Origin of the sequence: Xanthobacter sp. YC-JY1 (assembly GCF_021730305.1) — a bacterium.
In the GTDB taxonomy this organism is placed as follows: Bacteria; Pseudomonadota; Alphaproteobacteria; order Rhizobiales; family Xanthobacteraceae; genus Xanthobacter; species Xanthobacter flavus.
On sequence record NZ_CP032674.1, the window covers coordinates 2,697,511 to 2,809,543 of the forward strand.

The window sequence follows — 112,033 nt, forward strand, 5'->3', positions numbered from 1 at the left end:
CGAAGAAGGCGAGGCCGCGTTCAAGCGCCGCCATGCGCTGGCCGTCGCGGCAGACCACCGTCAGGCTCGGCCAGGGGGCGTTCTTGCCCGCCGCGATGGAGCGCGCGAGGTCCGCGACCACCATGCCCTCCATGCCGTCGGCGACGCGCGAGAGGGTCAGCGGCCGGCCTTCGGCCAGCACGTCGGCGATGGGCAGGGGACGCTTCAAGACACGAACTCCGGAAGGACGCGGGCGGGGAGATCAGCCCGGCAGGCCGCGGCCCGAGAAATGGAAGGCGCAGATCTTGCGGAACAGCTCGGTGTCGAATTCCGGCGGGATCGCTTCGGTGCCGCTGACCCAGGAGAAGACCTTCTGGTCCTCGGGCTCCAGCAACTCCTCGAAATCGGCGAGTTCCGCGTCCGAGAGCGCGGCGATCTCTGCATCGGCGAAGCCGCCGAGGATGAGGTCCATCTCGCGCATCCCGCGATGGCGCGCCCGGAACAGGATGCGGCGGCGCCGCTCGTCGAGGCCGTCGCTGGACCTGATGATGCCGGACATGAACGGACCTCCAAAGCAAGGCGACGGCCGGGCCCAGAGGCCCGTCCGACACCGGCATATAGGGGCTTGCCCCCCGCTTTGGCCAGTGGGGATGGGGAATGGCAGCTGGTCGCGGCAGGATTTGCCGGCGCCGTCAGGCGCCCTCTCCCGCGACGGGAGAGGGGCAGAACCGCCCACGGGGCGACAGCGGCCGAACTCCCTCTCCCCTTGCGGGAGAGGGCTGGGGTGAGGGGTGAAGGATGCCGGACGGGGCGGGATTGCCGGGCCACCGCCAGTGGGCCGACGGGAAAACTCTTCCTCACCGTCGCGCGCATTGGCGGCGATAGCCCCTTACCCGTCTCGCGGCTGCGCCGCGATCCACGCTCTCCCGCGGAGGGGAGAGGGGAAATCAGCCCACCGCCCGGGCGATGGCGAGGAAATCCGCGGCCTTGAGGCTGGCGCCGCCCACCAGCGCGCCGTCCACGTTGGCGGTGGCGAGCAGGGTCGCGGCGTTGTCCGGCTTCACCGAGCCGCCATAGAGGATGCGGATGCCATTCGCCTCGGCACCGAAGCGCTCGCCGAGAATGTGGCGGATGGCGCCATGCACCTCCGCGACGTCAGCGGTGGTGGGGGTGCGGCCGGTACCGATGGCCCAGATAGGCTCGTACGCGACAACGAGGTTCCCCGCCGTCGCGCCCTCCGGCACCGACTGGCGCACCTGCCGCGTCACCACGGCGGCCGCCTCTCCCGCATCGCGCTCCACCAGCGTCTCGCCCACGCAGACGACCGGCAGCAGGCCGGCCCGCCACGCCGCCTTCACCTTGGCCTTGACGATGGCATCGCCCTCCTGGTGGTCGATGCGCCGCTCGGAATGACCGAGAATCACCGCCACCGCGCCGGCGTCGCGCAGCATCTCGGCGGAGATGTCGCCGGTATGGGCGCCGCTCTCGGCCGGGTGGCAGTCCTGCCCGCCGATCATCAGCTGGGTGCCCGCGACGTCGGCGGCGAAGGCGCCGATGAGGGTAAAGGGCGGGCAGATCATGGTTTCCGCCGAAAGACCGGCCAGGCCGGCCGCCACGGTCCGCAACTCGGACTTGGCCGCCCGCAGGCCGTTCATCTTCCAGTTGCCTGCGATCAGGGGGCGGCGCTCGGCCGTCATGGCGGTTCCTCCGGGTTTGCAACAGCAGCAAGGCTCTCGTAGGGCCCCACCTACCAGAGCCGCGCGCCCGCTGGAAAGGGGTGCGACCATGCGCCGTTGCGAGGCCCCCTGCCCCTCCCTATGATGCGCCGCTTCCGCGCCGGGGCCCCCGGCGCTCTTCGAACGAATGAACGATGGTCCTTCAGACACTCCGCAAGGGCGCCTCCGGCTGGATCGCCAAGATTTTCCTCGTCGTGCTCACCCTCAGCTTCGTGGTCTGGGGCATCGCCGACGTGTTCCGTGGCATGGGCGCCTCAGCTGTCGCGAGCGTCGGCGGCACCGAGATTTCGGCGCAGGTCTTCCGCCAGCAGTATCTCGACCAGCTCCAGCGCATCAGCCGGCAGGCCGGCCGCGCCATCACGCCCGAGCAGGCGCGCGCCTTCGGGCTGGACCGGCAGGTGCTGAACCAGATGATCGCCGACGCGACGCTGGATGCGGAGGCCGCCCGCCTCTCCCTCGCGATCTCAGATGCGCAGATCGCGCGCGAGATCGCGGACAACCCCAATTTCCGCGCTCCCGGCGCCAAGGCGTTCGACCCCGGATATTTCCAGCAGATCCTGCGCGCCAACGGCCTGACGGAGCAGCGCTTCGTCGCCAGCGAGAAGCAGCGGCAGGTGCGTGACCAGCTCCTGCAGTCGCTCGGCGCCGGCGTCTCCGTGCCGCAGGTGCTGCTCGAGGCGGTGAACCGCTTCGAGGGCGAGACCCGCACCGCCTCCTATATCCGGGTGACCCCGGCCGCCGCCGGCACCCTGCCCGCGCCGACCGAGGACGCGCTGCGCGCCTATTTCGATGCGCACAAGCTGGCCTTCCGCGCCCCCGAATACCGCAAGATCAGCGTGCTCGCGCTGACACCTGCCGCCCTCTCCGCCGGAATCACCGTGACCGACGAGGACGCCAAGGCCGAGTACGACCGCACCATCGCCCGCTTCGGCAAGCCGGAGACCCGCGAGGTGCAGCAGATCGTCTTCACCAGCGCCGCCGATGCCGCGGCCGCGGAGGAGAAGATCAAGGCCGGCGCGACCTTCGCCGACATCGCCGCCGCGCGCGGCCTGACCGCCAAGGACACGGACCTCGGCCTCGTCGCCAAGTCCGCCATCCTCGATCCGAAGATCGCCGAGGCCGCCTTCTCGCTGGCCGACGGCGCAGTCAGCGGCCCGGTGGAAGGGCGCTTCGGCACGGCGCTGGTGCATGTCACCAAGATCGTGCCCGGCGCCTTCCAGCCGTTCGATCTGGTGAAGCCGCAGATCGTCGCCGAGCTGCAGCTGGACAAGGCCAAGCGCATCATCCTCGACATGCACGACAAGGTGGAGGACGAGCGCGCCTCCGGCGCCACCCTCCAGGAAACCGCGCAGAAGCTGGGCCTCAAGCTCGCCAGCTTCGACGTGGACCGCTCGGGCCGCGATGCGGCCGGTGCCACCGTCGAGGTCCCCGGCGGGGCCGACGTGATCTCCGGCGCCTTCGCCGCCCAGCCGGGCGTCGAGACCGACACGGTGCAGCTGCCCCAGGGCGGCGGCTTCGTGTGGTACGAGACCGCCGCCATCACCCCCGCCCGCGACCGCACCTTCGAGGAGGCCAAGGCCGCCGTGACCGCCCGCTACACAGAAGCGGAGACCGAGAAGGCGGTGGAAGCCAAGGCCAAGGAGCTGATGGACAAGGCGAAGGCCGGCACGCCCCTCGCCCAGGTCTCCGCCGAGGCCGACATTCCGCTCCAGATCGCCGAGGGCCTGCACCGCGGCCGCGCCGAAGGCCCGTTCAGCGCCGAGAGCGTCACATCCGTGTTCGACGTGAAGGAAGGCGGCTTCGGCATCGCCCTCGGCACGCCCGAGCCGGACCGCATCATGTTCCAGGTGACCAAGGTGGAGATTCCCCAGCAGATGCCGCCGGACACCAGCCGCGTCACGCAGGAGCTGTCGCGCCAGCTGGAGAACGACGTGCTGGTGCAATATCTCGCGGCCATCCAGAAGGAGCTGGGCGTGAAGATCAACGAGCGCCTGTTCGCCCAGGCGGTCGGCAGCAGCCCGGCAAACTGAAGGCCGGGCCCGTGAACGCTCCCACCGACTTCGACCTCTTCGCCTCGCGCTATCTGCGGGGCGAGGCACAGGTGGTCTCGACCACCCTCGTCGCCGATCTGGAAACGCCGGTCTCGGCCTTCCTGAAGCTGGCCGGCGACCAGCCCAACGCCTTCCTGCTCGAATCCGTCGAGGGTGGGCAGGCGCGCGGGCGCTATTCCATGATCGGGATGAAGCCCGATCTCATCTTCCGCGCCTCCGGCGATGTCGCAGAGATCAACCGGACGCCGGACGCCGACAAGAGCGCCTTCGTGCGCTGCGCCGAGCCGCCGCTGACCGCGCTCCGCGCCCTTTTGGCCGAATCCGCCATCGAGCTGCCGGAGGGCGCCCCGCCCATGGCGGCCGGCGTTTTCGGCTATCTCGGCTACGACATGGTCCGGCAGATGGAAAAGCTCGGGCCGGCCAAGCCCGATCCCATCGGCGTGCCCGAGGCGCTGCTCATCCGCCCCACCGTGATGGTGGTGTTCGATGCGGTGAAGGACGAGCTGACCGCCGTCACCCCCGTGCGGGCGAAGGAGGGCGTCTCGCCCCGCGCCGCGTGGGAAGCGGCGATCATCCGGCTCGACCAGGTGGTGGCGGACCTCGACCGCGCCATCGCCCACCCCGCGCCCGAGCCGTTCCACGGCGAGGTCTCGCAGGTCTCCAACACCGGCGCGGAGGAATTCTGCGCCATGGTGGAGAAGGCGAAGGACTACATCCGCGCCGGCGACATCTTCCAGGTGGTGCTGTCCCAGCGCTTCGAGAGCCCGTTCACTTTGCCGCCCTTCGCCCTCTACCGGGCGTTGCGGCGGGTGAACCCGGCGCCGTTCCTGGTCTATCTCAACTTCGACGGCTTCTCGGTGGTGTGCTCCTCGCCGGAGATCCTGGTGCGGGTGCGGGACGGGAAGGTGACGATCCGCCCCATCGCCGGCACCCGCAAGCGCGGCGCCACCCATGCCGAGGACGAGGTGCTGGCGGCCGAACTGCTCGCCGATCCCAAGGAGCGCGCCGAGCATTTGATGCTGCTCGACCTCGGCCGCAACGACGCCGGCCGAGTCTCGCGCGTGGGCACGGTGAAGGTGACGGACAGCTTCTTCATCGAGCGCTACAGTCAGGTGATGCACATCGTCTCCAACGTGGAAGGCGCCATAGACCGGCGCTTCGACGCGGTTGACGCACTGGCCGCTGGCTTTCCCGCCGGCACGGTCTCCGGCGCGCCCAAGGTGCGGGCCATGGAGATCATCGACGAGCTGGAGAAGGACAAGCGCGGCATCTATGCCGGCGCCATCGGCTATTTCGGCGCCAATGGCGAGATGGACACCTGCATCGTGCTGCGCACGGCGGTGGTGAAGGACGGGCGCATGTTCGTCCAGGCCGGCGCCGGCATCGTCTACGACTCGGTGCCCGAGAGCGAGCACCAGGAGTGCGTGAACAAGGCCAAGGCCCTGTTCCGCGCCGGCGAGGAAGCCGTCCGCTTCGCCGCCCGCGCCGGGAAGGGGCAGTGAGGGGATGGAGATGGGGATGACACGTCGCGAGCGATGGTGAAGCGGGAGCAGCCCTGACTCCCTCTCCCCTTGCGGGAGAGGGCCGGGGTGAGGGGTTCGCGCCGCTTGCACGAGGGCCGGGACGGCTGAGCCGCCCGCTCACCCCCGACCCCTCTCCCGCAAAGGGAGAGCGGAGCTATGCGAGTTACCTGCCCATCACCATTGACCGCCCGTCATCCATCGCCTTAACACCCGCCATTCCCGCTTAAGCGGCGCGGGGCCGGAGTTCCAGATGTCCGCCACCCAGTCCCCGAAGGTCACGCTGATCGATAATTACGACAGCTTCACCTACAACCTCGTCCATTATCTCGGTGAGCTTGGCGCCACCGTCACCGTCCACCGCAACGACACCGTGAGCGTGGAGGACGTGCTGGCCGAGAAGCCGGACGCCATCGTGCTGTCCCCCGGCCCCTGCACCCCCAACGAGGCGGGCATCTGCCTCGATCTCATCGCCAAGGCGGGGGACACCGTGCCGATCTTCGGCGTGTGCCTCGGGCACCAGTCCATCGGGCAGGTGTTCGGCGGCGACGTGGTGCGCGCGCCCTCCCCCATGCACGGCAAGATGAGCGAGATCCTGCACGAGGGCAAAAGCGTCTTCCGCGGGCTCAACCATTCCTTCCAGGCGACGCGCTATCATTCGCTGATCGTCGAGCGGGACACCCTGCCCGATGACCTGGAAGTGACGGCCCACACCGCCGACGGCCTCATCATGGGCCTTGCCCACAAGAGCCTGCCCATCCACGGCGTGCAGTTCCATCCCGAGAGCATCGCCTCGGAGAACGGGCACGCGCTGATCCGCAACTTCCTCGAGATCGCCGCCGCCTTCAACGCGCAGAAGGCCAAGGACTGAGGACGGGGGCCGAGGACACACCATGGACCAGTTCAAACCCCTGCTCGGCAAGGTGGCCACCGGCGCAAGCCTCAGCCGCGAGGAAGCCGCCTTCGTGTTCGACCGCATGATGTCCGGCGAGGCGACGCCCTCCCAGATGGGCGCGCTGCTCATGGGCCTGCGCGTGCGCGGTGAGACGGTGGAGGAGATCGCCGGCGCGGTCTCCGTCATGCGCTCCAAGATGCTCACCGTGGAAGCCCCGGACGAGGCGGTGGACGTGGTGGGCACGGGAGGCGACGCCTCCGGCTCCTACAACATCTCCACCTGCGCCAGCTTCATCGTGGCCGGCGCGGGCGTGCCGGTGGCGAAGCACGGCAACCGGGCGCTCTCCTCGAAATCCGGCGCGGCGGACGTGCTCTCCGCGCTGGGCGTGCGGCTGGATCTCGATCCGGCCGGCATCTCCCGCTGCATCGGCGAGGCCGGCATCGGCTTCATGTTCGCCCCCTCTCACCATCCGGCCATGAAGCATGTGGGCCCGACGCGGGTGGAAATGGGCACGCGCACCATCTTCAACCTGCTCGGCCCGCTCTCCAATCCGGCCGGCGTGAAGCGGCAGATGGTGGGCGTGTTCGCGAAATCCTGGATCGTGCCTCTGGCCGAGGTGCTGAAGGCGCTCGGCTCGGAGAAGGCGTTCGTGGTCCACGGCTCGGACGGGCTCGACGAGATCACCATCTCCGGCGGCACCGACATCGCCGTGCTGGAAGACGGCAGGATCCACACCTTCACCCTCAATCCGGAGGATGTGGGCCTCGCCCGCGCCCCGGCCGAGGCGCTGAAGGGGGGCGATGCCGTCCACAATGCCGCCGCCCTGCGCGCCGTGCTGGACGGCGCCCCCGGCGCCTATCGCGACGTGGCGGTGCTGAACGCCGCCGCGGCCCTCGTGGTGGCCGGACGGGCGAAGGACCTCTCGGCCGGTGTCGGCATGGCGCAGACCAGCCTCGACACGGGCTCCGCCCGCGCGCGGCTCGAACGCCTCGTCACCCTCTCCGCCTCACTCGCCCCGGAGGCCGCGCAATGAGCGACATTCTCACTAAGATCGAGGCCTACAAGCGCGAGGAAATCGCCGCCGCCAAGAAGGCCCGGCCGCTCAACGAGATCGAGGCCGCCGCCCGCTGCGCGCCCCGCGTGCGCCCTTTCGCCGGGGCCATCGAGCACAGCCTGTCGGAAGGCCGCACCGCGCTGATCGCCGAGATCAAGAAGGCCAGCCCCTCCAAGGGCCTGATCCGCGCGGACTTCGACCCGCCGTCGCTTGCCCGCGCCTACCAGCGCGGCGGCGCCACCTGCCTCTCGGTGCTCACGGACACGCCCTCCTTCCAGGGCGCGCCGGATTATCTGAAGGCCGCCCGCACGGCGGTGAGCCTGCCCGTGCTGCGCAAGGACTTCATGTACGACACCTATCAGGTGGCGGAGGCCCGCGCCTGGGGGGCGGACTGCATCCTCATCATCATGGCCGGGGTGGACGACGCCCTCGCCCGCGACCTCGCAGACGCTGCCGCCGCCTACGGCATGGACGCCATCGTGGAAGTGCACGATGACGCCGAGCTGGATCGCGCCCTCGCGCTGCCCTGCCGGCTCATCGGCATCAACAACCGCAATTTGCGCACCTTCGAGACCACGCTGGAGACCTCCGAGCGCCTCGCGCCCCGCGTGCCGAAGGACCGCATCGCCATCGGCGAGAGCGGTATCTTCACCCCGCAGGACGTGGCCCGGCTGGCGCAGGTCGGCATCGGCACCATCCTCGTGGGCGAGAGCCTGATGCGGCAGGAGGATGTCGCTTCCGCCACGTGCCAGCTCCTCGCCACATAGGCTTGCCGTATACGTGAAGTTACGCCTTAATACGTGAGGCGGCCCGACAAGAGGCCGCAGCACCGGCTCCTGCATCGCCGGTGCCTCACGGGAGGAAAAGCTTCATGAGGACCACGCTCACCGCGGCGCTTGCCGCCGCCTGCCTTCTTGCCACCTCGACCCTGGTGACCCCCGCTTTCGCCGCCGACCCGACCGGCCTGTGGCTGACCCCCACCCGCAGCGGGCAGGTGGAAATCTCCAAGTGCGGCAATGGCCTGTGCGGCCGCCTCGTCTCCTCGGAAGGGCTGAAGGCCGATCCGGCGCTGAAGGACGTGAACAATTCCAACGCCGGCCTACGCGGCCGGGCGCTGAAGGGTCTCACCATCCTCACCGGCTTCTCCGGCGGGCCGCAGGAATGGACCGGCGGCAGCATCTACAATGCCGAGGACGGCAAGACCTATTCCGGCACCATCACCATGGATGGCGACAACACGCTGAAGCTGCGCGGCTGCGTGGTGGTTCCGCTCTGCAAGACGCAGGTGTGGACCCGCCTGCGCTGAGCGCCATCGACGCCGGCAACACAGCCTTTCCGACGCCATGTCTCTGCCGCGGTGGACAGGCGCCGCCGCGGACGCCATCTTCCCGACCGCACATCGATTCCGGGAAGACCGCGACGGCCATGGCCAGCCTCACCCATCTCGACGAACAGGGCGCCGCCCGCATGGTGGACGTATCCGACAAGGACGCGACCACCCGCGAGGCGATGGCCGAGGGCCGGGTGGCGATGGCGCGGGAGACGCTGGATCTCATCCTCTCCGGCAACGCCAAGAAGGGCGACGTGCTGGGCGTGGCGCGCATCGCCGGCATCATGGCCGCCAAGCGTACCCATGAGCTGATCCCCCTCTGCCATCCGCTGATGCTGACCAAGGTGGAGGTGGAGGTTTCCCCCGACCCCGCTCTACCCGGCCTTCATGTCACCGCCCGCGCCAAGGTGACGGGCCAGACCGGCGTGGAGATGGAGGCGCTCACCGCCGTCTCCGTCGCCTGCCTCACCATCTACGACATGGCGAAGGCCGCCGATCGCGGCATGCGGATCGAGGGCATCCGGCTCTTGGAGAAATCCGGAGGCCGCAGCGGCCATTTCCGCGCCGACGCCGGCGCGGCCTGAGCCGGCCCGCCACCATGACCAGACCTGCGATCAGGCAGAGTGAGGGAGCCGCGCCATGGCGCTCATGACCGTCGAAGAGGCCACCTCGCTCATCACCTCCGGCGTCACCGCGCTCGGCGTCGAGGAGGTGCCGGTGCAGGCCGCCGCCGGCCGCGTGCTGGCGCGCGATCTGGCGGCCCGCCGCACCCAGCCGCCGGCCGACATGTCGGCCATGGACGGCTACGCCGTGCGCGGTGCCGACATCGCCGAGACTCCCGCCCACCTGACGGTCATCGGCGAATCCGCCGCCGGCCGGCCTTATCCGGGCACGGTGGGCACCGGGCAGGCCGTGCGCATCTTCACCGGCGCGGTAGTGCCGGAGGGCGCCGACACGGTGGTGATCCAGGAGAACGTCACCCGCGAGGGCGACACCATCACCACCACGGCGCCGACCGCGGCCCTGCGCAACGTGCGCAAACGCGGCTGCGATTTTTCTGAAAGCACGCCGGGCCTCATTGCCGGCCGCCGACTGACCGGCCGCGACATCATGCTCGCCGCCGCCATGGACCATGCGACGGTGCCGGTCGCGCGTCGCCCGCGCGTCGCTTTGCTGCAGACCGGCGACGAACTGGTGCTGCCGGGCCAGGGCACCGGCAACGACAGCGAGATCGTCGTCTCCAACGCCTTCGGCCTCGCGGAACTCGCCCGCCGCGCCGGTGCCGATGTGACCGACCTCGGCCTCATCAAGGACGACCTTGCCGCCATCCGCGCCGTGGTGGCGCGGGCGCTTTCGGGCGAGTTCGATCTCGTCGTCTCCTCCGGTGGCGCCTCCGTGGGCGATCATGATCTGATGGCCCCGGCGCTGAAGGCGGAGGGGGTCGATCTCTCGGTCCACAAGATCGCGCTCAGGCCCGGCAAGCCGCTCATGTTCGGCCATCGTGGCGATGTGCGGGTGCTGGGGCTGCCGGGCAATCCTGTGTCGTCCCACGTCTGCGGGATGATCTACCTCGTCCCCCTGATCCGCGCGCTTCAGGGTGATTCCCGGCCCGGCCCCGTGCCCGTGCCGGCGCGCCTCGCGGCGGACCTGCCGCCCAATGACGTGCGGCGGGACTTCATGCGCGCCACCCTCGATCGCCGGGCGGATGGCTCGATCCACGCCATCCCCTGCGCCTCGCAGGACAGCGCCATGCTGAGCATTCTCTCCGCCGCCGATTGCCTGCTGGTGCGGCCTCCCTTCGCCCCGGCGGGCCGCGTCGGAGACCCCTGCGAGATTATTCCCTTCGAGGATTGAGCGCTTAACGGAGCCTTCACCACTTGCGGAACACAAAAGGAACAGATAAAGACTGTTCATGATTTGTTTCGCGGCGCACCGGGCTGGATGCGCCTTGAATCGGGACCGGCAGAGCGCCTGTTCCGCGGCGGTGCGTGCAAGGAACGGGGCCAGGGAATGCTCACTCGGAAGCAATATGACCTTCTGCGCTTCATCCATGAGCGGCTCAAGGAAACCGGCGTTCCCCCGTCCTTCGACGAGATGAAAGAGGCGCTGGACCTGCGCTCCAAGTCCGGCATCCATCGTCTCATCACCGCCTTGGAAGAGCGCGGCTTTATCCGCCGCCTGCCCAATCGCGCCCGTGCGCTGGAAGTGGTGCGCCTGCCCGACAGCGTGGCGCCGGGCCTCGCCTCCGCCCGGTCCGCAGGGCGCGGCTTCTCGCCCTCGGTCATCGAGGGCAGCCTCGGCAAGGTCCGCCCCGTGGCGGAGGACGACGAGGCGGGTCAGGTGGTCTCGGTGCCGGTCATGGGCCGCATCGCCGCCGGCACGCCCATCTCCGCCATCCAGAGCCGCAGCCACACGCTGAACATCCCGCCCGAGATGCTGGGCTCCGGCGAGCACTTCGCCCTTGAAGTCCGCGGCGACAGCATGATCGAGGCCGGCATCCTCGACGGCGATACGGTGCTGATCCGCAAATGCGATTCCGCAGACACCGGCGACATCATCGTGGCGCTGGTGGACGACGAGGAAGCCACCCTCAAGCGCCTGCGCAAGAAGGGCGCCTCCATCGCGCTCGAGGCCGCCAACCCGGCCTACGAGACCCGCATTTTCGGTCCTGACCGCGTGCGCATCCAGGGCCGCCTCATCGGCCTCATGCGCCGGTACTGATCCTCAGATTTCTCCTGCGGGAGATCCGGAACGGGGTGAGGGGCGCGGCGGTCCACGCTCAACGGGCGCCTGCGCTTTTTTGAAGGCGTTGCCCCTCACCCCGACGTTTGCCGGCGCTGCCGGTTTGGGATGGTCACGGGGCCGTGGCATCGGCCTGCGGGTCGTCCGCATCGACCGCGCCCCGCTCCGGCGCGAGGTCCGGCGGCAGCGGTGCCATCCATGGCCGGGAGACTGAAGGGCTGCGGCTTCGCTCGGCCACGAGGGCGCCGTCACGCAGGGTGAAAGCGAGCGTTCCCGTCCGCGCGAGTTTTTCCGGCGTCAGCACCTCGGCGGGGCAGGCACGGGGCGGGGCATCGCGGGTGACGACCATGCGGGCGTTCAGGCAATCCGCCTCCAATCCCTCCGCGCGCCGGGACACGGCGATGGTGCCGCCGCCGGGCAGCGGCGCGGTGCAGCCGAGCGGGTCGCAGGTGAAGGCGGCGGCGAGGTCCTTCGCCCCGGCCGTGCGGCGGTCACCCTCCCGTGTCAGCCATTGCTCCACCACCAGCTTCTGGCCGGAGGCGCCGAGCACGGAGAGCCGTCCATCCGGCATCCGCACCGCCACCGTCTGCGCATCCGGCGCGATGAGGAGGTCCGGTTTCAGCGGCGCTCCGGCCACCAATGTGGCGAGCGAGAGCGGCACCAGCGCCGCGAGGGTGAGCACGCCGCGCAGCAGGCAGAGGGCCAGCAGCGCGAGGGAGAGCCACAGCAGCGTTCCAGCACCGATGAAGGCGGCGCGGATGTCGGCGCCCGGCAGCGTGCCCACCCAGTCGGACACCGCCGTCATGATCTCGATGCCCCGCCCCATCACCGGCCAGGCGAGATGATCCCAGCCGAACGGCATCAGCAGCACGCCCGCGAGCCCCGCCGGCATCACCAGGAAGGAGACCGCCGGCATGGCGGCGAGGTTGGCGAGAAGCCCGTAGGGCGCGACGCGCTGGAAGTGAAAGATGCCGTAAGGCGCCGTCGCGAGGCCCGCCACCAGCGAGGTGAGCGCCGTGCCCGCCACCAGCACTGCCACCCATGAGACCACCGCCCCGGCGATCCCATCCGGCCGGGGGATCGCCCGCAGGGGCTGGAGCCGCTCATAGGCGGCGACGAGGGCGAGGGTGGCGGCGAACGACATCTGCGTGCCCGGATCCAGCGCCGCCTCCGGCGTCAGCGACAGCACCACCACGGCCGCCACGCCCACCGACCGTAGCGACAAGGACGGCCGCCCGACCAGAACGCCGGCCAGCACCAGCCCCGTCATAACGAAGGAGCGCTGGGCCGGCACGTCATTGCCCGACAGCACCAGATAGAAGGCGCTGCCGGCCAGCGCGATGAGCGCCGCCATGGACTTGATGGGCCACGACAGGGCAAGCCCCGGCACCAGCGCCAGCAGCCCGCGCGCCAGCGCGAACAGGGTGCCGGCCACCAGCGCCATGTGCAGGCCGGAGATGGAGAGGATGTGCGAGAGGCCGGAGACGCGCATGCTCTCCTCCACCGCATGGGGAATGCCGGAGCGGTCGCCCGCCACCAACGCCACCGCCACCTCCGCCGGCACGCCGGAAAGCGAGGCGCGGATGCGGTCGGAAAGGCTCTGGCGCACCCCGTCCAGCGCCATGGCGAGGCGCACGGATAGAGGCGGGTCGCGCGGCGCCGCCGCCTTGGGCCGGCCGAGCCCGTAGCCGATGGCGCCGATGCCCTGGAACCAGGGCGCGCGGCCGAAATCATGGGCGCCCGGCATGGCGGGGCCGGAGGGCGGCAGCAATTGCGCCAGCTGCGTCACATGGCTGCCCACCGGCGGCGCCCATCCCTTGCGGAGCGAGAGCCGCACCAGCGCCGGCGCGTTGGCCAGCCCGCGCACGGCATCCCCATCGAGCCGCAGCAGGATGCGGTCGCCGGTGGTCCGCCGCTCGACCCGCTCGATGAAGCCGGAGAGGCGCACCGGGGTTTTGGGCGGCACCACCATCTCGTGCGCGATGAAAGCGGTGCGCACCCCGCCGGCCGCGAATCCGGCTGCCGTGGCGAGGAGCACCGCGGCGATGCCGAACATCATGGGCCGCGCCCGCGCGGCCAAGGCCGCCGCCGCGAATGCAGCCACCAGCACGAGGCTGGCGACGAGCGACGGCTCGGTGGACGCGCCGAAATAGAGAAGGATGCCGGCGGTGAAGGCGGCCGGCAGCCACAGAATCAAGCGCCCGGAGGCCGCCTCGGCTGCCACATCATGGGCGAGGCGGGCCTTCAGCGCATCGGCGAGGCGTTGAAGACCGCGCGTGGAAAGCACCGGGAGCGCGCCCGCAGCTCCCCGCCCCCCTGCCCGCGCCCTGCTCGAGGCCCGCTCGTCCATCCCCGCCCGCCAAGGGGCCGGTGCGGGCCGCGCCCGCCCCGTGTTCCTTGTGCCCCGCCTCTATGCTACACGGGCGCCTCCCGCGCGCCATGTGGTTCGGTTTGCGTTCCGCAGGGCCTTCGCATGCGCGCGTCCTCCCGTCCAAGCGGACCCAAGCCCGCCGAGCCCCGCCCGATGTCGCAGATCGTCACCCGCTTCGCCCCCTCGCCCACCGGCTTCCTGCATATCGGCGGGGCGCGCACGGCGCTGTTCAACTGGCTCTATGCCCGCCACACGGGCGGCAAGATGCTGCTGCGCATCGAGGATACGGACCGCCAGCGCTCCACCAAGGAGGCCATCGACGCCATCCTCGAAGGCCTCTCCTGGCTAGGCATCGATTGGGATGGCGATCCCATCTACCAGTTCGCCCGCGCGGAGCGGCATCAGGCCGCGGTGGCGGAGATGCTTGCGGCGGGCAACGCCTATCGCTGCTATGCCACGCCCCAGGAGCTGGACGAGATGCGCGAGCTGGCCCGCAAGGAGGGCCGCCCGCCGCGCTATGACGGCCGCTGGCGCGACCGCGACCCCTCCGAGGCGCCGGCCGACCGCGCGCCCGTCATCCGCCTGCGCGCGCCGCAGGAGGGCGAGACGGTGATCGACGACATGGTGCAGGGCACCGTGACCTTCCCCAACAAGGATCTCGACGACCTCGTCCTGCTGCGCTCGGACGGCACGCCCACCTACATGCTGGCCGTGGTGGTGGACGACCACGACATGGGCGTCACCCACATCATCCGCGGCGACGACCACCTGACCAATGCGGCGCGCCAGACGCAGATCTACCGTGCGCTCGGCTGGGACGTGCCGCGCATGGCACACATCCCGCTCATCCACGGGCCGGACGGGGCGAAGCTCTCCAAGCGCCACGGCGCGCTGGGTGTCGATGCCTATCGCGACATGGGCTATCTGCCGGCGGCGCTGCGCAACTATCTCGTGCGCCTCGGCTGGAGCCATGGCGACCAGGAGGTGTTCTCCACCGACGAGATGGTCGCGTTCTTCGACCTCGACAAGGTCGGCCGCTCGGCCGCGCGCTTCGATTTCGCGAAGCTCGAAAGCCTCAACGGCCACTACATGCGCGCCTCCAGCGATGCGGACCTGCTCGCCGCCATCGACGCGCTCGTGCCCTATCTGCCGGACGCCGACCACCGCCTGCCGCGCATGACCGACACCCGCCGCGCCCAGCTCGCCGCCGCCATGCCGGGGCTGAAGGAGCGGGCGAAGACGCTGGTCGAGCTGCTCGACAATGCCGAGTTCATCTTCGTCGAGCGGCCGATCCCGCTGGACGAGAAGGCCAAGACCCTCCTGTCGGCCGAGGGCCGCGCCCATCTCGGCCGCCTCGTGCCGCTGCTCGAAGCCGTGGAGTGGACCGCCGCCGCCACCGAGGAGGTGGTGCGCCGCTATGCCGAGGCGCAAAGCGTAAAGCTCGGCGCCGTAGCCCAGCCGCTGCGCGCCGCGCTCACCGGCAAGTCCACCTCCCCGCCGGTGTTCGACGTGCTGATCGTGCTTGGCCGCGAGGAGAGCCTCGGCCGGCTGAAGGACCAGATGAAGGAGCCGGCGGCTTGAAGGCGGCCGCCGTCACCGTCGCACTGGATCTGAAGGGGCTGAAATGCCCCCTGCCCGCTCTGCGCACCCGCAAGGCGCTGGCGCAGGCAACGGCGGGCACGCGGCTCGTCGTCACCTGCACGGACCCCATGGCGGTGATCGACATTCCCCACCTCGCGCACGAGACGGGCGCGGTGCTGGAGACGCAGGAGGTCGAGGCCGGCCTCCTGACGTTCGTGCTGGTGAAGGCGTAGCGTTGCTTCGCTCAAATGCCGCGCGGGCTTATGGCTTAACGCTGAGACGCCGCGCGGAGGGCTTTGCTACGCTCAGGCGCCGCGCGGGCTTTTAGGCCTCACGCCGTCAGAGGCAGCGCCCGCTCCACCAGCCGCACCCAGTAGGACGCGCCATAGGGAATGGCGGCATCGTCGAAGTCGTATTGCGGATGGTGCAGGCCGGCGGACGGGCCATTGCCGATGAAGATGTAGGCGCCGGGCTTCTCTTCCAGCATGTAGGCGAAATCCTCGGCCGCCATGAGGGGCGGCGCGGCGGCGTCCACCTCCGAGGCGCCGGCCACCTCGCTCGCCACCTCGGCGGCGAAGGCCACCTGATCGGCGTGGTTGCTGGTGACGGGATAGCCTTCCTTGAAGCTCACCGTGGCGGTGGCGCCATAAGCGGCGGCGACGCCCTCCGCCACCTGCCGGATGCGCTCGCGCAGTTGCGCGCGAACGCCCTGATCCAGCGTGCGGGCAGTGCCGACGAGAGTGGCCGAGGGCGGCAGCACATTGTCTGCCTCGCCCGCATGGAACATGGCGATGGAGACCACCGCCGCCTCCAGCGGATCCACATTGCGCGAGACGATCTGCTGCAGGGCCATGACGATCGCGGCGCCGGTGAGCACCACGTCCACGCCCTGGTTGGGCCGCGCGGCATGGGCGCCACGCCCGTCCACCACGATCTCGATATGGTCGGCCGAGGCCATGATGCCGCCCGGCCGCATGGCGAAGCGGCCAACCTCCAGCCCCGGCAGATTGTGCATGCCGTAGACCTCGCGGACAGGGAAACGGGCGAACAGCCCGTCGTCGATCATGGCCTTGGCGCCGGCCCCGCCCTCTTCCGCCGGCTGGAAGATGAGCACGGCGGTGCCGGAGAAGGCGCGGGTCTCGGCGAGGTGGCGCGCGGCGCCGAGCAGCATGGCCGTGTGCCCGTCATGGCCGCAGGCGTGCATCGTGCCGGGCGTCTGCGAGGCATAGGCGGCGCCGGTCTTCTCCAGGATGGGCAGCGCATCCATGTCGGCGCGCAGGCCGATGAGCGGGCCATCCCCCTTGCCGCGCACGATTCCCACCACGCCGGTGCGGCCGATGCCGGTGATGACCTCGTCGCAGCCGAACGCGCGCAGCTTCTCCGCCACCGCGGCGCTGGTGCGGTCGAGGTCGTACATGAGCTCGGGATGGCGATGGAAATCCTGACGCCAGGCCGCGATCTCGTCGGCGCGGGCAGCGATGTGGTTGTTGACCGGCATGGCAATTCCAGAAGCAATTGAGTGACCATGGTGCGGAACCCATCCTGCCCGGTCAATGCCCGCGCCCGCGCTGCCCCCTGCCGAAATGCCGGGACATCACGCCCGCCCGGCCTTGACCCCGCCGCCTTCGCACCCTAACCAACGCGTCAAGTGAGCCCGTAGCTCAGCCGGTAGAGCACGTGACTTTTAATCATGGGGTCTCGGGTTCGAATCCCGACGGGCTCACCACCTCAGGAATTCGATCTTCAGCTGCGACATATGACGGAACACTCGGCTCGGCTATGGAGCCAAGCCGGTGCCCAATTGGGAGGTTGGTGCCCATAGGGGCCAAGCCGATTCCTGACGAAACAGCTGCTGTTCGACCTCGATCCCGCAAAGGGTCACGAAACCTCAATCTTTATAAGGGCGTTTTTAATTCACTAGGGACACAGCGCTGTCTCGCGCTAAGAATGCACATTGACCGGAGTAGGGACATGACGACGGAACTGCGCCACCTAATCGAGGCTGCAAAGCGAGTGCAGACCACGCCGGAGCAGCAGGAAAATCAGCGCCGAAGCTTTGCTTACGGCAACACCTCTTTCGAGAATGAACGCATCACTCGAGAGATGGTTGATGAACAAGCCGAAAAACTCGCGCGACAGGATCGCAAATGACCTCGGAGCTCGGTGAACAAAGGCACAGCCGAGCTGCTGATGCGGAGTTGATCACCGATCCTATCCTAAAAGCTGAAGCGGAGGCCCAAAACGGCCTCCGCCAATATGACCTCGGCTTGCAGATAATCCACGAAGCCATTGACCGCGGCCCAGCGTACAAACTGCGTTTGTCAAAGATCCTTGCGCTTCAACGCGAAGCTTTGAATGGAATCAGCAGCTATGCGGGAAATTTTCGCCCAGCAAGTGTAGCGATCGAAGGCAGCAAACATGAGCCGCCTGGCGCGCACCTTGTACCAGAACTGGTCGAAGGTCTCTGCGACTACATCAACGAAAATTGGGACAAAACTGCACTCCACTTGGCCGCCTATGCCATGTGGCGACTTAATTGGATTCACCCTTTTTCCGATGGCAACGGGCGAACATCCCGAATCCTTTCTTATATAATTCTCTGCGCGCGAGTCGGGGCAGTATTACCCGGCGTACCCACCATTCCCGACCAAATCGTGGACAATAGAAAGCCATACTTTGACGCCCTCGATGCCGCCGACGACGCATGGGCTGAGGGACGTTTAGATATTTCTAAAATGGAATCACTACTGGAATCATTACTTGCGAGACAACTAACCTCTGCATTCGCTCAAGCCGGGGGGCGCGTCGATCCTACAGCCGGCCAGCCAGAACCCTCCTCCGGTACGAACTGAGTTCACTACGTTCAAAGAGCTTTGTGAGCAACGCAAATGCGGGCACCCAAATTTCAGGGCCACTGAACATGGCCGGATGACATTTTTCATTGTCACTGAAATCCCTCCTGCTATGCTTGCGCCATGAAGCTCGCGGAATGGCTCTCGACGACCGGAACGAAGCGCAGCGCATTCGCGCGGCAGGTGGGCATGTCCCCGGCCAGCGTGACGGCCCTGTGCAATGACGAGCGCGCCTGGATCTCCCGCGAGACGGCCGAAAAGATTGCCGAGGCGACCGGGCAGCAGGTGACGCCCAACGATTTCCTCGGCCTTTCCACGCCCCTCACCCGAGGTTTGCCCGTGACCGATACCACCCAGGCCCGCGTCCAGTCCGCCATCGAAGCCATCGCGCGGGGAGAGATCATCGTCGTCACCGACGACGACGACCGCGAGAACGAAGGCGACCTCATCCTCGCCGCCTCGCTGGCGACCCCGGAGAAGATGGCCTTCGTCATCCGCAACACATCCGGCATCGTCTGCACGCCTTTGCCCCCGTCCGAGGCGAAGCGGCTGCGGCTCGATCCCATGGTGTCGAACAACGACGCGCCCATGGGCACGGCCTTCACCGTCTCCATCGACGTGCGCCACGGTACCACCACCGGCATCTCGGCGGAAGAGCGCACCAACACCGTGCGCGCCCTTGCCAACCCCAATATGGGCGCCGGCGATTTCGTGCGGCCGGGCCATGTCTTCCCGCTGATCGCCCGCGAGGGCGGCGTGCTGATCCGCTCCGGCCATACGGAAGCGGCGGTGGACCTGTGCCGCCTCGCCGGCCTGCCGCCCATCGGCGTCATCGCCGAGCTGGTGAATGATGACGGCACGGTGCAGCGCGGCCCGCAGGTGACCGCCTTCGCCGAGAAGCACAACCTCACCCGCATCTCGGTGGCGGAGATCATCGCCTATCGCCAGGCGCGCGAGAAGCTGGTGACGCGGGCGGCGGAATTCCCGGTGCCCACCATCGTCGGCGAGCTGCAGGGCTATTCCTACGTGACGCCCTTCGATCCGGTGAACCACCTCGCTTTGGTCAAGGGCCGCATCGGCGACGGCGAGAAGGTGCTGGTGCGCCTGCACCGGGCCGATGCCATCGCCGACGCCTTCAGCGGCGGCAAGGTGCTGCAGAAGAGCCTAGAGCGCATCGAGGCCGAGGGCCGCGGCGTGCTGGTCTATCTGCGCGACGGCACCAGCGGCGTGCCGGCCGTGGCCATGGGCCAGAATTCCGAGAAGAGCACCAGCGAACTGGAGCGCGACCGGCACTGGCGGGAAGTGGGGCTGGGCGCGCAGATTCTGCGTGATCTCGGCATCCAGTCGATCCGCCTCCTGTCCTCCAAGACCCGAACCTATGTGGGCCTCGCGGGCTTCGGCATCGAGATCCTCGGTACCGAGACGCTCGATTGAGCCATCACGGCCGCGGCCGAGCCGCCGCGGCCAACCCATTGTGAAACTTAAAAGACACTGGCGATGCGCGCGCCGCGCACGCCATTGCAACGGTTCCGCCGCAAAACGTGACAGGCCTTAAGGCGGCAAAGCTCTTCTCCCCGCGGGGGAACGGTGTCAGCATTTCACGGACGTGAAGCCGCACCGTTTCTTCCACGGGAGGAAGCTGTCCATGTCCTCGCGCCGCCGCCTTTGTCGCCGCCTGTGTTCTCGTGCTTCCGGCCTTTTGGCCGCGTCTCTCCTTGCCCTCGGCCTTCTTCCCCATGCCCCCGCCGAAGCCGGCGGCGCCGGAAAGCTGCCGGTGGACGTGGAACTGCTGCTGGCCGTGGACGTCTCCTATTCCATGGACGCCGACGAGCTTGCCCTTCAACGCGAAGGCTACGCTGCCGCCCTCACCTCCCCCGAATTCCTCAATGCGCTGCGACTCGGCCCGAACGGTCGGATCGCGGTGGAATATGTGGAGTGGGCCGGCGAGAACGAGCAGAAGATCGTGGTGGAGTGGCGCATCATCGATGGCCCGGACAGCGCGAAGGCGTTTTCCGATGCGGTGCGGGCGGCGCCCATCCGGCGCATCTACCGCACCTCCATCTCCGGCGCCCTGCTGTTCGCCGCCGACCAGTTCGACCTGAACGGCTTCCGCGGCCTGCGCAAGGTCGTCGATGTCTCCGGCGACGGCGTGAACAATCAGGGCCCGCCCGTAGCCATGGCGCGGGATGCGGTGGTGCGCAGGGGCATCACGGTGAACGGGCTGCCGCTGCTGATGAAGCGCTCCGCCTCTTCCGCGCTCGATATCCCGGAACTCGATGTCTATTACGAGGATTGCGTCATCGGCGGGCCCGGCGCCTTCGTCATCCCGGTGGAGAATATGGAGGAGTTCGCCCGCGCCATCCGCACCAAGCTGGTGCTGGAAGTGGCCGGCGTGGTGCCCAAGCCCGGGCCGAGCCTCATCCAGCACGCCTCCGCCGAGCAGCCGCGCATCTCCTGCACCATCGGCGAGAAGATCTGGATGGACCACTGGGCCAATTGAGGCGCCCCGCCGCGCGTGAAGACCGGCTCAGGCGAGCGAGAGACCGGGCGCGTGCAACCCCGCTTGCGAGAGGGTGAAGATCTCCGCCCCCGTCTCGGTGACGCCGATCGTATGCTCGTATTGGGCAGAGAGACTTCTGTCCCGGGTGACGGCCGTCCATCCGTCCTTGAGCACCTTCACATCCGGCCGCCCGAGATTGATCATCGGCTCGATGGTGAAGATCATGCCGGGCTTCAGCTGCGGACCTTCGCCCTTGCGGCCGTAGTGCATCACGTTGGGCGCATCGTGGAACACCGTCCCGATGCCGTGGCCGCAGAAGTCGCGCACCACCGAGCAGCGCTCGGCTTCCGCATATTGCTGAATCGCGGCCCCGATGTCGCCGAGGTGCGCGCCGGGCCTCACCGCCTCGATGCCAAGCATCAGGCAGCGATACGTCACCTCGCAAAGCCGCTCGGCTGCCCTCTTGATCTGGCCAACCGGGTACATGCGAGAGCTGTCACCGTAATAGCCATCGAGGATCATGGTGACATCGACGTTGACGACGTCTCCCTCGCGCAACGGCTTGTCGTCGGGAATGCCGTGACAGACCACATGGTTGATCGAGGTGCAGATGTTCTTGGGGTAGCCACGGTAATTGAGCTGGGCCGGCAATGCGCCGGCCTTCAGCGTGTAGTCCATCACGAACCTGTCGAGTTCGTTGGTCGTGATGCCGGGCTTCACCAGATCGGCCACGGCGTCCAGGCATCCCGAAGCAATCCGGCCGGCGCGGCGCATGCCTTCGAAATCGTCTTTGCCATAGAGGCGGATGGCACCCTCGGTGGGGCTTGCGGGCACTTCGGAGGCGGCAGGATCAGTCATCGGGGAACATAAGTCTTGTGTTTGATGGGGCGCCTGCCGCCCTTCGGAGCGAATATGGCAGCACCAACATCTTTGCGAAACGGACCCTGACGGGCACCCATGGAATGCATCGGGCCTATGGCCAAAATCTGGCCGATGGTGATGCCCCCCCTCAGCGCACCTCGACCAGCGGCACGCCGCGCAAGGCCTCGAGATGTCCCGCGCCGGTCACGAAGGCGGCGATGCGCAGCTGTTCGGCCAGCACCTCGAAATGGGCGACGACGGCCTCGGTGGAGGTGACGGCCGCCTTCAGCGTCGCCGCCGCCTGCCCCACGAGATCGGCGCCGAGGCGGATGGCCTTGGCGGCGTCCACACCGTCGCGGATGCCGCCCGAGGCGATGATCGGCACATCCGGCAGGGCCGCGCGCAGGTCCACCACCGCATCGGCGGTGGGAATGCCCCAATCGGCGAAGGCGGCAGCCAGCGCCTGCGTGCGGCCCGTGCCGCGCGCGCCCTCCACCAGCGCCCAGTTGGTGCCTCCGGCCCCGGCGACATCGAGCGCGGCCACCCCGCACTTCACCAGCCGGCGCGCGACGGGGGCGGAGAGGCCGAAGCCGACCTCCTTCACCACCACCGGCACATGGAGATTGGTGCACAGGCCGGTGATGGCGTGGAGCACGCCGCGCCAGTCGCGGTCGCCGCCTTCCTGAATGGCTTCCTGCAAGGGATTGAGATGGATGACGAGCGCATCCGCGCCGATCATCTCCACCGCGCGGCGGGCGTTGTCGCGGCCATCGGCGGCAAGAAGCTGCGCGGCGCCAAGATTGGCGAGCAGCAGCACATTCGGCGCGCGCCGTCGCAGGTCGCCGCCGAGCCCGCCGGCCGCGCCGGTCTCCACCGCGATGCGCTGGGAGCCGACGCCCAGGGCGATGCCCAGCGCCTGCGCCGCCTCGGCCAGATGCGCATTGATCGCCTCGGAGCGCGCCGGCCCGCCGGTCATGGCGGAGATGAGCAAAGGCGCCTTCAGACGCCGGCCGAGGACGCTGGTGGACAGGTCCACCGCATCAAGGCTCAGCTCCGGCAGGGCGCAATGGACGAAGCGCCAGCGGTCGAACCCCGCATCCACGCGGGAAGCCACGCGATCGCCGGAGAGAACGATGTCGATGTGGTCTTCCTTGCGGCGACCGGCTGCGTTCTCGTCCATGCCTCTCCCGGCGTTCCCTGGGTCCGTGCTTTTGGCGTCGCGCATGCCGCCCCGCGGCGCTGGCGCCACACGCCCGCAAAATGTGCGACGCAGCGGAGCGCACGCACTGGCATCATTGTGTAAGCGGTGATCTAAAGTCATTCAAGGCAACGTATGTGCGTGTTGCAGGGGGATAATCGCCCCGGGCGGCCAAGAGCAGAGTGAGGGGGCGTATGGGGCAGAAGGGCGGACGGGACCGGCGGACCGAAGCTTCGGCGACGGCCCCGCGGGAAGCGCTGTCGGCGTCCGCCGGCGGTGTCGCGCTCGCCGTGGCGGCGCCGGACATCGACCCGACGCCGGCGCTCGATACCGCCTTGCCGGACTTCCCGCCCCGCTCCCGGGACCTCTCCTACCTCCGCGCGGTTGTGGACCGCCGGCTCGGTCTTCTCGTGCCGCCGGCCGCGTCGCATCCGGCCGTGCTGCATGCCGCCATGCGGCACATCCTGCTGGCGCCGGGCAAGCGGCTGCGGCCGCTGCTCGTCATGGCGGCGGCCATGCAGCTCGACGCGTCCGAGCATGCGGTGCTCGATTTCGGCTGCGCGCTGGAGATGATCCACGCCTCGTCCCTCATCATCGACGACCTGCCCTGCATGGACGACGCCATGGTGCGCCGTGCCCAGCCGACCACCCATGTGAAGTTTGGCGAGGACGTCGCCGTTCTGGCTGCGGTGGCCCTGCTGTCGCGGTCCCTCGGCGTCGCCGGCGCGGCGCCGGGCACGAGCGATCATGTGCGGCTCGACGCGGTGTGCATCCTGTCCAAGGCGGTGGGCTCGCTGGGCCTGTGCGGCGGCCAGTATGACGATTTGCGCCCCAGCCCCGGCCGCTCCCTCGCCGCCACCGAGGACGTGAACCGCCGCAAGACCGGCGTGCTGTTCTCCGCCGCGGTGGAAATCGCCGGCCGCGCCGCTGCCGCCGACGAGGCGCAGACTGGCCATTTGCGCGCGCTCGCCGGCCATGTGGGCAGCGCCTACCAGATCCTCGACGACATCCTCGACAACTCGGGCTCGGCCGCGGCGCTGGGCAAGGATGTGGGCAAGGACGCCAACAAGGCGACGGTCATCGCCTCCCTCGGCGCGCCGCGCGCGCGCAAGCTGTTGTCGGAGCACTTGGCGGGGGCGCTCGCAGCCTCTAAAGAACTGGGGCCCAACAAGGAGGGCCAGCAGCCCCTGCGAGACTTCATGACCGCTGCCTTCGGTGAACTGATGGGGCCGCTGGCGCCGTGAGCGCCGCTGCCCACCAATACGACGACCCGATAGACGAAAGCCCGGCACCCCCCCTCGCCATTCTCGGCCTCACCGCAGGCTATGGCGCGCGCACCGTGCTGGCTGGCGTGGACCTTGTGCTGCGCGCAGGAACGGTCACCGCCCTCGTCGGCCCCAACGGCGCCGGCAAGAGCACTTTGGTCCGGGCCATCTGTGGCCGAATCCCCCCGCGCACGGGCGTGATCCGCATCTGCGGCATCCCCGCCGCCGAGAGCGAGGCCCGCGCCCGCATCGGCCTCGCCCCGCAGGACATCGCCCTCTACCGCGCGCTGACCATCGCCGAGAATCTCGCCGTCTTCGCCCGCCTCGCCGGCGTCCGCCGCGCGGACGTCGCCGCCTGCGTCGCGCGGGTGATGGCGCGCACCGGCATCGAAGAGCGCGCCAACGAGCGCATCGATCGGCTCTCCGGCGGCTGGCAGCGCCGCGCCAATGTGGCGGCCGCCCTCGTCGGCAATCCGCGCCTCCTGGTACTCGACGAGCCGACCGTGGGCGTCGACGCCCCGGCCCGCGCCGACCTTGCCGCTCTGGTGCAGCGGCTTGCGGCGGACGGGCTGGGCATTCTTGTCATCACCCACGATTTCGCCTTCGCTGAAGAGGTGGCCGAGCGGGTCGCTATCCTCTCCGAGGGGCGCATCGCGCTGGAGGGGCGGCTCGCCGCCCTCATCGCCGCGCGCTTCCCCAACCAGCGCCGCGCCGCCGTGACCTTCGCCACGCCCCCCTCGGCGAACGGGCGGCAGGTGCTCGCCCTGCGCGGGCTCACCGGGGATGAAGGCGGCACCTCGTTCAGCGGCGTCGTCTCCGATACGCCGGAGGGCGCGGGCGGGCTCATCGCCGCGCTCAAGGTCGCAGGCCTCGTGCCGCGCACCATCGCCTTCGAGGCGGCGGGCCTCGATGCCCTCTATGCCGACGTGACCGGGAGCAACCATCCATGATGATGGGCGCCATCGTCCGGGCCATGGCACTGACGCTGATGCGTGACCGCGGCGCGCTGATGATGACGTTCGTGCTGCCGCCGGTGCTTTTCATTCTGTTCGCGGCGGTGTTCGCCGGCACGGGGGGCGAAACCTCGGCCATCAAGATCGCGGCGGCGCGGACCACCGAGGCGCCATCGGCCACCGCCTTCCTCACCGCGCTCGGCCACGCCAGCGACAACGATCTCGTCCTCGTCACGCCCGAGGAGGTCCGCGCCCGGGTGGCGGACGGGCGCGCCGATGTGGGGCTGGTGGTGCGGGGCGACGTGGCCGCCGCCACCGACAAGCCGCCGCTGCTCGTCATCACCGATCCCGCCCGCAATGTCGCGGCCGCCCTGCTCTCGGCGCGCATCCAAAGGGTGTTCACCGACGACCTCCCCGGCCTCGCCATCCGCCGCGTGGCGGCGCAGATCCAGGTGCTGGTGGGCGCCTTCTCCCCGGAACAGACCTCGCGGCTGGAGCAGTCCATCGCCCGCGCGCCGGAACTGGTGGCGGGGGGCGGCGCCGAGCTGATGGAGCGCCAGCCGCTCACCCGCCGCCGCTCCGAGCCGGGCGTGAGCTATTATGCCGGGGCCATCGCCATGCTGTTCCTGCTGTTCTCGGCGGTGCAGGGCGCGGGCAGCCTGGTGGATGAACGCCGCTCCGGCGTGTTCGACCGCATCGTCATGAGCCGCGGCGGCGTGCTGGCGCTGGTGGGCGGCAAGCTCGCCTTCCTGATTCTCCAGGGCCTCGCGCTCTCGGCGGTGCTCTTTGCCGTGGCGCAGATCGTCTATGGCGTGAACGTGCTGCCGAATTTCTGGACCTTCGCCGCCGTCGCGGTCGCCGCCTCGGCCGCCGCAGCGGGCATCGCTTTGCCGCTCGCGGCGGTCTCGCGCACGCGGCAGCAGGCGCAGACGCTCTCCACCTTCGCGGTTCTGCTGCTCTCCGCCGTGGGCGGCAGCATGGTGCCGCGCTTCCTTATGCCCGAATGGCTCCAGCAGGCGGGCGTACTGACCCCGACCGCCTGGGGCATCGAGGCCTTCCAGGGCGCGCTGTGGCGCGGCGAGGGCATGGCGACGCTCGCCCCCTCCCTGCTGATCCTGCTCGGCTGGGCCGCCGCAGGCGCCGCCGTGACGCTCTGGTTCATCCGGCGACAGGTGCGATTGGCCTGAAAGCTCCGGCTGGGCTGAAAGGTGCGGCTGGCCGGACCGTACCGCCCCGGCCGACCCTGCGACACGAAATCCTGAACGCCCTCGGCGCTTCCATCCGGCGCGCGCGCACACTAGAACGCCTTCATGGCGATCCTTGACCTTGCCAATCCGGTCCGCTTCCTCAGCCTGTCCGCGCGCATCCTGCCCTGGATCGCCGCCGCGGCGGTGGTGACGCTCGCAATCGGCTTCTACCTCGCATTCCAGGCGCCGCCCGACTACCAGCAGGGCGAGACGGTGCGGATCATGTACATCCACGTGCCGTTCGCCTGGCTCGGGATGTTCGGCTATTCCATGATGGCCGCCTCCTCCATCGGCATCCTCGTGTGGCGGCACCCTCTGGCCGACGTGGCGCACAAGGCCGCCGCGCCGGTGGGCGCGACCTTCACCGCTCTGTGCCTCATCACCGGCGCGCTCTGGGGCCGGCCCATGTGGGGCACATACTGGGTGTGGGATGCGCGGCTCACCTCCATGCTGGTGCTGCTGCTGCTCTATCTCGGCCTCATGGCGCTGCGCGCGGCCATCGACGATCCCAACCGGGCCGGCCGCGCCGCCGCCGTGCTCACGCTGGTGGGCTTCATCAACGTGCCCATCGTGAAATTCTCCGTGGACTGGTGGAACACCCTCCACCAGCCGGCCTCGGTGTTCCGCATGGGCGGCTCAACCATCGACTCCAGCCTGCTCTGGCCGCTGCTCATCTGCGCCGTTGGCTTCACGCTGGTGTTCATCGCTCTGCACATGCTCGGCATGCGCACGGAAATCCTCCGCCGCCGCGTGCAGGCGCTGGAGGCCCGCGCCGCCGCGGAAGCTTTGGCCTGAGCCGGCGCGCATGACCCATTTCGTCTTCATCGCCGCGTCCTACGGCGTCTCGCTCCTCGCCCTCGGGCTTCTGGCCCTCTGGCTGGTGCTCGATTATCGCAGCCAGCGCCGCACCCTCTCGGAGCTGGAGGCGCGGGGCGTCGGCCGCCGCAGGGCCAATCGCACGGGAGAGTCGGAATGAGCGATCCCGTCGTTACCCCCGCCCGTCCGCGTCGCCGTCTCTGGCTGGTGGCACTGCCGCTGGTGGTGTTCCTTGCCCTGGCCGCCTTGTTCTTCTCACGGCTGGAGACCGGCGGCGATCCCTCGCGCATTCCCTCCGCGCTGGTGGGCAAGAAGGCGCCGGTCGTCACCCTGCCGCCGCTCCCGGGGCTGAAGGGGGCGGATGGCCAAGCCCTGCCCGGCATCGATCTCGCCGCCCTCGGCGGCAAGCCGGCGCTGGTGAACGTGTGGGCGTCCTGGTGCGGACCGTGCCGCGACGAGCATCCCATCCTGATGCAGCTCGGCAAGGACCCCCGCTTCAGCCTCGTGGGCATCAATTACAAGGACGCGCCGGACAATGCCCGCCGCTTCCTCGGCCAGTTCGGCCTGCCCTACAAGGCGGTGGGGGTCGACCCCAACGGGCGCGCGGCCATAGAATGGGGCGTATACGGTGTGCCCGAAACCTTCGTGGTCTCGAAGGATGGCACCATCGTCCACAAGTTCGTGGGGCCCCTGACACCCGAGGTGGTGACGGGCACGCTCCTGCCGCTGATGGCGCGTCTTTCCGGCGGCTGAGGCCCAGCCCCGAGCCGTCGCCCCGAGGAAATCCCGATGGCCTTCTCCCCCGAAGAGATCGAGCGCTACGCCCGCCACATCGTGCTGCACGACGTGGGCGGGCCGGGCCAGCAGAGACTGAAGGCGGCGACCGTGCTGGTGATCGGCGCGGGCGGCCTCGGCGCGCCGGTGCTGCTTTATCTTGCGGCGGCCGGGGTGGGGCGGCTGATCCTGGTGGAGGACGATGTCGTCTCCCTCTCCAACCTGCAGAGGCAGGTGATTCACCGCACGCAGGACATCGACCGGCTGAAGACCGACAGCGCCCGCGACGCGGTGGCCGCCCTCAATCCCCATGTGGAGCTGATCACCCACGCGGTGCGGATCGATGCCGGCAACGCGCTGGAGCTGATTTCTGAGGCCGATCTGGTGGTGGACGGGTCGGACAATTTCTCCACCCGCTACCTTGTCTCGGATGCCTGCGTGTTGGCGAAGAAGCCGCTGGTGACGGCGGCTTTGGGTGCCTTCGACGCCACCATCACCACCATCCGCGCCCACGAGACCGGGCCGGATGGAACCCCCAACCCCACCTATCGCTGCCTTTTCCCCGAGCCGCCCCCGGCCGGCACCGTGCCTGCCTGCGCCGAGGCCGGCGTGCTGGGGGCGCTGGCCGGGGTGGCCGGATCGCTCGCGGCCCTGGAGGCCATTCGCGCGATCGTCGGCTTCGGTGATCCGCTGGTGGGACGCCTCTTGATGATCGACGCCCGCTCCATGCGCTTCGAGACTCTGAGCTATGGCTGGGACCCGGAGAACCCTCTGACCGGCGAAGGCCTGCGCATCACCGACCTGTCGGCTCACAAGCGCAGCGCGGCGGCGTGAGGCATGACGGGACCGCGTGCGTGCGTCTATACCTGCCTGATCGGGGGCTATGAGGCGCTGAACGAGCAGCCTATGGCCGCCGCCTCCGGCCTCGACTTCCTCTGCTTCACCGATGACCCGACGCTCACCAGCGCCTCATGGAAGCTGGTGCCCTATCCGCCGGCCTTCGCCCTCGACCCGGTGCGCAGCCAGCGTATCGTCAAGCTTTCGCCGCACGATGTTCTGCCGGGCTACGATGTCTCCCTCTACATCGACAACAGCGTCATCCTGACGGCGCCGCCGGAAGAGGTGATCGCGCGCTATATGCCCGAAGGCCAAGTGGCGGCGATGCCGGGGCACAGCTTCCGGGCCAGCGTGCGCGATGAATTCATGGAAGTTCTGCGCATGGGCCTCGACGATGGCGGCCGGGTGCTGGAACAGCTCAACCATTACATGCTGAGCGACCCCGCTGCGCTGGATGCGGTGCCCTTCTGGTCCGCCATCATCCTGCGCCGCCACCACGACCCTGAGGTCGTCGCCGCCATGCGTCTCTGGCTGGCGCAGGTGCTGCGCTACTCCCGCCGGGACCAGCTCTCGGGCACCCATGCCTTGGGCCGGGCCGGATTGAAGGTGGCGCGGTTCGAGGTGGACAATCTGGGATCGTGGTTCCACCGCTGGCCGGTGACCCACGCGCGCGACAGGGACGCCTTCCCCTTCTCGCCCACCCATAGTCAGATACCAGCTAGCCTGCTGGCGGATGACTGGCGGCGGGAGCGCGCGGCGCTGGAAGCGCGGATTACGGCGCTGGAGCAGGCGCACGCCGAGGCGGTGGCTGAGGTCGGGACTGAATGCGCGCCGAACACGCCTGAACCGGTGCCGAACGGCCCCCGAACGGCACCGGCATCGGGGCTTTTCCAACGGCTCACACGCCTCGCGAGCCGTCTTTCCGGCCGCAGCCGGAGCTGAGGCGTTTCCGCCTCAGAGCATCGCCGGCAGCACGCGATCCGGCGGACGGTGGCCGTCCATGAAGGTCTTGATGTTGACGATGACCTTCTCGCCCATGTCCACGCGGCCTTCCAGCGTCGCGGAGCCAAGGTGCGGCAGCAGAACGACTTTTCCCTGCTTGGCGAGACGCACAAGCTTCGGGTTCACCGCCGGCTCGTGCTCGAACACGTCGAGACCGGCACCGGCGATCTCGCCGGCTTCCAGCAGGCGGGTCAAGGCGTTCTCGTCGATCACCTCGCCGCGCGCCGTGTTCACCACATAAGCATCTGGTTTCAAGAGCTTAAGGCGGCGGGCCGAGAGCAGATGATAGGTCGCGGGGGTGTGCGGGCAGTTCACGGACACGATGTCCATGCGCGCCAGCATCTGGTCCAGGCTGTCCCAATAGGTGGCGTCGAGCATTTCCTCGATGCCGGAATTGAGGCGGCGACGGTTATGGTAATGAATCTGCAGGCCAAATGCCTTGGCGCGCCGCGCCACCGCCTGGCCGATGCGGCCCATGCCGATGATGCCGAGGCGCTTGCCCCAGATCCGTCGGCCGAGCATCCAGGTGGGCGACCAGCCGGCCCATTCTTCCTTGTCGGCGATCATCACCTGCGCGCCCTCGGCGAGGCGCCGGGGCACGGAGAGGATCAGCGCCATGGTCATGTCCGCCGTGTCCTCGGTGAGGACGCCGGGGGTATTGGTGACCGTGATGCCCCGGTTCAGCGCACTGGCGACGTCGATATGGTCGACGCCGTTGGAGAAGGAGGCGATCAGCCGCAGGTTTTCCCCAGCCTGTGAGAGCACCGCCGTATCGATGCGGTCGGTCACGGTCGGCACGAGAACGTCCGCTGTCTTCACGGCCTCGACCAGCGCGGCCTGATCCATGGGCACGTCGTCGATGTTGAGTTTGGCATCGAACAGCTCACGCATCCGCGTCTCGACCGAGTCGGGCAGCTTGCGCGTGACAACGACGAGGGGCTTGCGACGCACCATCGTTACTCCCCATTCCCCATTTCTTAACGGTTCTGGTCCCGTCTATCAGACAGCCGGGGAAACACAAGGCGCGCCGGGACGCAGGGCCTTGACGTGCCCGCCACGTCGGCGCACCCCTCCCGTCTGTTAGGTGCGATGCGAAAGGACGATCCCATCATGCCCGCAAAGCGAACTCATCTGAAGCGAAGCCTCGACAGCCGGTCGGTGAAAGCCCTGGCCCTTGCGGCGGCGATGATGGTGGGAACGGCTGCGGGTGCAGTCGCCGCCGAGCCCGGCACGTCCGGCCTGCCGGTTCCCCGCTTCGTCTCGCTCAAGGCCGACAAGGTGAACGTCCGCAACGGGCCGAACCGCGACCAGGACGTGGCGTGGGTGTTCAACCGCGCGGGCCTGCCGGTGGAGGTGACCGCCGAATATGAGACGTGGCGCCGCATCCGCGATGCCGACGGCGCGGAGGGATGGGTGTACCACTCCATGCTGTCGCTGCGGCGGACCGCCCTCGTCGCCCCTTGGCTGAAGGGTGAGACGGTGCCCCTGCGCGGCTCGGCCGACGCCGATGCCAAGGTCGTGGCGAAGCTCGAGCCGAGCGTGCTCGGCGTGGTCAAGGCCTGCGATGGCAAGTTCTGCCGCATCACCGGCGACGGCTTCGACGGCTATGTGCAGCAGAACCAGCTGTTCGGCGTCTATCCCGGCGAGAAGGTAGACTGAAGGGGAGCGCCGCTCCCCTCGCCTCCCGGATTTCAGCCCTGCGTCTCGGGCGTGTGCAGCACCAGCCCGTCCAGCGCTGCGGTCAGCTTGATCTGGCAGGAGAGGCGGGAAGTGGGACGAAGGTCGGTCGCGAAATCGAGCATCCCCTCCTCCATTTCCGAGGGCTGGCCGACCTTTTCCATCCAGGCTTCGTCCACATAGACGTGGCAGGTCGCGCAGGCGCAGGCGCCGCCACACTCCGCAACGATACCCGGAACACCATTGCGCACCGCCGTTTCCATGGCGGTAGCACCCTCCGGCCCGTCGACCTTGTGGACGGCGCCGGTATGTTCGATAAAGGTAATGGCAACCATAGATTGTCGCTTCCCGGCTTCCGCCGCACGCGCGGCGGTGGCTTGATCGGACGGCTCGCGAGCGTCCGCCGGATGGCGTCGGCCGGGCCGCTTTCCGGTCACTGGCTATAGCGGCTTGCCTCGCGCCGCACCAGCGTGGGCGCCGATTGTCGCGGGTCCCGCCCGCCCGGGTCGAATGGCCAAGCTCAAGCCAAGTGGCTCGATATTAACGATATCTTCATTAATGCGGCAGGGGCGGTTCAAACGGAGCCGCGGCCTGTCTAGGATAAGAAACGGTAAACCATCTTCGTCCGGCGTGGCCGGATGATGGGGGCGTGTACGGGTATCGGAGCCAAGGCGGCATCACGCGCCGGCACCGAAAGCGGGCAGAGGCGACAGCGAGATGAAGAACCCGAAGAAGATCCAGGACCCGACCGAGGCGGCTCTGTCGGCCATCCAGGAGGCTCTGACGCTCGAGCTCGACAATGCCGAGGCCAATGCGGCTGCGGCCAAGGGGGGCGAGGCGCCCCTGCCTCCCGATCGTGGAACCCCGCTGGATCGACCGCCCGCACCCGAGCGTGTTCTCTCCGGTCCCGGACCGCAGCGTGAAGGCCGTCCCATCAATCGCCGGCCGCGTCCGCCCGAGGGCGGCGAGGTTCGCGTGGACGGCGGCCGCCGCGAGGGCGCGCCCCGCCCGCCGCGCAGCGACGCCGAGCGCCGCGCCGCCAACGACGACCGTCAGCCCATCGGCCAGCTCCTCGGCCAGTTGCAGAAGAAGCCGCCGGTCACGCCCTTCTACTGGGCGACGGGCGTCTCGCTCGCGTGGATCGTCATCGGCATCATCTTCGCTTACACCGTCCATCACGGCCTGATGGCCAGCTCCAACGGGCTCCAGTCGCTGGGCGACTCCCCGGCCCTGCTCGGCATCTTCGCCGGCATCCTCATTCCCCCGCTCGCCTTCTTCGGCATGGCCAGCATCGTGCGCCGGTCAATGGAATTGCAGGGCATCGCCCGCTCCATGACCGAGGTCGCCCTGCGCCTCGCCCAGCCGGAATCCATCGCCACCGAAAGCGTGGTCACCGTCGGCCAGGCGGTGCGCCGCGAGGTCGCCGCCATGGGCGACGGCATGGACCGCGCCGTCGCCCGTGCCGGGGAGCTGGAATCCATGGTGCGCGCCGAGGTCGCCACCCTGGAGCGCGCCTATGAGGAGAACGAGACGCGCATCCGCACGCTGATCGACGACCTGCAGGCCGAGCGCCACAACATCCAGATCGAGACCGAGCGCCTGCGCGAGGGCATCATCGCCGCCGAGACGGTGCTCTCCAGCGAGGTGAAGGACGTCGCCTCGCGCATCCACACCACCATGATGGAAGCGAGCGAGCAGGTCACCGAGATCCTTGGCCAGAAGGGCGAGCACATCACCGCCGCCCTCGCCCGCGTCGGCGACAGCATGATCGACAGCCTCACCGCCAAGGGCGGCGAGCTGATCGACCGCCTCCAGCTCACCGGCTCCGACATCCGGCAGGATCTCTCCGAATCCGGCGACCTGCTGGTGGAGACCCTGCGTTCGCGCACCGACGACCTCGCCTCCAACCTGCTCGCCACCACCACCGACGTGTCTCAACTGGTCGAGCGCTGGGGCGACGAGGTGAACAGCAACATCGACCGCCTCAAGCAGGGCATCGCCGACACGCTTGCCGAAAACGTGGGCCGCTTCGCCGACGACATCGACGTGCGCGTGGCCGAGGTGAACTCCGCCTTCCGGGCCACCAGCGAGAGCGCGGTGGTCGAGTTCTCCACCCGCGGCGGCGAGTTGGTCCGGAAACTGGAAGAAACCGGCGAGCGTGTCGCCGAGACCTTGGCCGTGCGCGGCACCGACCTCGCCGACCGCATCGAGGCCACCGGCAACCGCATCTACGAGGCCGTCGCCGTGCGCGGCGAGGATCTGCAGCAGCGCCTGTCCGAGACCGGTGATCGCATCACCTCCTCGCTCGACCGCTCCAGCAACCAGGTCGTCACGGCGCTCGTGGACAAGAGCCACGAGGTCGCCGCCTCCCTCAATGGCGCCGGCGAGGACATGACCGAGCGCCTGTCGCGCGTCGCCACCGAGGTCACGCAGGCCATCGGCGCCCGCGGCTCCAAGGTCACGGAAGCCTTCCGCGAGACCGCCGACATCCTGGTCGCCACAATCGGAACCAAGAGCGACGCCATCAAGGAGATGCTCACCGCCCGCCTCAAGGCGATGGAGGAGACCATCACCGTGCGCGGCGCCGAGCTGGCCGACCGCATGCAGCATGATGCGGCCCACCTCGCCCGCGCCATGCAGGACGGCGTGAAGAACTTCGACACCACGGTGAAGGTGCACGCCCCTGAACTGGTGGACCAGATCACCCACCGGGTGGCGCTTGTGAACGAGAACCTGCGTCTCGCCACCTCCACGCTGGACGAGCGCCTCTCCGCCACCACCGACACGGTGGCGACCATCATGGATCAGCGCTTCTCGCGCATCGAGCAGACGCTGGACCAGCGCGCCCAGAGCCTCACAGAGACGCTGGCAACCCGCACCGTCAACTTCGCCCGCACCATCGCCGAGGGCACGAAGAACGCCACCGAGTCCCTCGACAAGTCGGTGGAGACGCTGGAGAACTTCTTCGCCACGCGCTCCAAGGCGCTGGGCGAGGTGCTGACGGACCGTGCCGACGCGGTGAACCGCAACATCGGCGTCCGGGCGCAGGAGATCGCCTCCGTGCTCGACGGTCGCGTCCACCGCATCGAGGAACTGGTGCTTGGCCGCCTCGACGGCGTCGCCACCTCGCTGGAAGTGCGCGGCACCGCGATCGCCGATGCCTTGGTCGGCCGCATCGAGACCGTCTCCGGCGCCCTGCGCGCCGAGGCGAGCGAGGTTGAGCGTTCGCTCACCACGCTGTCGGGCAATGTCAGCCGCACCCTCACCGAGCATTCGGAGAAGGTGGCCGACAATCTCGGCACCCGCCTCAACGAGATCGCCCATCTCATCGACGACAAGAACGGCACCTTCCTCTCCGCGCTGGAGCGCACCAGCCAGCGCGCGGTCACGGAGATCACCGCGACCAACACCGCGCTGCGCACCGACGTGGGCGTCATCATCGAGCGTCTCGACGACGCCAATGCCACCTTCCAGGGTGCGCTCACCCAGGCGGTGTCGAACCTCGATGCCTTCGCCGGCACCTTCGCCCGCCAGGTGGAGAGCTTCGGTGGCGCCGTCTCCGGCATCACCCTCAGCGCCGACGCCACGGCCGAGCGTTTCCAGTCGCAGATCGGCTCGCTCAAGGAAGTCTCCGCCACTGCGCTGGCGCAGATGTCCTCCCTGTCCGAGCGGCTCGACCAGAACCGCCGGCTCATGGACGAGGCGGCCCAGACGCTCGCCTCGACCCACGACCAGGTGGACAGCACGCTGGCCTCGCGCCGCGAAGCCATGGAGCAGCTCGCCCGCTCCCTCGCCCAGCGCGTCGGAGACGTGGAGAGCCGCCTCGTTGCCTTCCACACCATGCTTGACGAGACCTACGAGGCCTCGCAGCAGCGCGCCGTCGAGATCGCCGGCGTCATCGCGTCGGCCACGTCCGGGTCCACCGAAGCCGTGGCGCAGCAGCTTGCGCTGGTGCGCACTGCGGCCGACGCCGAGCGCGAACGCTCCGCGGCGGCCCTGCGGGAGACCTACGAGGTGGCCCTTGCCGACGTGCACACGCTCTTCGGCGAGACGGGCAACCGCTTCACCGCCGTCGCCACCGATCTCAAGCGCGTGGCCGAGGATGTCCAGCAGGCCATCACCCTCGCCCGCGAGGAGATGAAGCGCGGCATTCTCGAGCTGCCCGCCGAGACCGAGGCGAGCGCCGCCACCATGCGCCGCGCGGTGGCCGAGCAGATCAAGGCCCTCGCCGAGCTCAACGAGATCGTCGCCCGGCAGGGTCAGGCCCTCGATGTGGTGGAGGCTTCCGCCCGTGCCGCGCAGCAGGAGACCACCCGCGCCGCCCGCGAGGCGTCGCGGGAGACCACCGCCCTGCGCAGCCGTCCCGAGCGCGAGCCCCGCGCCGAGAGCCCCCGTGCGGAACTCCAGCGCTCCGAGCCGACCCGTGCCGAAGCAAGCCGCCAGGACCTGACCCGCAGCGAGACCGGCCGTTCCGAGCCGGCCCGCACCGAAGGCGCGAGCCTGCTCCAAGCTGAGCTGCGCCGCGCCCCGGCCAACCGCCGCGCCGAGCCGGCCGAGCGTCCCGCCTCGCGGCCGGCCGCCCGCGCCGAGAGCAACGGCGAGGAACGCGACAGCTGGCTGACTGAGCTTCTCGCCCGCGCCTCCGGCGATCTGGACGAGGACGCGCCGCGCTCCACCCGCGCGGCGGCCCCTGCCCCCGCCGCGGCTCCGGAGAGCCTCGACGATCTGTCCACCGACATCGCCCGCATGGTGGACCATCAGGCGGCGGTGGAGATGTGGGATCGCCACAACAACGGCGAGAGCCACGTGTTCTCCCGCCGGCTCTACACCATGCAGGGCCAGCAGACCTTCGACGCCCTGAAGCGCCGCTACCGCGCCGACGCCGGCTTCCGCGAGACCGTGGATCGCTACGTCGCCGAATTCGAGCGGCTCATCGATCAGGTTTCGGGTGATGACCGCGGCAGCACGCTGGCGCGCACCTACCTGACCTCGGACACGGGCAAGGTCTACACCATGCTCGCCCACGCTTCCGGCCGCCTCGACTGAGGCAGGACGGGACCGGTCTCGCCGACAAGGCGGACGCAAACGAAGACCGCGCCGGGCTCGAGACGCCTGGCGCGGTTTTTCCATTTCCGGGGTGGTTTGCAGCGGCCGGAGGCAAGCCGGCAAGGGAAGGGCGAGATGCGCAATCTCATCACCGACGTCCCCGGCCTGCTGGTCGGCAACGCCACCGAGCCGCACATCGGCACGGGCGCCACCGTCATCCTCGCGGAAGAGCCGGCGGTGGCCGCCGTCGATGTGCGCGGCGGAGGGCCGGGCACGCGGGAGACCGACCTGCTCGACCCGGCGGCAACGGTGGAGCGCGTCGATGCCATCACCCTCTCCGGCGGCTCGGCATTCGGCCTCGATGCGGCGTCCGGCGTCATGGCGGGACTTGCCGCGCGCGGGCGGGGCTTTGCCGTGGGCACCGCGCGCGTGCCCATCGTGCCCGGCGCCATCCTGTTCGACCTGCTCAATGGTGGCGACAAGGGCTGGGAGGGCCATCCGCCCTACCTGCAGCTCGGCCGCGATGCCCTGGACGCCGCAGACGTGGACTTCCACCTCGGCTCGGTGGGCGCCGGCACGGGCTGCACGACGGCGACCGTGAAGGGCGGGCTCGGTTCGGCCTCGGCCATGACGGCGACCGGCCACATGGTCGGCGCCATCGTCGCGGTCAACGCTGCCGGAAGTCCCCTATTCGGGGACGGCCCGCATTTCCGCGCCGGCCACTATGAGCGGGGCGGCGAGTTCGGCGGGCTCGGTGTGCCGTCGCACGTTCCGGATGAGGCCAGCGATCCCCGGCTCAAGGGCGGCGTCTCGCGCTTCGCCACCACCATCGCCGTCGTTGCGACGGATGCGATCTTGACCACGGTGCAGGCGCGCCGGCTCGCCATCATGGCGCAGAACGGGCTCGCGCTCTCGCTGTTTCCCGTCCACACGCCGCTCGATGGCGACGTGGTATTTGCCATGTCCACCGGCCGCAGGGCGCTGGAGGCGCCGCTGCCGGACCTCGCGCGGCTCGGCGCCCTCGCCTCCATTGTACTGGCGCGCGCGGTTGCACGCGGTGTGTACGAAGCCCGGCGCCTGCCCTTCCCGGACTGCCAGAAGAGCTGGCACGACCATTTCGGGCGCTGACGGTCGCGTAACGTCAGGGCGGCGTTAGCGGATGCATGGCGTGCGGGATCGGCTATAAGCCCGGTGATCCGAGGATCTCCATGACCGCTCCGTCCACACCCCAAGTCCCACCCCGCTCGCCCTCGCATGTCCCCGGCAGGCCCGAAGGCCCCGTGCGCCTCGGCGGGGCTCTGGCCTTCCTGTTCTGGTGCGCCTGCGGCATCGCCGCCCTGCCTCTTGCCGGGCTGTTCACGCTGATCTCGGCGCTGGGCGTCACCGGCGCGCGCTCGGCCTTGTTCGACTCCTTCGCGGGCGCCGGCGTGCCGCAGCAAGTTCTGCGGCTGGGGCTGATGCCGCAGGTGGTGTTGTTCGGCTGGGCGGTGACCATGGTGGTGCTCACCGTGGCGCGCGCGCGCATCGCGCTGCTCGTGCTGCCCTGGCTGCTGGTGCTCTGGCTGGCCACCACCGGCTACAGCCAGTTCGCCATCCGCGATGCCATCGCGCCCGACGGCGCCGATCTCGGGGCGTTCGCGGCGCTCATGCCTGGTCTTCTCGCGCAGGCGGCGGGTGTCGCCGCCTTCTTCGGCTATTTCCGGGAAGGCGTACGACCGCAGAGCTTCTACCGCCGCTGAGGCGGCGCCTCGTCTTCCAGCTCGCCGTGCGGCTCGACCGGCGGCCGCCTGCGCCGACGACCACCTTCGGATGCGGCGCGCGTGGCAAGGCCCGACGCCCAGCCCGATGCGGCATGGAGCGCGGCCCGTGCCGCGTGGCGGGAGGCCGACGCCGCTGAGGCGACGCTCCGCCGTGCCAGGGCGCTGGCCGTCGCCGGTGCCGGAAGGGGCGCGGGAACGTCCGGCTCCTGCGCCGGCGCGAGGGCTGGTGTGCCTTTCTCCATATGCAGGCGCGCGGCGAGGCGCACGTGCCAGAAGGCGGCAAAGCGCGCCACCCGTCCGGTCCATCCCGATAGGCCAGCCGTGGCGAAGGGCTGAAGCAGGGCGATCCTATCGTCCCGCTCGGCGATCGCGCCCACGATCATGCGGGCCGCGAGGAAATCGAGCCCCAGCGATCCGGCCCCGGGCGCCAGCGCGTACCAGACGCCGCGCTCGCCCTCATACAGCATCGGCATGCCGCCGGGATCCGGCAGGCTCCGAGCCCGCGCGCCTTCCACCAGCCCGCCACCGACGGGATAGACCTCGGCCGCGTGTCGGCGCAGCACGCGCGCCGCGCCGACGCGCGTCATCACCGGCAGGGCCGACTGGGCGGCAACCGCCAGCCGGTCGCCGTCGAAATGATATGCGAGGCCGGTGAGGCCGAACTCCTCGACGAGGCCGGCATACGGCGCGTTGCTGCCCGGCAGCCGGAAGCCACCCGAAACCCACGGCGCCCGTGGCAACCGGGCGACGCCCGAGCCGAGACGGGCAAACGCCGCCGGTCCGCACACCGCGACCTGAAAGGCGCGCACCCGCTGGTTCGCCATATCGAGATACTTGCGGACGCCCTTTAGATCGACCGAGAGCGCGCTCTCCACATTCACGAAACGCACCCCGGCCGCCCGGGCCGCATCTTCCAAGGCCGCGATGAGGGAGGCCGTGCGCACGCGTTCGGCCGGCACGACTCCGAGGCCGGCGGCAAACGTCTGGGTGCCAAGGAGGGCCGCCAGATCCTCCGCGCCGACAAAGACGGTGGTGTCCGGCGCGAGTTCCTGGCGCAGCTCATGCTCGCGATAGAGGTCTTCGGCCGCATGGGCGCGCGCCACGGTGAGCCGCCCGCGCGGGCCGATCTCGATGCCCAAGCGCTCTATGAGGCCCAGCCCCGCCTCCGCGGCCTGGGCGGACAGGATGAGCAGCTCCTGCGCATCGTCGCGGCCGACCCGGCTGGAGAGTTCAAGGGTCGAGAGCGGGAAGCCGGGGGCGATGACGCTGTCGAGCGGCCAGGAGGGGACCGCGACCGAAGGGCCGGCCATGGCCAGCAGCACCACGTCGCGGCCCCGCCGGGCAAGATCGCCCGCCAGAACGAGGCCGGCGACATCGCCACCGACCACGCAGACGTCGCAGTCGATGATCCGCTTGGGGCCCGCGGCGGAGCGCTCGGGCACCATCGCATCGTGCGCGGGGGGCCGGGGCGCAGACGTCTGGCTCATGAATTGGTCCAATAAGAGATGGGCAATGCTGACGCCGCCAGCTTGAGAAAGCGTTTATTTGCGGCGCTCTAATGGCGTTTGGCCGGCGAATGCGCCGGGGGGCGTGACGCTGCGGCGCGGCAGCGGACATTGCGCTGCACAGGCCGCGTGCGTCATAAGGAGCCGCATTTCGTTGATCGGTTAGTAACCATGCGCCGTCTCATACTGCTGCGCCATGCGAAGTCGGACTGGCCGAACGGCATCGCCGATCCGGAACGGCCCCTTGCAGCCCGTGGCCGCAACGCGGCGCCCCGCATCGGTGCCTATATCGCGCAGGAACACCTGCTGGCCGATCGCATCCTGGTGTCGCCCGCCCGTCGAACGCGCGAGACATGGGATCTCGTGGCGGCCCGCCTGCCGCCGCCGAAAGTGGTGGCGAGCGAGCCCCGCGTCTATGACGCATCCGCTGCCCGCCTCATGACCGTGCTGCGGGAACAGCCCAAGGACGCCCACAGCGTGATGCTGGTGGGCCACAATCCCGGCCTCGAAGACCTCGCCGAGCTGCTTGTGGCTTCGGGTCCGGCGCCCCATCTTGCCAGCATGGCAGAGAAATTCCCGACCGGCGGCCTCGCCGTCATCGATCTTCCCGTGGACGAGTGGAGCGCCACCGCGCCCGGCATCGGCCGCCTCGACCGTTTCGTCACCCCGCGCGACCTTGGCGGAAACGACTGACGATGGCGTTCTTCACGGACGCCGTGGACGATGCGCGCATCGCGCTTCAGGCCCTGGCGGATCGGGTGGAGGGCATCGCCCATCCCACCCTGCGGCTCGGCGTGACCGGCCTTTCGCGGGCCGGAAAGACCATCTTCACCACGGCCCTCATCCACGCCCTCACCAAGGGCGCGCGGATGCCCGTCTTCGAGCCCTACCAGTCGGGCCGCATCGCCCGTGCGGAGCTTCAGCCGCAGCCGGACGATGCCGTGCCGCGCTTCGCCTATGAGGGCCATCTGGAGATGCTGGGGGCGGAGCGGCGTTGGCCGTCCTCCACCACCCGGGTCAGCGAGCTGCGCCTCGCCATCCGCTACGCCACCCGGCGCGGCAGCCTGAAGACGCTGACCCTCGACATCGTGGACTATCCCGGCGAGTGGCTGCTGGACCTGCCGCTGCTGAACATGTCCTACGCCGACTTCGCCCGGCAGAGCCTCGCCCTTGCGCGCGCGCAGGCGCGGGCCGAGGTGGCGGCGCCCTTCCTCGCGGCGGTGGCCGACGCCCCCGCAAGCGGGCCGGCCGACGAGGCGCGGGCGCGGGAGGTGGCGGCGCGGTTCACCTCATATCTCTCCGCCTGTCGCAGCGAGCGGCTCGCCATGAGCCTGTTGCCGCCCGGCCGCTTCCTTATGCCCGGCGACCTCGAAGGATCACCTGCCCTCACCTTCGCCCCGCTGGACGTGGAGGACACGCCCTCTCGCGCCGACACGCTGGGCGGGATGATGGAGCGGCGTTTCGAGGCCTACAAGCACGCCGTGGTGCGGCCGTTCTTCCGCAACCACTTCGCCCGGCTCGACCGGCAGATCGTGCTGGTGGACACGCTCTCGGCGCTGAATGCCGGGCCTGCCGCCCTCGCCGACCTGGAGCGGGCGCTGGACGGCATCCTCGCCGCCTTCCGCACCGGGCGGAACAGTCTGGTGAGCACCCTCTTCCGCCCCCGCATCGAGAAAGTGCTGTTCGCCGCCACCAAGGCTGACCATCTGCATCGGGCCAGCCATGACCGGCTGGAAGCGGTGCTGGGGCGTCTCGTGGAGCGTGCGCGCGAGCGGGCACAGGACCGTGGCGCGACCCTCGACGTGGTGGCGCTCGCCGCCATCCGCGCCACCCGCGAGGCCCGCGTGCGGCGGGGTGGTCACGAGCTGGATGCCATTGTCGGCACGCCCGAGGCCGGACAGGAGGCGGGTGGCCACGTCTTCGACGGCGAGGAGGAGGTGGCGGTGTTTCCGGGCGAGTTGCCGGCCGACCCGGATGCCCTGTTCGATCCGTCCGGCGCGGGCTTCCGGGGTCTCGCCTCATCCATGGCGGGCAACGGGCAGGACGACGTGGATTTCCGCTTCCTGCGCTTCCGTCCCCCTGCGGACATCGGCGATGGCCCGATCCCGCATATTCGGCTGGATCGGGCGCTTCAGTTCCTGTTGGCGGACCGGCTCACCTGAACCGACTGGCGGTTCAGGTGCTGAAAGTCAGACGCTTTGGTTCAGAACTTGGTCGAAGCCCAGCGCACCATCTGCACCAGCACCTGATCCTGCGCCTGATCAAGGGCGACGGTAGCGGCGGGACCGGCGGATGAAGCGGCCGGCACGGCGGCGCGGAACACCTGCGCGGCCAGGATCCTACCACTCTGGGCACCGATGAGCTTGGCGGAAATCTCCACCACGGCCACGGGGCCCTGATCGGTAATGCGCAGCGCGAAGGTGCGGATGTCCGTCACCAGCGTGTAGTCCGCATTTACGCCGTCTCCGGGACGGGCGACGCGGCGCAGCTTGCTGGCATTCTCGAACGCCTGGATGGTGCGGGCGTGTAGCAGCGCCGGGAGATTGTCGCTCCACTGGGCATCGGCCAGATAGGCCACCTGCCCCGCGCCGGGCTCCACCATGATCTTGTCGGTATTGAGCACGGCAAGCGCCGTCGGCGCCACCACCACCAGCTGCCCGTTGCCGCTGCCGCCGGCCGTGAAGCCGCCGGGTGCGGTGAGATTGTAGGTGGGCGTCGGGGTCGAGCCACAGGCGGCGAGGGAGAGCGCGGCACCAATGAACAGGGACGCGGCCAGCAGTCGGCGCGCCAGAGAAGCGGCTCGGGTCAGCACATCGCTACGGGAGACGGGAACGTCGCTCATGATCGGCTCATCGCCCGTATTTCGGAATGGAGTTGCCGCCGCCCAGAATGAATTGCTGGGGGTTGCGCTCGATGCCGCGCAGCACGCGGTCGATCTCGCCGAGGGTGCGGCGTCCGTCGGTGGCCAGCGCCTCGAACTGCTTGAGGCCGGGCCCGGTGAAGCGGCTGATCTCGTTGGTGAGAAGCGCGGTGCGCTGGTCGAGATTGTCGGCCAGCTTGCGCACGGAGGCCGCTGCCTCGGTGGCCTGGTTGAGCAGGCCGTTCTTGTCCTCGGTCGCGGTCTTGAGGTTCACCACCACCTCGTCGACCCGCTGCGCCACACCGTTGAGCTGCTTCACGAGCGCATTTGCCTGCTCGATCACGCTCGCCACGTCGTCGGACTTGGACGCGACGGCCTGGGAGAAGGTGTCGATGTTGCGGATGATGTTCTTGATCTCTTCCGGGTTGATGGCGTCCAGCACCACCTCGATCTTCTTGGCGACGCCCTGCGCCGTGTTGATGAGGCCGGACATGCCCGCCCCGCCATCGGAAGCGATACGGGGAATGCCATTGGGGCCGGGCTGCAGCGCCGGCGCGTCCGGCTTACCACCACGGATGGACACGGCGATTATGCCGGTCAGGCCCTGCGATTCCAGGCCCGCGCGGGCGTCGGAGAGAACCGGAACCTTGTTGTCGATGCCGATTTGGACGAGAACCTGCCCCGGCTGGCCCGGCACAAGGCCGAGGCTCGTCACCTGTCCCACCGGGATGCCGTTGAACAGCACCGAGTTGCCCTGGCGCAGGCCAGCCACCGAGCCGTCAAAGACGATCTCATAGACCTTGCGGGCCGTGGAATCGTGCGGTCCGGCGAACCAGTACACGAAGCCGAACGCCGCCGCGATGACGGCGAGCGTGAAGGCTCCGATGATGGTGTAGTTGGCCCGTGTTTCCATGCCTCATCCCGGTTCCGTTGCAGCCTGCCCCGCTTTACCGGCCTGCTCCTTGTCCTGGCGCACCGCCACAGGCGGCGCGCATGTATCAACGCTCGCGGCGCGCGTTTTGCACCGCCCTTGCCCGCGTGCCGTGAAAATAGGCCCGCAGCCAAGGGTGCTGTTGCGCCATCATGTCCTCGATCGTCCCCGCCGCGATCACCTTGCCGTCGGCGAGTGCCGCGATGCGGTCGCACACGGTGTGAAGGCTGTCGAGATCGTGGGTTACCATGAAAACCGTAAGCCCCAAAGTCTGTTGCAGCGTCCGGATCAGCTCGTCGAAGTCGCCCGCGCCGATCGGATCAAGGCCCGAAGTGGGTTCGTCGAGAAAGAGAATTTCAGGATCGAGCGCCAGCGAGCGGGCAAGCGCGGCGCGTTTTATCATGCCGCCGGAAAGCTCGGAGGGTAACTTTTCGGCCACATCGCATTTCAGGCCGACCATCTCGATCTTGGTATAGGCGATCTCGTCCAGAAGCCGCTGGGACAGCTTGAGATTTTCCCGCAGCGGGAACTGGATGTTCTGCTTCACCGTGAGCGAGGAGAACAGCGCACCCTGCTGGAACAGCACGCCCCAGCGCCGCTCCAGCGCCGAGCGCTCGCGCTCGGAGAGGTCGTCGAGGTTCTGCCCGAACACCTCGACCGTGCCCGACGTCTTGTGCACCAGCCCGAGGATCGTGCGCGTCAGCACCGACTTGCCCCCGCCCGACGTGCCGACGAAGCCCAGGATCTCGCCGCGATAGACGTCGAGATCGAGGTGGTTGAGCACCACGCGGTCGCCGAACCCCACGACGATGTCGTGGACCCGGATGATGGCTTCCCGGCCGCTGGTCTGAAGTGTGGAGGAGGAGGTCTGTGCGTCCATGGCCGCTCACATGTCGATCGCGGCGAAGAACATGGCGAACACACCGTCCATGACGATCACGAGGAAGATGGCCTTCACCACCGAGGCGGTGGTGTGCTCGCCCAAGGATTCGGCGCTGCCGCCCACCCTCAGGCCTTCCATGCAGGCGACGAGGCCGATGGTCGCCGCCATGAAGGGCGCCTTGTACATGCCGACCTTGAACTGATCGAGGTCGATGGCGAGCTTCAGCCGGTCGAGGAACACGTCGGGTGTGATGCCGCCATAGCCCCAGGACACCAGCCCCGCGCCGAAGATGGCGGACATGGAGCCGATGAAGGTGAGCAGCGGCAGGGCGATGATGAGCGCGAGGATGCGCGGCACCACCAGCACCTCGATGGGATCGAAGCCCATCACGCGCAGCGCATCGATCTCCTCGCGCATGCGCATGGAGCCGAGTTCGGCCGTATAGGCGCTGCCCGAGCGGCCGGCGATCATGATGGAGACGATGAGCACGCCGAGTTCGCGCAGCACCAGGACGCCCACCATGTCCACGACATAGATGTCGGCGCCGAAGCGACGAAAATTGAAGATGCCCTGCTGGGCCAGGATGCAGCCGATGAGGAAGGTGATCAGCAGGATGATGGGCACGGCGCGGAAGCCGACCCGGTCGACCTGGTTCACCATGGAGGTGAAGCGGAAGCTGCGCGGGCGGGCCAACACCCGCAGCATGGCGGCCACCGTGGCGCCGATGAAGTTCAGCAGCGACAGCGCATCCTTGGCGGCATTGACGACCTCGTGGCCGAACCGCTCCAGAATGCCTTCGTGCCGGCGCTTAGGGGGCGGCGGCTCGTGCCCCATGCGGGAGAGCTCTTCCAGCAGCACCTTATAGCGCGGCGCCAGCCCGACCAAAGTCGGTTCGACCCCGGTGCCCGCCCAAGCACGTCGCAGCCGCTCCAGCAGCAAGGCGCCGAAGGTATCCATGCGCTCTACGGAGGCGAGGTCGATCTCGACGCCCTTGGGCTTGGCATAGGAATGGACGGTATCGTTGACCGCCATCTCCAGTTCGTCGGCATATTCGGACGTCCACGCACCGCGCCCGGCCACGGTCAGGCGGTCGTCCTGGCTGTGCACGGAAATCAACGAAGCATGCGGCAACGCGGCGTCTCCAACGGCGACCGGCGCGACACGCCGGATGGTCTCAACCCCAGAACAGACTTCGGACCTTACCGTCCGTAGCCCTACCACGACACCTGCCGCGGTCAAACCGTCGCCCCGCCTTCATTCCGGCAGCGGCACACGCTCCTGCCGGATGCGCTCCCGCCCCGCAAGGCATGAACGCAATCTAGCCATACAGATACGCGGAGGCGGCGTCGAGATCAGCCAGGACACACCTCGCCACCATCGTCACCTGCCCCGCGATGGGCGGCGCGGAATCGGCTATTAAGCTTAACCCATGGCCGAACTGTCTCTCAGCGTCGAGCGCTTTCCCATCGCCGGCACCTTCAACATCGCCCGTGGCTCCAAGACGGAGGCGGTGGTGGTGGAAGCGCGCATCACCGCAGGCGGCATCACCGGTCGCGGCGAGTGCGTGCCCTATGCCCGCTACGGCGAAACCGTGGAAGGCGTGGTCGCGGCCATCGAAGCGCTGAGGGCGGACCTTGCGGACGGCCTCAGCCGGGAGATGCTGCAGCACCGCCTGCCGGCCGGCGCCGCGCGCAATGCCGTCGACTGCGCCCTGTGGGACCTCGAGGCGAAATCCTCCGGCATGGGCTGCGCCGAGCTGGCCGGCCTGCCCGCCCTGCGGCCGGTGGTCACGGCCTATACCCTCAGCCTCGATACGCCGGAGGCCATGGCCCGCGCCGCAGCCGCCGCCACGGACCGCCCTTTGCTCAAGCTCAAGCTTGGCGCCCCGGGAGACCGTGAGCGCCTCGCCGCCGTGCGCGAGGCCGCCCCGGACAAGCGCCTCATCGTCGATGCCAATGAGGGTTGGAAGGCCGCCGACCTGCCGACCCTGCTCGATGCCTGCGCCACCGTCGGCGTCGAGCTCGTCGAGCAGCCCCTGCCGGCCGACGACGACCGCCGGCTCGCCCGCATCGATCGGCAGGTGCCCATCTGCGCCGACGAGAGCGTGCACGACAGGGCGGGGCTCGCGGCGCTCCGCGAGCGCTATGACGCCATCAACGTGAAGCTCGACAAGGCCGGGGGGCTCACCGAAGCACTGGCCTTGGCGGAGGCGGCTCATGGGCTTGGCTTCGGCGTCATGGTGGGGTGCATGCTGGCGTCATCGCTCGCCATGGCCCCTGCCCTGCTGGTCGCCCAGAAGGCGAAATGGGTGGACCTCGACGGGCCGCTTCTGCTCGCGCGCGACCGTCTGCCCGGCCTTCACTACGACGGTGCCACCGTCTCCCCGCCCGATCCCTTGCTCTGGGGCTGAAGCCGCGCGGCGACGAGGGCCACGCCCGCCCCCGCCAGGCCCAGCGCGCATCCGGCCAGAAAGGCCATGGGGCCAAACGCGGCCCAGAGCGGCCCGGCCGCCACGTTCGCGGCGGACGACATGAGGCTTGATGTCCAGGCCGCGGTGGTCTGCCCCGTGCCGGAACGATGCTCGCTCACGCCCCGCGCCACGAGATCGACCATGGCAAGATAGGTCGCCGCGAAGGTCAGGGCGTGCAGCATCTGAAGCGGCAGCAGGACGGCGAGCGGCGGATCGCTCGCCATCACCGCAAAGCGCACCACGGCGGCCGCGCCGCCGATGGCGATCATTCCATAGGCGCCGAAGCGGCCCAGCAGTGGCCGGCCGAAACGGAACAGCACCATCTCGGCCGCAACGCCCACCGCCCACAGGACACCGATGACCGTCAGCGAGATGCCTTCCGACCGCCAGTGGACCGTGGCGAAGAGGTAAAGCACCGCATGGCTCGCCTGCACCAGCCCGGCGGCGACAATGCCGGCGAGAAAGCCGAGCCGCGCGCGCCGCCCCGTGAGGGGCGACGGCATGGCCTCAGCCCGGGGCAGTTCCGGCAAGCCGAAGGTCGCGAGCACATAGGCCACATGGCCCGCGATCATCAGCAGGACGACTGAATCCGCGCCCAGCGCGCCAACGATCACGCCACCCGCGAGATTGGCCCCGAGGAAGCTTGCCGAACCCCATTGGCGCGCGCGGCCATATTCCGCCCGTCCCGCCCGGGCAAGGCGCGAGGTGTAGGAATCCAGTAGCGAAAAGCCGGGGAACCACGCCGCCGACATGGCGCCGAGGATCAGGAGGATCGCCGGAAGGCTGGAGGTGAAGGCCAGAAGCGCCATGGCCGCGACCGTGGCGATGCCCAAAAGGGTGAGCAGCGCCCTCGGCCGTCCCAGCCGGTCCGAGAGCAGGCCAAGCAGGGGGGTCGCGGCAAGCCGGCTGAGCATGGGCACGGCCAGTACGAGGCCCATGGCCTCCGGCCCCAACCCGCGGGCCTGCAACCAGAGTGGCAGATAGGGCTGGAAGATGCCGAGCGCGATGAAGAAGGTGCCGTAGGCCGCCCCCAGCCGCAGCGCGAGCGCGCGCGGCGGCAGATGCCCCTGCCCGTTCTCCCCGACCTCGTCCACGATGCGTCAGGTGGCGGCGAGGCAGCGGGTGAAGGTTTCCGCGTCCACATTGCCGCCGGAGAGCACGATCACCGCTGTGCCGCCGGAGACGTTGAGCCGCCCCTCCAGCAGGCTCGCCAGCGCGACCGCGCCACCCGGCTCCACCACCAACTTGAGTTCGCGGAAGGCGTATTCCACCGCCCGCGCCACTTCGGCGTCGGTCACGGCTGCCGCCTCGCCCACGATGCGGCGGGTGATCTCGAAGGTGATGGCCCCGGGCGTGGGCGCCAGCAGCGCGTCGCAGAAGGAGCCGTCCGGCTGGGCATTGCGCTCGCGCACGCCGGAGCGGAAGGAGCGGGCGTGGTCGTCGAAGCCCGCCGGCTCGCAAACCACCACACGCGCCTGCGGCGCAACCCGCTTCACGGCCAGCGCGATGCCGGCCACCAGCCCGCCGCCGGAGGCATTGGCCGCCACGAGATCGGGCACGCGGCCGAGGGCGGCCAGATCTTGAACGATCTCGAGGCCCACCGTGCCCTGCCCGGCGATGATGTGAGGATCGTCATAGGGCGGCACCATGATGGCGCCGCGCTCCGCCGCGATGGCGCGGGCGATGGCGTCGCGGTCCTCGGTGCGGCGGTCGTAGCCCACGACTTCCGCGCCGAGCGCGCGGGTACGGTCGCGCTTCAGGGCCGGCGCATCGTGGGGCATGACGATGACCGCCGGCATGCCGAGGATCTTCGCCGCGGCGGCGACACCCTGGGCATGGTTGCCCGACGAGCAGGCGACGACTCCGGCGGCGCGCGCCTCTTCCGGAATCTGCACCATGCGGTTGAAGGCACCGCGGAACTTGAAGGAACCGGTGCGCTGCAACGTCTCCGGCTTCAGGAAGACGTCGGCGCCGGTGCGCTCGCTCAGCACCGGCGAGAACACCAGCGGCGTGCGGACGGCAAAGCCGAGGAGCCGCGCGGCAGCGGCATCGACATCTTCGGCGGTGGGAAGCGGGGCGGACGGAATCTGGGAGGCGCTCATGCGCCGGAAGCTACCCGACGCCGCCGCCGAAGGCGATAGCGCCGCGCGATGGGCCCGATGTCGTGGGCGATCAGCACGTTGTCGAGGAATTGGCGGGCACTTTCCCGCCACGTATAGCGCAGCGCGAAGCGGCGGGCGGCGGCGGGCGACAGCTCCAGCGCCTTGAGGCAGGCGGTGCGCAGATCCTCGTCAAGGATACCCACCTGCTCCGTCGCATCGGCCAGCACGTCGGTCGGGCCGGTAACAGGATAGGCGGCGACCGGCAGGCCGCTCGCCAGCGCCTCCAGGAGCACGATGCCGAAGGTATCGGTGCGGCTCGGGAAGCAGAAGACATCGCAGGCGGAATAGACCTGCGCCAGATCCTCGCCCTCCTTCGAGCCGAGGAAGTGCACGGCGGGAAACCGTTCCTTCAGGCTGGCGAGGGCCGGGCCACTGCCCACCACTACCTTGGAGCCGGGCAGATCGAGTTCGAGGAAGGCCTCGATATTCTTTTCTACCGCCACGCGCCCGACGAAGAGATAGACCGGCCGCGGCAGGTTCAGCGTCGCCTCGGGGCGGGGGCGGAACAGGTCCGCATCCACGCCGCGCGACCAGCGCATCAGCCGCTTGAAGCCGCGGGCTTCCAGATCCCGCTCCAGCGTGGCGGTGGAGACCATCACGCCGCCGCCGGCATTGTGGAACGAGCGCAGCCACGCATAGGTCAGCCGCTCGGGCACCGGGGCGCGGGCGGCGAGGTATTCCGGAAATTTGGTGTGATAGGAGGTGGTAAAGGTGCGGCGCGAGGCGATGCACGCCCGGCGGACCAGGATGCCGATGGGCCCCTCGGTCGCGATATGCACGAAGTCCGGCTGCAGCGCCTCGATGCGCCGCATGATCATGCGCGGCGTGGCGAGGGCGAGCCGGATCTCGTTGTAGGTGGGCAGCGGAACCGTGCGAAAGCCCTGCGGGCTGAGGAACTGCATGTCCGCACCCAGGCTCTCCGCCTCGCGGGCGGTATGCTCCAGGGACCGCACCACGCCGTTGATCTGGGGATGCCACGCATCGGTGGCGACAAGAACCCGCATCAGGCCGCCGCGCGCGCCCCCTCGACCACCTCGCCCTCCTCAGCCGGAGCCTTCTTGTCCAGCTTGCGGGTCCAGGAGATGATCTCAAGGCGGCCATCATCATGCTCGGCGATGGCCGTGCAGCTCTCGACCCAGTCGCCGCAATTCACGTAGCGGACGCCGAACTGCTCGTGGATCACGGCGTGATGGATGTGGCCGCAGATGACCCCATCCACGTCCGAGCGCTTGGCCTCGTCGGCCACCGCCTCCTCGAACTTGCCGATATAATTGACCGCGTTCTTCACCTTCAGCTTCGCCCACTGGCTGAGCGACCAGTAGGTGAGGCCCAGCCGGCGGCGGATCTTGTTGACGTAGGTGTTGATGGTGAGCGCGGCCGAATAGGCCCAGTCTCCCAGGAAGGCGAGCCAGCGGGCATGCCGCACCACCACGTCGAAGATGTCACCGTGGATGACGAGATAGCGCTTGCCGTCCGCCGCCTCGTGGATCGCGCGCTCCACCACTTCGATCCCGCCGAAGTGCGTGCCGTAATAGTCGCGCAGGAATTCGTCGTGGTTGCCGGGCAGGTAGACCATGCGCGCGCCCTTGCGGCCCTTGCGCAGCAGCTTCTGCACCACGTCGTTGTGCTTCTGCGGCCAATACCAGTTGGCCTTCAGCCGCCACCCATCGACGATATCGCCGACGAGATAGACGGTATCGGCATCATTATACTTGAGGAAATCAAGCAGCAATTCGGCCTGGCAACCCTTGGTGCCGAGGTGCACGTCGGAGATGAAGAGGGCGCGAAAGCGGCGCGCTTCAGGACTGTCGCTCACGCCCTATACCTCCACCTTCCCGCAGCCCGCCAGCGCAGCCGTAACGGCCGAACCCCGGCTAAGGCGGCATCGTGGCACCCATAAGGCGCCCCGTTCAAGTTCGCCGGCGGGCTTGCCGAACAGCTTGCAGAGCGTCCGTCATGCCGACCTTGCACGGTCCGGACTTAGCCGGAGTCGTGTATCCCTTTTATGACGTCGCCGGTCCAAAAGGAAGGCCACATGCCCAATCACGCGGCTTGCACAGATTAAATGCAGATCGGGCAGGCATTGGAAAGACGGCTAATAGTCGAAGCCCTGCGCAATGAAGACGTTCCCTGCCGCGCGAACCCGGACGACCTGTCGAATCGTCGCCACTCAACTCTGCCGACGCGCCCGGACGGTGCCCGTTCGAACCACGGCCGGCCTCTATGGAGCCGCGACATATTGGCTGCCGCTGCCTCCCCGCACATGACCTAACGTCATCCTCGCCTCTCGAAGTTCGCCTTCGTCCGCAGGAAAAAACATCCCGCCGCCATTGACCTAGGCCCCAGACCGCGCCAGCGTGCGCCGCCTTGGACGGAGCAGCTGACCCTAGCGCTGCCCGCCCGAACAAGAACAACGCCATACATCCCATCAGGAGCTCCCGATGAAGCTGGTCCGCTTCGGCGAATTTGGACGAGAGAAGCCGGGTCTAATCGATTCAGACGGCAAGGTCCGCGACCTGTCCGGCATCATCGCGGATCTCAACGGCGAGACCCTCGCCCCCGAGAGCCTGAAGAAGATCGCGGGCGTCGATCCCGCCTCCCTGCCGCTCGCTCCGGAAGGCGCTCGCCTCGGCGCCTGCGTCGCCCGTCCCGGCAATTTCGTCGCGGTCGGCCTCAACTTCGCGGACCACGCCGCCGAGACCAACAATCCCATCCCCGAGGAGCCGGTGCTCTTCAACAAGGCGCCAAACTGCATCGTCGGCCCGAATGACGACGTGATGATTCCCAAGGGCTCGCTGAAGCTCGACTGGGAGGTTGAGTTCGCCTTCGTCATCGGCAAGCGCGCCCGCTATGTCGAGGAGAAGGACGCTCTCGACTACGTGGCCGGCTACTGCATCTGCAACGACGTCTCCGAGCGCCATTTCCAGATCGAGCGCTCCGGCCAGTGGATGAAGGGCAAGGGCTGCGAGACCTTCGGGCCCCTCGGCCCCTGGCTCGTCACCACCGACGAGATCCCGGACACCTCCACCCTCGCCATGTGGCTGGAAGTGAACGGCGAGCGCGTCCAGAACGGCTCCATGAAGACCATGATCTTCCGCATCCCGTTCCTGGTGCACTACATCAGCCAGTTCATGGTGCTCGACCCCGGCGACGTCATCACCACCGGCACCCCGCCCGGCGTCGGCCTCGGCTTCAAGCCGCCGCGCTTCCTGAAGGCCGGCGACGTGATGCGCGTGGGCATCGAGGGCCTCGGCGAGCAGCAGCAGACCGTGGTGCCGTTCAAGCTCTGAGACGAAGGAGGCGGCGGGCATCCTCCCGTCGCCTCATGCCTCGGCTTCATCAGGTACCAGCCAGCCGCGATAACGTACGATTCTGCCAACCCTCGGCAGAGAAATCGCCACGTCGAACGTCACCCGTCCCTCTGCATCCATGCTTTCGATCGTTTCACTGATCGGCAGAAGCGCGCGCGGCAATGGAAGGCCGGCGCAATACCCGGCGACCACTGGGTAGGCCAGCCGCCCTCCCACCACGTTCAGCGCGATGTCGAAACTCAGCGGTCCGAACCGCTCCCGCAGGATTCCCGCACCAGCGCGCGCGAGACGGGACCGCAGCGGCCGGCCGGCGAACCGCCGCTCCCAAATCTCAGCCTCTCCACGCCGCTCCATCCTGACCTTCACCGGGATGGCAGTCCCGGGCGCCGGGAACCCCATGAGCATTCGGACGAGCCGCGCCAGATGCCCCGTTCCCTCCTCGACGTCCGCCTCGCCGCTCCAACGCCGGACATCCATGACCGTGTGGAGGTCACGCACTGCCGGCGGAAGCGCGCCGAACGCGGCTCCCAACGTTTCGGCGAACACGAGCGGGAATTCCCGCGCCGTACTTTCGGTGGAAATATCGAGGTTCGCCATGGCCGCCTCGGCCTCGGCCAGCGCAAACTCGGCCACACAAGGCCTCGCTCCCGGGGGCACCTTGCCCGCCAGCAGCCTCTCAAACATCACCCGGGCCGGAACGGCGGGCACGTGCGGCCCCTCACCCGAGCCCGCCAGCAGCACCCATGCGCGCACCTCCGCCCGGCCCTGTCTGGTAAGCCCGGAGACGCACACGCGCATGCCACCCGCATCGGTGCCGAAAGGCTTAAGCCGCTCCGCGACCCACTTGAGAGGACGCGCCAACGGCGCGATGCTTCCCAAGAGCCCCCAGCGTACCGGCATGGACAGGATCAAAAGTCCGGCGTGCATGGTTTTCAGTTCGAGCCCGGCGCGGAACACCACCGAGCGCGCCCGGAAGCATCGCGGGAAAAGCTCCAGATCGGGGGCTGCATTGACGCTGGCCCACCGTCCGGACAGGGGCGGCTTCCCGGATAGGCTTAGCGAGACGCACTCAAGGCCGCTCCATCCCGGAACGCTCTCTGATCGCCCTCCCCGCCACATGCGTATCGGGCGGCCTGCCTGGCCGACGATGGCGCGCACCACGGAGAGGCCGCGCGGTGCCCGGTTGCCGGGAAGGATGACTGTATCCACGAGATGGATGTCGTCCATGTCTTCGGCTAGGTCCACCACGGCGGCGGACGACAAAGCGGGCACGCTCGAAACGCCAGACAAAACTGCAAGGCCAGCCTTCCGCGCGACATCATCGAGTCGCGCGATACCTATGGTAAATGCCGGATCGTCCGAGAGATCGAGATAGTGCGCCCCGGCCGCGAGCGCCGCCTCGGCGACGCGATATGGCCGTGCGCCATATGACTGAAACGGGCCTGCCGCATCAATGACGAGGAACGGCGACAGGCTTGCAATCCGCGCCGCCAGCGCCGGGTCCTCCCGATCGATTATGTCCGGCCGGCCGCCGTGGACGGCGCAGAAGGCAACAGCGGCGTTCCGGTCGCGGCCTGCGACAATGAGATCGATCCCTTCGACGCGGGCGAGGGCCATGCTGATGCGAGAGCCGAAGACCCCGTAGCCTCCGAGAACGAGGACGACCTCAAGCAATGAGCCGCGCCTTCAGCTCCGCTGACGGCGCAGGACACGCCTGCCGCCCGAAGCGATAACGGTTGCGGGCAATGAGATCGTACAGCGGATCGGAGACCACCCGCGGGATCCAGCCCAAGGGACGCAAGGCCATCCACGGCCACCCCAGTGCGCCCATGGCCGCCGCGAAGGCCTGAAGCCGCATATGAGCGCGGCCGGAGACGATGACGATGTTGGTCTCCATGAGGTCCGGATCCAGCCCGTGCCGCGCATAGAGAGCCCGCCCGGGCTCCGACTGGGCGGTCACGAACAGAAACCGCCGCTCCCGGTCATGGCGAGCAATGAAGCGCGCGAAGGCCGAACAGAAAACGCAGGCGCCATCGAAGACGATGAGATCCTGTTCGGGCGGAAGGGATTCCATGGAAAGACCTGCAGTTAGGGCACCCATCCTATCCCTCGGTGCCGGCGCGTCCACGGGGCCGCGGTCCTCCCACGGCAAAATGCTTCACGCCCTCCGCGCAGAACAGATACGCAAGCGTAATGCCGGCGACGGCAAGGAGAGTCGTCGCCGGGAGCGGCACGAAGCCGAACCAGCCCCCAACGCCGCTCAGGGGCACCACGAATGCGACCGCCAAGGCGCCCAGGGCTGAGATGATCAGCGTCCGGTCCGGCGGCGTCGCGCCGAGGGGCAGGCGGGTGCGAATGAGGAAGACCACCAGCACCTGGGTGGCGATGGATTCCAGGAACCAGGCGGTGCGGAAGGCCTCCACGCCCGTGTTGAGCAGCAGCAGCAGCACACCGAAGGTGAGGAAGTCGAACAGCGAGGAGAGCGGACCCATTACCGCTGCGAACCGCACCAGCCCTTTCATGTCCCACTGCTGGGGCGTGGCGAGGTCCGCCTCGTCCACCGCGTCGAAGGGGATGCCGACCTCGGAGAGGTCGTAGAGCAGGTTGTTGAGCAGGATCTGGGTGGCGAGCAGCGGCAGGAACGGCAGGAACAGGCTGGCCGCCGCCATGGACAGCATGTTGCCGAAGTTAGAGCTGGCACCCATCCGCACATATTTCAGGATGTTGGCGAAGGTCCGCCGCCCCTCCTCCACCCCGTCCGCCACAACGTCGAGGTCGGGCGCGAGCAAGATCATGTCGGCGGCAGCACGCGCCACGCCCGTCGCGCCGTCCACCGAGAGGCCGACATCGGCGAGCTTCAGGCCCGGCGCGTCGTTCACGCCGTCGCCGAGGAAGCCCACGGTCTCGCCGTTGGCCATCAGCGCCCGCACCACCCGCACTTTCTGATTGGGCGTCATCCGCCCGAAGACGTTCACGCTGCGCACGCGCACCCGCAGCGCATCGTCGGACAGGTGCGCGACCTCGGCGCCGGAGAGCATGTCAGCGGCATCGATGCCCAGTTGCCCGGCGACGTGGGCGACCACCGTGGGGTCATCCCCCGACAGCACCTTCACCTTGACCCCCGCCGCCGCAAGCCGCGTGAGCGCATGGGCGGCGGTGGGCTTGGGCGGGTCCTCGAACAGGCAGAAGCCTTCCAGCACGAGGCCGGATTCGTCCTCCGGCTCAAGGCTGCCGGTCCGGGCCATGCCGTCCGGGGTGCCGGCGCGCGTCGCCACGGCAATGGCCCGAAGGCCCTGCTCCGCATGACGCTTCAACTGCGCGGCGAGAGCGGCGCGGGCCTCGGCATCAAGTTCTACAATGGTGTCACCTACGCGGCGGCTGGTGCAGACGTCCATCACCGCTTCCGGCGCCCCCTTGCAGACGAGGAGGCGCTCGGCGATGCCTTCCCCCGCACGCTCCGCCAGCACCGAGCCGCGGCGGCGCTCATAGCCGAAGCCAAGGCGGGAGGGGGCGGACCAGCCATCCGCCGCATTCGGCGCAGCGGCGGCGAGGGCCGTGTCCATCCAGCTGCGATCACCGGCCAGTTCCGCGCACAGGGCGGCAAGCTCGGCGGGCCGATGCGCCGCCTGCCCGCCTCCATCCTCGCTGGCGGCGAGCACGATCTCGGCGGAGGTGAGGGTGCCGGTCTTGTCGGTGCAGAGCACCGTCATGGCACCGAGGTCGTGGATGGCGGTGAGCCGCTTCACGATCACCTTGCGCTGCGCCATGCGCACCGCCCCGCGCGAGAGCGTGACGGTGGTAATCATGGGCAGCAGCTCGGGCGTGAGGCCCACCGCGAGCGCCACCGCGAACATGAGCGATTCCAGCAGCGGCCGCCCCAGCACGAGGTTCACCGCCAGCACCGCCAAGGACAGCACGCCGGCCGCGCGGGCGATGACGAAGCCCAGAGCCCGCAGATCGCGCTGGAAGGGCGACAGGCCGGCATCCTCGGCCAGAAGGGCAGCGGCGGCGCCGAACAGGGTCCCTCTGCCGGTGGCCACAGCGAGCGCCACCGCCTCGCCGCTCTGCGCCACCGCGCCCCGGAACAGGGCATTCGTCGCCTCCGCCGCGACGGTGGACGAGACCGCTCCGGGTCGCTTCTCCACGGCATAGGGCTCGCCCGTGAGTGCGGCCTCGTTCGCGGAAAAGCCGTCGGCGGAGAGAATCACCGCATCCGCGGGGATGATGTCGCCCGTGCGCACGCGGAACACGTCGCCGGGCACGATCCGATCGGTGGGGAGCGTGGCGAAGACGCCGTCGCGGCACACCTCTGCGGTGAGCGCGACCTGCTCGCGCAGTGCCGCCGCGGCCTTGGAAGCCCGCGCCTCCTGCACCGTGTCGAGACCGATGGAGGCGACGATGACGAGGATGATGATGACCGCGCTCGCCGCATCGCCCGTCGCGGCCGAGACCCCGGCGGCAACGAGCAGCATGAGCATCAGCGGCTCGAGCAGGCGGCGCAGCAGCGCGCGGACCGGGGTCGTGCGGCTCGGCGGCTTGTCGAGGTTAGGCCCGAAGCGATCGAGCCGCTCGGCGGCGTCACTGGAGGATATCCCCGCGGTGCCGCAGCCGAGTTTCTGACAGAGGGCGTCCGGCATCTCCGTCCAGAACGCCCCCTCGCCGGCATCGACGGAATGCAGGGCCGCGCCGCCGGGGGCCTTGCCTTGCGAACCCTGTCCGGCGATCTCCACGGGCGGCCTCCGGCGCTGTTCGAGCCGCCGGGAGCCTAGAGCACTTTTACCGCCCGCCGGTACTGGCCTCGATCAAGAAACGACCGGGAAAGCGACCTTCCGCAGCGGCCTCATTGCATCGTCGTCGTGGCCAGCCAGCTCTTCACCGCGCCAAGGGCCTCGGTGCGGTTGCCGGTGCGGTGCTGGGCCTCCTGGAAGATGGCGAGCTGCGCATCGGCGCTGGTGCCCTCCTCGGCAATGGTGCGCACGCGCATGAGCGCGTCGAGACACCCCAGCGCTTCCGCGTCCGAGGCCACGAGGTTGACGAGCCCATCCACCGCATCCCGCACCGCCACGGCGCGGCGCTGGGCAAGGTCCACGAACGAGCCGTGGACGCCGTAGCGCTGGGCGCGCCACTTGTTCTCGTCGGCAATGGCCCGGTCCACCGGCCCCACATCGCGGTTGTGATGGGGATTGCGCACCAGGAAGCGCACCAGCGCGCGGTAGAGCGCCGCGATGGCCACCGTGTCGGTCGAGCGGGTGCAGCTGTCCGGCGCACGCAGTTCCAGGGTCGGCAGTTGGCGCGAGGGGCGGATGGCCCACCACACATAGCTCGAATCCGTGATGGCCCGCGCCGCCACCATGGCCTCCACATAGCGCTCATAATCGCCGTTGTTCTCGAACATCTCCGGCAGGCCAGTGCGCGGCAGCTCGTCATAGGCGGCGAGCCGGTAGCCCATCAGGCCGGTCTGCTTGGCGCCCCAGAAGGGCGAGGAGGTGGAGAGGGCGATGAAGTGGGGGATGTAAGAGACAATGCGGCGCATCACGTCCACCCGCTCGTCCGGATCGGGCAGCTCCACATGCACGTGCAGGCCGCACACCATGTTGCGCTCGCCCAGCATCTTGAGGTCGTTCATCACGCCGTCGTAGCGGTTGGCCCGCGTGGCGCGCACGCCGTCCCAGGTGGCGGAGGGGTGGGTGCCGGAGGCGATGACGGCCAGCCCATGCTCGCCCGCGACGTCCGACACCGCATGGCGCAGGCCACGGATCTCGTCCAGCGCGCTGCCGATGCCGGTGGACGGGCGGGTCGCGATCTCGAGCTGGGACTGGAGCATCTCCACCGAAACGGCATCGCCGAGCCGCTCCTTCAGCTCATCGAAAAAGCCAGACGGCATGCGCCTTTGCACCGCCTTCGTCTGGGCATCGACGACGAAGAACTCCTCTTCGATTCCGAAGCTGTAATCGTTCGACACGGAGCCCTCCACAAAACCCGACTTTACGGCGAGCCAGTAACGCCCGCCCCATTGCGAAGTTCCGGGGAGACTGACGCCAAATCAGTCTAAATTTGGGCACCGATTCCTGTGTGCGATTGCGCCTTGAAGCTCAATATCTTCCCGCATCGCACGCGAGATGGACAAAATACAAAGTAGTTTACGAACGAATCGCAAAAACTATTTTATGGGGATCGCTGGAACAAAAGTTCGATCTGGGCGTTTTAGCACCCCTACCGACGCGCCGCATTCACCAGCGCAAGGGCGGCCACGGCGGCCGTATCGGCGCGAAGGATGCGCGGGCCGAGGCTGAGGGTGAGGCCTCTCGGGGCGATGCGCGTGCGCTCTTCCGGGCTGAATCCCCCTTCCGGGCCGATCAGGACGCTCACCGGTCCCGGACGGGCCTGCTTCAGCGCGGAGATGGGGTCTTCATCGGCTGAGGCCTCGTCACAGAACACGAGGAGACGGTCCTCGGCGAGGGACGCGAGCCAGCTGTCGAGCGGGCGCGGCTCCTCCACATGGGGCAGGCTGAGGATGCCGCACTGTTCGGCCGCCTCGATGGCGTTGGCGGTCATGCGCTCGACATTGACGCGGGAAACCTGGGTGTAACGGGTGATGACCGGACTCAGGATGCCCGCGCCCATCTCCACCGCCTTCTGCACCATATAATCGAGCCGCGCATGCTTCAGCGGCGCGAATGCATATTCCAGCGTCGGGGCAGGCGGCTGGGCGCGCGTCTCGCGCAGCACTTCAAGGCGCACCTCGCGCTTGCCGCCGGCGATCCGTGTCGCCCGCCACTCACCGTCCCGGCCGTTGAACAGGAGAATGTCCTCGCCGACACCGAGGCGGATGACGTTGGCCACGTAATGCGCCGCCTCGCGCTCCAGCACGATCTCGGAGCCCTCGGCCAGATCGGCGGCGACGTGCAGGCGTTGGGCGTGGAAATCGTGCTCGGGCATGGCGGCTCCTCTCGCCGGAGGCACACCACGCATCGGCGCGCGTTGCAAGCTTGTGGTTCCGAACCCCGGAAACGAAAACAGGCGGAGACCCGAAGGACTCCGCCTGCCCCGACCCCCGAACGCCCCTCGGAGATGACGCCCTGACCGGCGCAAGGGCATAATCCACAAAAGCAGCCCTTGGTTGCATCCCCCGAATGGGTGATGCGCGGGATGCTGATACCATGCCAGTCGCGGCAGGACGTCGCGCGGATGCTCGCTACGGCTCAGGTGCCGCTCGGGTTTGACCCCGCGTCGACGCCTGCGAGAAGCCGCTTACTTGGAGCCGTCGGGCTTGAATTGGGCGAGGAACGCGATCAGGTCCTTTCGCTCATCCTCGTTCTTGACGCCGGCGAAGGCCATCTTGCCCTTGGGCACGAGGTGCTTGGGATTCTCGATGTAGTCATTGAGGATCGCCTCGTCCCAAACCTTGCCGGCGGCCGCGCCGTCCTTGATGTCCTGGGAATACGCATAGCCCTCGAAGTGCGCCCACTTGGCACCCACGATGCCGTTCAGCGGCGGGCCGACCTTCACCTTGGCGTCGGGGCCGATGGCATGGCAGGCCATGCACTTCTTGAACACGGTCTCGCCCTTGGCGACGTCGGGATCGGCATAGGCCGAGCCGGTGGCGGCGGCGAGGACAAGGACGGAAGCCAGAACAAGACGCATTGAGCTATATCCTCTCTGTCGGCCGGGCCCCGGCTCCGCAAGGCGCTGTGTTCGCACCTGCGGATTCGCGGAAGCCAGCTTGATGCTTTACCGGGCAGACACCTCCACCTCTGAAACCACATATATCCGTGGCGGAGGGGTCGGGTTCCTTAGCATGTTTCCAACCCGGCCTTCGATGCGACCTTGAGACCTCCCGGAATGGCAGATTCAGCGTGACCCTTGTCGTCAAAATCGGTGGAAGCCTGACGCGGGGCGCCCCGCCCCGGCTCCTGCTCGAACGCCTCGCGGGCCGGAAGGGGCTGGTGCTCGTGCCGGGGGGCGGAGCGCTGGCCGATCAGGTTCGCGTGATGCAGCCGCAGATTGGACTTTCCGATGGGGCAGCCCACCGCATGGCGATCCTCGCCATGGAGCAGATGGCCTATGCCTTCCTCGACATGGCTCCCCGCCTGCGCCCCGCGCGGACGCCGGCCGAGCTGATGTCCGCCGCGGCTGACGGCGCGGCCCTTTGGCTTCCCGCCACCATAGCCCTCGACGCCCCGGACATTCCCCAAAGCTGGGACGTGACCTCCGACAGTCTCGCGCTCTGGCTCGCGGCGCGGCTGGCGGCCGACCGGCTGGTTCTGATAAAGGCGCCGGGCGTTCAAGTGCCGCGGCACGGCGACCGCGCGGCGGACCTTGCGGCCTGGACTGCGACCGGTCTCGTGGATGCGGCTTTTGCGACCATGGCACGGGACTATTCTGGCGATATTGTCCTCGTCCCCGCCGACGACGGGGCGCTGATGGAGCTGGCGCTCGAACCGCCCGCGCCGCAGAGCATCGAGGAAACAAGAGAAGGCCCGCGCCGATCATGAGCGAGACCCGTTCCAGCAAGAAGCCGCCCCGCTGGGCGTGGGCCCTCACCGGCTCCGGGCACTATTTCACCGAGAGCATCGAGATCATCCGCGAGCTTCAGGACGTGGACCTGTTCATCTCGGACGCCGCGGACGAAGTGCTGCGCATGTACAAACAGGACAAGGAACCCCTGCCCGCCCAGACGCAGGTGTTCCGCGACAATTCAGCGTCTTCCGCCTCCATCGGGCGCTTCTATCACGGCGAGTATCACACCCTCGTCGTCTCGCCCGCCTCCTCCAATACGGTGGCGAAGGCGGTGCACGGCATTTCGGACACGCTCGTCACCAACTGCTTCGCCCAGGCCGGCAAGTGCCGGGTGGCCTGCATCGTGTTCGCCTGCGACAGCCAGCCGGAGATGATCACCATGGCGCCGGAAGGCCCGGTGCCGGTCTATCCGCGCCGCATCGATCTTGAGAACACCGCGAAGCTCAAGACCTTCGAGGCGACCGTGGTGGCCGAGACGCTGGAGGAACTGCGCCTCGCCGTCGCCCGCCGCCGTGCCGAGCTTGCCACCCTCTATCCCGTCCCGGCCTGAGCCATGGCCGAGCGCGTCGCCCTCGTCACCGGCTCGCTGGCCGAGCCCCGCATCCGCCGCATCGCGGAGGAGCTGGCGGACGGCACGCTAGATCCGGTGGTGGTGAACATCGGGGTGAAGGTCGCGGCGCTCATGACCGCAGAGATCGTGGAGCGCCGCCTCAAGCTGCCCGAAGGCACGGACAAGGTGCTGATGCCCGGACGCTTCCGGGGCGACCTTCAGCGCCTCGCCGCGCGCTTCGGCCTGCCATTCGAGCGGGGGCCGGAAGAGGCGGCGGACCTGCCCACCTATTTCGGCCGAGGCAAGGGCCGCAACGTGCCCCTCGACCGCCACGACGTGACGCTCTTCGCCGAGATCGTGGACGCGACCCGCCTGTCCGTTCCGCAATTGTTGGAGCGCGCCCGCTTCCTGAGGGGCGAGGGCGCGGACGTGATCGACCTCGGCGCCCTGCCGGACCAGCCCTTCCCGCATCTTGAGGACGCCATCGCCGCCCTCAAGGCCGAGGGCTTCAAGGTGAGCGTGGACAGCTTCGACCCGGAGGAGCTGCGTCGCGGCACCCGCGCCGGGGCGGACTTTCTGCTCAGCCTCAACGAGACCAACCTCACCATCGCCGATGAAGGCCCGGCCGTGCCCGTGCTGGTGCCGGCGCAGGCGGGAGACCTCGCCTCCCTCGTCCGCGCCATCGAAGCGTGCGAGGCGGCGGGACGGCCCTTCCTCGCCGATCCGATCCTCGATCCCATCCATCTCGGCTTCACCGCGTCTCTGGTGCGCTATGCGGAGCTGCGGCGGCTGAAGCCGGACATTCCCATCCTCATGGGCATCGGCAACGTCACCGAGCTGACGGATGCCGATACCACCGGCATGAATGCGCTGCTGATGGGCATCATCTCCGAGCTGGGCCTCAATGCCGTCCTCGCGGTGCAGGTGAGCCCGCATTGCCGCACGGCGGTGCGCGAGTTCGACCGGGCGCGGCGGGAATATTACGCCGCGCGGGAGGCCGGCGCCCTCCCCCAGGGCTTCGGCGGCGGGCTGATGGCCCTGCGCGACCGGCGCCCCTGGTCCACCACGCCCGAGGAGGTAGCCCGGCTCGCGTCCACGGTGGCCGACCGCAATTTCCGCATCGAGGTGACGGAAGAGGGGATCCACGTCTACAACCGGGATGGCCACCATGTGGCGGCAAACCCCTTCGCCCTCTTCCCCCACCTCAAGGTGGAGGACGATGGCGCCCACGCCTTCTATCTCGGCGTGGAGACTGCGCGGGCGGAGATCGCCCACCACCTCGGCAAGCGCTATGCGCAGGACGAGCCCTTGAAATGGGGCGTCGCGGGCGAGACCGGCGGCAGCGCCGACGAGGCCCATCGGTTGACATTCAAGGAAGCGGGCTCGACGCTTTCTGCCGCGAAGAAGAAAGGCGAAAGCGCGTGATCCGGGAGACCATCGTCACCACCGTCTCGGCCGCCGGAGAGGCGCACATCGCGCCCATGGGCGCGACCGTGGTGGAGGGCGGCTATCTGCTCCAGCCCTTCCGCCCCTCCCGCACGCTGGACAACCTGGCGGCGGCGCGCAGCTGCGTGGTGAACTTCTCCGATGATGCCCGCATCTTCGCGGGCTGCATCACTGGCCGCCACCGCTCCTGGCCCACCGTTCCCGCCACCCTTCTCAAGGGCGCAGCACGCCTCGCCGACTGCCTCGCCCATGACGAGGTGGAAGTGGCGCGGATGGAGGACGACCCCACCCGTCCCCGCTTCTTCTGCCGCACCATCCACCGCGAGACCCACGCCCCCTTCCTCGGGCTGAACCGTGCCGTGGCCGCTGTGCTGGAAGGCGCCATTCTCGTCTCGCGCCTGCACATGATGGACCCGGACCGGGTGGACCGGGAGATGAACTATCTCTCCATCGCCATCGACAAGACCGCCGGCCCGGCGGAGCGCGAGGCATGGGACTGGCTGTGCGAGACCATCGCCGACCACCGGGCGCGGGCGGCCTCATGACGGCGCACGTTCCCGCCCGGCCGGGCCTCCTCGCATCGGTGGCGACCCTCGACGAGATGCGCACGGCGCTTGCCGTCGGCGTCGATATCCTGGACCTCAAGAACCCCTCCGAGGGCGCGCTGGGCGCCTGGGCGCCGCAGGCGCTGGTGGAGGCCGTGGCCGTGTGGCGCGCCGCCGGAGCACCGGGCAACCTCAGCGCCACGGTGGGTGACCATCCGCTGGAGCCGGACGTGCTGCGCACCGCGGCCGAGCGCACCGCCGCCACCGGCGTGCCGCTGGTGAAGATCGGCTTTGCCCTCGGCGATGAGGCCGCCCTGGCGGCGGTGCTCGACGCCCTTCGCCCCGTCGCCCGCGAGACGCGCCTGATCGCCGTGCTCTTCGCCGATCAGGCGCCGGACCTTGCCGCCGTGCCGCTGTTCGCCGCCGGCGGCTTCCACGGCGTGATGCTGGACACGGCGGACAAGGCGGCTGGCGGCCTGCTCGCCCACCTGCCGGTGGAAACCCTCGCCCGCTTTGTCTCGGCCGCCCGCGCGGAAGGGCTGCTGACCGGCCTCGCGGGCTCGTTGAAGATGGCGGATATCGCCCCGCTCGCGGCGCTGCGGCCGCATTATCTCGGCTTCCGCGGTGCGCTCTGCGCCGAGGGGCGGACCAGCGCCCTCGATCCGGTACGTCTGGCCGCCGTGCGCGATACGCTGGCGGGGCGCATCCTCGCCTGAGGCCGGTCAGGCGGGCGGGAACGCCGCCACCACCGCGTCGAGAATATCGCCCGCCGCTGCAATCTCTGCCTCGGTGACGGTCAGCGGCGGCAGCACAGCGAGCACGTTGCCGAGCGGCCGGGTGAGCAGCCCCTGCCCGGCCAATGCCTCCGCCAGCGGCGCGGCCGGCCCGACGCAAACCAGCCCCTGAACGAGGCCGGTGCCCGTGGTATCGGTGAACAGGTCCGGCCGGCGCCAGCGCAGGGTGGCGAGCCGGTCCTCCAGCTTCCAGCCCATCTCCTGCACTCGCGTCTCGAAGCCGGGAGCGAAGGCGGCCGATAGGGCCAGCAGCAGCCCGGCGGCTGCATTCTCGTCCAGCAAAGGCAGGCCGGAGGGCAGGCTGCGGGCGAGACGGGCGCTCAGCACCAATGCCGAAGCGCCCTCCCCGCCTTCGGCCTCGCCCGGCAGCCCGTCGATCACCATCACATCCGGCGCCACGCCGCGCCATTCGTGGGCGAAGGCCATGCCCGTGCGCCCGAGGCCGGAATCGGTCTCGTCGAACATCAGCACCACGCCATACTCATCTGCCGCCTGCCGTGCCGCGGCGAGGAGGAAGCCCGGCAGGAAGCGCAGGCCGGCATCGATGGAGGCGGGCACAAGCAGCAGCGCCGCCACGTTCGGCCCCATGGCGGCCTCGATGGCCGCTTCGTCCTCCGGGATACGCCGCACGCCCGCATCCTGCGCCAGCGCCGGGGGAAGCCGCGGGTCGTCGGAGACGACAACGATCTCCCGCCGCTTGGGCCGTCCCGCCGTGCGGTGGTGGAGACGGATGGTCTCGACCGCCGCGCGCCAGGCCGTCGCGCGATCAGCAAAGAAACGGGCCACGTCGCCGAAGGAATGGTCCGTCAGGAGGGCGGCACATCTGGCGGAGGCGGGAGCGCCCTCCCCTTCGCTGGCATCCCCTTCGATAATCCGCGCGCGATCGAAGCGGACGGCACCCGAGAAATCGAGCACCGGCGCCGCAACGGCGGCTGCGTCGTCGGGCGGCGCTTCAACACAGGAAGCATCTGGGGCGATTGCGGACACGCGCTCCTCCATCCACCGGATGAAGCAAGGAGCGCGCCGGGATCAGTCGTACTTGATGTAGGAAAAGCGCAGATCGTGCTGCGGCGTGCCCTCAAGCGGCTCATCCTCGCCGGCACCGGGCTGCCACTGCACCACCTCCTCGATCTTCTTCGCAAGTGCGAGATCGCGCACGGTGATGCCCTTGGCGTCGTGGGACTGGAGCCGCACCTCCACCCAGGCATAGGAGGCGGTGAGGTCGGGATGGTGCCACGCCGCCTCCGCGAGATGGCCGACGGTGTTTATGACCATCAGCGTGCCCTTCCAGCTGTTGGTCTTGTAGGTGCGCTTGATCCAGCCGTCCTCGTAGCGCCAGTGGGGCAGCTCGGCATCGAGGTGGGCGGCCACCTCCTCCGCAGGGAAGGTCTTCTTGCGATCGACGGTCATGGTCGGCTCCGCGGCAGGCCCGGGCGCGTGCAGTTGATCTTGCCAGTTGATCTTGCACAGTGCGCCACGCGCCGGGTGATGCTGTATAAGGACGAGGCCCGCGGCAGCCCCGGGCATATCCCGTTCTGCCGCAGCGGATGGAGAACTATGTCGAACGCGCTTGCCTTCCTCGTCAACACGTCGATCGTGCTCCTCACAGTCGCCGCCATGGAGGGCGTGGCGTGGGCAGCGCATAAATATGTGATGCACGGCTGGGGCTGGGGCTGGCACAAATCGCACCACGAGCCGCGCGAAGGCGTGTTCGAGCGCAACGACCTCTATGCGGTCGTGTTCGCCGGCATCGCCATCCTGCTCATCTATTTCTATCGCAATGGCGGCCCGCTGCTGTGGGTGGGCGTGGGAATGACCGTCTACGGCTTCCTGTATTTCTTCGTCCACGACGGCATCACGCATCAGCGCTGGCCGTTCCGCTACGTGCCGCGCAACGGCTATCTCAAGCGCCTCGTTCAGGCGCATCGGCTGCATCACGCGGTAGAGGGCAAGGAGGGCTGCGTCTCCTTCGGCTTCATCTACGCGCCGCCGCCGGCCGCGCTGAAGGCCAAGCTGAAGAAGCTTCACGGCGGCAGCCTCAAGAACAGCGAGCCCGCGGAATAGCCGCGCAATTCCTGATCCTGAAACGAAAAGAGGCGGCCCGAGAGCCGCCTCTTTCTGTTTGATCGGAGATGCGTCAGGCCTTGACCAGCGGCAGCTTGGGCACCGGGCTGCCGGAGCGGCCCGAGCCGCCGGCGGGCCCGCCCTTCGGGCCCTTGCCCTTGGGGGTGGGCTTGGCCTTCGACTTGGCCGCCGGCTTGCGGCGCTTGGCGGGAGCCGGCACGATCTTCTCCGGCTTGGGGGTGACGGGGCCTTCGGGGAATTCGAAGCCGAGCTTCGAGTCCTTGCCCTCGCCCTCCACCACCACGCGGACGTGGCCGCCATTCTTGAGCGCGCCGAACAGCACGAGGTCCGCCAGCGGAGTCTTGATGAACTCCTGGATGACGCGGGCCATGGGCCGCGCCCCCATCTGCTCGTCGTAGCCGCGATCCACCAGCCACGTGCCCGCCTCGTCGGAGAGCTCGATGGTGACATTGCGGTCGGCGAGCTGGGCCTCCAGCTGCAGCACGAACTTCTCAACCACCTGGGTGATGACCTCGGGCGGGAGGTGACCGAACGGGATCACCGCGTCGAGGCGGTTGCGGAACTCCGGCGCGAAGGTCCGGCTGATGGCCTCCGAGTCGTCGCCCTCACGCTTCTGGCGGGTGAAGCCATAAGCGGGCTTGGCAAGGTCGGCGGCGCCCGCATTCGTGGTCATGATGAGGATCACGTTGCGGAAGTCGATCTGCTTGCCGTTATGGTCGGTCAGCTTCCCGTGGTCCATCACCTGCAGGAGGATGTTGAAGAGGTCCGGATGGGCCTTCTCGATCTCGTCCAGCAGCAGCACGCAATGCGGGTTCTGGTCCACGCCGTCCGTCAGCAGGCCGCCCTGGTCGAAGCCCACATAGCCGGGAGGCGCGCCGATGAGGCGGCTCACGGTGTGGCGCTCCATATACTCCGACATGTCGAAGCGCAGGAGCTGCACGCCCAGGATGGAGGCGAGCTGCTTGGCGACCTCGGTCTTGCCGACGCCGGTGGGGCCGGAGAACAGATAGCAGCCGATGGGCTTCTCCGGCTCACGCAGGCCGGCACGGGCCAGCTTGATGGAGGCGGAGAGCGCCTCGATGGCCTTGTTCTGCCCGTAGACCACCCTTTTCAGAGTCGTCTGCAAGTTGGCCAGCACCTCGGCATCGTCCTTGGAGACGGTCTTGGGCGGAATCCGCGCCATGGTGGCGATGGTCGCCTCGATCTCCTTGAGTCCGATGGTCTTCTTACGCTTGGCCTCGGGCAGCAGCATCTGGGCCGCACCCGACTCGTCGATCACGTCGATCGCCTTGTCCGGCAGCTTGCGGTCATGGATGTAGCGGGCCGACAGCTCCACCGCCGCCTTGATGGCGTCGTTGGTGTAGCGCAGCTTGTGGTAGTCCTCGAAGTAGGGCTTCAGTCCCTTCAGGATCTCGATGGCGTCGGGCACGGTGGGCTCGGCCACATCGATCTTCTGGAAGCGGCGGACGAGGGCGCGGTCCTTCTCGAAATACTGGCGGTATTCCTTGTAGGTGGTCGAGCCCATGCAGCGGAGCGAGCCGGAGGCCAGCGCCGGCTTCAGCAGGTTGGACGCATCCATGGCCCCGCCCGAGGTCGCACCGGCACCGATGACCGTGTGGATCTCGTCGATGAACATGATCGCGTTGGGATAGGCCTCGATCTCCTTCACCACCTGCTTGAGGCGCTCCTCGAAGTCACCGCGATAGCGGGTGCCGGCGAGCAGCGCGCCCATGTCGAGAGCGAAGACGGTGGCGGTGGCCAGCACCTCCGGCACCTCGCCATCGTTGATGCGCTTGGCGAGGCCCTCGGCGATGGCGGTCTTGCCGACGCCCGGGTCGCCCACGAACAGCGGGTTGTTCTTCTGCCGGCGGCAGAGCACCTGGATGGTGCGGGTGATCTCGCTGTCGCGGCCGATGAGGGGGTCGATCTTGCCCTCATGCGCCTTCTTGTTGAGGTTGATGCAGTAGGCGTCGAGCGCGTCGGCCTTCTTCTGCTTGTCGTCGCCGGACTTGGTCTCGGTCTCCTCGTCGGCGCCGCGCACGGGCCGGCTCTCGGACATGCCGGAGCGCTTGGCGATGCCGTGGGAGATGTAGTTGACCGCGTCATACCGCGTCATGTCCTGCTCCTGCAGGAAATAGGCGGCATGGCTCTCGCGCTCGGCGAAGATGGCGACGAGCACGTTGGCCCCCGTCACCTCCTCGCGGCCCGAGGACTGGACATGGATGACCGCACGCTGGATAACGCGCTGGAAACCGGCCGTCGGCTTGGAATCGTCCGAGCCGGACTGGACGAGATTTTCCAGCTCGGTGTCGACGTATTCGATGAGATTGCGACGAAGCTTCTCCATGTCGACGTTGCAGGCGCGCATGACGGCGGCCGCATCCTGATCGTCGACAAGCGAGAGAAGCAGATGCTCGAGAGTCGCGTATTCGTGGTGGCGTTCGTTCGCGAGGGCCAGAGCGCGATGGAGCGACTGTTCGAGGCTGCGTGAGAATGTAGGCATCGACACCTCTTTCGCGCGTCGCACCGGACTTTCGGAATCTTCCCCCAGATCCGGAGCACGTGCACCATTCACACAAACTTCGTACTGGATGCCGCAGTGCGCAAGTCCCTCGGTGAAAGGAAAGCGCGGGGGCCCGTCGCCGAATAGCACTTGACGACGGCACAACGCCCCGCAGGCCCGAGCTTCCGCCCGGGTCGGGTCACGATCACTTTTTCTGCGAAAAGTCTGGTCGCCGGCTGTTGCGGCTTACTTCTTTTCCATCACGCACTGAAGCGGGTGCTGATGTTTGCGGGCGAAATCCATCACCTGAGTCACCTTCGTCTCGGCGACCTCGTAGGTGAAAACGCCGCATTCGCCCACGCCGTGGTGATGGACATGGAGCATGATGCGGTTGGCCTCGTCGCGGTTCTTGCTGAAGAACCGCTCGAGCACGTGCACCACGAACTCCATCGGCGTGTAGTCGTCATTCAGCAGAAGCACGCGATAGAGGCTCGGCCGCTTGGTCTGGGGCTTGGTGCGGGTGATGACGGCGGTGCCCGGTCCGTCGCCCTTGCGCGGCGGCTCTCCGGCCATGGCGCGCGCGGGAGCCACGCGGGCGCGATCGGCGCCTGCCGGATGAGACGGATGGAAAACGTGCTTCATGATCCTCGCGCCCTGTCGCAATCTCCGGCGGCAACCCGGAGCCTCGACGCAGCCCTTGACGGCTGGCAATCATAGAAAAATCAGTGCGTCCGCGCCAGTACCACGGTGCGTCGGGCGCACGCGGTCGCAGGAACGTCGGTCGGCTTCTATGTCGGGAGCAATGCGGGCGGGCGCAAGGTCGGCTGCGCAAATCGCGCGTGCGGCGCTTTGATGCGCGGGGCCGGCAGAGGGCGAAGCCAGAACGCAAAAGGCCCGCGCTTCACCGGGCCGGTGCCAGTGCGCGGCCGGATCGCCAGAAGTGGGAGCGCCGGGGCGCGACGCGATACGAGCCCCCGGCGCGGCACCGGGAGGCCAGCCCTCACGGGAGGCCTCGCGGGATCATCCAGCCCCCGGCACGCAATGCAGCGCGCCGGACGGGGCGAACCTCAGGCCAAAGCCCGGGGATTTTGCCTCAGCGGCCGAACTTGCCGAAGGAGGTCTCGAAGGGCTTGTAGCTCTCCTTCGCCAGCTCCGTGTAGAGCTCGCCGAGCTTGGTCGCCTGGGCGACGGCGCCCTCGTAGGCGGTCTTGAGGTAGGACTGCTGGATCTCGATGGCCTGCTCGAGGGTCTTGGCACCGAGCAGCTTCTCGAGGGCAGCGGTGCCCTGCTCGAAAGAAGCCTTGGTGTAATCGGCGATTTCCACCGCGATCGCCTGGGCGCTCTTGGAAAGAGTGCCGAAGCTCTTCACCGCGGCTTCGATGTTGTCCTTGCTGAGCTTCTGGAGCTCTTCAGCGCTCTGAACCATTGGGTGTCCCCTTTCGCGCCAGCCAACGCGCTGGCATTGCGTCGAGTGGATTATGCCTCCGCTCGGTTGTGGATATTATGCACTGCACAACGAAAGTCAAGCGATATGGTGCACCGCACAATGTGGCAGGGGTGTCCGGTTTACGCCTTGGTAACTCCGCGTTTTTAGGGTCAGGCACTGGTCGCTTCCCTGGACCTCCGGTGCGACGCACAAGCCTGCCACCAGGCTTCCCTGTCACATCGGTGTTCCGGACAAAGGGGCGGCGTCTGCGACCAGCGACACGGGACAAAAGTACATGCGTTACGCTCGCGGCGGTCTGCCAAATTGCTCGAAAGCCCTTGCCCTTGCGGTGCTTGCGGCCTTCTCCCTGACCGCCACGGTGGCTGATGCGAAGCCGCGCAAGAAGACGCAGGTCGAGCGCAGCGCCAAGTCTTCGTCCAAGTCCTCCGCGAAATCCGCGTCGAAGACGAAACCGTCCTCCAATACCAAGACGGTAGCCGCGGCCGACCCCGACGGCGGTCGCTGGCGCTACGGCTCCGCCGCCATCATCGTGGACGCGAATACCGGCAAGGTGCTGTACGAGGAAAATTCGGACGCCCTGCGACATCCTGCCTCAGTCACCAAGATCATGACGCTTTACCTCCTGTTCGAGCAGCTGGAGGCCGGAAACCTTCGCCTCGACAGCAAGTTGGAGGTATCCGCGAAGGCGGCGTCACAGCAGCCCTCCAAGCTCGGCATGAAGCCCGGCCAGACCATCGAGGTGGAGGACGCCATCAAGGCGATCGTCACCCGCTCGGCCAACGACGTGGCGGTGGTGATCGCCGAAAACCTTGCCGGCTCCGAGTCGGCCTTCGCCGAGGCGATGACCGAGAAGGCCCGCGCGCTCGGCATGAGCCGCACGGTCTATCGCAACGCGTCCGGCCTGCCCAACGTGAACCAGGTGACGACGGCCCGCGACCTGTCCATCCTCGGCCGCGCGATTCAGGATCGTTTCCCCAAGCAGTACAAGTACTTCGCCACCCGCACCTTCTATTATCGCGGCCAGGCCATCGGCAATCACAACCGCCTGCTCGGCCGGATCGACGGCGTGGACGGCATCAAGACCGGCTACACCAACGCCTCGGGCTACAATCTCGTCACCTCGGTGAAGCGCGACGGCCGCTATCTCGTCGGCGTCGTGCTCGGCGGCTCCAGCGGCGGCTCGCGCGATGCGCGCATGACCAGCCTCATCAGCCAGAACCTGCCCACCGCCTATGCCGGCGGTCGCGTGGCGCCGAAGATCACGGAAGTCGCCGACAACGCCTTCTCCATCGGCAAGCCGGGCAGCTTCAATGCGCCCATGCCGGTCGTCGCAGCCCGTGACGACGTCCAGCCCCATGCGGTGGCGCCGCTGCCGAAGCCGGCCGTGGTCGAGGCCAATGCCGAGCCCACCACCACCGCCTCCATCCCCGCCAAGCCCGCCGCGCGCACCGCCAACCAGATAGTCGCCGCCGCCGCGCCCTCGGCGCCCCTGCCGCAGGTGAAGCCCGGCTCCGCCGAGCCGATCAAGCCGGTGGCGGTGAAGACCGTTGCGATCCAGAAGCCCACCGCCGCGAATGTGGCTGCAGCTCCGGCCCCTGCCCTCGTGCAGGTAGCAGCCACCACCCAGTTCACCTCCACGCCTGCGGGCGTCCTTGGCTATCTCGGCCCGTCCCGCCTCGCCCAGTCCCCAGCCGCTGCCGCCGCCACGGCCGCCGCGGAAGGCCGGGCCCACGCCAAGCCGCAGCAGGTCGCCGCGCGCACCGATGTGCCGGCCCCCGCTCCCGCCGCGCCGACCGGCAAGGACACGTCGCGCCTTGGCGTGCCCGATCCCGCCGCCGAGCAGGCGATGCGCGCCGCGCGGATCGCCGCCATGGAGCCGGACGATCCGTATGCCCGCGCGCTGCGCTCCGCTCGTGAAGGTGTGGTGGACGATCGCGCCCGTCCCCAGGCCGCCCAGCAGGCCGCCAAGCCCGTGCGCACCGCTTCCCTCGCCCCGGTGGCAGCTCCCCAGCCCGCGGCCGCTCCTGCCCCTTCCCAGCGCAGCCATGTGCCGGCTTCGGCCAAGAATGGCTGGAGCATCCAGATCGGCGCGTTCGACGGCGAGCGCGCAGCCCGCACCAAGCTCGACGCCGCCCGTGCACGCGTGAAGTCCGCGCTGGCCGGTGCCGACCCCTATACCGAGAAGGTGACGAAGGGTTCGACCGAGCTCTACCGCGCCCGCTTCGCCGGGTTCGATGAGAAGTCGGCGAAGGAAGCTTGCCGTTTACTCAAGCGTAACGATTTCGACTGCATGCCTATCAGGAATTGAAGTTCTGACAGAGAATCAGCGATGCTTGCGCAAGATCACGTCCTTCGCTCGGTTGATCCTCGCCGCGAGATAATCGGATCCGCCATGATCGGGGTGGAGCTTCTTCATGAGGGAGCGGTGCGCCGAGCGGACAGCTTCGGCGCTCGCGCCCGGCTGAAGGCCAAGGATCTGATAGGCCTCCTCCTCGGGCATCGCAGCGTCCAGGCCACCGCCTCCGCCCATATCCCCCGCACCCGCGTTTCGCTGTGCGTCCTCACGCCAGGCGGGCGCCCGGCGGTCGAGATAAGCTTCGAGTAGAGCCAGCGACTGCGCATCGCACTGCGGGCGCAGCGCCAGGAGGGAGGGGATGTCCAGCTCCTCCAGCCGCCGGCCGGCATGGGGCCCGGCCAGAACGGTTCCGCGCATGTCGCCGGTGGCGTGGTCCAGTTCCATCTCGATCATCGCCGTGCGCACGCCCGAAGTCTTCGGTGCGCTCCGCCGCTTGAACAGCCCGCCGAGATATCCCCCTATCCCCTGAGGATCGAGCCGCCCGAGCAGGGCGACGCCCGCCGCGCCCAGCGGCAGCGCGATCCCGATCCGCCCCGTGACCAGAGCGCCCGCGGCACCGAGCAGCGCGGCATAGGCCAGCGTCCGCATCATCGTGGCGATGAGTACCTTCGGATCGGCTTTGGTCCAGACCGAGAGGCCATAGAGGCCGATCAGCAGCAGCAACGCACCGGCGACAAGGCTAATCACGCAGAACTCCGGATCGAAAGCCGCGCCCCTGCGCCGGCGGGATGATTGCGAAAGACGGGCGAAGCGCCACCGGTCAGCGGCCCATGGCGGCGATGAGGCGGCGGGCGCCAGCGTCGCGGCGGGACGTCAGCGCCATCTGGCCGCCGGCCGCATAGGCGGCGACCGCCGCGAGCAGTTGGCGAAGCTCGCCGGGGGCCGAGGGATCGAACCGGCACCACGCTCCCCCGGTGACCTGCGCGAGGCCGCGAAAGACGTCTTCCACCCGGGCGTCGTAGCCTTCCTGGAACATGAACAGTTTCACGCCGCGCAAGGCCAGCTGCCCGGCGGCCTCCCGCAGCACCGCCGGATCTTCCTCCACCGCGTCGCCGACGAAGACCGCGGCGCGCAGCCCCGAGCGCTCGGCTTCCTTGCCGAGATGGCCGAGGATGCGGTTGATCTGGGTGAGGCCGCCCATGCAGGAGATGCGGCGCATCAGCCCGCCCAGCGTCGCGGCATCGCGCACGAAGGGGGAGGCGCGGCACTCGTCCTGTCCCCGGTAATAGACGATCTGCATGTCGAGGCCGCCATGGGCGGCGGCGGAGGCGAACATGTCCGCCTGGATGTCGCACGCGAGCGTCCATGTGGGCTGGCGAGAGCCGGTGGCATCGAGCGCGAAGGACAGTCGCCCACGTCCATCCGCAGGGCGGGCCGGCGGCATGCTGCGGGCCGCGGCGAGGAATGCCTCCACCTCGGCCGAGCCGGAAACCGGAACCGTTCCGCCCGCTTTGGTTTCCGCCAGTTTCCCCTTGCTGTCGTCGCGCGTCGCCATCGGTTCCTCTCTTGTTCACACATAAGCCGCTTCGGACGGCGCACCAAGGCCCCTCCCCTTCGGCCGCGACGGATGCACCGCAATGGCTTGAAGCGAACCGGCCCAGGGCCTATCTGCACCCCCCAGCGGCCGGGCGCCGTATCGAGGGGATGGGACGATGGCGACTTTGCCGAAGGTTGTGGGGCGCGTGCGCGATCTGAGGTCGGCAGTGGCCGGCTTCCGGGCCGAAGGCTCCAAGGTGGCGCTGGTGCCCACCATGGGCGCGCTGCATGTGGGCCACATGGCTCTGGCCGAGAAGGCGCGGGAACTCGCCGGCCGTACCGTTGTGTCGATCTTCGTCAATCCGGCCCAGTTCGCCCCCCACGAGGATTTCGACAAATATCCCCGCGCGCTGGAAGCTGACCTCTCCAAGCTGTCGGAGGTGGGCGTCGATCTCGTCTATGCACCGACCGCAACCGAGATGTACCCGGCAGGCTTTGCCACGCGCATCACCGTGGGCGGTCCCTCCGAGGGGCTGGAGACGGACTTCCGGCCGCACTTCTTCGGCGGCGTCGCGACCGTCGTGGGCAAGCTCTTCACCCAGTGCACGCCCGACTACGCCATGTTCGGCGAGAAGGACTACCAGCAGCTCAAGGTGGTGACGCGGCTTTCGAAGGATCTCGATCTCGGCGTCGAGGTGGTGCCGGTGCCGACCATACGCGAGGAGGACGGCCTCGCCCTCTCCTCCCGCAACGCCTATCTCGACGAGGAGCAGCGCAAGATCGCGCCGGTGATCTACGCCGCCCTCACCCGCGCCGCCGAGCAGATCCGCTCGGGCACCGAACCGCAGGCGGCGGTGGATACCGCCTCCGGCATGATTTCGGCGCTGGGCCTCAAGGTGGACTATGTGGCGGCCCGCCATGCCGAAACACTGGCGCCGCTCAAGGACGCCAAGGAGCCGATCCGGCTTCTCGCCGCCGCCTGGCTCGGCCAGACCCGCCTGATCGACAACATCCCCGTGTGAAGCGAATGGGCGGCGGTCTAGACCGCCCCCATATAGCTCGCAGCAAAGCCGATCACGACCAGCGCGAGGCCGACGGACAGCACCATCAGCATGCGGCCGGACGTGACGCCCTGCCTGGCCTTGGATGCCGTCTTCACCGGCGCCCCGTCCATGGTGCGGCCATCGGTGCGATGAAAGTCCACGTCTTCGCGGGCTTCTTTGGGATCTTGCATGGTGTTCTCCTGACGGTGTTGTGTTCCGTAAGGAGAACGCTCCCCAGCGCCAGGGGTTTCCCCGTGACGCCGGGAAGGTTTGACTAGCCTGCGGCCACCTCGCGCATCCGGGCGAAGGCCTGGTCGAGATCGGCCTTGAGGTCGGCGGTATCCTCGAGGCCGATGTGCACGCGCACCGCCGGCCCTTCCACCTCCCACTGCGTCGCCGTCCGATAGTCCTTGCAGTCGAAGGGGATGGCGAGGCTCTCGTATCCGCCCCAGGAATAGCCCATCCCGAACAGCGTCAGCGCATCGAAGAAGGCCGCGACCGCAGCTTCCGGCACCGGCTTCAGGATGAGGCTGAACAGGCCGCTCGCGCCGCAGAAATCGCGCTTCCAGATGGCATGGCCGGGATCGGACGGGAGCGCGGGATGCAGCACGCGCGAGACTTCCGGCCGCGCGGCGAGCCACTCGGCCATCTCCAGCGCAGCCTTCTGGTGATGGGCGAGCCGCACCGCCAACGTCCGCAGCCCGCGCGCGGCAAGCGCGATGTCGTCGGGGCCGACCGTCATGCCCAGCGCGCTGTAGGTGGCGCGCACCTTCCTGAGTGCGTCACCGACCGCCGAGATGGTGCCGATGCTCACGTCCGCGTGGCCGCAGATGTATTTGGTGCCCGACTGGATGGAGATATCCACCCCGAACGCATGCGGCTTGAAGAAGACCGGCGTCGCCCAGGTGTTGTCGATGAGCGTGGTGATGCCGCCCGCCTTCGCCACCGCGACGATGGCCGGGACGTCCTGCATCTCGAAGCTCTGGGAGCCGGGCGCCTCCAGGAAGATCGCCTTCGTGTTCGGCCGGATCAGCGCCTCGATGCCCGCGCCGATCAGGGGATCGTAATAGGTGGTCTCGACGCCGAGGCGGGCGAAGAGCCCGTCGCAGAAATTGCGAGTGGGCCGGTACACGCTGTCCACCACGAGCACGTGATCACCACTGCCGGCGACCGCGAGCAGCGCCGTCGTCACCGCCGACAGGCCGGACGGGGTGAGCACCACGCCGTCGCCGCCCTCCAGCGCGGTGAGCGCGACCTGCAGGCTCTCGCTGGTGGGATTGCCGTGGCGGCCGTAGGTGTAGCGCGCGCGATGGTGAATGAGGTCGTCGTAGTTCGGGTAGAGCACGGTGGAGCCGCGCACCACCGGGGTGTTCACGAATCCGTCGAAACGGCGGGGATCGCGGCCGGCATGGACGATCTTCGTGGCCGTGCCCCGCTCCGCGCCTGACGCTCCGTCTGCCCCGTGGTCATCCCTGCTTGCGTCCGACATGCACATCTCCTGTGGTCACGGCAGCTTGCGACCGATCGGCCGCTATTGACCGCTCCGCTGTGAGGGGTTGTGATGGGCGGGATAGACGGCCTTGATCCGTCCGTCGAGCCATCTCGTGCCGGATCGCGGCGGGAGGCGGCCACGGCAGGGGCTCGTCGTCGCGAAAAAAGGAACCTTCCGTGAAACGCATCCTCCTCGCAGCAGCAGGACTTCTGTCGCTGGCCGGTGCCGTGCAGGCCGCGACCCTCGACGACGTGAAGGCGAGAGGCGCCCTCAACTGCGGCGTGACGCAGGGCCTGCCCGGCTTCTCCAGCCCCAACGACAAGAATGAATGGAGCGGGCTCGACGTCGATTTCTGCCGCGCCATCGCTGCCGGCATCTTCAACGACCCGACGAAGGTGAAGTTCACCCCCCTCTCCGCCAAGGACCGCTTCACGGCGCTGACCTCCGGCGCCATCGACGTTCTGTCGCGCAACACCACCTGGACCATGTCGCGCGACACCACCCTCGGCTTCAACTTCGCCGGCGTGATGTATTACGACGGCCAGGGCTTCCTCATCCGCAAGTCGGTGGGCCTGAAGTCCGCGAAGGAACTGCAGGAAGCCTCCATCTGCGTGCAGACCGGCACGTCGAACGAGCTGAATGTCGGCGACTACTTCCGCGCCAACAACATGAAGTATCGCGAGGTCATCGCCTTCGCGACCCTCGACGAGACGGTGAAGGCCTATGAATCCGGCCGTTGCGACGTGTTCACCTCGGACAAGTCCCAGCTCGCCGCGGTGCGCCTGAAGCTCACCAACCCCGCCGACCACGTCCTGCTGCCCGAGACCATCTCCAAGGAGCCCCTCGGCCCGCTGGTGCGCCACGGTGACGACCAGTGGTTCGACCTCGTGAAGTGGACCTACTTCGCGCTGCTGAACTCCGAAGAGCTGGGCATCACCCAGAAGAACGTCGACGAGATGGTGAAGTCCGAGAACCCGGACATCAAGCGCCTGCTCGGCACCGACGGCAAGTATGGCGAGGGCATCGGCCTCACCCCCGACTGGGTGGTGCGCATCATCAAGGCGACCGGCAATTACGGCGAGATCTACGACCGCAATGTCGGCCCCGCCACGCCGCTCGGCATCGAGCGTGGCCTCAACAACCTCTGGACCAAGGGCGGCATCCAGTACGGCCCGCCGGTGCGCTGAGCGCATCGGGGCCTGATGGCCCGCGCCTTGCTTGAGAGCTGGGCTTGAAGACGGGGCGGAGGACGCGGGCATCGTGCCCTCCGCCACCAAGAACACAGGCCAAAGGCCTGAGCTTTCGGGGGTTTCATGTCTGAAGTCAGCCCTGCCGCGCCGCCGCGGCCAAAGGGCCGTCGCTGGTCCTGGACGGATCCAAAGCTGCGGTCCCAGGTCATCCAGATCACCGTTGCGGTCATCCTCGTCTGGTTGCTGTGGTCGTTCTATTCCAACGCCCAGTCCAACCTGACCCGGCTCGGCATCGCCTCGGGCTTCGGCTTCCTCGACAATCGTGCCGGCTTCGCCATCAGCCAGTCGCTGGTCCCCTACAACGAATCCATGTCCTACGGCCGCGCCTTCCTGGTGGGCCTGCTCAACACGCTGCTGGTGGCCTTCCTCGGCGTCATCCTGGCGACCCTCATCGGCTTCCTGATGGGCGTGGCCCGGCTGTCGAAGAACGTGGTCATCAAGGCGCTGGCCTCCGCCTATGTGGAGATCACGCGTAATCTGCCGCCGCTGTTCCAGATCATGTTCTGGTATCTCGCCGTGCTGGCCACCCTGCCGGGTCCGCGCCAGAGCTGGGGCTTCGGCCTCCAGCCGCTGCTCGGCGCCATCGGCTCGGGCCTGTCCTCCATCGGCCTCGGCTTCCTCGGCGGCCCGCTCTCGGCCTATGCGGCCAGCCTCGCGGCGCCCGGCGTGTTCGTGAACAATCGCGGCCTCGTGGTGCCGCGCCCGATCTTCGAGGACGGCTCCATGGCCATCCTCTACGCCCTCATCGCCGCCTTCATCTTGAGCTTCCTGCTCGCACGCTGGGCAAAGAAGCGGCGGGAGGCGACCGGACACTTCTTCCCCGTCTTCTGGACCTCGCTGGGCCTCATCATCGTGCTGCCGCTCCTCGCCTCCGCGGCGATGGGCTTCCCGGTCGGCGTCGAGAAGCCGGAACTGCGCGGCTTCAACTTCGTCGGCGGGCTGCGCGTCATCCCGGAATTCGTGTCGCTGCTGCTGGCGCTCTCCATCTATACCGGCGGCTTCATCGCCGAGATCGTGCGCTCGGGCATCCTGGCGGTGTCGAAGGGCCAGACGGAGGCGGCCCATTCGCTCGGCCTGCGCAATGGGCCGACGCTGCGGCTCGTCATCATCCCCCAGGCCATGCGGGTGATCGTGCCGCCGCTCACCAGCCAGTATCTCAACCTCACCAAGAACTCGTCCTTGGGCGTGGCAGTGGGCTATCCCGACCTGTTCGCGGTCTTCGCAGGCACCACGCTGAACCAGACCGGCCAGGCCATCGAGATCATCGCCATCATCATGGCGGTCTATCTCACCATCTCCATCGTCACGTCGGCGATCATGGGCTGGTACAACAAGCGCGTCGCGCTGGTGGAGCGGTGACATGACGGATATCTCCGCCCCCCGCCCCTCCATCACGCCCGCAACGCCCTTCGTCTCGACGGCGTTCCACGAGCCGCAGCCGGCCCCGGTCTCGACCCGCGGCCCCATCCTGTGGGCCCGCCAGCACCTGTTCGGCTCGGTGCCGCAGGTGCTGCTCACGCTGTTCGGCATCTGGCTCGTCTATGTGACGGTGCCGCCGCTCATCAAATTCTTCCTCATCGATGCGGTGTGGACCGGCACCAACCGCGACGCTTGCCTCGCCGAAAAGCTCGGGCGGCCGGTGGGCGCCTGCTGGCCCTTCATCTGGGCCAAGCTCGACCAGCTCATCTACGGCTTCTACCCGGCCAGCGAGCGCTGGCGGGTGAATGTGGTGTACTGGCTCGGCGCCCTTCTGCTGCTGCCTCTGCTGATCCAGAGCCTGCCCTACAAGCGGCTCAACGCCATCGCCTTCTTCGGCGTCTACCCGGTGGTGGCCTTCGTGCTGCTCACCGGCGGCAATCTCGATCTCCAGCGCTTCGTCCTCGGCTGGCTCGGCGTGGACTTCTCCACCATCGGCGGCGCTCAGGGCCTGCGGATCGGCTTCTGGGTCGACTACGTCCTCTCGACAGTCCTGCTGACAGCCATCGCCTTCGGCATCTCCCGCTTCCTTGCGGGGCCGGAGGGCGGACGCTCGGCGGCGCAGACGACGCTCAGCGTGCTCGGCGTGCTCGCCGTGGTGCTGCTGGCGGTGGACATCGACACCGGCCTGCCCCAGGTCGAGACGCGCCTGTGGGGCGGACTGCTGGTGACGTTGGTGATCGCCGTCACCGGCATCACCGTGTCCCTGCCCTTCGGCATCCTCCTCGCCCTCGGCCGGCGCTCCAAGCTGCAGCTGGTGAAGTGGCTGTGCATCATCTTCATCGAGTTCTGGCGCGGCGTTCCGCTCATCACGGTGCTGTTCTTCGCCACCTACATGCTGCCGTTGTTCCTGCCCGGCCGCTTCACCATCGACGGACTGCTGCGGGCGCTGGTGGGCGTCGCCTTGTTCGCCTCGGCCTACATGGCGGAGGTGGTGCGCGGTGGCCTGCAGGCTATCCCCAAGGGCCAGTATGAGGGCGCCATGGCGGTGGGCCTGCGCTCGGGGCTCATGATGCGCCTTGTGGTCCTCCCGCAGGCGCTGAAGCTGGTGATCCCGGGCATCGTCAACAACTTCATCGGCCTGTTCAAGGACACGACGCTGGTGCTGATCGTCTCGATCTTCGACCTGCTCGGCTCCATGCGCGCGGCCTTCACCGATCCCAACTGGGCCTCGCCCACCACCCTGTTCACCGGCTTCGGCTTCGCCGGCATCATCTACTTCGTCTTCTGCTTCGGCATGTCCCGGTATTCGATGGCGCTGGAGAAGCGCCTCGACCGGGCCCAGCGACACTGAGAGGGACTTCATGAGCACCGATCCCATCATCGCCGAAGTCGAGGCCACCGCCCCGAAGATCGCGGTCGAGATGACCGGCGTGAACAAGTGGTACGGCGACTTCCACGTCCTCCGGGACGTGAACCTGACCGTGGAGCGGGGCGAACGCCTCGTCATCTGCGGCCCGTCCGGCTCGGGCAAGTCCACCCTCATCCGCTGCATCAACCGTCTGGAAGAGCACCAGAAGGGCCGCATCGTTGTGGATGGCATCGAGCTGACCGACGACCTCAAGCGCATCGACGAGGTGCGCCGCGAGGTGGGCATGTGCTTCCAGCACTTCAACCTGTTCCCGCACCTCACCATCCTCGAGAACTGCACGCTTGCCCCCATGTGGGTGCGCAAGATGCCGAAGAAGGAGGCCGAGGATCTGGCGATGCACTTCCTCGAGAAGGTGAAGATCCCGCACCAGGCGCACAAATATCCCGGCCAGCTGTCCGGTGGCCAGCAGCAGCGCGTGGCCATCGCCCGTGCGCTCTGCATGCGTCCGCGCATCATGCTGTTCGACGAGCCGACCTCCGCCCTCGACCCCGAGATGGTGAAGGAGGTGCTCGACACCATGGTGTCGCTGGCCCAGGACGGCATGACCATGCTGTGCGTGACCCACGAGATGGGCTTTGCCCGTCAGGTGGCGAACCGGGTGATCTTCATGGATGCCGGGCAGATCGTGGAGATGAACGAGCCCAACGCCTTCTTCTCCAACCCGCAGCACGAGCGCACCAAGCTCTTCCTCAGCCAGATCCTGCACTGAGAAGGCGATGGTCCCACGGCACGCCGCCGCCCTCCGGCCTCACCGGGGGCCGGAGCTTGCGCAGGTTACGGCTTGGAAAGGCGCGGCTTACGTCACCGCGCGGTTCGCCCGCCGCTCGCGCAGGGCGAACTGCAGGTTGCGGATGTAGATGAAGGTGGAGAGCGCCTGTCCGGCGATGAACACCGGGTCCTTGCGGTAGATGGCATAGACCAGCAGCAGCGAGCCGCCGCCGAGAGAAAAGGTCCAGAACGCAAAGGGAATGACCGAGCGCTGCGCCCGCTCGCTGGCGATCCACTGCACCACGAAGCGCATGGTGAACATGAACTGCGCGACAAGGCCCAGCGCCACCCACCAGTCGAACTGGTCGATGAACACCTCGGTCATGTAGCGACCGATCTGCGACAGGTAATAGACCATCACCCGCGCTCCACCACATGCGGCGTGCGGCGGCGGCGGACCAGCCAGAACACGCCGAACATGTCGATGATGCCGACCCACAGGCGGTTCCAGAACCCGTATTTCGACACGCCGTGCCAGCGCTCGCGGTCCACGACCTTCACTGTGAGGATGTCGTAGCCCTCGCGTCGCACCAGGGCCGCCATAAAGCGGTGCTGGCCGTCGAACATGGGCAGGCGCAGTTGCACCTCCCGACGCACGACCTTGAGGCCACAGCCGGTGTCGCGCGAGCCGTCGTTGAGCAGGCTGCGGCGGACCCGGTTGGCGAGCCGCGACTGGAAGCGCTTGAAGCCAGTGTCCTTGCGCCCCTGACGTTCGCCCTGCACCATGCCGACGCGGGGCCCGCCCGCGTCCATGACACGGACCATCTCGGGCAGATAGCCGGGGTCGTTCTGGCCGTCGCCGTCCAGCAGCAGGAGAAGATCGCCCCGCGCCGCCCAGGCGCCGGTCTCGACGCCCGCGGACTTCCCGCAGGCCTTCTCGTGCGCGACGATGCGCAGATAGGGACGGGTCTGCTGCGCCAGCCGCAGGTTGGCGCGGGTGGCGTCGGTGGAGCCATCGTCCACGAAGATCAGTTCGAACGGTTCGAACGATAGCGCCGCATCGATCTCTTCGATCAGCGGCAGCACGTTGTCCGCCTCGTCCTTTACGGCGATCACCACCGACAGCCGGGGGGCCGCGGCGGTTTCGGAAGAAGGGGAAGTCAAGGTCTCGCCTCTTGGGCTGGAACGGCTGTGCTCATGTCTTGCGGCGGCGGAAGGGAGGATCCAGCCCGCGCGGGATTGACGGGAGCGAGGAGCCGCGCGAGCCGTCGCGCGGACGGCCCCGCCATGGGCACGATCGTCCCGCCCGCGTCAACCGCGAAGACGACGCGGCGGGCGGCGAACAGCTTGACCGTCCACAAGGCGGCGGCTGTCCCAAGGACCGCGCCGGCCACCACGTCGCTCGGATAGTGGGAGCTGAGCACGATGCGGGTCGCGGCGATGGGAAAGGCCGCCACGAGGAGGATCGTCCGCGCCCGCGGGAACAGGGCGGCGAAGGCCACCGCGGCCGCGAATGTGGTGGTGGCGTGCCCCGAAGGGAACGACGCGAAGCTCGACTTCCAGATCAGGAAATCGAACGTCATCTCGGGGCTCGGGCCCTTGATGTGCATGGCGGCGTGGGGACGCGCCCGGCCGAGACTGTGCTTGACGATGGCCACCAGGAGCCCCACCGGCGCGATGGCGAGGAACAGGAAGCCGAGGCGTGCCGCGACACTGGCGGCGATCCGCCGGGTCATCTCGTCGCCCACGTGGGTGAGCATCAACGCATAGGCAAGGCCAATGCCGAGCGGCCACAGCACCACGCCGCTGAAGCCGAGGTCGGTGAGGCGGTCGCTGAAGATGACGAGCCACGACGGCGCCTTGAGCCTGAGGCCCATGGTGAGCGGGTCGACCAGCAGCATCAGCGCCGCCACGACGCCCGCCGTCAGCACCGCGAGCGCCAGAGCCTCCCAGCGCCCAAGGAAGCCGAGGCGCGGGCGCGGCACGCCAATACGGCGGTCGCGCAGATATGCGAGGCCGCGCCAGATGGAGAGGAGGAGCAGGCGCACGCCTTCTCCCACCGTCCGCAGGATTGCGGCGAGCGAACCGGACTGAGCCGCGCCGGTGCCGACCTCGGTGCTCATGGGGCGGCCTCGTCGGAGCGGAACACGGTGATGGAGGTGGGTCGCCCGCCGTTATAGGTGAAGCCGGAGATGGTCGCCACCGCGTGATATTTGAGCCCGAGCAGCCCGGCGTGCCGCTCGAAGACCGGTGTGAAGCGCTCGTCGATGAAGGCCAGGGCGCAGCCTCCCTTCTTCAGCAGCGCGGCCGCCTCCTTGGGCAGGCCGTATTGGATCTGCGTGCCCACGAGGAAGACGAGGCTCGGCTCCTGATAGGGGAAGGAAGCGACGTTTGCGGCTGGGCAGCCCTGCTGCTTCACCACGGCGGCGAGCCGCTCGGAAATCCACAGCGCCCGCATCTGCGGCAGCATGGTCTGCCAGACGGCGAGATAGAGCATCATCGCGCCGGCGAGCGCGGTGAGGAACGCCCCCTCGATCCCAACCCGTGAGTAGGCCCGCGCCGCCCACCACAGCAGCATGACGCCCAGCAACAGCAGCGGCCACGCCGCGAGGCCGAAGCCGCTGCCGAAATAGAGATAGGCCGCGCCAAGCGCCAGCGAGACCACAATGCCGAAGCCCGGCCAGAACCAGACCACGCCGGCGAGCCGCGAGCCCACGGCGGCCAGTCCGCCCCGCTCGACGACGAGGGCCGAGAGGATCGCCAGCGCCGGATAGACCGGCAGCACATAATGCGGGAGCTTGGTGACGGCGATCTCGAACACCACCCAGCTCGGCACCAGCCAGCACAGCAGAAACCGCTCCGCCCGCCCGCGCCGGTTGCGCCAGACACAGGGGGCGGCCAGGGCGGCCACCACGATGGACGGCCAGAACGTGCCCCATGCGGCGAGGAAATAGCTGCCTGGCGGCCCCCAGTGGCCTTCCGCGCCTTCGGCCACTTTGCCCATCATGTCGACGCCGACGGCCAGCTGATAGAAGGCACCGTTGGTAACGAGGTAGATGGCGACAAACCACGGCAGCACCAGCAACAGGCACCACAGCAGGCCCGGAAGGGGCTTCAGCGGCCGCAGGAAGGCGCCGGAGCGGTCCGCGATGGCGAGCGCCGCGATGGCCGGCCCGATGAACAGCGGCGCCACCGGCCCCTTCACGAGGATGCCCGCCGCAAGGCCGGTCCAGAAGATGAAGGCGAGGGTCCAGTCGCCGAGGCGCGCCCCGGGCGGACGGATATAGGCCCGCGCCAGCGCGCCGAAGCACGCGAGAATGGTGAAGAGCAGCACCGCGTCGGTCTTGGCGAGCCGCGCTTCCACCCCCAGCAGCACGCATCCCACCATCATCAGGGATGCGAACAGCGCGCCGCGTCGGGAGAGGAAGACGAGGGCCGTCCAATAGGTGAGCAGCACCGCGCCGATGGCGGCGACCAGAGACGGCAGGCGGTAGAGCCAGATGGAGGTGCGGGCGGACGGCCCGATCACCGCCTCGCCGGCTTTGACCGTTGCGGCTTGCAACCAGTAGATGCCGATGGGCTTCTTGTACCGCACCTGGGTATGGAAGCGGATGTCGATGTAATTGCCGCTTTCCAGCATCTGCTTCGTCGCCTGGGCGAAGCGCGCCTCGTCGCGATCGATGGGCGAGAGGTTGAAGAAGCCCGGCAGGAACGAGATGAGGGCGACGGCCACCAGCAGCAGCACGGCACGGCCATGACGCGCCGACGCCGTGTCGAGGATCCCCACGAGGCGCTGCGGCAGGTCAAGATCGAACGCCCGCCGATGATCGGATGCGGGCTGTGAGATGGCCATGCTTCGGTCTGGATCCGCTCGAAATGGGCGCGGACAATAACAGAAACGCCCGCACCGAAAAGGACCGGACGGTCATGCGCAAAAGCAGCCTTTCCGCCGGGGCGCACCCTCATGCAGACCAAACGCGGCGAAGGAAAGGCACCGGCCAAGCTCAAGCGGGTCGGTGTTTCAGACGGTATCGGGAAACGGGCCGACCTATTTGGTCAGGATCAGCTTGTTCTGCGCCGTGAGCCGCAACTGATACGTGTGCTCGCCGTGGGCGATGGTCACGAGGCGCCCCGCGGCGAACAGATCCCGGCTGTCGAGCTGCGCATCCACCATGGGGATAGCCCGGCAGGTGTCATCCGACGAACGAAAGGTCCACTCGCCGCCAGCCTTGCCGTTATCGAGATGAGAACTCCCGTGTTCATGCCTGTTCATTTTGAATCGCTCCAGATCCGGGAGCGAGCCACGACCAATGCTGCGGGTCGCGGCTCACTTTAGAAGCATTCAATACTTGAATACCACCGACTTATCCTTGAGTAATCCATGACGCGGCCGCGATCAATCCCCGCGAAGCGCGCGATGTACTGGACACGCGGCTGCGCGCCCGCAACTTTCGCTGCGTTCGCTGCGGCCGGCCCGAATGAAGGCTTGGAATCGGCGCGCGCGGGCGCGCGTCAGAAGGCCTTGAAGGTGATGATGGTGCGGGTGTCCTGAATGCCAGGAATGGTCTGCACCTTCTGGTTCACGTAGTGGCCGATGTCGGTTCCGGGCTCCACGTAGAACTTCACCAGAAGGTCGAACTCGCCGGCCGTGGAATAGATCTCGGAGGCGATCTCCGCATTGGCGAGGGCATCGGCCACCTCGTAGGACTTCCCGAGCTGGCACTTGATCTGGACGAAGAAGGGAACCACGGCGTGCTCCGCTGGCGGCGGGATCGGAAGGCCCTCGCGGGCCGCGCCAAGGTGGACAAATCCGCCGGGACTGGCAAGGGTGGCGGCTCGATCATCCCCGCCCACCGGAGCCTCACGTCGTCCATGAGCCGGCCCATTCCCATCGCCCTCACCATCGCCGGCTCGGATTCGAGCGGCGGCGCCGGCATCCAGGCGGACCTGAAGACCTTCTCCGCGCTGGGCGTCTATGGCGCCAGCGTCATCACCGCGCTCACGGCGCAGAACACGCTGGGCGTGAGCGCCATCCACGACGTGCCGGATGATTTCATCGCCGCGCAGATGGATGCCGTGTTTTCCGATCTTGCGGTGAAGGCGGTGAAGATCGGCATGCTTTCGCGCCCGGGCGCCATCCGCACGGTGGCGGAGGGGCTGGCGCGCCACAAGGCGCGGCCGGTGGTGCTCGATCCGGTCATGGTCGCGGCGTCCGGGGCGCGGCTGCTGAGCGGCGATTCGCTCAACGACCTGCGCACCATCCTCATTCCCGCCGCCGACCTCATCACGCCGAACCTGCCGGAGGCCGGAGCGCTGCTTGGCACCGAGGCCGCGCAGACGGAAGAGGAGATGCAGCGCCAGGGCGCGGCGCTGCTCGCGCTCGGCGCCCGTGCCGTGCTGATGAAGGGCGGGCACGGCGAGGGGCCTGAGAGCACCGACCTCCTCGTCACGACGGACGGCACGCTGCGCTTCACCGCCCCGCGCCATGTCACCCGCAACACCCACGGCACCGGCTGCACCCTTTCGTCCGCCATCGCCGCGGGGCTCGCATCCGGGCTCGACCTGCCCGAGGCGGTCGAGAAGGCCAAGGCCTACATCACCGGCGCCATCGCCGCCGCCGACCGCCTCGACGTGGGCGCCAGCCATGGCCCGGTGCACCACTTTTTCGACCTCTGGCGTGACTAGGCGGCGGAAAATCGCACCTTCGTCGTACCTCCACCTTCCATCCCGCGCGCCCGGACGATAACGTCCGCCGAAGCGAACGCTCGTTCGGTTGAAAGGATATTGGGGCATGGCCGTCAGGGAACGCGGGGGCAGCTCTCTCGAAACCGGCGCCCAGGTGATTACCGGGCAGCTGGGCAAGACCATCCAGCGCCTGCGCAAGGCCTATAACCTGTCCCTGTCGGACCTCGCCGAGCAGTCCGGCGTGGCGAAGTCCATCATCAGCCAGATCGAGCGCAACGAGACCAACCCGACGCTGGCCACCGTGTGGCGCCTCTCCCAGGCGCTGGACATGTCGGTGGAGCGGGTGCTCGCCTCCTCCGACGACGCGCCCTTCGTGGAGAAGCTCTCCCGCGCCGATACGCCGATCCTCCTCTCCGAGGACGGACTGGTGCGCCTGTCCATCATCGGGTGGATCAAGACGGTGGAGTGGCTCCAATATTACGACATGGAAGCCGCGCCTGGCGGCGAGCTCGATTCGGACGGGCACCAGCGCGGGTCGGTGGAATGCCTCACCGTCATCGCCGGCACGCTGGAAGTGGACGTGGCGGGGCAGGTGGAGACGGTGAAGGAAGGCGAGACGGTGCGCTACCGCTGCGACCGCCGCCATGTCATCCGCAACCGCTCCGGCGCGCCCGCCCGCGCCTTCATGGTGTGCCTGCTCAAGGCCGCGGTTCTGGAGTGACCATGCGGGCGTGAACGGGGAGGGTCACCCCCTCCCCTTCGTGCCGGATCAGCTCACTCGTCGGTCAGCGGGCCCAGGATGAGCATTTCCAGCTTCACCCAGTTGGCGAGCTGCGCATAGGTCAGCTTCTCGGCCTTCAGGTCCCACGTCACTTCCGAGCGGGTGGGGCCGACGCACTTGTCCCGGCCGTTGTCGCCCTTCACCCTTTTGCAGGCGTCCTCGCTGTCATTGTAGAAGACACGGCCATAGAGGCCGGGCTTGGACTGGTCCGCGGACGAGAAGAAGGCGTCGGACTGCGCCTGTGCTGCGTTGGCGTCGAAGAAGGACTGGTCGGTGTTCACCGCCTGCTCGTTCCAGCGCAAATTGTACTCGTAATAGCCGGTATAGGGCTTCTTCTTGCCGGCCTTGTCGGTGAAGTTGCCGTTCTCCTCCACGAAGCGGATCGAGCCGGACACGCGGTCGGTGAAGGACTTGTCGGCGACGGTGTAGGCGAAGGTCACGCCATTGGCGTCGGTCAGCCAGTTGCCGAGCTCATAATCGTAATCGAGGTTGCCGGAGACCCGCACGTCCGGGAGGAAGGAGAAGGGGCCGGCCGCGAGCTGGGTGCGCTCGAAGCGCAGCGGATCGGGGTTCTTCACCTGGATCGACACCACCTTGCCGTCGACCATGCGCGAATAAATCTTGTCCGCCTCCTTCTGCGCCCGGCGGAGCTGCTCGGCCACCTCCCACCAGCGCGTCACGTTGCGGCCCTGGATGGAGCCGCCGAAGGGCGAGGAGGTCTGGTTGCCCTTCACCACGTCGATGCGCAACCGTCCGGCGTCCGGAATGTAGCGGCCGTTGGCATCGATCTGCAGGTCACCGCGCAGGATCGCCACCTCCCGCGCCACCTGGGAGGGGTTGGACGGGTTGATGACGTCGAACTTCACGGAATAGACGAGGCTCTTGCCTGGCGTGCGCTGCACCGAGCCCTTCAGGATCATCAGGTCGGCCACCGAGAGGTCGCTGATCTCGTAGAGGTCGGTGCCGCTGGTCGAGCGCATGGAGCGGGAATTGTAGTCCACCGTCATGGCGCCGGTGAGCTTCGCCTTGTCGGCGGGAATCTCCTTCAGCGCCTGGCTCTGCTGGGCCAGCGCCGCGCCGGAGGCCAACAGGCTCGCGGCGCACAGGCCGGCGGCACAGGCGAATGTGGCCGGCGCGAAGCGAATGGTCATGTCGATCTCCCTCGATGGCGCCGGGCGCGGGGGCACCGGGTGCTTCAGCGGCGGACCATGGCGAAGGATTCATGAACGGCAGATGACCAAGCGTCATCCGCCCCGTTCAGAGAAGGCCCAGATCGCGCAGCTCGCGGCTGAGGGCTTCTGGCAGATCGGCTGCGCCGGCGCTGGTGCCGAGATCGCGGGGCGCCTCCCTGTCGGCGAGATAGCGCCAGCCCTGGAAGGGACGCGAGGGCCGCGGCTCCACGCGGATGACGGCGGGGTCCAGCACGAGGCCGCAGCGGCGTATCCCGTCCGGATCGACCACGGTGCGCAGATCGAGCAGGCGCTGGCGCGCCGCCACCTCTCCCTTGATGACCCAATAGAGCGAACCGCCGTCGATCAACTCGTCCTTGCGGCTCGGCACCATGCGGGTGACGTGGATCTGCTCGAACGGAACGCCGGCCCGCCGCGCGGTGTCGGCGCGGTCGGCGATCCAGGCTTCGAGGTCGGCGATGGAGGTCGCCCCGACGCACAGCTTGATGAGGTGAAGCGCCATTGCGCCGCGCTACTGGCCGTTCGCGCCGGCGCCGGTGCCGTCGGCCGCGGGTTCGGCATCGGCCGGAGCCGCCGGCTGCGCCGGGGGCCGGGGCCGGGGTGCGGCCGGGCGCGGCGTCGGATTGGCCGGTGGCGTCGCCTGCGCCGCCGGGGTGCGCGCGGGGCGAGCGGGCGGCAGGGGCGCGGTGGGAGGGGCCGCGATCACGTCAGGATCTTCCGCCGCCGGAGCAGCAGCCGGCGCTGCCACCGCGGGAGCGCCCGGCGCGCCGGGCTGGGCCGCGTGGGCGGGATCGGGCTGCGTCAGTAGCATGCCGAACGGGCCGGTGCGCGGCGGCGGCCCGCCGGTCATGCCGCGATTGCGCGCGTTGCGCTCCCACACCGGGGTGTATTTGGCGATGAGGCTGGCGTACCGCCCCTCATTCATGTTCGCGATGATGTGGGTGGGATCGCCGAAGATCGCGGCCTGCGGACAGTAGCTCACCGTGCAGCCGGAGAAGTCCACCAGCGCCGAGGCGACGAGGCCGTAGGGATCCTGCTCCAGCGGCCGGCGCCAGGCGATGATCCGCTCGGTCAGGTAGTCGGCCTTGCGACGGCGCACGAACTCGAAGGCATCCTCGACCAGCGCCATGCGCGCACGCACCATGGAGCGGGCGGAGGCCACGGTATCCGGCCGCTCGAACAGCACCGCCTCGCACACCCCCGTCAGGGACGGATCGGCACCGATGCAGCCAAGCGCCGCCGTCTGCGCGGCGGCGGCATCAAGGCCGGAGGCTCGGGCTTCCAGTGCACGCGCCTCCGAGATGGAGGCGGCCTGGATGATCTGCTTGACCATGGCGCTGCCGACTGACAGGCCCCCAAGCAGGATGCCGATGAGCACGAGCAGGGTCAGCGGGTTTTCATTGGGCTCCGACCGCACGAACAGCACGAAGACGAATACGGCGCCTACGACCATGGCCGCGAGCACAACCCAGCCCGGCACATCGAAATTGCTGTTCAGAATGCTGAGCGTCCGGTCCATCCATTCCAACATGGCGCCCTCCGCGACGCAGCACTTGGGACGCGGGCGAACGCCTGCGTCCCTGTTCCGGTTCCCGCCCCCACGATACGCCTACGGTCGCCGGTCGGGGCGCGGATCATTGTCCGGTCCGCCGCCCAAAGGCAACGCGGCGCACCGGCGCGCAAGTCCCATGGTAAAGGAAAACCCGAGCCCTACGCCCGCGAAGCCGCCCGGTGTTTCCCGGCGGCCGCCGCGTTCAGTGGGGCCGGAGCGCGGAAGCCTCGAAGCCCCCGTAGAGATAGATCACCGCGACGGCGACCAGAAAGACAGCAAGCGCAGTGCGCGCGACGCCCCAGCAGGAGCGGCGATGGGCATAACCTTGGCTGAGATCCATGATGGATAGCGGCTCTTTCGACGTGTCCCCGCGGCACGACGAGCGTCCCGCAACGCAACATTCATTAAGAATTTATGACCGCTCCGACAAGCCCTGCGCCATGCTTTGTGCGAACGGCTCGCATGCGGGAACAAAGACTGCCGCAATCCACAGGCCGCCGATCCGGACGCAGCCGGGTTTGCCCGTGCGAAAATCCGCTCCGATGGGTTAGGACTTCCCCATGACCACCAGCCGCACCTCCGATTCGACCACCAGCCCCTCCCCTCTGCCCGACGAGGAGGTCGCCGTTGCGCTGGTCCTGCGCCTCGCCGGCGAGGCCGGGCCGGGCAAGACCATCGGCCCCATGGATGCGGCGCTGGCGCTGATGCCCAAGGACGAATGGCAGCGGGCGCTTCCGGTGGTGCGCCGCGTGGCGGTCCGCCTCGCGCTGGAGGGCCGGCTGATAATCTACCGCAAGGGCAAGGCGGTGGACCCGGCCGATTTCCGTGGTGTCTACCGCATCGGCCTGCCGCGGGACGAATAGCTTACGGCGCCGGAAACAGCGCGCTGGTCTTGCCCGAGAGATAGTAGGCGACGAGCCCAACCCATTCCTTCACCGACACGTCGGCCACATCGAGCCCGCTGGCGGCGCGCGAGAAGGTGTCGTTCAGCTGGCTGGGGCCGATGGTGCGGAAATCGACCGGGTAAGGAACGACATCGAAGCCCGCCTTGCGGAAGCAGCCCACCGCGCGGGGCATGTGGAACGCGCTCGTCACCAGCAGCCAGCGCTCGCCCGGCGACGGCTTCAGCATCTCCTTGGAAAACTCGGCATTTTCCGCGGTGTTGCGGGAGTTTACCTCGTATTCTACACGGTCCGGGGCGATGCCGAGGTCCGGCAGCGTAATCTGCATCATCCGCGCCTCCGAGGCGACGCCGTCAGAGAACAGCTGTCCGCTGCCGCCGATGAACGCGAGGCGCGCCTCCGGATGCTTCCGCGCCAGGGCGCCGAAAGCAATGGCCCGCTCCCCGGCATTGGCGAAGGCGGGGACGCCGCGCGCCAGCCCCACCTCCGGCACCTCCGCACCGCCCAGGATGATGACGCCCGTCACCGGCCCGTCGCCGCGATAGATGGGGAAGCGCTCCTCCAACGGGTTAAGCAGATAGTTCGCGATCGGTGAGAAGCCCAGCACCGCCCACCCGATCACCGAAACGGCCAGCAGGCCCATGCCCGCGCGCCGGGTCCTGGCGAGCGCCAGGACGAGGCCAAGGCCGCCGAGCAGCACCAGCGCGTTCGACGGCGCGATGGCGAACCAGAACAGCTTGGAGAGGGTGAAGAAGGAATCCATACCACTTCCGCAGAATGCCGCCGCCCCGGAAAGGCGAGAGGGATCGGTGATCTCGGTGGGGACGCCCCAGACCCAGTCAGGCCAGCTCGACCACCTTGCCTTCGCGCAGGGTGACGCGCCGGTCCATCCGGGCGGCGAGGTCGAGATTGTGGGTGGCGATCAAGGCAGCGACGCCGGTGGCCCGCACCAGCTCCGACATGGCGCCGAACACGTGGTCCGACGTCTTGGGGTCGAGGTTGCCGGTGGGCTCGTCGGCCAGCAGCAGCCGCGGCGCATTGGCCAGCGCACGGGCGATGGCCACGCGCTGCTGTTCGCCACCGGAAAGCTCCGACGGCCGGTGCGTGAGGCGGGCGCCGAGGCCGAGATAGGAGAGCAACTCCTTGGCCCGCGCCTCCGCTTCCTTCTTGCCGAGGCCACGGATCATCTGCGGCATGGCCACGTTCTCCAGCGCCGTGAACTCAGGCAGGAGATGATGGAACTGGTAGACGAAGCCGATGGAGAGGCGGCGGATGCGGGTGCGCTCGGCATCCGGCAGGCGGGCGGTGGGCGCGCCGTCGATGAACACCTCGCCAGCGTCCGAATGCTCCAGCAGGCCGGCAATGTGCAACAGGGTGGACTTGCCGGAGCCGGACGGCGCGACGAGCGCCACCGACTGGCCGTGGGTGATGCCGAGGTCGGCGCCGCGCAGGATCTCCAGCGCTCCCTGCCCCTGCGCGTAGCGCCGCACCACGCCGGACAGCGCGAGGGCGAACTGGGGCCGGGCGCCGGGGGCGCGGCCGGCGGTGCGGCCTTCGGACGGGGTGGGCATGTCCATCACTCGTACCTCAGGGCTTCCACCGGATCGAGCCGGGCGGCCCGCCAGGACGGATAGAGCGTGGCCAGGAAAGAGAGCGCCATCGCCATCAGCACCACGGAAGAGGTCTCGCCGAAGTTCATCTGCGCCGGCAGGCGGGAGAGATAATACAGCTCGGGCGAGAAAAGCTCGGTGGAGGTCAGCCAGGAGATGAACTGGCGGATGCTCTCGATGTTGAGGCACACGATCACGCCCAGCAGCAGCCCCGACAGCGTCCCCACCACGCCGATGGAGGCGCCGGTGATGAAGAAGATGCGCATGATGGAGCCCTGCGTGGCGCCCATGGTACGCAGGATGGCGATGTCGTGCCCCTTGTCCTTCACCAGCATGATGAGGCCGGAGACGATGTTGAGCGCCGCCACCAGCACGATCAGCGTAAGGATGAGGAACATCACGTTCCGCTCCACCTGCAGGGCGCCGAAGAAGGTGGCGTTCCGCACCCGCCAGTCGACGAGATAAACCGGCCGCTCCGCCGCGCTCTGGATGGCGGCGCGCAGCTCGCCCACGTCGTCGGGATTGTCGAGATAGACCTCGATGGCGTTCACGTCGCCATTGCGGTTGAAATAGGCCTGCGCCTCCGGCAGCGGCATGAAGACGAAGGCGCTGTCATATTCCGACATGCCCACCTCGAACACCGCGGCGATCTTGTAGACCTTGATGCGCGGCGAGGTGCCCATGGGCGTCACCGCGCCGCGCGGGGCGACGAGGGTGATGTTGTCGCCCGCACGCAGGGACAGCTGATCAGCGAGGCGCTTGCCGATGGCGATGCCCTGCCCCTGGTCGAAATTCTCCAGCGTGCCCTGGCGGATATTGTGGGCGACCGAGGGCAGCCCGCGCAGATCCTTCTCCGCCATGCCGCGCACCAGCACGCCCGAGGCGCCGAAGGGCGAGGAGGCGAGCGCCTGCCCTTCCACCAGCGGCACCGCGAGGCGGATGCCGTTGAGCGCGGCGATGCGCGCGGCCACCGCCTTGTAGTCGGTGAGCGGGCTTTCCAGCGGCTGCACCAGCACATGGCCGTTGAGGCCGAGGATCTTGCCCAGCAGCTCCTGCCGGAACCCGTTCATCACCGCCATGACGATGATGAGCGTCGCCACCCCCAGCATGATGCCGAGGAAGGAGAAGCCGGCGATGACCGAGATGAAGCCCTCCTTGCGGCGGGCTCTCAGGTAACGCAACGACAGCATCCACTCGAACGGCGCGAAGGGGCGCGTACCGGTGGTGTCCCCGCCTGCCCTCGCCGCCGCCGCATGGGTTGCCGTCATGCCTTCAGCCTCTCCACAATGTCGCTCGGCGCGATCAGCTCGCGCGAGCCGTCCACCCGGCGCTTCAGTTCCACCTTGCCCTCGGCGAGGCTCTTGGGCCCGACCAGGATCTGCCACGGCAGGCCGATGAGATCGGCAGTGGCAAACTTGGCACCGGCGCGCTCCTCGGTGTCGTCGTACAGCACGTCGTAACCGGCGGCGGTCAATTCCGCGTAAAGGGCGCCGCAGGCGGTATCGGTCGCGCTGTCGCCGACCTTGAGGTTCAGGATGCCCACCTGGAAGGGCGCCACGGCGTCCGGCCAGATGATGCCGTTGTCATCGTGAGACGCCTCGATCATGGCCGCCACGAGGCGCGAGGGGCCGATGCCGTAGGAACCCATGTGAATGGTGTGCTCCTTGCCGTCCGGGCCCAGCACCTTGGCGCCGAAGGGCTCGGAATACTTGGTGCCGAAATAGAAGATGTGGCCCACCTCGATGCCGCGCGCGGCGAGGCGGCGCCCCTCGGGAATGGCCTCGAAGGCCGCCGTGTCGTGCTTCTCGGAGGTCGCGGCATAAAGCTGCGTCCAGCGGTCGAACACGCTCTGCAGGCCGGCCGGATCGTCGAAGTTCACATCGGCGGGGGGCGGCGCCATGTCGAGATAGTCGCCATGGCAGAACACCTCGCTCTCGCCGGTGGAGGCGAGGATGATGAACTCGTGGGAGAGATTGCCGCCGATCGGTCCTGTGTCCGCCACCATCGGAATCGCTTTCAGGCCCATGCGGGCGAAGGTGCGCAGATAAGCGACGAACATCTTGTTGTAGGAATGGCGGGCGCCGGCCGCGTCGAGATCGAAGGAATAGGCGTCCTTCATCAGGAACTCGCGCGAGCGGTAGACGCCGAAGCGCGGGCGCACCTCGTCCCGGAATTTCCACTGGATGTGATAGAGGTTGAGGGGCAGCGCCTTGTACGACTTCACATAGGCGCGGACGATCTCGGTGATCATCTCCTCGTTGGTGGGGCCGAACAGCATCTCGCGGTCGTGCCGGTCGCGGATGCGCAGCATCTCCTTGCCGTAGTCATCATAGCGCCCGCTCTCGCGCCAGAGGTCCGCCGACTGGATGGTCGGCATCAGCATCTCGATGGCGCCGGCGCGATTCTGCTCCTCGCGGATGATGTTGCAGACCTTGTTCAGCACGCGATGGCCGAACGGCAGCCAGGCGTAGATGCCGGCCGATTCCTGCCGGATCATGCCGGCGCGCAGCATCAGCCGGTGCGAGACGATCTCCGCCTCCTTGGGCACCTCGCGCAGAATGGGAAGGAAATAGCGGGACAGTCGCATCGGGTGGCTCGGACTCTCGTGCGGAGGGAAATCAGGCTGGCGGGAGTGAAAGCGGAAGGGCGGCCAAAACACAAGGGCGGTGGCGCGAATGCGGTGCCCTGCAACCATATTGCGGCGCAGCGAACGACTTATTGCGGCGCAAGGATGACAAACGACAGATTCTTGTTCTATTTTCACCGCGCACAAGAAAGGGGACCGTCACCAGCCGGCCAGACGGCGGTGAATGCGGTCCAGGTCTCGGGAGGAGAGGTAAGAAAAAGCCGACCGACGGCCGCCTCTATGGCGCATACGGAATCGGCATCACGGATTGGCCGCGCAGCCACCAGAAGCGGACTTAGATCTGCAGGCAGCGCTGGACCCGTGGATTGAAAAGGCGAGGCCCGCACGGGGCCTCGCCTTTTTCTTTGGACCCGCTTCTTCGGGGCCTGCCTGTCTTTGGCAGGGCCAGGGCCATCAGGACTGATCCAGCCCGAGAATCGCCCGTTCGCCCCCTGCCCTAATAATTCTTCCAGAGCCCGGGGCTGGCGATCTCCGCAAGGTTTCCGTCCGGATCGCGGAAATAGAGGCTCGTGGAGCCCTTCGGCCAGCCCACCTCGCCCTCGATGGCGACGCCGTGCGCCGTGAGGTGCGCGCGCCAGCGTTCCATGTCGGCGGCTTCGGCGGAAAAGGCGAAGTGCAGGCGGCCGGCGCCATCGTGCGGGGGAATCTCACCGCCGAAGGGCAACGCAATGGCCGTATCGGCCGATCCACGCAGGAACAGCAGCAGGACGGTGCCGCCGATGGGGTAGGCGACGAAGCGATCATCGGAGAGCATGGGCACGAGGCCGAGCACGCCTTCATAGAAGCCGCGCGCCCGGTCGAGATCATCCACGTAGAGACCGGTTTCAAGCACCCGGCCGAGGGGCGGCGCGGTGCGCGAAGTCCCCTCCCCGTCAGCCACGCTCCGCCCTCACCAGAGGTTGAGCGTGGCGCGGGCTTCCTCGGACATGCGGCCCTGGTCCCACGGCGGATCGAAGGTGATGTCCACCTTCACGTCCGAGATGCCGGCAACGGCGGCGACGGCGCTCTCCACCATGCCGGGCAGCTCAGCCGCGGCGGGGCAGTTGGGCGTGGTGAGCGTCATCTCCACAGCAACGGTGCGGGCATCCGAGATATCGACCTTGTAGATCAGGCCAAGCTCATAGATGTCCACGGGAATCTCGGGGTCATAGACCGTCTTGAGGGCGACCACGATGTCGTCGGTGAGCCGCGCAAGCTCCGCTTCCGGAATGGAAGACTGGATCTGCGGCTGGTTCGGCGCCTCGATCGACTTGGTATCGGTCATGCGAACAAATCCTGCGCCTTGACGAGGGCGTCCACGAGACGGTCCACGTCGGCGCGCGTGTTGTAAAGGGCAAAGGATGCGCGGCACGTCGCTGTGGCACCATATCGTGCCAAAAGCGGCTGTGCGCAATGGGTGCCAGCCCTTACCGCGACACCGTAACGGTCGATGATGGTGGCCACATCGTGGGGATGGGCGCCCTTCATCTCGAAGGAAATGATGGCGCCCTTGTCCGCCGCGGTGCCGATGATCCGCAGGGAATTGAGCGCCCGCAGGCGTTCGTGGGCATAGGCTGAAAGATCGTGCTCGTGCGCGGCGATGCGCTCGCGGCCGATGGACTGGACATATTCCATTGCAGCGCCAAGGCCGATGGCCTGCACAATTGGAGGTGTTCCAGCCTCGAAGCGGTGCGGAGGTACCCCGTACGTGACGGTCTCCTCCGTCACCTCGCGGATCATCTCGCCGCCGCCCTCATAGGGAGGCATGGCCTCCAGCAATTCCTTCTTGCCGTAGAGCAGGCCGATGCCGGTGGGGGCATAGAGCTTGTGGCCGGTGACGGCGTAGAAATCGACATCGAGGTCGCGCACGTCCACCGGCATGTGGACGATGGCCTGGCAGCCATCCACCGCCACCTTGGCGCCAACGGCATGGGCCGCCGCGGCGATCTCCTTGATGGGCGTCACCGTGCCGAGCACGTTGGACATGTGGGTGATGGCGACGATCTTGGTGCGCGGGCCGAGCAGAGCCTTGAAGGCGTCGAGGTCGAAGGAGCCATCCTCCCGTACCGGCGCCCACTTGATGACGGCGCCCTTGCGCTCGCGCAGGAAGTGCCACGGCACGATGTTGGAATGGTGCTCCATGATGGAGAGCACGATCTCGTCGCCCGCCTCGATGGACTGGCCGAGGGAAGAGGCCACCGTGTTGATGGCGCCTGTGCCCGAGCGGGTGAAGATGATCTCGTCGATGCTGCCGGCATTCAGGAAGGCGCGCGCCGTCTCGCGGGCATGCTCGAACGCCTCGGTGGCGGCGTTGGCGAGATAGTGCAGGCCGCGATGGACGTTGGAATATTCCCGCTCATAGGCGGTCACCATGCGGTCGATCACCTGCCGCGGCTTCTGCGCCGAGGCGGCGTTGTCGAGATAGGTGAGCGGATGGCCGTTCACCTCCAGCGACAGGGCCGGAAAGTCCGCGCGCACCCGCTCCACGTCGAAGGAGCCATCGGCGACGGCGGGGTGGGGCTTGGTCATGGCCAAATCCTTCTGGCAATCGTCTCAAGAAATGTCGTGTCCGACGTCGCCCTCCGGCTCGACCGGAGGGCCCATCCATCCGCTGGCCCGGCGGCGCCGTGGATCCTCCGGCCCCGCCGGAGGATGACGGTGTGCGGCCTAAACCGCCCGCTTTTCCAGCCAGCCGGAGATCCGTTCGATCAGCAGGTCGCGCAGGTCGGCATCCTCCACATATTCCACCGCCTCGCCGAGGAAGGCCTGGATGAGGAGCATCTCGGCTTCCTTCTCCGGCAGTCCGCGTGAGCGCAGGTAGAACAGCATGGAGCGGTCGAGGGCACCGGCGGTGGCGCCGTGGCCGCACTGGACATCGTCGGCGAAGATTTCCAGCTCCGGCTTGTTGTCCATCTCGGCGCGGTCGGACAGGAGGAGCGACTGGCTCATCATCCGCCCGTCGGTCTTCTGGGCGGCACGGCGCACCACGATCTTGCCCTGGAACACGCCGTGGGACTCGTCCGCGAGCACAGTCTTGAACAGCTCGCGGCTCTCGCCCCCCGCCACCGCATGGTCGATGACCAGCGTCGTGTCCGAATGCTGGCGGCCGCGGGCGAGGGTCGCGCCGCGGATGCCGGCATGGGCGCCGGTGCCCTCGAAGCGGCCATAGACATTGTAGCGCGCCAATGCCGCGCCCTGGGCGAGGGCGAACAGGTTCAGCTTCGCCTCGCGGCCCAGCTCCAGCATGAGGGTGCCGAAGTGGAAGGCGGCGTCGCCCTCCTCCTGGATGCGCACGAGATTCACGATGGCACCGTCGCCCACCACCAGCTCCACCGCATGGTTGGACTGGTAGGCGACGCCATCACGCCCGGCGAAGGTCTCCACCAGTGTCACCTCGGCGCCAGCACCCACCACCACGACGGTGCGGGTGAAGCCGGCGACGGCCTCGACGCCCGGAAAGGCGTGGGCGATGTGAACGGGCCGTGCGGCCTTCACCCCGGCATCGACGCGGAGCGCGACGCCCTCCCCGAGAAACCCGGTGTTGAGGGCGAGCGGCCCGTCATAGCGGCTCGGCGACAGGGCATTGATGCGATCGGCCAGCGGATCACCGGCGGCGATGGCGGCATCCAGCGGCAAGGCGGTGACGCCTTCCGAGAGCGCCGCGAAGTCCGAGCCGGCGCGGGAGAGCACGCCGTTCACGAACAGGATGCGGCCGGCATTGGGCAGCGACGGCACGAGCGGCGCGGCCTCGGCCTCCTCCATCGCACCCGGAGCGGGGGCGCAGTTGGGGAAGTCGCGCACGGCGGCGCGCAGGTCGGTGTACTTCCACTCTTCCACGCGGCGGCTGGGCAGGCCGTGGGACAGGAAGGCGTCGCGGGCGGCGCGGCGGACCTCGGGGATGCGCCCCTGCCCCGCCTCAGCGGTGATCGACGCCTCAAGCGCGGCGGCGATCGCCTCTTCCGCCGCCGTTCGGGCGGGACGGACGTTGATGGTCATGGTGCCGTCCCTCACGCTGCGTCCTGCGCATAGGCGGCATAGCCGGACTCTTCCAGCTCCAGCGCCAGCTCCTTCCCGCCGGAGCGGACGATGCGGCCCTTGTGCATCACATGCACCACGTCCGGCACGATGTGGTCGAGCAGGCGCTGGTAATGGGTGATGACCAGCATCGAGCGCTTCGGCGAACGCAGGGCGTTCACGCCGTGGGCGACCACCTTCAGCGCGTCGATGTCGAGGCCGGAATCGGTCTCGTCGAGAATGCAGAGCTTGGGCTCCAGCAGGGCCATCTGCAGGATCTCGTTGCGCTTCTTCTCGCCACCGGAGAAGCCGACATTGACGCCGCGCCGGAGCATGTCCTGGGAGATGCCGAGGTCCGGCGCCTTGGCGCGCACCAGCTTCAGGAAGTCGGGCGTGGAGATTTCCTCCTCGCCGCGGGCCTTGCGCTGGGCGTTCATGGCCGCGCGCAGGAACGTCATGTTGGCGACGCCGGGAATCTCGATGGGGTACTGGAAGGCGAGGAAGACGCCCGCCGCCGCACGCGCGTCGGCGTCCAGCGCCAGCAGGTCCGCGCCGTCGAAGCTCACGCTGCCGTCCGTCACCTCATAGTCGGGCTTGCCCGAGAGGACGTAGGAGAGCGTGGACTTGCCGGAGCCGTTCGGCCCCATGATGGCATGCACCTCGCCATCCGGGATGGTGAGGTCGAGGCCCTTGAGAATCTCGTTCTCGCCGATGCGGGCATGGAGATTGCGGATTTCGAGCATGGTCGGTCCTTGAAATGTCGATCCGCGCGGCTGCGGCCCAAGGGACGCGCTGCGCGAGAAACGGGGAGGCCGGCAGCGCGCCGGCCGGTTCGTCAGCCCACCGAGCCTTCCAGGCTCACGGCGATCAGCTTCTGCGCCTCCACGGCGAACTCCATGGGCAGTTGCTGGAGCACGTCGCGCACGAAGCCGTTGACGATGAGCGCCACCGCCTCCTCCTGCGAAAGGCCGCGCTGGAGGCAGTAGAAGAGCTGGTCCTCGGAAATCTTGGAGGTGGTCGCCTCGTGCTCGAACTGGGCCGAGGCGTTCTTGGCCTCCATGTAGGGCACCGTGTGCGCCCCGCAGAGATCGCCGATGAGGAGCGAGTCGCAATTGGTGAAATTGCGTGCGCCCGTCGCCTTGCGGTGGGCCGAGACCAGCCCGCGATAGGTGTTGTCCGAGTGCCCAGCGGCGATGCCCTTGGAGATGATCCGGCTCGACGTGTTCTTGCCGAGGTGGATCATCTTCGTCCCCGAATCCACCTGCTGGTGGCCGTTGGAGATGGCGATGGAATAGAACTCACCCTGCGAGTTGTCGCCGCGCAGGATGCAGCTCGGATACTTCCAGGTGATGGCCGAGCCGGTCTCCACCTGCGTCCAGGAGATCTTGGAATTGTCGCCCCGGCAATCGCCGCGCTTGGTGACGAAATTGTAGATGCCGCCCTTGCCGTCCTTGTCGCCGGGATACCAGTTCTGGACGGTGGAATACTTGATCTCCGCATCCTTCATCGCCACCAGTTCGACGACAGCGGCGTGCAGCTGGTTCTCGTCGCGCTGGGGCGCGGTGCAGCCTTCCAGATAGCTCACATAGGCACCTTCATCGGCGATGATGAGGGTGCGCTCGAACTGGCCGGTGTTGCGCTCGTTGATGCGGAAATAGGTGGAAAGCTCCATCGGGCAGCGCACGCCCTTCGGCACATAGACGAAGGAGCCGTCCGAGAAGACCGCCGAGTTGAGCGTGGCGTAGAAATTGTCGGACACCGGCACGACCGAGCCGAGATACTTCTTCACCAGCTCGGGATGCTCGCGGATCGCCTCCGAGATGGGCATGAAGATCACGCCCGCCTTGGCCAGCTCCTCCTTGAAGGTGGTGGCGACCGACACGCTGTCGAACACCGCATCCACCGCCACCTTGGAGCCGCCCTCGCGCTGGATGCCGAGCAGCGCGTCGCGCTCGCGCAGGGGGATGCCGAGCTTCTCGTAGGTCTTGAGGATTTCCGGGTCGATCTCGTCGATGGACTTCGGCGCCGCCTTGGGGGCCGAGTAATAATAATAGTCCTGGAAATCGATCTTCGGGTAGCTCACCCGCGCCCAGGTGGGCTCTTCCATGGTGAGCCAGCGCCGGTAGGCGTCGAGCCGCCATTCCAGCATCCACTCGGGTTCGTTCTTCCGGGCGGAGATATAGCGAACGGTGTCTTCCGACAGGCCCTTGGGGGCCTTCTCGCTCTCGATGTCGGTGACGAAACCGTACTTGTACTGATCCACGTCGATCGCGCGGACGCGTTCGACGGTCTCCTGAACCGCAGGCATCTCTCTTCTCCTCTCCCACGCGGGGTCAAGGCCCGCGGGTCAAGTCCGTGTGCCGCGCATGATGCGCGGCGTAATTCCCTACGCCGCGCGCGAAGCGCGGCTTCTCAGCTGCGGCACGGCCTTTTTCAAGGCTTCGACCGCGGCATCCACATCCTCGATGGTGCTCGACCAGCCGAGCGACAGGCGAATGGCGCCGGCCGCCTCGTCCTCGGGCAGTCCCATGGCCAGCAGCACCTGCGACCCGCCGACCTTCCCGGAGGAGCAGGCCGAGCCCGCACTGATGCTTACGTGGGCGAGGTCCAGCGCGATCACCAGTGTCTCGGCCCGAAGTCCGGCGAATGTGACCATCACGGTATTGGGCAGCCGATCGGCGCCCGAGCCCACAAGGCGTGTTCCAGGAACGCCCTCCAGCACCGCCCGTTCCAGCCGGTCGCGCAGTACGGTAAGCCGCTCCGCCTCCGCGGAAAGCGCTGCCTTGACGGCAGTTGCGGCCGCGCCGAAGCCGACGATGGCCGGCCCATTCTCGGTGCCCGCACGCCGGTTACGCTCCTGCCCGCCGCCGGACAGAAGTGGCGCGGTCCGATGGTCCGGCCCCGCCGCCACCAGCGCGCCGACACCGGGCGGGCCACCAATCTTGTGGGCGGAAAACGCGAGGAAGTCGGCGCCGAGGGCCGCCATGTCCAGCGGAATGCGCCCGGCGGCCTGCACTGCGTCGCAGAAGACGATGCCATCCGCCTCATGCACCAACCGCGCCGCCTCGGCCACGGGCTGGCGCACGCCGGTCTCGTTGTTCGCCGCCATCACCGCGAGCATGGCGCGACGCCCAGCGGCGCGATGGCGGGCAAGGGCCTTGGCCAGCGCGGCGAGATCGAGCCGCCCCTCGCCGTCCACCGGCAGGATCTCCAGCGCGTCGGAGGGGAAACGGTGGCCCTTGAGCACAGCCGGGTGTTCCACGGCGCTCGCCAGCAGCACGTCGCAGGGCTTGGCCCGGCCGGCGATCTCGACGGCGGGATGCAGCGCCAGTGCCGCCGCCTCGGTGGCGCCGGAGGTGAAGACCACGCCCCGGGCAGGCGCCCCCGCCAAAGCCGCAACGGCCGCACGGGCGGCCTCGATGCGGGCGCGCGCGGCGCGGCCTTCGGCATGGACGGAAGAAGCATTGCCGCCGGCATCCAGCGCGGCGACCAGCGCGGCGCGGGACTCGGGCCGAAGGGGGCTCGTGGCGTTATGATCGAGATAGGCGCGGCGAGGCACCGGCGGGCGGGAAGCGATGGTCGCCTCAACCGTGCCCGCGAAGGTACCCATCTGCCGCGACCCGTCGCCCGCGCTCATCTCCGCCTCCCGGCCGCATGTGCCAAACGCACCCGCGACCCGTGCCAGGCTTGCAATTGCCGGCGATCTCCGTCATAGGACAAACTTCACCCGTTCTCACAACGCAGCGCCCATCGGTTCGCGCAGCCGCCGGGAACAAATTAGAATTATTCTAAATAGATAGGTCTCGCGCGTCCGTTAGTCAAGCATTACCGTTCCGGCGTCAAGTCGACAGGGTCATGCTGACGGGTTCCGCGCCGGACCCGTCGTCCGCCAGGACGAAAGAGCGCCGCGCGTCATTGCTACCCAGAGGTTGCAGACTTCCATGCCAGAAGTGATCTTCCCCGGCGAAAAGGGGCGCCTCGAAGGCCGCTACCAGCCCGCCAAGACCCGCAACGCGCCCATTGCCATCATTCTTCATCCCCACCCGCAGTTCGGCGGGACGATGAACAATCCGGTCGTGTACAATCTGTACTACCAGTTCGTGAACCGCGGCTTCTCGGTGCTGCGCTTCAACTTCCGCGGCGTCGGCCGCTCGCAGGGCTCGTTCGATCACGGCCAGGGCGAGCTTTCGGACGCCGCCGCCGCGCTTGACTGGGCGCAGTCGGTCAACCCGGACGCCCGCGCCTGCTGGATCGCCGGTTTCTCCTTCGGCGCGTGGATCGGCATGCAGCTGCTGATGCGCCGCCCGGAGGTGGAGGGCTTCATCTCCATCGCTGCGCCGGCGAACCTCTACGACTTCTCCTTCCTCGCGCCCTGCCCCTCCTCCGGCCTATTCGTCCATGGCGACAAGGATGCGGTGGTGCCCACCTCCGCGGTGCAGACGCTGGTGGAGAAGCTGAAGACCCAGAAGGGCATCGTCATCGAGCAGCAGGTGGTGCCCGGCGCCAACCACTTCTTCGACGGCAAGACCGAAGAGCTGATGGGCGTGGTCGGCACCTATCTCGACAAGCGCCTGCCCGGCACCCGCAAGGACAGCGCCGCCTGAGCGCGGCTCTCCCCGCTTGAACGGCGCGCTTCGGCGCGCCGTTTTCGTTTTGGGGCCCCTTACGGCCGGAACAGCACCCCGCCCGTCATCGGCGCGGCCACCCCCGTGGTGGTCGGAAAGGTCAGCGGCAGCCCCCGCAGGGAGCGCGCGGCGAGATAGCCGAAGGCGTGGGCCTCCAGCGCATCGCCGGACCACCCCACCCGGTCGGCCGTGCGCACCTCGGCATTGAGGCGCTCGGCCAGCATTGCGAGCAGCGTCGGGTTGCGCGCACCGCCCCCTGCGACGATCCACACCGAAGGAGGCCGGGGCAAAAACGGCACGATGGCCGCGACGGTCGCCGCTGTGAGCGCCGTCAGCGTCGCCGCGCCATCCTCGACGGACAGGCCCGCCAGCCCCATCCGCTCCGTGGCCGCACGGCGGAAGGCATTGCGATCCAGCGACTTGGGGGGCGGCAGCTGGAAGAAGGGGTCCGCCAGCACCGCTGCGACACGCTCCTCGTCCACCCGCCCCCGCGCCGCCGCCCGCCCGTCCGCATCGAAGGGCACGCCGGTCCGCTCTTTGAGGAAATCGTCGATCAGGGCATTGCCCGGCCCGGTATCGCAGGCGATGGGCGGGGCATCGCCATCGATGACCGTGACATTGGCGACCCCGCCCACATTCAGTACCGCTACCGGCTGCGGGAGGGTGAGCCGCCGCACCAGCGCCTGATGGAACACCGGCACCAGCGGCGCCCCCTGCCCGCCCGCCGCCACGTCCGCCGCGCGGAAATCCGCCACGACCGGGATGCCCAAAGCCGTGGCCAGCCGCTGGCCCTCGCCGATCTGCACGGTGAGGCGCGCATCGGGGCGGTGGATCACCGTCTGGCCGTGGAAGCCCACGAGGTCGATGTCGCCGGGTGTGAGCCGCAGCGGCTCCAGCAGCGCGCGCACCGCCTCGGCGTGGAGATCGGTGATGCGCCGCTCGGCTTCCGCCAGCGCGCCCGGCCGGTCGTCGCGATGGTTCACGCCGCGCGCATCCTCCATGGCGGTGACGAGGAGGGCGCGGGTCTTGGCGTCGATGGGGCGGGTGATGGCGCAGCCGAGCCAGGCGACGCTCTCGCCATCGGTCTCGATCAAGGCGGCGTCGATGCCGTCCATGGAGGTGCCGCTCATCAGCCCGACCACACGCATATCCGCCCCCTCGCCTCACGCACATGCATTCTTGCGCCGGACCTGATACACCACCGCTCCTTTCCGGCGCGTGAGCGCCAGCCTCAAGCCTGAATCTGCGTGATGACTTCTCCTTCCTTCCGCTCCGACTTCCTGCGCACCCTCTCCGAGCGCGGCTACATCCACCAGTGCTCGGACCTTGAGCGCCTCGATGCCAAGGCCGCGGAAGGGCCCATCACCGCCTATATCGGCTTCGACGCCACCGCATCGAGCCTGCATGCGGGGCACCTGCTCTCCATCATGATGCTGCGCACCCTCCAGCGCACCGGCCACCGGCCGATCGCGCTCATGGGCGGCGGCACCACCAAGATCGGCGACCCGTCCGGCAAGGACGAAGCCCGCAAGATGCTGACGGACCAGCAGATTTCGGACAACATCGCGTCCATCCGCAAGGTCTTCGCGCGCTTCCTCGATTTCGACGGCGGCGCCATCATGGAGAACAATGCGGGCTGGCTGGACGAGCTGAAATACATCCCCCTCCTGCGCGAGGTGGGGCCGCATTTCACCATCAACCGGATGCTGACGTTCGATTCGGTGAAGCTGCGCCTGGAACGCGAGCAGCCGCTCACCTTCCTCGAATTCAACTACATGATCCTGCAGGCCTATGACTTCGTGGAGCTGAACCGGCGCCACGGCTGCATGCTGCAGATGGGCGGCTCCGACCAGTGGGGCAACATCGTCAACGGCATGGAGCTGGGCCGCCGCATGCACGGCGCCGACCTCTTCGCGCTGACGACCCCGCTGCTCACCACCTCCTCCGGCGCCAAGATGGGCAAGACCGCCGGCGGCGCCGTGTGGCTCGATGCCGACCTTCTGAGCCCCTACGAGTACTGGCAGTACTGGCGCAATGCGGGCGATGCGGACGTGGAGCGGTTCCTGAAGCTCTTCACCGAGCTGCCGCTGGACGAGATTGCCCGCCTCGCCGCCCTTCAGGGGCAGGAAATCAACATCGCCAAGGAGGTGCTCGCCACCGAGGCGACCGCGCTCCTGCACGGCCGCGAGGCCGCCGAGAAGGCCAAGGAGACCGCCCGCACCACCTTCGAGCAGGGCGCGCTGGCCGTGGACCTGCCCACCGTGGAGCTGCCGCGGGCGAAGCTGGAGGCGGGCCTTCCCGTTGCCAACGCCTTCGTGGAGGCCGGCCTCGTCGCTTCCACCAGCGAGGCGCGCCGCCAGATCAAGGGCGGGGGCCTCAGGGTGAACGACGCCGCCGTGACCGACGAAAAGGCGTCCATCGACCTTGCCGCGCTCACCCCCGAGGGCGTGGTGAAGCTCTCCATGGGCAAGAAGAAGCACGTGCTGCTGAAGCCGGTGTGAGGCGCGGGGCCGCTCTCTTGCCTCGGCCGACTGGAGCGGAGCGGAAGGAGAGCCGTGGCCCAGCGCCACATGTCGCCGAAGGCGGCCTGATCCCGGGGATCTTCCAGAGTGTCGCCGGCTTCGCCGACCTTTCCCCTGGGCCCCGGCTCGGCGCTCCGGCTTCGCCGTCGCTGGTCCGGGGAACACGTCCTCCCTCCTTCGGCCACAAAGGCCGGTCATTGGGCGCAGCGTTGACGGCCCCGTCGCGCTGACGTAAGCGCACGCCCTTCGCACAGCCACCTGTTTCAACGCATTTTCTTCACGCGAACCGGTACCCACTTCGCTCGAAAATGCTTCAGAAAGAACCTGCCTCCCCATGGCCGAGCCCGCGCCGCGCATCTCCTTCGTTTCCCTCGGCTGCCCGAAGGCGCTGGTGGACAGTGAGCGCATCGTCACGCGCCTGCGCGCCGAGGGATACGAGCTGACGAAGACCCATCAGGGCGCGGACCTCGTCATCGTCAACACCTGCGGCTTCCTCGACAGCGCCAAGGCGGAAAGCCTCTCCGCCATCGGCGAGGCGTTGGCGGAGAACGGCAAGGTGGTGGTCACCGGCTGCATGGGCGCCGAGCCCGAGCAGATCCGCGAGGTGCATCCCAGCGTCCTCGCCATCACCGGCCCGCAGCAATATGAGAGCGTGCTCGCCGCCGTCCACGAGGCGGTGCCGCCGCAGCACGATCCCTTCCTCGATCTCGTGCCTGAGCAGGGCGTGAAGCTCACGCCCCGCCACTACGCCTATCTCAAGATCTCCGAAGGCTGCTCCAACCGCTGCACCTTCTGTATCATCCCCAAGCTGCGCGGCGACCTCGTCTCCCGCCCCGCCGCCGACGTGCTGCGCGAGGCCGAGCGGCTGGTGAAGGCGGGGGTGAAAGAACTGCTCGTCATCTCGCAGGATACCTCCGCCTATGGGGTGGACCTGCGCTACGCCCCGAGCCAGTGGGGCGACAGGGAAGTGGCGACACGCTTCCTCGACCTCGCCGCGGCGCTGGGCGACCTCGGCGCCTGGGTGCGCCTGCATTATGTCTATCCCTACCCGCATGTGGATGCGGTGATGGAGCTGATGGCCGCCGGCAAGGTGCTGCCCTATCTCGACATTCCCTTCCAGCATGCGAGCCCCACCGTGCTGAGGCGCATGAAGCGCCCGGCCTCGCAGGAAAAGACCCTTGCCCGCATCCAGGCGTGGCGGGCGGCTGTGCCGGACCTGACGCTCCGCTCCACCTTCATCGTCGGTTTCCCCGGCGAGACGGAAGCGGAGTTCGAGGAGCTTCTGGCCTTCATGGAAGAGGCCGAGATCGACCGCGCCGGTGCCTTCAAGTTCGAGCCCGTGCGTGGGGCGGATGCCAATGCCCTGCCCGATCCGGTGCCGGACGAGGTGAAGCAGGACCGCTACGACCGCTTCATGCGCACCCAGCAGAAGGTCTCGGCGCGCCGGCTGAAGAAGAAGGTCGGCACCCGTCAGCAGGTCATCATCGACTCCGTGTCGCCCGAAGGCGCCATCGGCCGCACCAAGGGCGACGCGCCGGAGATCGACGGCACGGTGAAGGTCTTCTCCCGTCGCCCGCTGCGCGTGGGCGAGATCGCCACGGTGAAGATCGAGGCCGCCGGGCCCTACGACCTCACCGGCACGGCCGTGGGATTCTGATCTGAACTCAACCCGGGAGCCGGCCAGGCTCCCTCTCCCCTTGCGGGAGAGGGTTGGGGTGAGGGGTATTTGCCCCTTTGCCCCACCAGCCGCTGAAACGGCAACAGCCCCCTCGCCCGTCTCGCGGCTGCGCCGCGATCCACCCTCTCCTACAAGGGGAGAGGGAAGAAGGGAGAGAGGCATCCCTCACCACGTCGCCTTGAAGTTGCGGTAGAGCTGCTCCGCCGCCGCTGCGAAGACCGGCATCCGCTCCTTGGTCGCGTTCTCGAGCAGCGCCTGCCCGCCGGCGCCGGTGATGGCCTCCAGCGCGCAGCGGTATTCGGGAATCACGCCCCATTCCGGCACCGTCTCGTCGGTCAGCTCCACGTGATACTGGATGCCGAACGCCTTCTCCCCCACCTGCAGCGCCTGAATGGCGCAATGCTCGTTCTCGGCCAGCACCACCCCGCCCGGCGGCAGGGCCAGCACCGCCGCGCCGTGCCACTGGAGGGTCGGGAAGGTGGGGCCGAGGTTCTTGAAGAGGGGGGATTCGCGCCCGGCCGCCGTCAGCGAGACGTCGGTGACGCCCACTTCCGGCCGGGGCATGAGGCCGACCTTGCCGCCCAGCGCGTCGGCGAGGAGCTGGTGGCCGAGGCATACGCCGAGATAGGGCTTGCCGGTGGCCATCCAATCCCGGATGGCGGCCTTCTCGGCGACGAGCCAGGGCAGTTCTTCCTCCTGCCACACGTCCATGGGCCCGCCGAACACCATGAGGGCAGCGAAATCGTCGAAGGCCGGGATGGGCTCGCCCTCGTCCAGCTCCACGGCGTGCCATTCCACGCCGTCGGCCTGCATGAACTCGCGGAAGCGGCCGGGGTGCTCGCAGGCGACATGCTGGAAGACGAGGACTTTCAAGGGATGGCCTCCATGAACGACGCGACCGTCGGACGTGCGACGGGCGGTGCCTTGATAGTGAACCGCCACGCCACAGCCCCGCAACCAGTTTTCCTCACAGGCAAAACGCGAATGCGAGTTAGTTGCGCTAAAGAGTGACTTCCCCGGGTTTACCCCCCACCCGCCAAGCCGCTATCAGAGGCGCGATCGGGGAGTAGCTACCGCCTTGGAGTGCACCAAAGCGGGGTCGTGCCAACAGGCTTGCGCGGAAAGCGCATGGCGCGACCAGCCGAACGTTTCGGCCCGGCGAGACCGTGACGCACCGGTTCGCGCGCGGACGGGCCGGATGCGCCAGGGTTCTCAAGCCTCCCCTTCCGCCGGACAATTTTGATGTCGCCTGCCACGATTCTCGTGCTCGCCATGAGCATGTCCATGGACGCCTTCGCCGTCAGCGTGGGGCGCGGCGCCGCTATGGGCCGCCCGCGCGTGTCCGAGGCGCTGCGTACCGGCATGGTGTTCGGCCTCGTCGAAGCCGCAACGCCGGTCATCGGCTGGGCGGCAGGGCTTGCCGCCAGCAGCTATGTGGAGGCGGTGGACCACTGGATCGCCTTCGCCTTGCTCGGCGGCGTCGGTGTGCACATGCTCGCCTCCGCCTTCTTCGCGCGGGAGGAGGAAGAGGCGCCGCGCGGGCGGTCCCTGCCGATTCTGCTCGCCACGGCGGTCGGCACCAGCATCGATGCGATGGCGGTGGGCGTGTCGCTCGCCTTTCTGGACGTGAACATCTGGATCACTGCCGCCGCCATCGGCCTTACTACCTTCATCATGTCGTCCGGCGGCATGCTGCTGGGGCGGCTTGTCGGCGCGCGTTTCGGGCGGGTTGCGGAGGTCGTCGCCGGTGTGGCACTGGTCGCCATCGGCGCCACGATCCTCATCGAGCATCTCAGCGCCTGAGGCGGAAATGTCGGTCGGCGTTGACTCCCCACGCTTTCGCGACTAAGAACCCGCCACCTTTGCGGGCCGGGAATGGCCCGCTTGGCGTTTCACGCACCCGTGGCATCGCAAGGCAGCGCGCCGGGCGAGCCTGTCGGCGGAACGGTCCGGAACCTCGTGTTCCATCCATTTCGCAGAGGAGGGGCGCGATCCAAACCCGAACGAACCAACAGGGATCCGCGTTACATGAGCAAGCGCATTGCGGCCAAGCACAAGATCGATCGCCGTATGGGCGAGAACATCTGGGGCCGCCCCAAGAGCCCGGTGAACCGTCGTGAGTACGGTCCCGGCCAGCACGGCCAGCGCCGCAAGGGCAAGCTGTCCGACTTCGGCGTGCAGCTGCGCGCCAAGCAGAAGCTGAAGGGCTATTACGGCTCCATCGGCGAGAAGCAGTTCCACAAGGTGTACGTCGAGGCTTCCCGCCTCAAGGGCGACACCGGCGCCAACCTCATCGGCCTGCTGGAGCGCCGCCTGGACGCGGTGGTCTACCGCGCCAAGTTCGTGCCCACCATCTTCGCCGCCCGCCAGTTCGTCTCCCACGGCCACGTGAAGGTGAACGGCAAGCGCGTGAACATCCCGTCCTACCTCGTGAAGGTCGATGACGTGATTGAGGTGAAGGAAGCCTCCCGCCAGCTCGCCATCGTGATCGAGGCGCAGCAGCTCGCCGAGCGCGACGTGCCCGACTACATCGAGCTCGACACCCACAAGCTCACCGCGCGCTTCGCCCGCATCCCGGAGCTGAACGAGGTGCCCTACCCGGTTCAGATGGAACCGAACCTCGTGGTCGAGTTCTACTCGCGCTGATCCGGCGCGGGACCCGAAAAAGAAAAGGCCGCCCACCGGGCGGCCTTTTTGTTTGGGCCGCCGCGTCGTCCGACGCGGCGGGAGACCCTCAGCAGACTCAGCTGCCGGACTTCACCTCGGCCGCGGCGGCGGCGAGGAACTCGTCCATGTTGCGGCGGATCTGGTGGTCGGAGACGTCCACCTGCTTGGCGTCGAAGTCGGCGCGCAGCTTGCGGAACACGTCCTCGTCACCGGCTTCCTCGAGGTCGGCCTCGACGACGGCCTTGGCATAGGAGAGAGCCTCCTCGCCGGAGAGACCCAGCTTCTCGGCGGCCCACAGGCCGAGCTTCTTGTTGCGGCGGGCGAGCGCCCGGAACCGCGTCTCCTCGTCGAGCGCGAAAGCCTTTTCGAAACCTTCCTCGCGCTTGTCGAACGTGGTCATGGCACCCCTCTTCCTGCGAATGGGCGGCCGGCGGCCGGCCTGATCTGTCTGCGCGGACCTGGCTGATTTGGGTTGCCGCTGCGCTCACGCAAGGGCAGCCGTCGTCCGCACGCGCGCCTTGAATATCCCCCGCCTCATATTAGATCAACGTCAGTAAAGCTCCGCGCCCCGTTGCGACCGTGCGACCAGATGGCCGCCCCCGCCTCTTCAAGGGGATGGCCCGGGCGGGCTCATCGGGACGCGCGTTGTATCCAGCCGTCCAATCGGCTAGTGTCCGAACGGGCTTGGGATGTCCTTGAAACAGACATCCCCGGCCCCGCCGAGGAGCGTCACACGAACGGAGCCTTGGCAAACCCATGGATTTCCTCAATCGACGGTATACCCCCATGAGCCGCCGCCGCCGAATCTACGAAGGCAAGGCGAAAGTCCTGTATGAAGGACCCGAGCCCGGCACACTTATTCAGCACTTCAAGGACGATGCCACGGCCTTCAATGCGAAGAAGCACGATGTCATCGACGGCAAGGGTGTGCTGAACAACCGGATCTCGG

The 112,033-nt window shown here is 68.2% G+C and carries 108 protein-coding genes, 1 tRNA gene and 1 pseudogene (2 of these 110 running past the window's edge); 53 read left to right on the forward strand and 57 right to left on the reverse strand.

All coding sequences use genetic code 11. The features are described 5' to 3' along the window. The 3 genes from mfd to tpiA form a co-directional block, all read right to left on the reverse strand. Positions 1–208 carry the 5' portion of a transcription-repair coupling factor gene (gene mfd / locus D7006_RS12570; RefSeq protein WP_237356826.1) on the reverse strand. Its footprint begins 3,302 nt before the window's first position, so 208 of the gene's 3,510 nt are visible here — the first part of the coding sequence; the start codon lies at positions 206–208; the stop codon falls past the left edge of the window. Positions 209–241: 33 nt separating this feature from the next. Next, positions 242–538 carry a succinate dehydrogenase assembly factor 2 gene (locus D7006_RS12575; protein ID WP_169120194.1) on the reverse strand — a complete coding sequence of 99 codons (297 nt, stop codon included), beginning with the start codon at positions 536–538 and terminating at the stop codon, positions 242–244. A gap of 388 nt (positions 539–926) precedes the next feature. Continuing rightward, positions 927–1,676 (reverse strand): triose-phosphate isomerase, encoded by a 750-nt coding sequence (gene tpiA, locus D7006_RS12580; RefSeq protein WP_229644393.1) that lies wholly within the window; start codon positions 1,674–1,676, stop codon positions 927–929. Positions 1,677–1,849: 173 nt separating this feature from the next. On the opposite strand from tpiA, the gene D7006_RS12585 reads away from it, so the two are divergent. The 9 genes from D7006_RS12585 (at position 1,850) to lexA (ending at position 11,286) form a co-directional block, all read left to right on the forward strand. Further along, positions 1,850–3,745, forward strand: a complete 1,896-nt coding sequence (locus D7006_RS12585; protein WP_237353215.1) for a peptidylprolyl isomerase — start codon at positions 1,850–1,852, stop codon at positions 3,743–3,745. An 11-nt stretch (positions 3,746–3,756) separates the two neighbouring features. After that, positions 3,757–5,268, forward strand: coding sequence for an anthranilate synthase component I (trpE, locus tag D7006_RS12590; RefSeq protein ID WP_237353216.1), 1,512 nt, complete (start codon positions 3,757–3,759; stop codon positions 5,266–5,268). A 271-nt stretch (positions 5,269–5,539) separates the two neighbouring features. Next, the gene (locus D7006_RS12595) at positions 5,540–6,157 is read left to right on the forward strand and encodes an aminodeoxychorismate/anthranilate synthase component II (RefSeq protein ID WP_237353217.1); all 618 of its coding nucleotides are present in this window, start codon (positions 5,540–5,542) and stop codon (positions 6,155–6,157) included. Between the two features lie 22 nt (positions 6,158–6,179). Then, on the forward strand, positions 6,180–7,214 hold the full coding sequence (trpD, locus tag D7006_RS12600) for an anthranilate phosphoribosyltransferase (RefSeq protein WP_237353219.1): 1,035 nt from the start codon (positions 6,180–6,182) through the stop codon (positions 7,212–7,214). Next, a complete protein-coding gene (gene trpC, locus D7006_RS12605; RefSeq protein WP_229644388.1) occupies positions 7,211–8,002 on the forward strand; it encodes an indole-3-glycerol phosphate synthase TrpC in 792 nt (263 codons plus the stop codon). The genes trpD and trpC overlap by 4 nt, the downstream gene beginning before the upstream one ends. Positions 8,003–8,106: 104 nt before the next feature. Next, positions 8,107–8,541, forward strand: coding sequence for a DUF2147 domain-containing protein (locus tag D7006_RS12610; RefSeq protein WP_237353220.1), 435 nt, complete (start codon positions 8,107–8,109; stop codon positions 8,539–8,541). A gap of 119 nt (positions 8,542–8,660) precedes the next feature. Further along, on the forward strand, positions 8,661–9,149 hold the full coding sequence (moaC, locus tag D7006_RS12615; protein ID WP_237353221.1) for a cyclic pyranopterin monophosphate synthase MoaC: 489 nt from the start codon (positions 8,661–8,663) through the stop codon (positions 9,147–9,149). Positions 9,150–9,204: 55 nt separating this feature from the next. Further along, positions 9,205–10,419 carry a gephyrin-like molybdotransferase Glp gene (gene glp / locus D7006_RS12620; protein ID WP_237353223.1) on the forward strand — a complete coding sequence of 405 codons (1,215 nt, stop codon included), beginning with the start codon at positions 9,205–9,207 and terminating at the stop codon, positions 10,417–10,419. Positions 10,420–10,575: 156 nt separating this feature from the next. Further along, positions 10,576–11,286, forward strand: a complete 711-nt coding sequence (gene lexA, locus D7006_RS12625) for a transcriptional repressor LexA (protein ID WP_169120173.1) — start codon at positions 10,576–10,578, stop codon at positions 11,284–11,286. Between the two features lie 133 nt (positions 11,287–11,419). Here the strand turns inward: lexA and D7006_RS12630 are convergent, their stop codons facing one another. After that, the gene (locus D7006_RS12630) at positions 11,420–13,594 is read right to left on the reverse strand and encodes a ComEC/Rec2 family competence protein (RefSeq protein WP_237353224.1); all 2,175 of its coding nucleotides are present in this window, start codon (positions 13,592–13,594) and stop codon (positions 11,420–11,422) included. Between the two features lie 237 nt (positions 13,595–13,831). On the opposite strand from D7006_RS12630, the gene gltX reads away from it, so the two are divergent. Beyond that, positions 13,832–15,259, forward strand: coding sequence for a glutamate--tRNA ligase (gene gltX / locus D7006_RS12635; protein ID WP_237353225.1), 1,428 nt, complete (start codon positions 13,832–13,834; stop codon positions 15,257–15,259). Then, on the forward strand, positions 15,256–15,492 hold the full coding sequence (locus D7006_RS12640) for a sulfurtransferase TusA family protein (protein WP_237353226.1): 237 nt from the start codon (positions 15,256–15,258) through the stop codon (positions 15,490–15,492). The genes gltX and D7006_RS12640 overlap by 4 nt, the downstream gene beginning before the upstream one ends. 98 nt (positions 15,493–15,590) lie before the next feature. On the opposite strand, the gene D7006_RS12645 is transcribed toward D7006_RS12640, so the two are convergent. Then, positions 15,591–16,757: a M20 aminoacylase family protein gene (locus tag D7006_RS12645; RefSeq protein ID WP_237353228.1), complete on the reverse strand. Its 1,167-nt coding sequence runs from the start codon at positions 16,755–16,757 to the stop codon at positions 15,591–15,593. A 152-nt stretch (positions 16,758–16,909) separates the two neighbouring features. Here D7006_RS12645 and D7006_RS12650 point away from each other — a divergent pair. The 5 genes from D7006_RS12650 to D7006_RS12670 all read left to right on the forward strand — a co-directional run bounded on the left by D7006_RS12650 (position 16,910) and on the right by D7006_RS12670 (position 20,611). Beyond that, a tRNA-Lys gene (locus tag D7006_RS12650) sits at positions 16,910–16,985 on the forward strand. A 245-nt stretch (positions 16,986–17,230) separates the two neighbouring features. Then, positions 17,231–17,410 (forward strand): hypothetical protein, encoded by a 180-nt coding sequence (locus tag D7006_RS12655; RefSeq protein ID WP_237353230.1) that lies wholly within the window; start codon positions 17,231–17,233, stop codon positions 17,408–17,410. Beyond that, the gene (locus D7006_RS12660; RefSeq protein ID WP_237353231.1) at positions 17,407–18,111 is read left to right on the forward strand and encodes a Fic family protein; all 705 of its coding nucleotides are present in this window, start codon (positions 17,407–17,409) and stop codon (positions 18,109–18,111) included. The genes D7006_RS12655 and D7006_RS12660 overlap by 4 nt, the downstream gene beginning before the upstream one ends. Positions 18,112–18,234: 123 nt before the next feature. Beyond that, positions 18,235–19,545 (forward strand): 3,4-dihydroxy-2-butanone-4-phosphate synthase, encoded by a 1,311-nt coding sequence (gene ribB, locus D7006_RS12665; RefSeq protein ID WP_229644558.1) that lies wholly within the window; start codon positions 18,235–18,237, stop codon positions 19,543–19,545. 211 nt (positions 19,546–19,756) lie between these two features. Then, a complete protein-coding gene (locus tag D7006_RS12670; protein ID WP_371744942.1) occupies positions 19,757–20,611 on the forward strand; it encodes a DUF1194 domain-containing protein in 855 nt (284 codons plus the stop codon). Between the two features lie 27 nt (positions 20,612–20,638). Here the strand turns inward: D7006_RS12670 and map are convergent, their stop codons facing one another. Further along, positions 20,639–21,469 (reverse strand): type I methionyl aminopeptidase, encoded by an 831-nt coding sequence (gene map, locus D7006_RS12675; protein WP_237353234.1) that lies wholly within the window; start codon positions 21,467–21,469, stop codon positions 20,639–20,641. A 151-nt stretch (positions 21,470–21,620) separates the two neighbouring features. Further along, entirely contained in the window at positions 21,621–22,652 is a 1,032-nt protein-coding gene (gene fni, locus D7006_RS12680) for a type 2 isopentenyl-diphosphate Delta-isomerase (RefSeq protein WP_169120155.1), read from the reverse strand. 212 nt (positions 22,653–22,864) lie between these two features. Here fni and D7006_RS12685 point away from each other — a divergent pair, with 212 nt between their 5' ends. The 8 genes from D7006_RS12685 to D7006_RS12720 all read left to right on the forward strand — a co-directional run bounded on the left by D7006_RS12685 (position 22,865) and on the right by D7006_RS12720 (position 29,504). Further along, positions 22,865–23,914: a polyprenyl synthetase family protein gene (locus tag D7006_RS12685; protein ID WP_237353235.1), complete on the forward strand. Its 1,050-nt coding sequence runs from the start codon at positions 22,865–22,867 to the stop codon at positions 23,912–23,914. Further along, on the forward strand, positions 23,911–24,885 hold the full coding sequence (locus D7006_RS12690; RefSeq protein ID WP_229644380.1) for an ABC transporter ATP-binding protein: 975 nt from the start codon (positions 23,911–23,913) through the stop codon (positions 24,883–24,885). Before D7006_RS12685 ends, D7006_RS12690 begins: the two co-directional genes overlap by 4 nt. After that, positions 24,882–26,075: an ABC transporter permease gene (locus D7006_RS12695; protein ID WP_229644379.1), complete on the forward strand. Its 1,194-nt coding sequence runs from the start codon at positions 24,882–24,884 to the stop codon at positions 26,073–26,075. The genes D7006_RS12690 and D7006_RS12695 overlap by 4 nt, the downstream gene beginning before the upstream one ends. Positions 26,076–26,198: 123 nt before the next feature. Continuing rightward, positions 26,199–26,930 (forward strand): heme ABC transporter permease, encoded by a 732-nt coding sequence (locus D7006_RS12700; RefSeq protein WP_237353236.1) that lies wholly within the window; start codon positions 26,199–26,201, stop codon positions 26,928–26,930. A 10-nt stretch (positions 26,931–26,940) separates the two neighbouring features. After that, positions 26,941–27,111, forward strand: coding sequence for a heme exporter protein CcmD (ccmD, locus tag D7006_RS12705; RefSeq protein ID WP_237353238.1), 171 nt, complete (start codon positions 26,941–26,943; stop codon positions 27,109–27,111). Further along, entirely contained in the window at positions 27,108–27,704 is a 597-nt protein-coding gene (locus D7006_RS12710; RefSeq protein ID WP_237353240.1) for a DsbE family thiol:disulfide interchange protein, read from the forward strand. Before ccmD ends, D7006_RS12710 begins: the two co-directional genes overlap by 4 nt. 36 nt (positions 27,705–27,740) lie before the next feature. Next, positions 27,741–28,559 (forward strand): molybdopterin-synthase adenylyltransferase MoeB, encoded by an 819-nt coding sequence (locus tag D7006_RS12715; protein WP_237353241.1) that lies wholly within the window; start codon positions 27,741–27,743, stop codon positions 28,557–28,559. A gap of 3 nt (positions 28,560–28,562) precedes the next feature. Next, positions 28,563–29,504 (forward strand): glycosyltransferase domain-containing protein, encoded by a 942-nt coding sequence (locus tag D7006_RS12720; protein ID WP_237353242.1) that lies wholly within the window; start codon positions 28,563–28,565, stop codon positions 29,502–29,504. Positions 29,505–29,516: 12 nt separating this feature from the next. Here the strand turns inward: D7006_RS12720 and D7006_RS12725 are convergent, their stop codons facing one another. Then, entirely contained in the window at positions 29,517–30,518 is a 1,002-nt protein-coding gene (locus D7006_RS12725) for a D-glycerate dehydrogenase (RefSeq protein ID WP_168457944.1), read from the reverse strand. A gap of 156 nt (positions 30,519–30,674) precedes the next feature. Between D7006_RS12725 and D7006_RS12730 the strand changes: the two genes are divergently transcribed. Then, positions 30,675–31,223, forward strand: coding sequence for an SH3 domain-containing protein (locus D7006_RS12730; protein WP_210257521.1), 549 nt, complete (start codon positions 30,675–30,677; stop codon positions 31,221–31,223). Positions 31,224–31,255: 32 nt separating this feature from the next. On the opposite strand, the gene D7006_RS12735 is transcribed toward D7006_RS12730, so the two are convergent. Next, entirely contained in the window at positions 31,256–31,576 is a 321-nt protein-coding gene (locus D7006_RS12735) for a 2Fe-2S iron-sulfur cluster-binding protein (RefSeq protein WP_168457945.1), read from the reverse strand. 382 nt (positions 31,577–31,958) lie between these two features. On the opposite strand from D7006_RS12735, the gene D7006_RS12740 reads away from it, so the two are divergent. The 3 genes from D7006_RS12740 to D7006_RS12750 all read left to right on the forward strand — a co-directional run bounded on the left by D7006_RS12740 (position 31,959) and on the right by D7006_RS12750 (position 38,026). Further along, positions 31,959–36,287 carry a hypothetical protein gene (locus D7006_RS12740; RefSeq protein WP_237353243.1) on the forward strand — a complete coding sequence of 1,443 codons (4,329 nt, stop codon included), beginning with the start codon at positions 31,959–31,961 and terminating at the stop codon, positions 36,285–36,287. A gap of 135 nt (positions 36,288–36,422) precedes the next feature. Continuing rightward, positions 36,423–37,415 carry a P1 family peptidase gene (locus D7006_RS12745; protein WP_237353244.1) on the forward strand — a complete coding sequence of 331 codons (993 nt, stop codon included), beginning with the start codon at positions 36,423–36,425 and terminating at the stop codon, positions 37,413–37,415. Between the two features lie 80 nt (positions 37,416–37,495). Further along, on the forward strand, positions 37,496–38,026 hold the full coding sequence (locus D7006_RS12750; protein ID WP_237353245.1) for a hypothetical protein: 531 nt from the start codon (positions 37,496–37,498) through the stop codon (positions 38,024–38,026). On the opposite strand, the gene D7006_RS12755 is transcribed toward D7006_RS12750, so the two are convergent. After that, complete coding sequence (locus tag D7006_RS12755) at positions 38,014–39,534, reverse strand: FAD-dependent oxidoreductase (RefSeq protein WP_237353246.1); 1,521 nt, start codon at positions 39,532–39,534, stop codon at positions 38,014–38,016. The two genes, D7006_RS12750 and D7006_RS12755, sit on opposite strands and share 13 nt — an antisense overlap. Positions 39,535–39,723: 189 nt before the next feature. Between D7006_RS12755 and D7006_RS12760 the strand changes: the two genes are divergently transcribed. Both D7006_RS12760 and D7006_RS12765 read left to right on the forward strand, forming a co-directional pair. Beyond that, a complete protein-coding gene (locus tag D7006_RS12760; RefSeq protein ID WP_229644369.1) occupies positions 39,724–40,245 on the forward strand; it encodes a histidine phosphatase family protein in 522 nt (173 codons plus the stop codon). 2 nt (positions 40,246–40,247) lie between these two features. Continuing rightward, positions 40,248–41,714, forward strand: coding sequence for a YcjX family protein (locus tag D7006_RS12765; protein WP_237353247.1), 1,467 nt, complete (start codon positions 40,248–40,250; stop codon positions 41,712–41,714). A 41-nt stretch (positions 41,715–41,755) separates the two neighbouring features. Here D7006_RS12765 and D7006_RS12770 read toward each other — a convergent pair whose 3' ends face one another. The 4 genes from D7006_RS12770 to D7006_RS12785 all read right to left on the reverse strand — a co-directional run bounded on the left by D7006_RS12770 (position 41,756) and on the right by D7006_RS12785 (position 45,357). After that, on the reverse strand, positions 41,756–42,394 hold the full coding sequence (locus D7006_RS12770) for an ABC-type transport auxiliary lipoprotein family protein (protein ID WP_237353248.1): 639 nt from the start codon (positions 42,392–42,394) through the stop codon (positions 41,756–41,758). A 7-nt stretch (positions 42,395–42,401) separates the two neighbouring features. Then, positions 42,402–43,325, reverse strand: a complete 924-nt coding sequence (locus tag D7006_RS12775; protein ID WP_169120121.1) for an MlaD family protein — start codon at positions 43,323–43,325, stop codon at positions 42,402–42,404. Between the two features lie 85 nt (positions 43,326–43,410). Beyond that, complete coding sequence (locus D7006_RS12780; RefSeq protein ID WP_229644365.1) at positions 43,411–44,223, reverse strand: ABC transporter ATP-binding protein; 813 nt, start codon at positions 44,221–44,223, stop codon at positions 43,411–43,413. 6 nt (positions 44,224–44,229) lie between these two features. Next, positions 44,230–45,357 (reverse strand): MlaE family lipid ABC transporter permease subunit, encoded by a 1,128-nt coding sequence (locus D7006_RS12785; protein WP_371744943.1) that lies wholly within the window; start codon positions 45,355–45,357, stop codon positions 44,230–44,232. A 298-nt stretch (positions 45,358–45,655) separates the two neighbouring features. On the opposite strand from D7006_RS12785, the gene dgcA reads away from it, so the two are divergent. Further along, entirely contained in the window at positions 45,656–46,636 is a 981-nt protein-coding gene (dgcA, locus tag D7006_RS12790) for an N-acetyl-D-Glu racemase DgcA (RefSeq protein ID WP_237353249.1), read from the forward strand. On the opposite strand, the gene D7006_RS12795 is transcribed toward dgcA, so the two are convergent. Genes D7006_RS12795 through D7006_RS12810 form a run of 4 tightly spaced genes read right to left on the reverse strand, consistent with a single transcriptional unit; the run spans position 46,588 to position 50,674 of the window. Beyond that, positions 46,588–47,790: an MFS transporter gene (locus tag D7006_RS12795; protein WP_237353250.1), complete on the reverse strand. Its 1,203-nt coding sequence runs from the start codon at positions 47,788–47,790 to the stop codon at positions 46,588–46,590. The two genes, dgcA and D7006_RS12795, sit on opposite strands and share 49 nt — an antisense overlap. A 6-nt stretch (positions 47,791–47,796) precedes the next feature. Further along, entirely contained in the window at positions 47,797–48,798 is a 1,002-nt protein-coding gene (locus tag D7006_RS12800; RefSeq protein WP_237353251.1) for a threonine/serine dehydratase, read from the reverse strand. After that, positions 48,795–49,862, reverse strand: a complete 1,068-nt coding sequence (locus D7006_RS12805; RefSeq protein WP_305852662.1) for a glycosyltransferase family 1 protein — start codon at positions 49,860–49,862, stop codon at positions 48,795–48,797. The genes D7006_RS12800 and D7006_RS12805 overlap by 4 nt, the downstream gene beginning before the upstream one ends. Beyond that, the gene (locus D7006_RS12810) at positions 49,862–50,674 is read right to left on the reverse strand and encodes a UDP-2,3-diacylglucosamine diphosphatase (RefSeq protein ID WP_169120109.1); all 813 of its coding nucleotides are present in this window, start codon (positions 50,672–50,674) and stop codon (positions 49,862–49,864) included. The genes D7006_RS12805 and D7006_RS12810 overlap by 1 nt, the downstream gene beginning before the upstream one ends. A 625-nt stretch (positions 50,675–51,299) precedes the next feature. Between D7006_RS12810 and D7006_RS12815 the strand changes: the two genes are divergently transcribed. Next, positions 51,300–52,148, forward strand: coding sequence for a fumarylacetoacetate hydrolase family protein (locus tag D7006_RS12815; protein WP_237353252.1), 849 nt, complete (start codon positions 51,300–51,302; stop codon positions 52,146–52,148). Positions 52,149–52,181: 33 nt separating this feature from the next. Here the strand turns inward: D7006_RS12815 and D7006_RS12820 are convergent, their stop codons facing one another. The 6 genes from D7006_RS12820 to D7006_RS12845 all read right to left on the reverse strand — a co-directional run bounded on the left by D7006_RS12820 (position 52,182) and on the right by D7006_RS12845 (position 59,813). Beyond that, a complete protein-coding gene (locus D7006_RS12820) occupies positions 52,182–53,843 on the reverse strand; it encodes an SDR family oxidoreductase (protein ID WP_237353253.1) in 1,662 nt (553 codons plus the stop codon). Next, on the reverse strand, positions 53,836–54,297 hold the full coding sequence (locus D7006_RS12825; RefSeq protein ID WP_237353254.1) for a thiol-disulfide oxidoreductase DCC family protein: 462 nt from the start codon (positions 54,295–54,297) through the stop codon (positions 53,836–53,838). The genes D7006_RS12820 and D7006_RS12825 overlap by 8 nt, the downstream gene beginning before the upstream one ends. Then, positions 54,272–56,806 (reverse strand): magnesium-translocating P-type ATPase, encoded by a 2,535-nt coding sequence (mgtA, locus tag D7006_RS12830; protein WP_237356906.1) that lies wholly within the window; start codon positions 56,804–56,806, stop codon positions 54,272–54,274. The genes D7006_RS12825 and mgtA overlap by 26 nt, the downstream gene beginning before the upstream one ends. A gap of 203 nt (positions 56,807–57,009) precedes the next feature. After that, complete coding sequence (locus tag D7006_RS12835) at positions 57,010–58,131, reverse strand: carboxylate-amine ligase (protein ID WP_237353255.1); 1,122 nt, start codon at positions 58,129–58,131, stop codon at positions 57,010–57,012. A gap of 251 nt (positions 58,132–58,382) precedes the next feature. Further along, complete coding sequence (locus D7006_RS12840; protein ID WP_237353256.1) at positions 58,383–59,108, reverse strand: 16S rRNA (uracil(1498)-N(3))-methyltransferase; 726 nt, start codon at positions 59,106–59,108, stop codon at positions 58,383–58,385. Between the two features lie 312 nt (positions 59,109–59,420). After that, a complete protein-coding gene (locus D7006_RS12845) occupies positions 59,421–59,813 on the reverse strand; it encodes a cytochrome c family protein (RefSeq protein ID WP_237353257.1) in 393 nt (130 codons plus the stop codon). 212 nt (positions 59,814–60,025) lie between these two features. Between D7006_RS12845 and D7006_RS12850 the strand changes: the two genes are divergently transcribed. Genes D7006_RS12850 through D7006_RS12870 form a run of 5 tightly spaced genes read left to right on the forward strand, consistent with a single transcriptional unit; the run spans position 60,026 to position 63,946 of the window. Beyond that, positions 60,026–60,664, forward strand: coding sequence for an aspartate kinase (locus D7006_RS12850; protein ID WP_237353258.1), 639 nt, complete (start codon positions 60,026–60,028; stop codon positions 60,662–60,664). Further along, on the forward strand, positions 60,661–61,239 hold the full coding sequence (locus tag D7006_RS12855) for a flavoprotein (protein ID WP_168457965.1): 579 nt from the start codon (positions 60,661–60,663) through the stop codon (positions 61,237–61,239). The genes D7006_RS12850 and D7006_RS12855 overlap by 4 nt, the downstream gene beginning before the upstream one ends. A gap of 3 nt (positions 61,240–61,242) precedes the next feature. After that, complete coding sequence (locus D7006_RS12860) at positions 61,243–62,664, forward strand: DUF6513 domain-containing protein (RefSeq protein WP_237353259.1); 1,422 nt, start codon at positions 61,243–61,245, stop codon at positions 62,662–62,664. Further along, positions 62,661–63,230 carry a DUF447 domain-containing protein gene (locus D7006_RS12865; RefSeq protein ID WP_169120095.1) on the forward strand — a complete coding sequence of 190 codons (570 nt, stop codon included), beginning with the start codon at positions 62,661–62,663 and terminating at the stop codon, positions 63,228–63,230. The genes D7006_RS12860 and D7006_RS12865 overlap by 4 nt, the downstream gene beginning before the upstream one ends. Then, positions 63,227–63,946, forward strand: a complete 720-nt coding sequence (locus D7006_RS12870) for a (5-formylfuran-3-yl)methyl phosphate synthase (RefSeq protein WP_237353260.1) — start codon at positions 63,227–63,229, stop codon at positions 63,944–63,946. The genes D7006_RS12865 and D7006_RS12870 overlap by 4 nt, the downstream gene beginning before the upstream one ends. Before the next feature lie 6 nt (positions 63,947–63,952). Here the strand turns inward: D7006_RS12870 and D7006_RS12875 are convergent, their stop codons facing one another. Next, positions 63,953–65,011, reverse strand: coding sequence for an aminotransferase class III-fold pyridoxal phosphate-dependent enzyme (locus tag D7006_RS12875; RefSeq protein WP_237353261.1), 1,059 nt, complete (start codon positions 65,009–65,011; stop codon positions 63,953–63,955). 42 nt (positions 65,012–65,053) lie between these two features. Then, positions 65,054–65,434, reverse strand: a complete 381-nt coding sequence (locus D7006_RS12880) for a 4a-hydroxytetrahydrobiopterin dehydratase (protein WP_237353262.1) — start codon at positions 65,432–65,434, stop codon at positions 65,054–65,056. Between the two features lie 147 nt (positions 65,435–65,581). Between D7006_RS12880 and D7006_RS12885 the strand changes: the two genes are divergently transcribed. Further along, entirely contained in the window at positions 65,582–66,088 is a 507-nt protein-coding gene (locus tag D7006_RS12885) for a sterol desaturase family protein (RefSeq protein WP_237353263.1), read from the forward strand. Positions 66,089–66,161: 73 nt separating this feature from the next. On the opposite strand, the gene clpA is transcribed toward D7006_RS12885, so the two are convergent. The 3 genes from clpA to D7006_RS12900 all read right to left on the reverse strand — a co-directional run bounded on the left by clpA (position 66,162) and on the right by D7006_RS12900 (position 70,038). Then, positions 66,162–68,612, reverse strand: a complete 2,451-nt coding sequence (gene clpA / locus D7006_RS12890; RefSeq protein WP_229644353.1) for an ATP-dependent Clp protease ATP-binding subunit ClpA — start codon at positions 68,610–68,612, stop codon at positions 66,162–66,164. A gap of 246 nt (positions 68,613–68,858) precedes the next feature. Beyond that, entirely contained in the window at positions 68,859–69,185 is a 327-nt protein-coding gene (clpS, locus tag D7006_RS12895) for an ATP-dependent Clp protease adapter ClpS (protein ID WP_169121436.1), read from the reverse strand. Between the two features lie 520 nt (positions 69,186–69,705). Then, positions 69,706–70,038 carry a phasin family protein gene (locus D7006_RS12900; RefSeq protein ID WP_169120082.1) on the reverse strand — a complete coding sequence of 111 codons (333 nt, stop codon included), beginning with the start codon at positions 70,036–70,038 and terminating at the stop codon, positions 69,706–69,708. 295 nt (positions 70,039–70,333) lie between these two features. Between D7006_RS12900 and D7006_RS12905 the strand changes: the two genes are divergently transcribed. After that, positions 70,334–72,367, forward strand: coding sequence for a D-alanyl-D-alanine carboxypeptidase (locus D7006_RS12905; RefSeq protein ID WP_237353264.1), 2,034 nt, complete (start codon positions 70,334–70,336; stop codon positions 72,365–72,367). Positions 72,368–72,382: 15 nt separating this feature from the next. Here D7006_RS12905 and D7006_RS12910 read toward each other — a convergent pair whose 3' ends face one another. Both D7006_RS12910 and D7006_RS12915 read right to left on the reverse strand, forming a co-directional pair. Continuing rightward, positions 72,383–73,102, reverse strand: coding sequence for a DnaJ domain-containing protein (locus tag D7006_RS12910; protein ID WP_237353265.1), 720 nt, complete (start codon positions 73,100–73,102; stop codon positions 72,383–72,385). Between the two features lie 73 nt (positions 73,103–73,175). Further along, positions 73,176–73,910: a VWA domain-containing protein gene (locus tag D7006_RS12915; RefSeq protein WP_237353266.1), complete on the reverse strand. Its 735-nt coding sequence runs from the start codon at positions 73,908–73,910 to the stop codon at positions 73,176–73,178. 157 nt (positions 73,911–74,067) lie between these two features. Here D7006_RS12915 and panC point away from each other — a divergent pair, with 157 nt between their 5' ends. After that, a complete protein-coding gene (gene panC / locus D7006_RS12920) occupies positions 74,068–74,913 on the forward strand; it encodes a pantoate--beta-alanine ligase (protein WP_237353267.1) in 846 nt (281 codons plus the stop codon). A 17-nt stretch (positions 74,914–74,930) separates the two neighbouring features. On the opposite strand, the gene D7006_RS12925 is transcribed toward panC, so the two are convergent. After that, positions 74,931–75,125, reverse strand: coding sequence for a hypothetical protein (locus tag D7006_RS12925; RefSeq protein ID WP_169120074.1), 195 nt, complete (start codon positions 75,123–75,125; stop codon positions 74,931–74,933). Between the two features lie 83 nt (positions 75,126–75,208). After that, positions 75,209–76,423, reverse strand: a complete 1,215-nt coding sequence (metC, locus tag D7006_RS12930; RefSeq protein WP_237353268.1) for a cystathionine beta-lyase — start codon at positions 76,421–76,423, stop codon at positions 75,209–75,211. 179 nt (positions 76,424–76,602) lie between these two features. Between metC and D7006_RS12935 the strand changes: the two genes are divergently transcribed. The 4 genes from D7006_RS12935 to D7006_RS12950 all read left to right on the forward strand — a co-directional run bounded on the left by D7006_RS12935 (position 76,603) and on the right by D7006_RS12950 (position 81,233). Next, positions 76,603–77,613, forward strand: coding sequence for an amino acid ABC transporter substrate-binding protein (locus D7006_RS12935; RefSeq protein ID WP_024278849.1), 1,011 nt, complete (start codon positions 76,603–76,605; stop codon positions 77,611–77,613). Positions 77,614–77,739: 126 nt separating this feature from the next. Continuing rightward, on the forward strand, positions 77,740–79,035 hold the full coding sequence (locus D7006_RS12940; protein WP_237353269.1) for an amino acid ABC transporter permease: 1,296 nt from the start codon (positions 77,740–77,742) through the stop codon (positions 79,033–79,035). Position 79,036: 1 nt separating this feature from the next. After that, entirely contained in the window at positions 79,037–80,446 is a 1,410-nt protein-coding gene (locus D7006_RS12945; RefSeq protein ID WP_237353270.1) for an amino acid ABC transporter permease, read from the forward strand. A gap of 10 nt (positions 80,447–80,456) precedes the next feature. Next, the gene (locus D7006_RS12950; RefSeq protein ID WP_024278846.1) at positions 80,457–81,233 is read left to right on the forward strand and encodes an amino acid ABC transporter ATP-binding protein; all 777 of its coding nucleotides are present in this window, start codon (positions 80,457–80,459) and stop codon (positions 81,231–81,233) included. Between the two features lie 87 nt (positions 81,234–81,320). On the opposite strand, the gene D7006_RS12955 is transcribed toward D7006_RS12950, so the two are convergent. The 6 genes from D7006_RS12955 to D7006_RS12980 form a co-directional block, all read right to left on the reverse strand. Then, positions 81,321–81,650, reverse strand: a complete 330-nt coding sequence (locus D7006_RS12955; protein ID WP_029558685.1) for a lipid-A-disaccharide synthase N-terminal domain-containing protein — start codon at positions 81,648–81,650, stop codon at positions 81,321–81,323. Beyond that, the gene (locus tag D7006_RS12960; protein ID WP_237353271.1) at positions 81,650–82,396 is read right to left on the reverse strand and encodes a glycosyltransferase; all 747 of its coding nucleotides are present in this window, start codon (positions 82,394–82,396) and stop codon (positions 81,650–81,652) included. The genes D7006_RS12955 and D7006_RS12960 overlap by 1 nt, the downstream gene beginning before the upstream one ends. Beyond that, on the reverse strand, positions 82,393–83,355 hold the full coding sequence (locus D7006_RS12965) for a phosphatase PAP2 family protein (RefSeq protein ID WP_237353272.1): 963 nt from the start codon (positions 83,353–83,355) through the stop codon (positions 82,393–82,395). Before D7006_RS12965 ends, D7006_RS12960 begins: the two co-directional genes overlap by 4 nt. Further along, positions 83,352–85,085, reverse strand: coding sequence for a glycosyltransferase family 39 protein (locus tag D7006_RS12970; RefSeq protein WP_237353273.1), 1,734 nt, complete (start codon positions 85,083–85,085; stop codon positions 83,352–83,354). Before D7006_RS12970 ends, D7006_RS12965 begins: the two co-directional genes overlap by 4 nt. A 195-nt stretch (positions 85,086–85,280) precedes the next feature. Continuing rightward, on the reverse strand, positions 85,281–85,505 hold the full coding sequence (locus D7006_RS12975; protein ID WP_237353274.1) for a hemin uptake protein HemP: 225 nt from the start codon (positions 85,503–85,505) through the stop codon (positions 85,281–85,283). A gap of 239 nt (positions 85,506–85,744) precedes the next feature. Beyond that, positions 85,745–85,981 (reverse strand): Lrp/AsnC ligand binding domain-containing protein, encoded by a 237-nt coding sequence (locus tag D7006_RS12980; RefSeq protein ID WP_024278840.1) that lies wholly within the window; start codon positions 85,979–85,981, stop codon positions 85,745–85,747. Positions 85,982–86,104: 123 nt separating this feature from the next. On the opposite strand from D7006_RS12980, the gene thiD reads away from it, so the two are divergent. Next, positions 86,105–86,917 (forward strand): bifunctional hydroxymethylpyrimidine kinase/phosphomethylpyrimidine kinase, encoded by an 813-nt coding sequence (gene thiD / locus D7006_RS12985; RefSeq protein WP_237356907.1) that lies wholly within the window; start codon positions 86,105–86,107, stop codon positions 86,915–86,917. A 106-nt stretch (positions 86,918–87,023) separates the two neighbouring features. Then, complete coding sequence (locus D7006_RS12990) at positions 87,024–87,638, forward strand: helix-turn-helix domain-containing protein (RefSeq protein ID WP_024278838.1); 615 nt, start codon at positions 87,024–87,026, stop codon at positions 87,636–87,638. A gap of 53 nt (positions 87,639–87,691) precedes the next feature. On the opposite strand, the gene D7006_RS12995 is transcribed toward D7006_RS12990, so the two are convergent. The 4 genes from D7006_RS12995 to D7006_RS13010 form a co-directional block, all read right to left on the reverse strand. Then, a complete protein-coding gene (locus D7006_RS12995) occupies positions 87,692–88,849 on the reverse strand; it encodes a hypothetical protein (RefSeq protein WP_237353275.1) in 1,158 nt (385 codons plus the stop codon). A gap of 106 nt (positions 88,850–88,955) precedes the next feature. After that, the gene (locus tag D7006_RS13000) at positions 88,956–89,390 is read right to left on the reverse strand and encodes a DUF1489 family protein (protein ID WP_237353276.1); all 435 of its coding nucleotides are present in this window, start codon (positions 89,388–89,390) and stop codon (positions 88,956–88,958) included. Between the two features lie 9 nt (positions 89,391–89,399). Further along, on the reverse strand, positions 89,400–90,419 hold the full coding sequence (locus D7006_RS13005; protein WP_237353277.1) for a hypothetical protein: 1,020 nt from the start codon (positions 90,417–90,419) through the stop codon (positions 89,400–89,402). Between the two features lie 223 nt (positions 90,420–90,642). Beyond that, positions 90,643–90,780 (reverse strand): hypothetical protein, encoded by a 138-nt coding sequence (locus D7006_RS13010; protein WP_169120055.1) that lies wholly within the window; start codon positions 90,778–90,780, stop codon positions 90,643–90,645. A 220-nt stretch (positions 90,781–91,000) separates the two neighbouring features. Between D7006_RS13010 and D7006_RS13015 the strand changes: the two genes are divergently transcribed. Further along, the gene (locus tag D7006_RS13015) at positions 91,001–91,303 is read left to right on the forward strand and encodes a DUF3253 domain-containing protein (protein WP_237353278.1); all 303 of its coding nucleotides are present in this window, start codon (positions 91,001–91,003) and stop codon (positions 91,301–91,303) included. A gap of 1 nt (position 91,304) precedes the next feature. Here D7006_RS13015 and D7006_RS13020 read toward each other — a convergent pair whose 3' ends face one another. The 11 genes and pseudogenes from D7006_RS13020 to D7006_RS13070 form a co-directional block, all read right to left on the reverse strand. Next, positions 91,305–92,105: a YdcF family protein gene (locus D7006_RS13020; RefSeq protein WP_237353279.1), complete on the reverse strand. Its 801-nt coding sequence runs from the start codon at positions 92,103–92,105 to the stop codon at positions 91,305–91,307. Between the two features lie 229 nt (positions 92,106–92,334). Then, positions 92,335–92,919: pseudogene (locus D7006_RS13025) on the reverse strand (ABC transporter ATP-binding protein); the annotation flags it as partial. Beyond that, positions 92,919–94,220, reverse strand: coding sequence for a lipoprotein-releasing ABC transporter permease subunit (locus D7006_RS13030; protein WP_169120047.1), 1,302 nt, complete (start codon positions 94,218–94,220; stop codon positions 92,919–92,921). The gene D7006_RS13030 and the pseudogene D7006_RS13025, both read right to left, overlap by 1 nt. Next, positions 94,217–95,539 carry a proline--tRNA ligase gene (proS, locus tag D7006_RS13035; RefSeq protein ID WP_237353281.1) on the reverse strand — a complete coding sequence of 441 codons (1,323 nt, stop codon included), beginning with the start codon at positions 95,537–95,539 and terminating at the stop codon, positions 94,217–94,219. Before proS ends, D7006_RS13030 begins: the two co-directional genes overlap by 4 nt. Before the next feature lie 496 nt (positions 95,540–96,035). Continuing rightward, entirely contained in the window at positions 96,036–96,479 is a 444-nt protein-coding gene (locus tag D7006_RS13040) for a VOC family protein (protein WP_237353282.1), read from the reverse strand. Positions 96,480–96,488: 9 nt separating this feature from the next. Then, the gene (locus D7006_RS13045) at positions 96,489–96,863 is read right to left on the reverse strand and encodes an SUF system Fe-S cluster assembly protein (RefSeq protein WP_169120041.1); all 375 of its coding nucleotides are present in this window, start codon (positions 96,861–96,863) and stop codon (positions 96,489–96,491) included. After that, positions 96,860–98,107, reverse strand: a complete 1,248-nt coding sequence (locus tag D7006_RS13050) for a cysteine desulfurase (RefSeq protein WP_169120039.1) — start codon at positions 98,105–98,107, stop codon at positions 96,860–96,862. The genes D7006_RS13045 and D7006_RS13050 overlap by 4 nt, the downstream gene beginning before the upstream one ends. A gap of 138 nt (positions 98,108–98,245) precedes the next feature. Continuing rightward, positions 98,246–99,574: a Fe-S cluster assembly protein SufD gene (gene sufD, locus D7006_RS13055; RefSeq protein WP_237353283.1), complete on the reverse strand. Its 1,329-nt coding sequence runs from the start codon at positions 99,572–99,574 to the stop codon at positions 98,246–98,248. Positions 99,575–99,585: 11 nt separating this feature from the next. Further along, the gene (gene sufC / locus D7006_RS13060; RefSeq protein ID WP_237353284.1) at positions 99,586–100,335 is read right to left on the reverse strand and encodes a Fe-S cluster assembly ATPase SufC; all 750 of its coding nucleotides are present in this window, start codon (positions 100,333–100,335) and stop codon (positions 99,586–99,588) included. Positions 100,336–100,427: 92 nt separating this feature from the next. Further along, on the reverse strand, positions 100,428–101,900 hold the full coding sequence (sufB, locus tag D7006_RS13065; protein WP_237353285.1) for a Fe-S cluster assembly protein SufB: 1,473 nt from the start codon (positions 101,898–101,900) through the stop codon (positions 100,428–100,430). 78 nt (positions 101,901–101,978) lie between these two features. Continuing rightward, positions 101,979–103,151 (reverse strand): cysteine desulfurase family protein, encoded by a 1,173-nt coding sequence (locus D7006_RS13070; RefSeq protein ID WP_237356908.1) that lies wholly within the window; start codon positions 103,149–103,151, stop codon positions 101,979–101,981. 382 nt (positions 103,152–103,533) lie between these two features. Here D7006_RS13070 and D7006_RS13075 point away from each other — a divergent pair, with 382 nt between their 5' ends. Further along, positions 103,534–104,196, forward strand: a complete 663-nt coding sequence (locus D7006_RS13075; RefSeq protein WP_168458004.1) for an alpha/beta hydrolase — start codon at positions 103,534–103,536, stop codon at positions 104,194–104,196. A 59-nt stretch (positions 104,197–104,255) separates the two neighbouring features. On the opposite strand, the gene D7006_RS13080 is transcribed toward D7006_RS13075, so the two are convergent. Then, a complete protein-coding gene (locus D7006_RS13080) occupies positions 104,256–105,365 on the reverse strand; it encodes an anhydro-N-acetylmuramic acid kinase (protein WP_237353286.1) in 1,110 nt (369 codons plus the stop codon). Positions 105,366–105,467: 102 nt separating this feature from the next. Between D7006_RS13080 and tyrS the strand changes: the two genes are divergently transcribed. Together tyrS and rimO are read left to right on the forward strand one after the other, a co-directional pair. Then, positions 105,468–106,718 carry a tyrosine--tRNA ligase gene (gene tyrS / locus D7006_RS13085; RefSeq protein WP_237353287.1) on the forward strand — a complete coding sequence of 417 codons (1,251 nt, stop codon included), beginning with the start codon at positions 105,468–105,470 and terminating at the stop codon, positions 106,716–106,718. A 355-nt stretch (positions 106,719–107,073) separates the two neighbouring features. Further along, entirely contained in the window at positions 107,074–108,396 is a 1,323-nt protein-coding gene (gene rimO, locus D7006_RS13090; protein ID WP_237353288.1) for a 30S ribosomal protein S12 methylthiotransferase RimO, read from the forward strand. A gap of 186 nt (positions 108,397–108,582) precedes the next feature. On the opposite strand, the gene D7006_RS13095 is transcribed toward rimO, so the two are convergent. Further along, entirely contained in the window at positions 108,583–109,290 is a 708-nt protein-coding gene (locus D7006_RS13095) for a type 1 glutamine amidotransferase (RefSeq protein ID WP_237353290.1), read from the reverse strand. A 369-nt stretch (positions 109,291–109,659) separates the two neighbouring features. Here D7006_RS13095 and D7006_RS13100 point away from each other — a divergent pair, with 369 nt between their 5' ends. Continuing rightward, positions 109,660–110,220, forward strand: coding sequence for a manganese efflux pump MntP family protein (locus D7006_RS13100; RefSeq protein WP_237353292.1), 561 nt, complete (start codon positions 109,660–109,662; stop codon positions 110,218–110,220). A 225-nt stretch (positions 110,221–110,445) separates the two neighbouring features. After that, positions 110,446–111,063 (forward strand): 30S ribosomal protein S4, encoded by a 618-nt coding sequence (gene rpsD / locus D7006_RS13105; protein ID WP_024278816.1) that lies wholly within the window; start codon positions 110,446–110,448, stop codon positions 111,061–111,063. A 97-nt stretch (positions 111,064–111,160) separates the two neighbouring features. Here rpsD and D7006_RS13110 read toward each other — a convergent pair whose 3' ends face one another. Continuing rightward, positions 111,161–111,484, reverse strand: coding sequence for a DUF1476 domain-containing protein (locus tag D7006_RS13110; protein ID WP_237353293.1), 324 nt, complete (start codon positions 111,482–111,484; stop codon positions 111,161–111,163). 356 nt (positions 111,485–111,840) lie between these two features. On the opposite strand from D7006_RS13110, the gene purC reads away from it, so the two are divergent. After that, a protein-coding gene (gene purC, locus D7006_RS13115) for a phosphoribosylaminoimidazolesuccinocarboxamide synthase (RefSeq protein ID WP_169120021.1) crosses the window boundary here: on the forward strand, positions 111,841–112,033 show its 5' end (the start). The gene runs 602 nt beyond the window's last position; 193 of the gene's 795 nt are visible here — the first part of the coding sequence; the start codon lies at positions 111,841–111,843; its stop codon lies beyond the right edge, outside the window.

Excerpts from the sequence above, each read along its gene's own strand:
- D7006_RS12575 (WP_169120194.1), bottom strand. The coding sequence starts at position 538 with ATGTCCGGCATCATCAGGTCCAGCGACGGCCTCGACGAGCGGCGCCGC.
- tpiA (WP_229644393.1), bottom strand. The coding sequence starts at position 1,676 with ATGACGGCCGAGCGCCGCCCCCTGATCGCAGGCAACTGGAAGATGAAC.
- D7006_RS12585 (WP_237353215.1), top strand. The coding sequence starts at position 1,850 with ATGGTCCTTCAGACACTCCGCAAGGGCGCCTCCGGCTGGATCGCCAAG.
- D7006_RS12595 (WP_237353217.1), top strand. The coding sequence starts at position 5,540 with ATGTCCGCCACCCAGTCCCCGAAGGTCACGCTGATCGATAATTACGAC.
- trpD (WP_237353219.1), top strand. The coding sequence starts at position 6,180 with ATGGACCAGTTCAAACCCCTGCTCGGCAAGGTGGCCACCGGCGCAAGC.
- trpC (WP_229644388.1), top strand. The coding sequence starts at position 7,211 with ATGAGCGACATTCTCACTAAGATCGAGGCCTACAAGCGCGAGGAAATC.
- D7006_RS12610 (WP_237353220.1), top strand. The coding sequence starts at position 8,107 with ATGAGGACCACGCTCACCGCGGCGCTTGCCGCCGCCTGCCTTCTTGCC.
- moaC (WP_237353221.1), top strand. The coding sequence starts at position 8,661 with ATGGCCAGCCTCACCCATCTCGACGAACAGGGCGCCGCCCGCATGGTG.
- glp (WP_237353223.1), top strand. The coding sequence starts at position 9,205 with ATGGCGCTCATGACCGTCGAAGAGGCCACCTCGCTCATCACCTCCGGC.
- lexA (WP_169120173.1), top strand. The coding sequence starts at position 10,576 with ATGCTCACTCGGAAGCAATATGACCTTCTGCGCTTCATCCATGAGCGG.
- gltX (WP_237353225.1), top strand. The coding sequence starts at position 13,832 with ATGTCGCAGATCGTCACCCGCTTCGCCCCCTCGCCCACCGGCTTCCTG.
- D7006_RS12645 (WP_237353228.1), bottom strand. The coding sequence starts at position 16,757 with ATGCCGGTCAACAACCACATCGCTGCCCGCGCCGACGAGATCGCGGCC.
- D7006_RS12655 (WP_237353230.1), top strand. The coding sequence starts at position 17,231 with ATGACGACGGAACTGCGCCACCTAATCGAGGCTGCAAAGCGAGTGCAG.
- D7006_RS12660 (WP_237353231.1), top strand. The coding sequence starts at position 17,407 with ATGACCTCGGAGCTCGGTGAACAAAGGCACAGCCGAGCTGCTGATGCG.
- ribB (WP_229644558.1), top strand. The coding sequence starts at position 18,235 with ATGAAGCTCGCGGAATGGCTCTCGACGACCGGAACGAAGCGCAGCGCA.
- D7006_RS12670 (WP_371744942.1), top strand. The coding sequence starts at position 19,757 with ATGTCCTCGCGCCGCCGCCTTTGTCGCCGCCTGTGTTCTCGTGCTTCC.
- map (WP_237353234.1), bottom strand. The coding sequence starts at position 21,469 with ATGACTGATCCTGCCGCCTCCGAAGTGCCCGCAAGCCCCACCGAGGGT.
- fni (WP_169120155.1), bottom strand. The coding sequence starts at position 22,652 with ATGGACGAGAACGCAGCCGGTCGCCGCAAGGAAGACCACATCGACATC.
- D7006_RS12685 (WP_237353235.1), top strand. The coding sequence starts at position 22,865 with ATGGGGCAGAAGGGCGGACGGGACCGGCGGACCGAAGCTTCGGCGACG.
- D7006_RS12695 (WP_229644379.1), top strand. The coding sequence starts at position 24,882 with ATGATGATGGGCGCCATCGTCCGGGCCATGGCACTGACGCTGATGCGT.
- D7006_RS12700 (WP_237353236.1), top strand. The coding sequence starts at position 26,199 with ATGGCGATCCTTGACCTTGCCAATCCGGTCCGCTTCCTCAGCCTGTCC.
- ccmD (WP_237353238.1), top strand. The coding sequence starts at position 26,941 with ATGACCCATTTCGTCTTCATCGCCGCGTCCTACGGCGTCTCGCTCCTC.
- D7006_RS12710 (WP_237353240.1), top strand. The coding sequence starts at position 27,108 with ATGAGCGATCCCGTCGTTACCCCCGCCCGTCCGCGTCGCCGTCTCTGG.
- D7006_RS12715 (WP_237353241.1), top strand. The coding sequence starts at position 27,741 with ATGGCCTTCTCCCCCGAAGAGATCGAGCGCTACGCCCGCCACATCGTG.
- D7006_RS12720 (WP_237353242.1), top strand. The coding sequence starts at position 28,563 with ATGACGGGACCGCGTGCGTGCGTCTATACCTGCCTGATCGGGGGCTAT.
- D7006_RS12725 (WP_168457944.1), bottom strand. The coding sequence starts at position 30,518 with ATGGTGCGTCGCAAGCCCCTCGTCGTTGTCACGCGCAAGCTGCCCGAC.
- D7006_RS12730 (WP_210257521.1), top strand. The coding sequence starts at position 30,675 with ATGCCCGCAAAGCGAACTCATCTGAAGCGAAGCCTCGACAGCCGGTCG.
- D7006_RS12735 (WP_168457945.1), bottom strand. The coding sequence starts at position 31,576 with ATGGTTGCCATTACCTTTATCGAACATACCGGCGCCGTCCACAAGGTC.
- D7006_RS12740 (WP_237353243.1), top strand. The coding sequence starts at position 31,959 with ATGAAGAACCCGAAGAAGATCCAGGACCCGACCGAGGCGGCTCTGTCG.
- D7006_RS12745 (WP_237353244.1), top strand. The coding sequence starts at position 36,423 with ATGCGCAATCTCATCACCGACGTCCCCGGCCTGCTGGTCGGCAACGCC.
- D7006_RS12750 (WP_237353245.1), top strand. The coding sequence starts at position 37,496 with ATGACCGCTCCGTCCACACCCCAAGTCCCACCCCGCTCGCCCTCGCAT.
- D7006_RS12755 (WP_237353246.1), bottom strand. The coding sequence starts at position 39,534 with ATGAGCCAGACGTCTGCGCCCCGGCCCCCCGCGCACGATGCGATGGTG.
- D7006_RS12760 (WP_229644369.1), top strand. The coding sequence starts at position 39,724 with ATGCGCCGTCTCATACTGCTGCGCCATGCGAAGTCGGACTGGCCGAAC.
- D7006_RS12765 (WP_237353247.1), top strand. The coding sequence starts at position 40,248 with ATGGCGTTCTTCACGGACGCCGTGGACGATGCGCGCATCGCGCTTCAG.
- D7006_RS12770 (WP_237353248.1), bottom strand. The coding sequence starts at position 42,394 with ATGAGCGACGTTCCCGTCTCCCGTAGCGATGTGCTGACCCGAGCCGCT.
- D7006_RS12775 (WP_169120121.1), bottom strand. The coding sequence starts at position 43,325 with ATGGAAACACGGGCCAACTACACCATCATCGGAGCCTTCACGCTCGCC.
- D7006_RS12780 (WP_229644365.1), bottom strand. The coding sequence starts at position 44,223 with ATGGACGCACAGACCTCCTCCTCCACACTTCAGACCAGCGGCCGGGAA.
- dgcA (WP_237353249.1), top strand. The coding sequence starts at position 45,656 with ATGGCCGAACTGTCTCTCAGCGTCGAGCGCTTTCCCATCGCCGGCACC.
- D7006_RS12800 (WP_237353251.1), bottom strand. The coding sequence starts at position 48,798 with ATGAGCGCCTCCCAGATTCCGTCCGCCCCGCTTCCCACCGCCGAAGAT.
- D7006_RS12805 (WP_305852662.1), bottom strand. The coding sequence starts at position 49,862 with ATGCGGGTTCTTGTCGCCACCGATGCGTGGCATCCCCAGATCAACGGC.
- D7006_RS12815 (WP_237353252.1), top strand. The coding sequence starts at position 51,300 with ATGAAGCTGGTCCGCTTCGGCGAATTTGGACGAGAGAAGCCGGGTCTA.
- mgtA (WP_237356906.1), bottom strand. The coding sequence starts at position 56,806 with ATGCCGGACGCCCTCTGTCAGAAACTCGGCTGCGGCACCGCGGGGATA.
- D7006_RS12840 (WP_237353256.1), bottom strand. The coding sequence starts at position 59,108 with ATGCCCGAGCACGATTTCCACGCCCAACGCCTGCACGTCGCCGCCGAT.
- D7006_RS12845 (WP_237353257.1), bottom strand. The coding sequence starts at position 59,813 with ATGCGTCTTGTTCTGGCTTCCGTCCTTGTCCTCGCCGCCGCCACCGGC.
- D7006_RS12855 (WP_168457965.1), top strand. The coding sequence starts at position 60,661 with ATGAGCGAGACCCGTTCCAGCAAGAAGCCGCCCCGCTGGGCGTGGGCC.
- D7006_RS12860 (WP_237353259.1), top strand. The coding sequence starts at position 61,243 with ATGGCCGAGCGCGTCGCCCTCGTCACCGGCTCGCTGGCCGAGCCCCGC.
- D7006_RS12870 (WP_237353260.1), top strand. The coding sequence starts at position 63,227 with ATGACGGCGCACGTTCCCGCCCGGCCGGGCCTCCTCGCATCGGTGGCG.
- D7006_RS12880 (WP_237353262.1), bottom strand. The coding sequence starts at position 65,434 with ATGACCGTCGATCGCAAGAAGACCTTCCCTGCGGAGGAGGTGGCCGCC.
- D7006_RS12885 (WP_237353263.1), top strand. The coding sequence starts at position 65,582 with ATGTCGAACGCGCTTGCCTTCCTCGTCAACACGTCGATCGTGCTCCTC.
- clpA (WP_229644353.1), bottom strand. The coding sequence starts at position 68,612 with ATGCCTACATTCTCACGCAGCCTCGAACAGTCGCTCCATCGCGCTCTG.
- clpS (WP_169121436.1), bottom strand. The coding sequence starts at position 69,185 with ATGGCCGGAGAGCCGCCGCGCAAGGGCGACGGACCGGGCACCGCCGTC.
- D7006_RS12900 (WP_169120082.1), bottom strand. The coding sequence starts at position 70,038 with ATGGTTCAGAGCGCTGAAGAGCTCCAGAAGCTCAGCAAGGACAACATC.
- D7006_RS12905 (WP_237353264.1), top strand. The coding sequence starts at position 70,334 with ATGCGTTACGCTCGCGGCGGTCTGCCAAATTGCTCGAAAGCCCTTGCC.
- D7006_RS12915 (WP_237353266.1), bottom strand. The coding sequence starts at position 73,910 with ATGGCGACGCGCGACGACAGCAAGGGGAAACTGGCGGAAACCAAAGCG.
- panC (WP_237353267.1), top strand. The coding sequence starts at position 74,068 with ATGGCGACTTTGCCGAAGGTTGTGGGGCGCGTGCGCGATCTGAGGTCG.
- D7006_RS12925 (WP_169120074.1), bottom strand. The coding sequence starts at position 75,125 with ATGCAAGATCCCAAAGAAGCCCGCGAAGACGTGGACTTTCATCGCACC.
- metC (WP_237353268.1), bottom strand. The coding sequence starts at position 76,423 with ATGTCGGACGCAAGCAGGGATGACCACGGGGCAGACGGAGCGTCAGGC.
- D7006_RS12940 (WP_237353269.1), top strand. The coding sequence starts at position 77,740 with ATGTCTGAAGTCAGCCCTGCCGCGCCGCCGCGGCCAAAGGGCCGTCGC.
- D7006_RS12945 (WP_237353270.1), top strand. The coding sequence starts at position 79,037 with ATGACGGATATCTCCGCCCCCCGCCCCTCCATCACGCCCGCAACGCCC.
- D7006_RS12950 (WP_024278846.1), top strand. The coding sequence starts at position 80,457 with ATGAGCACCGATCCCATCATCGCCGAAGTCGAGGCCACCGCCCCGAAG.
- D7006_RS12955 (WP_029558685.1), bottom strand. The coding sequence starts at position 81,650 with ATGGTCTATTACCTGTCGCAGATCGGTCGCTACATGACCGAGGTGTTC.
- D7006_RS12965 (WP_237353272.1), bottom strand. The coding sequence starts at position 83,355 with ATGAGCACCGAGGTCGGCACCGGCGCGGCTCAGTCCGGTTCGCTCGCC.
- D7006_RS12970 (WP_237353273.1), bottom strand. The coding sequence starts at position 85,085 with ATGGCCATCTCACAGCCCGCATCCGATCATCGGCGGGCGTTCGATCTT.
- D7006_RS12975 (WP_237353274.1), bottom strand. The coding sequence starts at position 85,505 with ATGAACAGGCATGAACACGGGAGTTCTCATCTCGATAACGGCAAGGCT.
- thiD (WP_237356907.1), top strand. The coding sequence starts at position 86,105 with ATGAGCCGGCCCATTCCCATCGCCCTCACCATCGCCGGCTCGGATTCG.
- D7006_RS12990 (WP_024278838.1), top strand. The coding sequence starts at position 87,024 with ATGGCCGTCAGGGAACGCGGGGGCAGCTCTCTCGAAACCGGCGCCCAG.
- D7006_RS12995 (WP_237353275.1), bottom strand. The coding sequence starts at position 88,849 with ATGACCATTCGCTTCGCGCCGGCCACATTCGCCTGTGCCGCCGGCCTG.
- D7006_RS13000 (WP_237353276.1), bottom strand. The coding sequence starts at position 89,390 with ATGGCGCTTCACCTCATCAAGCTGTGCGTCGGGGCGACCTCCATCGCC.
- D7006_RS13005 (WP_237353277.1), bottom strand. The coding sequence starts at position 90,419 with ATGTTGGAATGGATGGACCGGACGCTCAGCATTCTGAACAGCAATTTC.
- D7006_RS13010 (WP_169120055.1), bottom strand. The coding sequence starts at position 90,780 with ATGGATCTCAGCCAAGGTTATGCCCATCGCCGCTCCTGCTGGGGCGTC.
- D7006_RS13015 (WP_237353278.1), top strand. The coding sequence starts at position 91,001 with ATGACCACCAGCCGCACCTCCGATTCGACCACCAGCCCCTCCCCTCTG.
- D7006_RS13020 (WP_237353279.1), bottom strand. The coding sequence starts at position 92,105 with ATGGATTCCTTCTTCACCCTCTCCAAGCTGTTCTGGTTCGCCATCGCG.
- D7006_RS13030 (WP_169120047.1), bottom strand. The coding sequence starts at position 94,220 with ATGACGGCAACCCATGCGGCGGCGGCGAGGGCAGGCGGGGACACCACC.
- proS (WP_237353281.1), bottom strand. The coding sequence starts at position 95,539 with ATGCGACTGTCCCGCTATTTCCTTCCCATTCTGCGCGAGGTGCCCAAG.
- D7006_RS13045 (WP_169120041.1), bottom strand. The coding sequence starts at position 96,863 with ATGACCGATACCAAGTCGATCGAGGCGCCGAACCAGCCGCAGATCCAG.
- D7006_RS13050 (WP_169120039.1), bottom strand. The coding sequence starts at position 98,107 with ATGACCAAGCCCCACCCCGCCGTCGCCGATGGCTCCTTCGACGTGGAG.
- sufD (WP_237353283.1), bottom strand. The coding sequence starts at position 99,574 with ATGACCATCAACGTCCGTCCCGCCCGAACGGCGGCGGAAGAGGCGATC.
- sufC (WP_237353284.1), bottom strand. The coding sequence starts at position 100,335 with ATGCTCGAAATCCGCAATCTCCATGCCCGCATCGGCGAGAACGAGATT.
- sufB (WP_237353285.1), bottom strand. The coding sequence starts at position 101,900 with ATGCCTGCGGTTCAGGAGACCGTCGAACGCGTCCGCGCGATCGACGTG.
- D7006_RS13075 (WP_168458004.1), top strand. The coding sequence starts at position 103,534 with ATGCCAGAAGTGATCTTCCCCGGCGAAAAGGGGCGCCTCGAAGGCCGC.
- D7006_RS13080 (WP_237353286.1), bottom strand. The coding sequence starts at position 105,365 with ATGCGTGTGGTCGGGCTGATGAGCGGCACCTCCATGGACGGCATCGAC.
- tyrS (WP_237353287.1), top strand. The coding sequence starts at position 105,468 with ATGACTTCTCCTTCCTTCCGCTCCGACTTCCTGCGCACCCTCTCCGAG.
- rimO (WP_237353288.1), top strand. The coding sequence starts at position 107,074 with ATGGCCGAGCCCGCGCCGCGCATCTCCTTCGTTTCCCTCGGCTGCCCG.
- D7006_RS13100 (WP_237353292.1), top strand. The coding sequence starts at position 109,660 with ATGTCGCCTGCCACGATTCTCGTGCTCGCCATGAGCATGTCCATGGAC.
- rpsD (WP_024278816.1), top strand. The coding sequence starts at position 110,446 with ATGAGCAAGCGCATTGCGGCCAAGCACAAGATCGATCGCCGTATGGGC.
- D7006_RS13110 (WP_237353293.1), bottom strand. The coding sequence starts at position 111,484 with ATGACCACGTTCGACAAGCGCGAGGAAGGTTTCGAAAAGGCTTTCGCG.